The organism is Amycolatopsis sp. NPDC004747 (genome assembly GCF_053601335.1).
The window spans coordinates 1-112,819 of record NZ_JBSGBQ010000014.1; the positions used below are offsets into that span (position 1 = coordinate 1).

Here is a 112,819-nt window from a genome sequence, read left to right on the forward strand (position 1 = left end):
CTACGCAACCAAGAAAGCACACCATCACACCACGACATACACCGAACTGGCACGCATAAAGCTCCTCGACCCCGCCCACTAACTTAGCGGTATTGGCCGGACGGGCAGGCTCTGGGATGACCACACCTGCCGCTGCCACCTCGCCTTCTGGAGGTGGGCCGCTGGGTGGTCATCCCGTCGCCTGATTGAGGCCTATCACTTTGAGCCGGGCCCGCAAGCTTGCGCCGAAACCCCACGCTGCACTGTGCGTTGCGGGCCCGGCTCAAAGTGATTTGACGGCCTCAGGCGACGGGATGACCACCCAGCTCCGTGATTTGGGGCAATCACCCGGCCACCAACCGAGTTACGCATTACCTCACCGCAGCAAACCCACCAACACCGGCAAGGCCGCCACCAAGGCCTCCCGCGAACACCCGGCGTACCCGATTGCCACCCCATGAGCCGAAGGCGAACCGGCAAAGTGCCGCGCCAGCCCGTCCAACCGGATCCCCCGCCGCTCGGCCGCGGCGATCACCGACGCCTCCACCTCAGCCGACGAAAACGGCACCACAAGATGCGCCCCCGCGTCGTCCCCCCGCACCGGCACCCCGGCCGCCGACAACGCCCCCGCCAGAAGAGTCCGCCGCTCGGCCATCTCGCGACGGAGTTTCCGCAGGTGACGGCCCAGATCCCCGTTTCGCGCGAATTCGTACAACACCCGCTGCCCCGCCGGCGAAGGCCGTGTCCCAGTCAGATCCCGGTACGCCAGCACCGCCGACGTGATCGCCTCCGGCGCCACCATCCAGCCCGCGCCCAAGGTCGGCGTCAGGATCTTCGACGTGGTCCCCAGGTGCGCCACCACGTCCGGCGCCAGCGAAGCCAGCATCGGCAGCGGCGCCACGTCGAACCGCAGCTCGCCGTCGTAGTCGTCCTCGATGACCAGCATGCCCGCCGAACGCGCCCGCTCCACCAGCGAGACCCGGCGGGCCGCGCTCAGCCTGCTGCCCATCGGGTACTGGTGGGCCGGCGAGCAGTACACCGCCCGCGCGCCCGCCGGAATCGCGGACGGCCGCAGCCCTTCGTCGTCCACCGGCACCCCCACCACCCGCATGCCCGCGCGGAGGAACGCCTGCACCGCACGCTGGTAGCCCGGCTCTTCGACGGCGACGACATCTCCCCGCTCCAGCACCGCCGCGGCCAGCTCCACCACCGCCGCCGTCGTCCCGCCGGTCGCCAGCACCGAACCGGCCGCGAGACCCCGGTGGCGCAGCAGGTGCTCCGACACCGCCGCGCGGTACTCCGGCAGCCCCGCCCGGTGGGCGCGCACCAGCGGCTCGGGGTCGGCCGCCGCCCGCCAGGCGCGCCGCCAGGCCGCACGGTCCAGCCCGGCCGCCCACGGCGTTCCCGGGCTGAGGTCCAGCAGCGACGGCGCAGCGGCCTCGGGTGCCGGCGAGGCGGGCGCGGGAACCGCCGAAGCCGAGGAGGACGGCGGAGTCGTCACGTACGTGCCGGAGCCGTGCCGGCCGGCGATCCAGCCCTCGGCGTGCAGCTGCTCGTACGCCGCCGACGTCACCGTGCGGCTGACGCCGAGGCGTCCGGCCAGCGCCCTCGTCGAAGGCAGCCGGTCGCCGCCGCGCAGGTGGCCGCTCGCCGCGGCTTCGCGCAGGGCGTCCGCCAGCTGGACGGCCAGCGGCGTCACCGCCGAACGGTCGAGGCTGACCGGGAGCGCGGTGTCGGACACGGGACCTCCCCGACGAGGGTGGACTTCCCAAGTGTACGAGAAGTGGCCGTTTTCCCAGGCCACTGATCCGGGAGACGCTGGTCGCATGTTGTCGACCACGCCCCGCACCACGCTCGGCCGCAAGAAGCACCGCGCCGTGACCGACCGCTCCGCGCTGCACGCCGTCCTCGACGAAGGGCTCGTCTGCCACCTCGGGATCGTCCGCGACGGCGTGCCGCTGGTCCTCCCCACCGGCTACGGCCGCGACGGCGACACGCTCTACCTGCACGGTTCGACCGGCGCCGCCAGCCTCCGCACCGCCGCGCACGGCCTCGACGTCTGCGTGACGGTGACGCTCCTCGACGGCATCGTCTACTCGCGCTCGGTCAACAACCACTCGATGAACTACCGCAGCGCCGTCATCCTCGGCCAGGCGAAGCCGGTCCTCGACGCCGAGGCGAAGATGCACGGCCTGAAGGTGCTCACCGACCACCTCGCGCCGGGCTCGTGGGAGCACGCGCGCGAGGTCAACGCCAAGGAGTTCGCCGCGGTGTCCGTGCTCGCGCTGGACCTCGCCGAGGCGTCGGTGAAGATGCGCGCCGAAGGCCCGGACGACGAACCCGAGGACGTCGAAGCGGACACCTCCTGGGCGGGCGTCCTGCCGGTCCGGACCGTCTACGGCGAACCCGAGCCGTCGGAGGACCTCCCCGCGGGCTGGACCACCCCGGAGCACGTCACCGCGCGAGCGGCAACCGCACGCTGAAGGTCGTCCGACCCGGCACCGAAGCCACCGACACCGTGCCGCCGTGCGCCGTGACCAGGGACTGGACCACCGACAGCCCGAGCCCGGTGCCGCCGTGGCCGCGGGTGCGGGAGTCGTCGACGCGGAAGAACCGGTCGAAGATCCGCTCCTGGTCGCCCGCCGCGATCCCGGGCCCGGTGTCGGTCACCTGCACCACGGCGTCACCACCCGCAGCCGCCACCGAGACGTGCACCGACGTTCCCGGCGGGGTGTGCACGGCCGCGTTGGCCAGCAGGTTGTCCAGCACCTGCCGCAGCCGCACCGGGTCGGCGTCGACGAACGCCGTCGCGAGCGACGACGTCAGCGGGTGGTCGGGCCGTCCGGCGGCGAACGCGTCCGCCGCGTCCCCGGCCAGCTCGGCCAGGTCGACGCGCTCGGGCCGCAGCGGCGTCTCGGCGGCCCGCGCGTCGAGCCGGGCCAGCAGCAGGAGGTCGTCGACGAGCACGGTCATCCGCGCGGTCTCTTCGCGGATCTTCGCCAGGTGCGCCTCGCGCTCCGCCGGCTCGTTCGCCGCGGCGTAGCGGAAGAGGTCGGCGTACCCGCGGATCGACGTCAGCGGGGTCCGCAGCTCGTGGGAGGCGTCCGCGACGAACCGGCGCAGCCGCTCGTTGGCCTCGGTCTTCGCGGCCAGCGAGGTGTCGATGTGGGCCAGCATCACGTTGAACGCCGTCCGCAGCTCGTCGACCTCGGCGCCGCCGCCGGTGCCCGCCGCGCGCACCGGCAGGTCGGGGTTCGCGGTGAGGTCGTGCGAGGCGATGTCGTGCGCGGTGCCGGCCATGTCGGCCAGCGGGCGCAGGCCGCGGCGCAGCACCAGCCGTCCCACGATCACCAGCACGGCCAGCGCGAGCGCGAACGCGCCGACCTCGACCCAGATCAGCTGCTGGACGGTGCCCTCGAGGTCCCGCTGCGGCGCCGCCGACAGCAGCACCGAGTCGGTGTCCACCGGGCAGGCGCGCACCCGGTACGGGCCGTCGTCGCGCAGGTGGATGTTCCGGGTGACGTCGCCGGTCACCGCCTCGGCGGCGATCTTCGCCAGCTGCGTGGCATCGCCCGGCAGCCGGCCGCCGGGCTCGGGGACGGCGACCCCGCCCTGCACCTTGTACAGCGCCGAGTACCACGAGTACACCGACTGCGGCGAGCCGTGCGTTTCGCGCAGCAGCGGCAGCTGGGTGTTCTGGCTCTTGGACAGCTGCTCGTCGAGCCGCCGGTCGAGGTAGCCGTGCATGATCCCGACCGTCGTGACGCCGACGGCCGCGAACACCACCAGCGCGAGCGCGCCGAGGCCGAGGGTGATCCGGGTGCCCAGCCGGGTGCGCTGCCAGGCGCCGTACCACCGGGGGAAGAAGCCCTTCACCGGTGCGCCTGCCGCACGACGTACCCGACGCCGCGGACGGTGTGGATCAGCGGCTCGCCCTCGCCCGCGTCGACCTTGCGGCGCAGGTGCGAAATCACCAGTTCGACCACATTGGACCGGCCGCCGAAGTCGTACTCCCAGACGTGGTCGAGGATCTGCGCCTTGGTCAGCACCGCGGGCGAGCGGCGCATGAGGTAGCGCAGCAGCTCGTACTCGGTCGGCGTCAGCTCGGCCAGGACGTCGCCGCGGCGGACCTCGCGGGTGTCCTCGTCCAGGGTCAGGTCGCCGACGCGCAGCACGGCGCCGCGCGCCTCGGGCTGGTGCGCGAGGCCGGCGCTGCGCCGCAGCACCGCCCGCAGCCGCGCCATCAGCTCCTCGACCGAGAACGGTTTCACGAGGTAGTCGTCACCCCCGCGGGTGAGCCCGGCGATCCGGTCGGCCGTCGCGTCCTTGGCCGTGAGGAACACCACGGGCACCGCGTTGCCGCCCGCCCGCAGGCGGTCGAGCACGGTGAAGCCGTCGAAGTCGGGCAGCATCAGGTCGAGCACGACGATGTCCGGCCCGAACTCCGCGGCCCGGTTCAGCGCGGCCTGCCCGGTGCCGGCCGTGACCGCCTGCCAGCCCTCGTAGCGGGCGACGGTGGCGACGAGGTCGGCGATGTGCGGCTCGTCGTCGACGACGAGCAGGCGCACGGGGTCGGGGGTCTGCACCCCTGCATCTTCTCCCGGCGCGGCCCTGGTGGGCGACCGCGGGCGGCGGCCGACAGGAATCCGACAGCCGGCACCCAGACTCGCCACAGGACGGGCGGCGAGGCTGGCCTTCGTGAACCGAACCGAAGGGGGATCCGTGTGACCACCATGACGCAGACCGCCGAGGCCGCGCGCCCGGCGATCCGCCCCCGGATCGCCGCGAAATCCGGCCTTTTCCTCTTCATCGGCGCCAACGTGGCCGCCGTCACCGTCCTGTTCGTCCAGGCCGGGGTTTCGCAGAACGTGCTGATCACCATCGGCAGGCTGGCCGGCCTGTACGGCGCGCTGGCGATGGCGTTCCAGCTGCTGCTGGTGGCCCGGCTGCCCTGGCTGGACCGCCGGCTCGGGATGGACCGGCTGACCACGTGGCACCGGTGGACCGGCTTCACGATCCTCTGGACCCTGCTGGCGCACCTGGTGTTCATCACCATGGGCTACGCGGAGGTTTCGGACAAGGGTGTCGTCGACGAGCTGGTCGAGATGGCCAACACGCTCGAAGGGATCCTGCGGGCACTGGTCGCCTTCGCCGTGATCCTCATCGTCGGTGCCGCTTCGGCCAAGTTCGCGCGCAAGCGGCTCGCCTACGAGACGTGGCACTTCATCCACCTCTACACCTACGCCGCGGTCCTGCTGGCCTTCACGCACCAGATCGCGCTGGGCCAGTCGTTCGCCGGCTCGGAGCAGGCGAAGGCGTACTGGTGGACGCTCTGGCTCGGCGCCGGCGCGGCCGTGCTCGCCGGGCGCGTCGTGCTGCCGCTGTGGCGGAACCTGCGGCACCAGTTGCGCGTCACGGCCGTGGTTTCCGAGTCCCCGGACGTCGTTTCGGTGTACATGTCCGGCAAGCACCTGGACAAGCTGCCGGCCAAGGCGGGACAGTTCTTCCTGTGGCGGTTCCTGACCAAGGACCGTTGGTGGCAGGCCAATCCCTTCTCGCTTTCGGCCGCACCCGACGGCCGTTCCCTGCGGCTGACCGCGAAGGCGCTCGGCGATTCCAGCGCCGGGCTGCGCAACCTGCGCGTCGGGACGCGCGTGTTCGCCGAAGGACCGTACGGCGCCTTCACGACGATCCACCAGCGGCGGCCCAACGCGCTGCTCGTGGCGGGCGGGGTCGGGATCACGCCGATCCGCGCGCTGCTGGAGGACATCGAAGGCCACGTCGTCGTGCTGTACCGGGTGCGGTCCCAGACCGACGCGGTGCTGCTGCCGGAGCTCAACGAGCTGGCCAAGGCGCGCGGCGCCAGCGTGAGCGTCCTCACCGGACCGGACCAGGCGGTCGGGCCGCGCGGGGTGATGCTCGGGCCGGCGAACCTGCACATGATGGTGCCGGACGTGCACGAGCGGGACGTGTTCGTCTGCGGGCCGCCGGGGATGACCTCGGCCGTGCTGCGCAGCCTGCGCGAGCTGAAGGTGCCGAACGCCCAGGTCCACGCCGAACGTTTCAGCCTTGCGGCCTAGGGGATGCTGTGAAGAAGACCATTTTCGTCGTCGCGCTGTCGATCGCCGGGTTCATCTCGGTCTGGCGGTTCGAGCCGGGGCCGGTGCACAAGACGGCCACCGTCGCGCAGGCGCCGCCACCGGCCGTCACCGCACCGTCCACATCGGCCGCTCCCCCGGACACCCCGGCGGCGCCGGCCACTTCGTCCGGCGCGCCCGCTCCGTCCACTTCGGAGGCTCCGGCCACCCGGGACACCGCGAACGAGACGGTGACCACGCAGGGCAGCGCCGAGTCGAGCCGGTACGGCACCGTGCAGGTGCAGGTGACGTTCACCGGCTCGCGGCTGGCCGTCATCACCCTGCTGCAGGCCCCGGACGGCGGCCGCTCGCTCACCGCGCTCCCGAAGCTGCAGGAGGAGGCGATCAAGGCGCAGAGCGCCCAGATCGACACGGTGACCGGCGCCACCGAGACCAGCGAGTCGTACAAGACGTCACTCCAGGCCGCGATCGACGCTAGGGAGAAGCAGCGATGACGAACCGCGTCGAGCAGGTGATGGGCCTGCCGATCTCGCTCGACCTGCGGGACGAGGGCGACTTCGCCGAGGTCGTCGACGACGTCTTCGCGTGGTTCCGGGACGTCGACGCCCGCTTCAGCCCGTTCCGCGACGACAGCGAGGTGAGCCGGTACGACCGCGGCGAGCTGACGGCCGCCGAGCTGAGCGACGACCTCATCGAGGTGCTGGAGCTCTGCGCGTACTACGAGCAGCTCTCCGGCGGCGCGTTCCGCGCGCGGATGCCCGGCCGCGGCCTCGACCCGTGCGCGGTGGTGAAGGGCTGGGCGGTGCAGCGCGCGGCCGACATGCTGAAGGCCGAGGGCGCGACGACGTTCTGCCTCAACGCCGGCGGCGACGTCGTCACCGCCGGCGAGCCGGAGCCGGGCCGTCCGTGGCGGGTCGGGGTGCGCCACCCCGAGCAGCCCCTGGCGGTGTGCGCGGTCCTGGAGTCGCGCAACGGCGCGATCGCGACGTCGGCGGCCTACGAGCGCGGCTCCCACATCCTCGACGGCCGTTCGGGAACGCCGGCGACGGGCTTGATGAGCGTGACCGTGGTGGCCGGCGACCTGGTGACGGCGGACGCGCTGGCCACGGCGGCGTTCGCGATGGGCGCGGAGGGCATCACCTGGGCGGCCGACCGGCCGGACTGCGAGATCCTCATCGTCGACGACAGCCGCCGCGTGCACCGGACGGCGGGGCTGGCGCTGGCGTCGTAAATCGGTTCGCCCTCCCGGCCGCGGCTGCGCCAGACTCGGCGGCACCCGACCTCGAGGAGTGCCATGCCGTCGTCCGTGCTGAACGTGTCCGTCGACTGCGCCGACCCGTACCGGCTGTGCGAGTTCTGGAGCCAGGTGACGGGCAAGCCGATCCCGGACACCGACGCCCCGGGCGACGACGAGGTGGGCTTCGAGCTCAACGACGGCACGACGCTGCTGTTCCTGCGGGTCCCGGAGCCGAAGACGGTGAAGAACCGCCTCCACCTGTGCCTGCAGCCGGACATCCCGCGCGACGAGGAGGTCTCGCGGCTGCTCGGCCTCGGCGCGACGCTGGTGAACGACCTCCGCAAGCCGGACGGCACGGGCTGGGCGGTGCTGGCCGACCCGGAGGGCAACGAGTTCTGCGTGCTGAGGAGCGCGGCCGAGCGCGCGGCGACGTCGTGACCGGCTGAATAGGGTGGCGGCATGGTCCGTCCCCTGATCGCCGTCGCCACGCTGGGCGGCACCATCTCGATGGCCCCGGTCGACGGCGACGGCGGGGCGGTCCCGCGGTTCGGCGCGGCCGAGCTGCTCGGCGGGCTCGGCGACGTGCCGATGGACGTCCTGGCCGAGACGCTGGCCGGGATCGGCAGCGCGTCACTGGACTTCGCGACGCTGCTGCGCTGCCGCGAATGGGGCCTGCGCCAGGACGCCGACGGCTTCGTCGTCGTCCAGGGCACCGACACCCTGGAAGAAACGGCGTACTTCCTGGACCTGCACTGGCCGTCGGACGTGCCGGTGGTGATCACCGGGGCCATGCGCAACGCGGGCCTGTTCAGCCCGGACGGTCCGGCCAACCTGCGCAACGCCCTCACCGTCGCGGCCGATCCGCGCAGCCGCGGCCGCGGTGTGCTGGTCACGCTCAACGACGACGTCCACGCCGCGCGCTGGGTGCGGAAGGCGCATTCGAGCCACCTGGAAGCGTTCTCCTCGGCGCCGGCGGGACCACTGGGCATGGTCGTCGAGCACGCGGTGCACTGGTTCCACCCGTCACCGCCGCGGCTGCCCGCTCTCGAAGGCGACGACTTCGGCGGGCTGGTCCCCATCGTGGAAGCCGGCCTGGACGACTCGGGCGCGGTGCTTTCTTCCGTGGCCACACAGCCCGGAGTGCGCGGTGTCGTGGTCGCCGCTTCGGGTGTGGGGCACGTCTCGGCCGGCACCGCCGACGTGATCGCCGGTCTGGTGTCGTCGCTGCCGGTGGTCGTCGCTTCGCGGACCGGGGCGGGCCCCACGCTGCGCTCGACGTACGGCTTCCACGGCTCCGAGTCGAGCCTGATCGCGCTGGGCGCGACCATGGCGGGCTGGCTGGACGCCCGGAAGTCGCGGATCCTGCTGCACGCGCTGCTGGCCGCCGGCGCGGACCGGTCCCGGATCGAGCGGGAGTTCCGGGCTCGCGGCGACCTGGACTGAGCGGATCAGCCCGGGACCGGGCCGTCGACCGGGTCCAGGTGGTACGGGCGCATCGCGCGGCCGGCGTCGCGGTAGACGTGGACGGAGATCGCCGGGTCGGGCCCGTCGTTGCGGACCTCGTGCACGTACCCGGGCCCGAACACCCGGGACTGCCCGGCGGAGAGGGCGTGCAGCTCGGTGACCGCGCGGCCGTCCGGCGCGCGGCGCGCCACGGCTTCGGTGAGGTGGCCGCCGACCACGGTGAACGCGCCGCTGGCGAACGCGTGGTCGTGCAGGTCGGTGCGCTGGCCGGGCAGCCAGCTCATCAGCCACACCTCCTGCCGCTCGTCCTTCGACACCAGCGCCGCGAACCGCTCGTCGGGGTCGTAGCGCAGGAGGTGCTTCCAGCGGTCGCGGTCGGCGGCGACCTCGAGGGCGACGCGCACCGGGTGGCGCAGCGCGGGGTTTTCGGGACGCAGCAGGGTGTTGTCCGGAACGGCGAACATGACGGTCCTCACGGAGAAGAAAGGGTGTCGAGCTGGGCCGGGGCTGGGTTCACCGACAACAGCGACACGCGCGCACGGCGGAGCGGAGGCCCATGAGGCCCCTCGACTCGGACATGGCGTGCGCGAACATGCGACCAGAGTCGCAGCCGCGTCCCGCGCGGTCAAGACGTCCCACCTGACGGGAGATCAGGACCACTCGTGCTTCTGGGACCGCCCGAGCAGCTCGGCGCCGGCCCGGCGCGGGTCGACACCTTCGTGGCAGACGCGGTGCATGGCGTCGGTGATCGGCATGTCGACACCGACGCTCTGCGCGAGCGCCCGGATCGACGAGCACGACATGACGCCCTCGGCGACCTGCCCGCCGGCCGCCGCCTGCGCCTGTTCGAGGGTCTCCCCGCGGCCGAGGCGTTCACCGAAGGTGCGGTTGCGCGAAAGCGGCGAAGAGCAGGTCGCGACCAGGTCGCCGACGCCGGCGAGCCCGGCGAAGGTCAGCGGGTCGGCGCCCAGCTTCGCGCCGAGCCGGGCCATCTCGGCCAGGCCGCGGGTGATGAGCGTCGCCATCGTGTTGGTGCCGAGGCCGAGGCCGGCGGCCATCCCGGTGCTGAGCGCGATGACGTTCTTGCAGGCTCCGCCGAGCTCGCAGCCGACGACGTCGGTGTTGGTGTACGGGCGGAAGTAGGAGTTGGCGCACGCGCGCTGGACCGCGACGGCGCGTTCGTGGTCGGCGCAGGCGAGCACGGAGGCGGACGGCTGCCCGGCGGCGATCTCCTTGGCCAGGTTCGGCCCGGTGACGACGACGACCTCGTTGGGGTCGATTCCGACGATCTCGCCGATCACCTCGCTCATCCGCTTGAGCGTGCCGAGCTCGACGCCCTTGGCGAGGCTGACGAGGATCGCGTCTTCCGGCAGCAGCCCGCGCCACGCGGTCAGGTTCGCCCGCAGGCTCTGGCTGGGCACGGCCAGGACGACGGCTTCGGCGTTTTCGAGCGCCTTCGCCGGATCGCTCGTCGCGGTGATGTTCTCCGGCAGGTCCACACCGGGCAGGTAGGCGCTGTTGGTGTGCCGGTCCCGGATGTCCTCGGCGACCTGTTCCCGGCGCGCCCACATCGTGACGTCCCGCCCGGCGTCGCCGAGGACCTTGGCGAAGGCGGTACCCCAGGAGCCGGCGCCGAGCACGGTGACCCGCTGCACGTCGGCGCGCATCAGGCGGGGTCCCCGGGCTTGGCCGACGGCGGTTCCTCGTGCCGGATCTCGGCGAGGAGCCGGGTCACCTCGTCCATCATGACCTTGGTGACCTCGCGCAGCTTCGTGGCGCTGCGCGTGTTGCCGCCGCGGTAGGCGGACAGGTCGAGCGGGTCGCCGACGGAGTGGGTGATCGTCTTGCGCGGGAACGGCGTGAACTTCTTGGTGTAGCCGTTGAAGATCTGGCTGGTGCCCCACCGGGCGACCGGGATGACGGGGACGTCGTTCTGCAGCGCGAGCCGCGCGGCGCCGGTGAAGGACTCCTTCGGCCAGCCGTCGGGGTCCTTGGTGATGGTGCCTTCGGGGTAGATGACGACGATCTTGCCTTCTTCGAGGGCCTGGTGGGCCGCCTTCAGGCTGTCCCCGGCGGCGGCCGAGCCCCGCGAGACGGGGATCTGCCCGGACCCGGAGACGATCGGGCCGAGGATCGGCGCGCGCGTCAGGCTCTCTTTGAAGAGGAACCGCGGAACCCGCTTCTGCCGGTGCACGAACACGGCGTCGACGGCGGGGTCGAAGTGCGAGATGTGGTTCATGACGAGCAGGGCCGGCCCCTGCCGCGGGATCTTCTCGGCCCCGACGTAGACCCGCCGCCCGATGTGGGTGAGCGGGTAGAACAGTACGGCGGCGAGCCCCACCCAAAAGCCGCCCTTCTCACGCCGGGCCACGATCTCCTCCTCCACACGTCACGTCCGGGGGTGATCCTGCCGCGCCGGGCTCGGACCAGTCCAGGGAGGGTCGGTTCCACGGGTCGGCCCGCGGCGGCGGCGGGGGTCATGACCAGGCCGAGGCGCTCGGGTGGCCAGGCCGAGCCGCTCCGGCGCCTTGCCCGGCCAAGCCGGCCTCCACACACAGCCCGGCTTCCACACACAGCCCGCCCTCCCAAGGGGGCCACCATCCCCCCACAGGGCACCCCCGATTTCGACGCTATCGCCCCCACCCGACAAAACCCCCGCCCGAAGCCCCCACCACCCCGAACCTGTCCACAACCCGCGTCACCTGTGGACAACCCGCCCGCCGGCAACCGCCCTCCCCGGCTTTCGGGTAAAGATGGACACGTGGACGTGGACCTGGTCGTACCCCTGAAACACCCCCGCGACGGCAAGTCGCGGCTGCGGGGTGCCGTCGAACACGCCCACCACCCCGGCCTGGTGCTCGCCCTCGCCAAGGACACACTCACCGCCGTCGTGTCGAGTGCGCAGGTCAGGCGCGTCCTGCTCGTCGCCGCCGATCCGGGCGCCGTGGAAGAGCTCGGCGAGCTCGGCGTCGAGATCGTCGCCGAACCGGCCGAAAAGTCCCTCAACGCCGCCTTCCGCCACGGCGAAGCCCTGCTCAAAGCCGATGATCCCGGCGCCGTCGTCGGCGCCCTCCAAGCCGACCTCCCCGCCCTGCGCGCCGGCGATCTCACCGCCGCACTCGCCGAGGCGGCCGGCCGCCGGGCCTTCGTCGCCGATCGCCAGGGCACCGGCACCACCCTGCTGCTGGCCGCCGCCGGCGAGCCCCTCGATCCCCGCTTCGGGCCGGGCTCGGCGCGGCACCACGCCGCGTCCGGGGCCATCGCCCTCGCGCAAGCACTCCCCACCCTCCGCAGCGACGTCGACACCCCGGACGATCTCGCCCACGTCCACACCCTCGGTGTCGGAAAACACACCGCCGCCCACCTCCGCGCGCCCGCGCTGAGCTGTTCATCTGACCTTCACCGCGGCCTGCGCAATTCCGCGTCGGGTAGTGAAGAATGGGGGCCGTGAGCACAGACGACGGCGGCACGCCCGCACCGCGGAGGCGAAGGAACCCGGCCACCGGATCTCCGGAGGCGGCGAAGAAGACGACCACCGCCAAGAAGGCCCCGTCGAAGTCGACCGCGCGCGACACCGCCGCCCGTGCCACCGCCGGCAAGGCCAGAACCCGCAAGACCACGGCCGCGGCGGCCACCCCGCCGTCGACGCGGCGCCGCAGCTCCACGCAGGGCAACGCGCGCGCGGCCGAAGAGTTCCGGGCCGTTCCCTCGGCGCCGCCCGCGGTCACCACCGCGCCGACCGCCGTCGAGACGCTGCCCGACGACCGCTACTTCAACCGCGAGCTGTCGTGGCAGGACTTCAACGCGCGCGTGCTCGCGCTGGCCGAGGACGAGTCGCAGCCGCTGCTGGAGCGGGCGAAGTTCCTCGCCATCTTCGCGTCCAATCTGGACGAGTTCTACATGGTCCGCGTCGCCGGCCTCAAGCGCCGCGACGAGACCGGCCTGATGGTGCGCAGCGCGGACGGCCTCACCCCGCGTGAGCAGCTCGGCTACATCGCCAAGCGCAACCAGGACCTCGTCGAGCGGCAGACCGGCGCCTTCGAGAAGCACCTGCGCCCGCAGCTGGCCGAGCAGGACATCCACATCGTCGGCTGGGCCGACCTCGCCGGCGCCGACCAGCTCCGGCTGTCGAGCTACTTCTCCGAGCAGATCTTCCCGGTCCTGACGCCGCTGGCCGTCGACCCGGCGCACCCGTTCCCCTACATCTCGGGCCTTTCGCTCAACCTCGCGGTGACGGTCCGCGACCCGGAAGGCGGCACCGAGCGCTTCGCCAGGGTGAAGGTGCCGAGCAACGTGCCGCGCCTGATGCGCGTCGAGACCGAGCGCACCAGCCGCACGGCGACGTTCCTCCCGCTCGAAGAGCTCATCTCCGCCCACCTGGGTGAGCTGTTCACCGGCATGGACGTCACCGAGCACCACGTCTTCCGCGTCACCCGCAACGCCGACTTCGAGGTCGACGAGGACCGCGACGAAGACCTGCTGCAGGCGCTCGAACGCGAGCTGGCGCAGCGCCGGTTCGGCCCGCCGGTGCGCCTCGAGGTCGCGCAGGACATGAGCGAGCACATGCTCGAGCTGCTGCTGCGCGAGCTGGACGTCGACCCGGCGGACGTCGTCGAGGTGCCCGGGCTGCTTGACCTGACCTGCCTGCACCAGCTGTCCGCAGTGGACCGCAAGGAGCTGAAGGACCGGCCGTTCGTGCCGGCGACGCACCCGGCGTTCGGCGAGCGTGAGACGCCCAAGAGCGTCTTCGCGACGCTGCGTGAGGGCGACGTGCTGGTGCACCACCCGTACGACTCGTTCTCGACGAGCGTGCAGCGGTTCATCGAGCAGGCGGCGGCCGACTCGAAGGTCCTCGCGATCAAGCAGACGCTGTACCGGACGTCCGGTGACTCCCCGATCGTCGACGCGCTGATCGACGCCGCGGAGGCGGGCAAGCAGGTCGTCGCGCTGGTGGAGATCAAGGCCCGCTTCGACGAGCAGGCGAACATCACCTGGGCGCGGACGCTGGAGCGCGCTGGCGTGCACGTCGTGTACGGCCTGGTCGGGCTGAAGACGCACTGCAAGGTGTCGATGATCGTGCGCCAGGAGGGCTCGACGATCCGGCGCTACTGCCACATCGGCACCGGCAACTACAACCCGAAGACGGCGCGGCTCTACGAGGACATCGGCCTGTTCACCGCCGACCCGAGCATCGGCGCGGACGTCACGGACCTGTTCAACGTGCTGACCGGCTACTCGCGGCAGGACACCTACCGGACGATCCTGACCTCGCCGCACGGCATCCGGCGCGGCATCGTGCGCGCGATCGGCGAGGAGATCGAGCTCGCGCGGGCCGGGCAGCAAGCCGGTATCCGGATCAAGTGCAACTCGCTGGTCGACGAGCAGGTCATCGACGCGCTCTACCACGCGTCGCAGGCCGGCGTGCCGGTCGAGATCGTGGTGCGCGGGATCTGCACGCTCAAGCCCGGCGTCGAGGGGCTGTCGGAGAACATCCACGTCCGGTCGATCCTCGGCCGGTTCCTGGAGCACTCGCGGATCTTCAACTTCCGCGCCGGCGGCACGCACTGGATCGGCAGCGCGGACATGATGCACCGCAACCTGGACAGGCGGATCGAGGCGCTGGTGCGCGTCAAGGACCCGAAGCTGACCGCGCAGCTCGACAACATCTTCGATTCGGCCCTGGACCCGGAGACGCGCTGCTGGGTGCTGACCGCGAGCGGCGAGTGGTCGCCGTTCCCGGCCGACGGCTCGCGCGTGCGTGACCACCAGCTCGAGCTGGCGAAGCTGCACGGGGCCGCCGGATGACCCAGGAGGTACGGGCGGCCGGCGCGGTGCTGTGGCGCGTCGCCGGGGGCGCGACGGAAGTCGCGCTGGTGCACCGCCCGCGGTACGACGACTGGTCGTTGCCGAAGGGGAAGCTCGACGCGGGCGAGACGACCGCCGAGGCAGCGGTCCGCGAAGTGCGGGAGGAGACCGGGTTCACCGCGGTCCTGGGCCGTTACCTGGCCCGGACGGCGTACCCGGTGCCGTCGCGCAACGGCTCCGGCACGGTGCCGAAGACGGTCGACTACTTCGCGGCGGAAGCGGTGTCCGGCGAGTTCGCGGCGAACGACGAAGTCGACGAGCTGCGCTGGCTGGCCCCGACGGCGGCGGAAAAGCTGCTGACCCGCCCGGAGGACGTCCGGGTGCTGCGGGCGTTCTGCGAACTCCCGGTGGGCTTGACGACGCTGTTGCTGGTACGGCACGCAAAGGCGGGCAAGCGCGACGAGTGGTCGGGCGACGACGACCTCCGGCCGCTGTCGGAGGCGGGCCGCCGCCAGGCGGCGGCCCTGCGCCGGGTACTGCGCTTGTTCGGCCCGGACCGGGTGCTGTCGGCGCCACGGCTGCGCTGCGTGCAGACGGTCCACGGCGTGGCGGAGGACATCGAGGCCGAGGTCCGCCACGAGCCGCTGTTCTCCGAGGAGGGCTACTGGCCGGACCCGGTCCTGGGCTTGGCAAGGCTCTTGGCGGTGGCCGGAGACGGCGGGACATCGGTGGTGTCCAGCCAGGGCGGAGTGATCCCGGACCTGGTGAGCGCACTGGCGGACCGCGACGGAGTGGAACTTTCGGCCGCGCGGGGCGGAGTGGTCCCGAGCAAGAAGGGGTCGTTCTGGGTGTTGTCATTCCGCCCACCAACGGCCACGGAGGGCCCCCTCCTCCTGGCGGCGGACTACCACTCGAGCGCCCTCCCGGCCCCCTCCCCCAGCCACTCCTGAGCCGGCGTCCACAAGTCCCCTCAGCTGTGGACAACCCCCTGTGCGCAGGCAGTTTTGTCGGTGGGCGCCGATAGACTGGAACCGGGGACGCCCCCCTGGGAGGGCGGGGGAGTTTTCCAGCAAAGTCGGAGCGCCCTTTCAACTGCCTCACCGGCGCGAACGAAAGCTTCCTCACCGGCCTAAACGGCACGCGGGCACCCGGACCCGCACAACACCCAGACCTCCCCCCACCCCGATCCGAAGCCAGCACACGGCCGGTGGTGCCGGGTCAAGGCACGCTTTCCCGCCTTGACGCGGTACCACCGGCCGTAGTGACAATCAGACTTCGGGGTGGTGGGCACAGCGACCCGCCCTGGCACCGAATCACGGACCAAACAGGCCGGCCCACAACCCACATCCAGACAACAGCGCCACCTCCCGGTACCCAACCGAAGACCGCAGCGCTCCCCGCCTCACCGACGCGACCCGCGGCAAAGACCCAACCGTCAAGACTTCCCCAAACCGCCGCTGTCATCGCGAGACAGCGACGTGACAGTCGATCTTGGTGTACTTGTTCAGGGTCCCGCTGGGCTGCGCCGGGCTAGGGGTACGGCGCATCCCCGGGCGAGGGGGCTTCTGTCGGCACCGTGGCCAGCAGGGCCTGGACCTCGGCGGCTCGAGGGTCGCCGAGGCGCTGGCTGACCGTCAGCGCCTCGGCCCAGTGCCTGCCCGCCTCCTGCGTTCGGCCCGTGCGGTGCTTCAGCCTTCCCAGGGTGATCTGGACGTCGATCGTGCCGTAGTCGGCGTTCAGCTCCTTCAGCTCCGCGAGCGCTTCGAGGCCCGCCCGCTCCGCCTCGTCGTGCCTTCCCGCTCCCGCGAGGGCCTCGGCGACGTTCCCCAGCGCGAGCGCCGCGTGGTACCGGTCGCCGAGTTCGGCGAAGGCTTCGTGCGCTGCCTGGGCCGCTTCGGCCGCGTGGTCGTAGTCGCGGAGGCCGATGCGGCTGGCACTCACGTTGAGGAGCGCGTGCGGCACGAACGTGCGCTGGCCGTGGTCGCGCGCGAGGTGGACGGCTTGGAGCGCGTGGCGTTCGGCTTCGGCGTACTCGGCTCGGACGTAATAAGCACCGGCGAGGTTGGACAGGATCGCCACCGTCAGCGCGGTGCCGTCGCCTCGCTCGGACGCCGCGCGCGCTTCCTCCAGTGCCTCGAGCGCCTTGTCCGGCTGGAGGGTGCGTAGGTAGGCCGAGCCGAGGTTGTTGGCGCTGTACTGGAGACCGGTGCTGTCGCCGGCGTCGCGGGTGGCGGCGACGGCCGTGCGCGCGGTGGTGATCCAGTCGTCGCGGTCGTGCCGCTCGGCGAAGAACCCGCGCAGGAGCCACGCGAGCTTCCAGGCGTGCGCGGTCCAGCCGCGACCGGCGGCGATGCCGACGAGCGCGGTGAGGGCCTGGCGTTCGGTGTTGTACCAGGCGATCGTCTGCTCGTGCTGTGCGAACCGGACGGCGGGCAGCGGCGCCGGGTCGAGCGTGATGTCTTCGGTGAGCAGGTCGGGCCGGACCAGCTTGTTCGCTTCGGCGACGCTGGCGAGGTACCAGTCGACGAGCCGGCGCAGCGCCGCCGCGCGCTCGGCCTCCGTCGTTTCCGTTTCGACGAGCTCGCCCGCGTAGACGCGCAGCAGGTCGTGGAACTGGTAGCGGTCGGTGCCGGGCTGGTTGAGGAGGTGGGCCGCGGCGAGCTGGTCGGCGAGTTCACGCGCTTCGCGCAGATCGGAACCGGCGAGCGCGGCGGCCGAGGAGAGGCTGAAGCCGTGGCCGGGGTGCAGGCCGAGCAGCCGGAAGAAGCGGGCCGCGGCCGGCCGCAGTGCCTTGTACGACCAGGAGAACGCGGCACGCAGATCGGTGCCGGCGTCCTGCGGGTCGCGGAGGGTGTCGAGCCGCAGCCGCTGGTCGCGGAGCTCTTCGACGATTCCGGCGAGCGAGACGCCGGAAAACCGGGAAGCGCGTTCCCCGGCCAGCGCCAGTGCCAGCGGCAGGCGGCCGCAGAGCTGAACAAGCTCGGCGACGGCGTCGGGTTCGGCGGCGAGGCGCTGCGACCCGACACTGCCGGCAAGGAGCGCGGTCGCGTCGCGGTCGTCGAACGAGCGCAGGGCGATGCGGCGCGCGCCGTCGCGGGCGACGAGGCCGCGCAGCTGGTTGCGGCTGGTCACCACGACGAGGTTGCCGGGCCCCGGCAGGAGCGGGCGCACCTGGTCGGCGTCGCGGGCGTTGTCGAGGAGCATGAGGGTGCGGCTGCCCGCCAGCCTGCTGCGGAGCAGCGCCGAACGTTCCTCCACAGTGGAGGGCAGCGTCTCCGCCGGGACGCCGAGGGCGCGCAGGAAGCCGGCCAGCGCGGCGTCGGGGGTGACCGGGGTGTCCGCGGAGTGGCCGCGCAGGTCGAGGAACAACTGGCCGCCGGGGAAGCGGTCGCGGACGCGGTGCGACCAGTGCACGGCCAGCGACGTCTTCCCGACGCCGGCGGTGCCTTCGATGACGACGATGCCGGAGGCGCCCCCGGGCGGCAGCCGGTCGAGTTCGGCGAGCTCGGGGCCCCGGCCGGTGAACCCGGCGACGTCGAAGGGCAGCTGCCGCGGCACGGTGTGGACGGCCGGATCGGCATCGGCGGCGAGCAGTTCGGCGTGCAGGCGCCGCAGGTCTTCGCCCGGTTCGACGCCCAGTTCGTCGGCCAGCAACGCCCGCAGCCCGGCGTATCGAGCGAGCGCTTCGGCGCGGCGCCCGGACCGGGCGAGGGCGCGCACGAGCCGTTCCCACAACGACTCCCGCAGCGGGTGCTGCGCGACCAGGTCGGTGAGCTCGGCGACGAGCCGCGCGTCAGGGACGAGCCCGGCGTCGAGATCGATCCGCTGTTCCACGGCGAAGAGGTACCGCTCGGTCAACAGCGGCCCCCATTCGGCGGCCAGCGCGGGAGATCCGACGCCTTCGAGGGGCACCCCGCCCCACCCGTCGAGCGCGGCGGTGAGCAGCTCCCGGCGGCGAGCGGGTTCCGTCGCGGCGGCGGCCTGGTCGAGGGTCTGGAGGAAGCGCAGCGCGTCCACCCGGGACGGGTCGACGACCAGCCGGTAGCCGTCCGGTTCGGTGACGACGGTGTCTTCGCCGCAGAGCCGGCGCAGGCGCATCACGTAGGTTTGCAGGCTGCCCCGGATGTGCGCGGGCGGAGCATCGTCCCAGACACCGCGGGCGAGGGCATCGATCGAAACGAGACGACCGGCGGCGAGCGCGAGCGTGGCGAGCAGCGCGCGCTGGCGGGAACTGGTCAGCACGACCGGCGAACCGTCGACGAGCACCTGGAACGGGCCGAGCAGCCGGATATCGATGGTGGTCGCCCCCAGGTTCGCCTCGCGCACGCCCGGCCCCGCCGGACGCGGGCCCCGAGGAACGCAGCGTGGCATCACTCGGCCGGGCGCTCAAGCAACTTTGCGAAATTGGGCGGAACCGGTCCCGGGGACGCGGTTGCGCCGGGCGGGTGACGCGGGGTGTCCGTTCGGGACACCGGTGCTGGCAGTGGGTGACCTCCCGCCACGCGGTTCGCGGAACGTGGGCGGTCGGTTGGCGTACCGGGAGGGCCGGATCGCTTGCGCGGCCGGCCGGTACCCAGGCTGCCCAGGTGGACACGCGGTTCGCTCGCGCGCCGGCTCAATCCCGCGCACCGACCATCCGAGTACGCCAGCCGACCCTTCCGGCACGCGAGCCGACCATCCAGGCACGCGAGCCGATCCTCCGGCGCGCGGGACTGCTTCTGCAGCCCAGTCCGGACATGCGGCAGGGCCCCGCGCACTTGGCGCGGGGCCCTGCCGGGAAAGCTGCTCGTCGAACCAGGGGTCGCCCCCCGGGGGTCCCCCGAATTTCACGTTACCGCAGGGGTACGACAGTTTCGGGCGGGTCAGTCCTTCTTCGCCGCGGTCGAGGTCCGCCTCGCCGGGGCCTTGGCGGCAGTGGTCTTGGCTGCCGTGGTCTTCGCCGCAGTGGTCTTCGCCGCCGGAGTCTTGGCCGCGGTGGTCTTCGCCGCCGGGGTCCTGGCCGCCGTCGTCTTGCGAGCCGTGGTCGTCTTCGTGGCTGCCGGCTTCGCCGCCGTCGTTGCCTTCGCGGCGGTGGCCTTTGTGGCTGCCGGCTTCGCCGCCGTGGTCGCCTTCGCCGCCGCCGGCTTCGCTGCCGTCGTCCGCGGGGCCGCCTTTGCCCGGGTGGTCGCCGTCCTCGTGGCCGCCGGCTTCGTCGCCGTCGTTGTCCTCGTGGCCGCCGGCTTTGCCGCCGTCGTGCGGGTGCGCGTGGTCGTCGAACGCGTTGCCGCAGGTGCCGCCGCCGCGCGGGTGGTGGTTGCCGTCGTGCGCCTGGCCGGTGTGGCCTTCGGCAGCTTCTTCGCTCCGGAAATCACGTCCTTGAACGTGGTCCCCGCGCGGAAGGCGGGCACGTTGGTCTTCTTGACCCGCACCGCTTCGCCGGTGCGCGGGTTGCGGGCCGTCCGCGCGGCGCGGGCGCGCTTCTCGAACACCCCGAAGCCGGTGATGTTGACCTTCTCGCCCTTGTTGACCGTCCGGATGATGATGTCGACCAGACCGTCGACCGCCTCGGCAGCGGCCTTCTTGTCGCCCAGGCGCTCGGTCAGCGCCTCGATCAGCTGGGCCTTGTTGGCCATGTCCAGTCCTCCAGGAGGCTCCACGGCCGCGTCGGCCGACTAGCGACACGGTATTACCAACGCAGCACAAATTCCAACCGGCATGCGGAACTTTCCCTTGCCCCGGGACGGGTTCCGCCTCGCGCCGAGGCCCGGTGACCGGCTCGCGGAGGGCCGTTCGGCATGCGGAAGGAACAGCCGGAAACGGAGCGACATCCCCTGCGGCACAAGGGATGTCGCCCCGGGATCGGGCTAGCCGGCGGTCACCGGTGTCGTCGTCGGCTTCCAGGACGGGCGGGTCGCCTCGAACGCGTCGATCTCACCGGCATGGCGCAACGTCAGCGCGATGTCGTCGAGACCTTCCAGCAGCCGCCAGCGGACGTAGTCGTCGATCTGGAAGGGCGCAGTGAAGTCCTTGGCCCGCACGGTCTTGGCCTCGAGGTCGACCGTGACCTCGGTGCCGGGCTCGTTCTCCAGCAGCTTCCACAGCAGCTCGACGTCGTGCTGCTCGCACTGGGCGGCCACCAGGCCACCCTTGCCGGAGTTGCCGCGGAAGATGTCGGCGAACCGGGCGGAGATGACCACCTTGAAGCCGTAGTCCATCAGCGCCCAGACGGCGTGCTCGCGGGAGGAACCGGTTCCGAAGTCCGGCCCCGCGACCAGCACGCTTCCGTTCTTGAACGGCCCCTGGTTGAGGATGAAGTTCTCGTCGGCGCGCCAGGCGGCGAACAGGCCGTCCTCGAAGCCCATCCGGGTCACCCGCTTGAGGTAGACCGCCGGGATGATCTGGTCGGTGTCCACGTTGGACCGGCGCAGCGGGACGCCGACGCCGGTGTGCTGGGTGAACGGTTCCATGGCTCTAGCTCCTCAGGTCGGTCAGCGGGCGGCGGTCAGCAGGTCTTCCGGCGACGAAAGCGTGCCCCGGACGGCCGTGGCGGCGGCCACGAGCGGCGACACCAGGTGCGTCCGGCCCCCCTTGCCCTGCCGGCCCTCGAAGTTGCGGTTCGACGTCGACGCGCTGCGCTCGCCCGGCTTGAGCTGGTCCGGGTTCATGCCGAGGCACATCGAGCAGCCGGCCTGGCGCCACTCCGCACCCGCCTCGGTGAAGACCTGGTCGAGCCCCTCGGCTTCGGCGGCCTTGCGGACGCGCATCGAGCCGGGAACCACCAGCATGCGGACCGAGTCCGCCACTTTCCGACCACGCAGCACCTCGGCCGCGGCCCGCAGGTCCTCGATCCGGCCGTTGGTGCAGGAGCCGAGGAAGACGGTGTCGACGGCGATCTCCCGCAGCGGCGTGCCCGGCTTCAAATCCATGTAGGACAGGGCTTTTTCAGCGGCGATGCGGTCGTTCTCGTCCGGGATCGCCTCCGGGTCGGGCACCTCGGCGCCCAGCGGGAGGCCCTGGCCGGGGTTGGTGCCCCAGGTCACGAACGGCGTCAGCGCGCTCGCGTCGAGGTGCACCTCGGCGTCGAACTCGGCGCCGTCGTCGGTGCGCAGCTGCCGCCAGTTTTCGATCGCCGCGTCCCAGTCCGCGCCCTGCGGTGCGTGCGGGCGGCCCTTCAGGTAGGCGAACGTCGTCTCGTCCGGCGCGATCATCCCGGCGCGGGCGCCGGCCTCGATCGACATGTTGCAGACGGTCATCCGGGCCTCCATCGAGAGGGCCTCGATGGCCGAACCGCGGTACTCCAGGACGTAGCCCTGGCCACCGCCGGTGCCGATCTTGGCGATCACCGCGAGGATGATGTCCTTCGCCGTGACACCGGGGCGCAGCTCGCCGTCGACGGTGATCGCCATCGTCTTGAAAGGACGCAGCGGCAGCGTCTGGGTGGCCATGACGTGCTCGACCTCGGACGTGCCGATGCCGAAGGCGATGGCGCCGAACGCGCCGTGCGTCGAGGTGTGGCTGTCGCCGCAGACCACGGTCATGCCGGGCTGGGTCAGGCCGAGCTGCGGGCCGATGACGTGCACGATGCCCTGCTCGGCGTCACCCATCGGGTGCAGCCGGACACCGAACTCCTTGCAGTTGCGGCGAAGGGTGTCGACCTGGGTGCGCGAGACCGGATCGGCGATGGGGAGCTCGATGTCGACGGTCGGGACGTTGTGGTCCTCGGTCGCGATGGTCAGGTCGGGGCGGCGCAGCTGCCGCCCGGCCAGGCGGAGGCCGTCGAAGGCCTGCGGGCTGGTGACTTCGTGCAGCAGGTGGAGGTCGATGTAGAGCAGGTCCGGTTCGGCGCCTTCGCCTCGGCGCACGAGGTGGCTTTCCCACACCTTCTCCGCCAGCGTGCGGGCCTTGCCGGTCGGGCTGGTCATCTCCGGCTCCTTCCACGGTTCGTCGACGAACTCGGGCGCGCACCTGCGAGATCGGGGTGCGAGCCGCGAAGGAGGGCGCAGCTCGAGTTCAGGGTTTCCCAGATACTGGACTTCCCAAAGTGCGGGACGCTAGTATCGGGTCGTGGGACAGCATAGCGGTATCGGAGTACTGGACAAAGCAGTGGCCGTCCTGCAGGCGGTCGCGGACGACCCCTGCGGCCTCGCGGAACTGTGCACGCGGACGGGCCTGCCCCGGGCCACCGCGCACCGGCTCGCGGTCGGCCTCGAGGTGCACCGGCTGCTGCGCCGCGGTCCGGACGGGCGCTGGCGCCCCGGTACGGCACTGGCCGAACTGGCGGGCGGCTCGACGGACCCGCTCCTCGACGCGGCGGGCGTGGTCCTGCCGAAGCTGCGCGACGTCACGGGCGAGAGCGTCCAGCTGTACCGGCGCGACGGCGTCCAGCGCGTGTGCGTCGCGACGGCGGAGCCACCGAGCGGGCTGCGCGACACGGTCCCGGTGGGGTCACGGCTGCCGATGACGGCGGGCTCGGGCGCGAAGGTGCTCGCGGCCTGGGCGGACCCGCACACGCAGCGCACGATCCTGGCGGACGCGGTCTTCGGCGAGCGGACGCTCCTGGAGGTCCGGCGGCGCGGGTGGGCGCAGAGCGTGGCGGAGCGCGAGCCGGGAGTGGCGAGCATTTCGGCCCCGGTGCGCGATTCGGCGGGGACGGTCGTGGCGGCGGTCTCGGTGTCGGGACCGATCGAGCGGATCGGCCGGAAGCCGGGCGCCCGCTGGGCGGCGGACCTTCTTGCCGCGGCGGATGCTCTGCAGGAACGGCTCTGAGGTTTTCGCCGGAGGGGTTCTTGCCGCGCGGGATGGCTGGTGGGGACGGCGCTGAGGTCTCGCCCGAGTGGGTTCTCACCGCGGAGGAGGCCTGGCAGGAGCGGCCCTGAAGTCTCGCCCGAGTGGGTTCTCACCGCGGAGGAGGCCTGGCAGGAGCGGCCCTGAAGTCTCGCCCGAGTGGGTTCCCGCCACGGAGGAGGCCTGGCAGGAGCGGCCTTGAGGTCTCGCCCGAGTGAGTTCCCGCCACGGAGAATGCCCTGTGGGAACGGCCGTGAAGTTTGCCGGGGCACTGCCCGGGTCCGGTTTCCACAGATCGCCCCGGATGTGGACAAACGGGCCCGGCCAGCGACTTTCGCGGCGATCTTGTCGGCAGCGCCCGATACGCTGGACCCGGGGGGCGCCCCCGGGAGCCGCCGGCGCAGTGATTGCGTCCGCAAGACACACCTGACACCGTGACCCGATGCTGAATCAGGTGGCCGACGGTGTCTGGGTGCGTCAGAGCGAGTGGGTCTGGAGCAACACCACCGTCGTGGAAACGGACGACGGCCTCGTCCTCGTCGACCCCGGCATCCACGGCTTCGAACTCGAGCAGCTCGCCGACGACCTGGACCGGCTCGAGATCCCCGTCGTCGCCGGGTTCTCCACCCATCCGCACTGGGACCACCTGCTCTGGCACCCCCGCTTCGGCGACGTCCCCCGCTACGCCACCGCCGCCAACGCCCGCATCGCCGGCGAAGCCCGCGAACGTGCCCAGGCCATGGCGAAGGAAACCGCGCCGGACGTTCCGCTTGAACCGATCGCGCTGCTCACCCCGCTGCCCGGAGACCACGGTCCGATCCCCGGCGAAATCATCGAGCACGACGCCCACGCCGTGGGCCACGCCGCCCTGCTCCTCGCCGATCGGGGTGTCCTGGTCGCCGGTGACCTGCTCTCCGACGTCCTGGTCCCGCTCCTCGACCGCCGCCGTGACGAGCCACCCGGCTCCTACCGCAGCGTGCTCGATCGACTGGAGGCCCGGGACTTCGACGTCCTGATCCCCGGCCACGGCGCCGTGGCGCGGCACCGGGAGATCGCCGCCCGGTTCGCCGTCGACCGGGCCTACCTCGAAGCGCTCGAACGAGGCGAGGAACCCGACGACCGGCGCTGGGGGAAATAGCGCCGTTCGGGTGACCGTGGGCGAACTCGCGTATTCGGTGACGGCGGACACGTCTCCTCATAGTCGGCACCACAGAGGGGGATGACCACCATGCACACCGAACTGAATCGCCGGGCGATGGCGATGCTGCGGGCCGTCGGGGCCGGCCGGGCCGAACTCACCTGCAGCTGCGAACCCGACCTGCGGGTCGACGGCCTGCCGTGCTGCGACCAGGCCACCGCGCACCAGCTGGCGCGGGACGGCCTGATCCGGCCCGCGCGGGCCGTCGCCGTCGGGCAGTGGACGCGGGCCGAGCTCACCGCCGAGGGGCGGCAGGCGTTGGGCGGCGCCCTCGCCGCCGCGTGACGCAACCTTCCGGTCCGCTGGCGCGTGTACCCGGCAAACGCGAGGGGGAACGATGAAGATGGCCACCGCCCTGCTGGGCGCCTGCCTGCTGTTGACCGCCTGCGGGACCACACCGGCCGCGGCCCCGCCGCCCCGGATCCCGAGCCCGGTCCAGACCGTCACGTCCCAGCCGACGGCCGATCCGGCCGCCGTGCGCTGGATGGACGGGTTCTGCTCCGCCGTCCACGGCTACCGGGAGCGCACCAACCGCGAGGCCGGGCCCAGCCAGCCGTCACCCGGCTCGATCGCCGAGGCGCAGAAGGCGCTCAGCGCGGCGCTCGGCGGCATCGCGGCCCGCACCGGCGAAGCGGCCGACAAGCTCACCGCGCTGCCGCCGGCGCCGGTGCCGCTCGGTGACACCGTCCGCCAGGGCTTCGTCGCCAAGTTCGCGAAGGCCCGCGACCGCGCGACCGAGGCGAAGACGACGCTCGACCGCGCGAAGCGGGGCAACGAAGCGTCCCAGGTCCCGGCCGCCAAGGCCGTCGAACAGGCGCAGCTGGACGTCGACGGCACCTACGACCCGGTCGGCGCGGTGTCGGCATCGCCGGAGCTGATGCTCGCCGCCGCCACCGCGCCCGGCTGCAAGGCCTGAACCCTCACCTCCGCACGAGCGGGGCCTGCAGCGGCAGCGATCGCGACGAGCCGCCGACCGACACGGTGAACGCGCCACGCGCGGGCTGCCACGCGTGGCTCACCGTGTCCCAGACGGAGAACGCGCGCGCGTCCAGCCGGATCGTCACGCGCCGGGACTCCCCCGGCGCCAGCGAGACCCGCTCGAAGCCCTTGAGCTGGCGCGGCGGCTCGCCCGCCGCCGCCGGGAAGCCCAGGTACAGCTGGGCGACCTCGGCGCCCGCGCGGCGTCCGGTGTTCCGCACCGTAAACGTCGCCATGGCGCCGTCGCCGGCGGAGCGCACCGACAAGCCGGAATAGGCGAACGTCGTGTACGACAGGCCGTGGCCGAACGGGAACAGCGGGGCGCGGCCCTGCGCGTCGAACCACCGGTAGCCGACCTGCAGGCCCTCGGAGTACGTCGCGACGCCGCCGACGCCGGGGAACTGCGCCGGAGTGTTCGCCGGCGTGTCGGCCTCCGCGGCCGGGAAGGTGATCGGCAGCTTCGCCGACGGGTTGACGTCGCCGAAGAGCACACCCGCCACCGCCGCGCCGTCCTGTTGGCCGGGGTACCACGCCTGGAGGATCGCGGGAACGTGCGAAGCCCACGGCATGAGCACCGGGCCGCCGCTCTTCACCACGACGACCGTGTGCGGGTTGGCCTCGGCGACGGCGGCCACCAGGGCGTCCTGGTTGCCGTCCAGGGCCAGGCTCGGCCGGTCCTTGCCTTCGGCCTCGTTGTCCCCGACCATCACCACGCTGACCTCGGCGGTCCGGGCCAGCGCCGCCGCCCGCGCCACGTCGCTGCCGTCGTCGAGGGTCACCACCGCACCCGGGACGCGCTGCTGCAGGCCGGGCAGCGGGTCCACTGTGGACGTCGGGATGACGGCCGAGCTGCCCCCGCCGCCGGTCTTGGCCTTGGTGGCGAACGGCCCGATCAGCGCGATCGACTTCACCGAAGCGTCGAGCGGGAGCTGTGCGTGTTCGTCGCGCAGCAGCACCATGCCGCGTTCGGCGAACTCCTTCGCGGCGGCGTCGTGCTGCGCCGTCGGCAACGGCGAGGCGACCGGCGGGTGGTCGAACTGCCCGAAGGCGAACATCGTCCGGAACCGCGGCAGCAGCAGCTCGTCGACCCGCCGCTCGGTCACCTGCCCGGCCAGCACGGCCCGCTTCAGCTCGTCGCCGTACCAGGTGCCATCGATCATCTCCAGGTTCATGCCGGCGTTCGCCGAGCCGACGGTGCTGTGCGCGGCACCCCAGTCCGACTGGACGAACCCCTTGAACCCCCAGTCGTCGCGCAGCTTGCCCTGCAGCAGCTCCGGGTTCTCGCACATGAAGACGCCGTTGACCTTGGGGAAGGCGCACATCACCGAGCCCGCGCGGCCTTCGGTGACCGCCTGTTCGAAGTGCGGCAGGTAGATCTCGTTGAGCGTCCGCTCGTCGATGCGCTCGTCGACACCGTCGCGGTTCGTCTCCTGGTTGTTCGCCGCGTAGTGCTTGACCTCGGCGATCGTGCCGTTCTCCTGGATGCCGCGGATGTCGGCGGCGGCCAGCGCGCCGACGAGGAACGGGTCCTCCCCCATGCCTTCGAACGTCCGGCCGTTGCGCGGGACGCGGGCGATGTTGATGTCGGGCGCCTCGGAGACGTGGTGGGCGAGCGCGCGGGTTTCGCTGCCGATCAGCCGGCCGTAGCGGCGCGCGAGGCCGGTGTCGAACGTCGACGCCAGCGCCATGGTGGCCGGCAGCGCGGTGGCCGGTTTCTGCGGTTTGTCGTCGGCCGGGCCCATGCCCGCCGGGCCGTTGGCGATCCGGAAGCCCGGCACGCCCAGCCGCGGGATGGGCGGCACGAACCGCTGGTGCTCGGCGTCGGGCTGCAGGTGCAGCTGGGAGATCTTCTCGTCGAGGGTCATCGCCGCGACGAGCTCGGCGGCCCGGCGGTCGGGTGATTGGCGGGCGTCGCGCCAGGGTTGCGCCTGCGCGGCCGCCGGCGTCGTCAGCGACAACGCCAGGACCGCGGCGAGAACGAGCGGACCGGTGCGCATCGAGTCTCCCTCGCCGTCGAACGGGACCAACGGCGGCCAAGCTAACTCATACGTGACAAGGAAACATAGACTCGATTTCCGTTCACGTACTTGAACGGAAGATTGGACTCGACCATTTCCCCGGCTCAACCACGGCGGGGCGCACCACCGGACGGGGCCGAGCCCTGGTCAAGAAAGCCCTGATCGGCCTAACGGCGGCGACCACCGCGCCGGGGCGACCCTCCACAGAGGACGCCCGGCTCAGCGGGCCGCGGCCAGCCGCAGCGCCCGGTACACGAACTGCTGGTCGCCGAGGCGGTGGCGCAGGTCGCGCTCCAGCCCGGCGATCGGGTAGAGGTTCTGCGGCGCCCGCGAGTCCTTGTAGGCGACCGACGCGAACCGCCCCAGCACCGACTGGGTGACGTTCGCCAGCTCGGCGACCTGCTCGCGGCCGAGGTGCGGCGCGGCCTCGACCCGCACCACCCCCGACCACGGCGGCCCGCCGACCGACGGCAGCCGCAGGTACCACGAGTGCCGGACCCACGTGGTGCCCATCAGGAACACCGGCGTGCGCTGGTGCGCGCCGAGCCGCCCGACCAGCGCGTTGAGCTCGCCCGGCAGGTACGTCGTCTGGTGGCTCTTGATGAACCCGACGGTCCGGTCGAGGTGCGCGCGGCCGCGCAGCGGGCCGTCCACGACCAGCAGGTCTTCGCGCGCGTGGCCCGCCCGGCGCGCCTCGACCGCCGTCTGCTCCTCGACCAGCGCCAGCTGCTCCTGCAACGCCGAGGACAGCACCACCGGCAGCGGCTTGTCCTCCTTCGCCGCCGCCCGGTGCGCGGTGTAGATCCCGGCCGGGGTGGCGATGTCGTCCGCCTGCGGGGCGACCGTGAACAACCCGCGCCGGACGTCGGTGCCGACGACGTGCGCCTGTCCCTCGCAGCAGCACACGACCCCGGCCGCGTAGGACGCGCAGATCCCGATGGACGCCGAGTTCGTGCCGGCCGGGTCGTCGATCCAGACGCGCGCGTCGATCCGCCGGACGCCGTCGACGAACAGCACCGCCTCGGGCGGCGACACCGGCGACGGGTCGATCGGCGCCCACTCGGCCTCGGGGACCTCGACGTCGAGCTCGACCTCGGCCTGCGAGCGGCCGAGCTCCTCGGCCTCCATGGAGCTGCCGTAGCCCGGGTCCCAGGCGTCAATGCTGAAGTTCATCCCGGCCACCGGATTGAACTGGTGAACGCTCATGCGCCCTCCCTGGCGATGTGCGAGCCGGTGCCGTCCCGGGTGACCAGGAACCGCACCGGGACGCGCTCGGCGAGTGCCGGCACGTGCGTGATCACCCCGACCATCCGGGAGCCGGACGCGGCGAGGTTCTCCAAAGTGGACGCCACGACGTCGAGGGTGGCCTCGTCCAGCGTGCCGAAGCCCTCGTCGAGGAAGATCGACTCGAGCTTGGTCGCCCCCTCCGCCGCCATCGCCCCCAGCTGCGAAGACAGCGCGAGCGCCAAGGAGAGCGACGCTTGGAACGTCTCGCCGCCGGAGAGCGTCTTCACCGGGCGCCGGGCGTCGGCCTCGTTGTGGTCCACCACCAGGAAGTCGCCCTTGTCGTGGGTCAGCTCGAACTGCCCGCCGGACAGCTCCAGCAGCGACGCCGACGCCTCGGCGACCAGCGTGTCGAGCGCCCCGGCGATCAGCCAGCGCGGGAACTTGTCCGAGCGCAGCAGATCCGCGAGCAGCCGCGCGACCTGGGCGTCGGACTCCGCCGCCGCGATGTCCTCGTGCAGCCCCGCGACGCGCGCCACTCGCCGTTTCAGCTCCGTGTGGTCGCCTTCGGCGCGCGCCCGGGCGGCCGCGACGGCCACCGGGACGCGCTCGCGCACCGGGCCCTCCGGCACGGCCACGCCGAGCGCGGTGACGTCGTCGGCGACCGCGCGTTCGGCCGCCTGCAACGCTTCGGCCGTTTCCCCTTCGGCGGACGTCGCGACGGCCAAGCGCTCGCGGTGGTCCTTCGCCTGCCCGGCGGCCCAGTCCGTGAGCGCGGTCCAGGCGTCGAGGAGGCCTTCACCGTCGATCGGCGGGGCACCGAGGCCGACCAGCGGGTCGCGCGCGCGGGACAGCTTCTGCCGCTCGGCTTCCACCTGGGCACCGATGCCCGCCTGCGCTTCCGTGGCGCGCTTCGCGGCCACTCGCGCGGTCCGCAAGCCGGCGTCCGCCGTTTTCGCCGTCTGCTCGAGTTCCGCGACACGGGCGAGCTGCTCGGTGACGACCTCGGCGGACGGTGCGCCGTCGAGGGTCGCGGCCAGTTCCGCCCGCCGTTGCCGCGCGGCCGCCAGTCCGGTGCTCGCCGCCTGCTCGGCCAGGCCCGTGTCGACCGCCCGCGCGCGCCGCTGCTCGGCGTCCCGCTCGGCGGTCCGGAACTCCTCCGCCGCCACGAGGGCTTCCTTGCCGGCGGCTTCGGCGGCCGCTTCCGAAGCGGCCAGCGCGGTCTGCCGGTCTTCCAGCGCGGAAGCCGCCCACGTGGTGAGGCGCTGCCACCCCGCCGGGACGTCCTCGCCGTCGAGAGCCGGCGCGCCCAGCTCCACCAGGGGATCGCGGGCCGCTCGCAGGGCCTCGCCGGCCGCCGCGAACGACTTCGCCACGACTTCGGCCTCTTGCTGGGCCTTCGTGCGTTCGGCGCGCGCCGCGGCCAGTTCCGCGTCCGCGGTGCGCGCGGCTTCGGCGACGCGGGTCCGGCCGTCGATCGTCGCCGAGAGCCACTCACCCCGTTCGCGGACGGCGGCGACGAGATCCGTGTAGTCCTGCTCGGAGAAGGACGCCTCGACGGGCCGCAGCAGGGCTGCCGACTCCGGCGGGCCGTCGACCTCGGCGAGCACCGCGCGGAGCTCCTCCGCCTGCGCGGCCGCCGACGCGCGGGCGTCGGCGTCGCGGTCCACGGCGCGTTCCAGCTTGCGCACGCCCGATTCGGCCGACGCACGGCCGCGCTCGGCGTGTTCGAGGCGTTCGCGGGCCTCGGCGAGGTGGGCGTGGCCGCCGGCGTCCGGCAGGGCCGTGACTTCCTGCTCGCACACCGGGCACGGGTGCCCGACGGCGAGGCCGGCCCGCAGCACCAGCGCCTGGCCGGCCTGCTCGGCTTCGGCCAGCGCGGTCTTCGCCGCGGCGAGTTCGGTGTCGGCGGCGGCGAGGGCCGTGCGCGCCGCTGCCAGCTCGGCCCGGCGAGCGGCCTGCTCCGGCGCGGCCTTCCGTTGCGCCTCGCACAACGCATACAGCGTGCGGGCATCCGAGCGGGCCGCGGCGAGCGGCGCGACATCGGGCTGGGCGGCCAGCGCCGCCCGTGCCTCGGCGTCGGCGGCCTCCGCGGCCTGCAGACGCTCGTCGGCGGCCGCCATGCGCTTCGCCACCCGTGCCGATTCCGCCGACAGGTCGGCGAGATCCCCCGGTGGTCGCAGGCCGGTGAGCCGATCCCGGTCCTGCCGGGCGCGGGCGGCTTCGGCGGCGGTGTCCTCCGCCGCCCGCGCGGTCCGGTCCCGGTTCTCCCGGGCCGCGTCGAGGACGGACATCGCTTCGCTCGCTGCCGTGGCGGCAGCTTCCTTCGCCTGCTTCGCCGCTTCCGCCGCTTCACCGAGCCGTGGGAGGGCCTGCTCGAGGCCGGCGCGTTCGGTGTGCGCGGCGCGGATCCGTTCCAGTTCGCCACGCGCGGGCGCCGCGGCGAGGGCGGCCCGGGCGGTTTCGTCCGCCGTTTCGGCTGTCTCCAACGCGGTGCGGGCCTTCGCGACGGCATCGGCCGCCGCGCGACGCCGGGTTTCGAGGTCTTCGACACCGGCTGGGCGTTCTACAGCGTCGAGGATTTTCAGCTGCGCCGTAAGCGTGGCGACGCGTTGCCGGGCTTCTTCGTGCGCGCGGGTGGCGTCGTTCAACCCCGGCAGGGCCGCGTTCACCCGCGCGTCCAGCTCCGCCAGCGCGGTCATCCGCGCGGCCAGCTCGGCGACGGCTTCTTCGGTGGCGTCGGCGTAGCTGCCGAGCTGTTCGGTGAGGACGGCGGCGCGCTGCTTCTGCTGCTCCGCCGTCACGCCGGCCCGGCGGCCGATCCGCTCGTAGACCTCCAGGCCCAGCAGCTTGATGAGGATCTTCTGCCGGTCGGCGGCCTTCGCGTGCAGGAACTCGGCGAAGTCGCCCTGGGGCAGCGCCACGCAGGTGCAGAAGTGCTTGAACGTCAACCCGAGCAGGCGTTCGACCGCCGGGGTCACCTCGGAGTCCGCGGCGACCGGGTCCGCGTCGTCCTCCGGGCCGCCGAGCGCGGTCGGGTCGATCAGCCGTTCCAGGCGGACGTTCTTGACGCTGACCGTGGGTTTCTTGCCGCCGCTGCGCCGGACTTCCCGCACGACGTGGTAGCGCGCGCCGCCGGCGTCGAAGACCAGCCGCACGGTGGCGCGGTTGACCGTCGGGGCGAGCGCGGGCGCGACCAGGCCCTCGTGGTCCCAGCGGGCGACAGACCCGTACAGGGCGAAGGTGAGGGCGTCGATGACCGTGCTCTTGCCCGCGCCGGTCGGTCCGACGAGCGCGAAGTAATCGGTGTCTTCGAAGCCGATCTCGGTCTTCTCGCGGAAGGACGCGAAGCCGGTCATCTCCAGCAGCACTGGCCGCATGTCACACCCCGCTCGTCTCTTCGTCGTGCAGCCGCGCGAAAAGCGCCTGCACGCGCTTGTCTTCGATCGTGCGTTCGACGCAGTAGCTCGCGAACAGCTCTCCCGGTGAACGGTCCGCGACCGCGCGGTCGCCGTTCGACGCCGTCACCGGCGCGGCGAACTCCGGGTCGATGCGGATTTCCAGGGCGTTCGGCAGAGCTTCTTGAATCTCCTCGCGCAGCCCCGCCCTGGTCGCTTCGCGGATGTACACGCGGAGGTAGTCCTCGCCGAACTCCTCCGCCCGCGCGGTCAGCTCGGCCACCGCGCCGTGGACCGTCCGCAGCTTCCGGCCCGATTTCAGCGGGATGTCGGTGATCTTCGCCGGTGTCGTGGGAGTCACTTCCACCGACAGCACGACGCTGGTGTTGTCCTGCTCGCCGAAGTCGACCGCTAACGGCGAGCCGCTGTAGTGCACCGGGCACGCGGCGGGCAGCGACTGGCGCCGGTGCAGGTGGCCCAGCGCCACGTAGTGCGGATCGGCGCCGAACGCCGTGGCGGGCACGTGGTACTCGAAGATGGACTGCGCCGCGCGTTCCCCGCCGCCCATCGTCCCGCCGGTCACCGTCAGGTGCGCCATGACGAGGTTCACCGCGCCGGGCGTGAACCCGGACTTGAGGTGCTCCAGGATGTCCCGCACGCGCTGGTCGTACTGGCCGACGTTGTCCGCCGGGGGCCCGGCGAGCAGCTCGGCGGCGCGGACCGCGTAGCGCTGGGACAGGAAGGGCAGCACGGCGACGTTGACGCGCTCGCCCGTCGAACGCGCGTCGAACGAGAAGACGCCGCCGTCGTGGACCGGGCGCGGGTCGCCGGTGAGCTGGATGCCCGCGGCCTTCAGCAGTGGCCGGTACGCCTCGAACGTCGCGGCGTGGTCGTGGTTCCCGGCGATGGCGAGCACCTCGGCGCCGGTCTCGCGCAGCGCCATCAGCGCCCGCACCACGAGTTCCTGCGCGGCCGCCGACGGCGCCGACGTCTCGTAGAGGTCGCCCGCGACGAGGATCGCGTCGAACTGCTCCTCCCGCGCGATCCGGACGATCTCGCCGAGCACGGCCCGCTGCTCGTCGAGGCGGTTTCGCCCCTTGAGCGTCTTGCCGATGTGCCAGTCGGAGGTGTGCAGGAACTTCACACTTCGTCCTTCCGTTCGGGTGGTGGGCGGCGGCTCAGAACGGCGGCGGGTCGTCGCCGAAGGGGTCGCTGCCGCGCGAAGGGAGGCCCGCGAAGGGATCGGACTTCGACGCAGCCGGCCCCGCCGTGGTCGTGGGGATCGCCCCGGCCTCGGAAAGCCGCGTGGCCCAGGCGGGGAACGGGAAGCCGACGGCGATCGGCACCGGGATCTCCGGCTGGCTCACGAACATCGTGCCCGGCGTGGCGAGCGTGGCGCGGACCCGCTGGCTGGCCGGGAGGAAGCCGTACTCGGGCCGCGAGGCCTCGGCGGCGTCGAGGCGGCCGACGATGCGCACCGAGCTGTTGCTGACGATCCGGCGCTCGACCTCGCTGGCGGTCTGCTGCGCGCCGATCAGGATGACGCCGAGGGAGCGGCCGCGTTCGGCGATGTCCAGCAGCACCTCCTTGATCGGGCTGCTGCCTTCGCGCGGCGCGTACTTGTTCAGCTCGTCCAGCATGGTGAACAGCAGCCCGCCGGGGCCGGCCGCCTCCTTGCGCGCGGTCTCCGCCGCGAGCGTCACGCCGACGACGAACCGCTGCGCGCGCTCGACGAGGTTGTGGATGTCCACCACGGTCACCTGCTGGTTCTCCGTGGACAACCGGCGGGCGGGGTGGTCGGCGAGATCACCGCGGATGAGGCCGGAGAGGGCGCGCTGGCTCGAGCGCAGGCGGCGGATGAAGGCGTTGACCGTGCCCGCGCCGGTGACCGCACCCGCCCAGCTCGCGCGGGTTTCCTCGTCGGTGACGCGCTCGCAGACGACGTCGATGAGCTCGGCGTAGGTGCGGCACAGGACGCCGTCGACGTTCGCGGCGCCGTCCTTGCCCGCCGGCGTGCTGTCCAGCCGCAGGCGGTTCGCGACCTGGTGGATGACCATCGTGTACTGGTTGCGCTCGTCCTCGGCGTCGGCGAAGACGTACGGCAGCAGGTCCTGGCCGCAGAACTCCGCGATGGTCCACCAGAACGCGCCGACACCCGAGGTCCGGCCGGTCACGTAAGGCTTCCCCGTGGTGTCCGACGGGGTCGGCGGCGCGTAGAAGCCGACGGAGGCGAACGGCTCGGCGGGCAGGCCCAGCTTGAGGTACTCGTCGCGGAGCTTCTCGTCGAGGTGGACGTTCGGGGTGTCGAGGAACAGCAGGTCCTCGCCCTTGACCGAGAAAACGAGGGCCTTGGCGTTGTGGGCGTTCGGCAGGGCGCCGCCGCGGAAGATCGAGTGCAGCAGGAACAACGCGAACGACGTCTTCGTGGCCACGCCGGAGACGCCGCTGATGCTGACGTGCGCGCCGCGGGTGCCGTCGAGGAAGTCCATGTTGAGGTAGACGGGTTCGCCGTCCCGGCCCAGGCCGACCGCCACCTGGCGGGTCATGTTGTCGAAGTACAGCGCCTGCGCGCGATCCTCCCCCACGGCCCGCTCGACCCGGCTGCCCGGCTTGGGCGGCACGTAGCACTCGGGCTCGACGCGGGTGGTGGCGATCTCGGCGATCTCCTGCACCTGGGCGGGCAGGACCCCGTCGGAGATCAGGAAGACGTCGCTGCCGAAGCTCGCGCCTTCGTGCCGCGCGGTCACCTGCGTCACCACGCCGTAGGAGGTGACTTCGCCGAGCCCCGGCAGATCCCGCCGGGTCACGACGACGTCGTCGAGCTGCAGGTAGGCGTCCGGATCGATGGCCACGCAGAACTGCAGCGGCGTCGAGTCCTCGGTGCCCGCCACCCGTCCGACCACGGTGGTGCGCGTCTCCTGGTCCACGGTTCTCCCTGTCCGGCCGGGGTCTTCCTCCCGCGGCAGAGTAGCCCGCCGGTACGACAGTCCCGCGCCCAACACGGCGTTGCCGCGACGACGTCGGCGCAGGCCGAGACTGCGCCGAACGAGTGAGTTCACCCTTCGGGGAGGACCTTTCGCCCCCGGCGCGGGGACTCGCCGGGGGCGTACCGGTTGCGCCGCAACGCCGTGCCCGGGAGGTCGCGCCGGGCGGGTGCGGCGTTACGGGCTCCGCTTCCGCCTGACCCCACGGCGAAGCGCCGCCGGGAGGGCCTCCGGGGCGGGCCGCGAACCCCGGCCGTGGCGCGGGATCGGGCCCGGGTGGGCTCGGCCACACGCCGCGACACCCCGCTCGGGCGTGTCGCGGGAAAAGTTCTCCGGAAGGGCCTCGGGTCCTATATGGACGACCACTGTGGACGGCACCCGCACCGGGTTTTGCCTGCTCAGAGGCATGGTCGAAGTCCGGACGGCGCGCCGGGCGGCGTCCGGAGCAGGGCTCGGTGGCGGCGGAACCCGCCCCCGCACAAGGAAATATTTCGACCCCCGGTTGGATTTTGTGCGGTATTGGTAATACCGTGTGCAGTGTCGGCCGAGATGGGCCGTGACTAGTAGTTCCACTATGGAGGACTGGAATGACGAACAAGGCCCAGCTGATCGAGGCGCTGTCGGAGCGTCTGGGCGACAAGAAGGTGGCTTCGCAGGCCGTGGACGGTCTGGTGGACATCATCATCCGGACGGTCAACAAGGGCGAAAAGGTCAACATCACCGGCTTCGGGGTGTTCGAGAAGCGCGCTCGCGCCGCTCGCACCGCCCGCAACCCGCGCACCGGTGAGGCCGTCCGCGTCAAGAAGACCAACGTGCCCGCCTTCCGCGCCGGCACCACCTTCAAGGACGTCATCTCCGGCACCAAGAAGCTCCCGAAGGCGACCCCGGTCAAGCGCGCCACCGCCACGACGTCGACCCGCGCCACCGCCACCAAGACGGCGGCCGCGGCGGCTCCGGCCAAGGCCACCACCACCCGCACCACCCGCGCGGCGGCGGCCAAGCCGGCCACCACGCGCTCGACGACCACGCGGACCCGCGCCACCGCGGCGAAGCCGGCCGCCAAGGCCACCACCGCCACCAAGGCCGCCCCGAAGGCGGCCGCGGCGAAGACGACGGCGGCCAAGACCACCACGGCGAAGGCCACCACCACGCGGGCGAAGACCGCGGCCGCCAAGCCGGCCGCGACCAAGACCGCCGCCGCGAAGAAGCCGGCCGCCGCCAAGGCCCCGGCCAAGCGCACCTCCGCCGCCAAGAAGAAGTAACACCCCCGGCGACGATCGGAAGGGCCCCGCACCTGCCTGGTGCGGGGCCCTTCCGGCGTTTCGGGCAGGGGAAGGACGCGCCGCGGGCGGGGTGGCAGGGATCGCCTCCGGCTGGGCGGCAGGAAGCACCGCGCGCAGGAGCGGCAGGAATCGCTCAGGCAGGTGCAGGGACCGCCGCGAGCGGGGGCGACAGCAATCCCCCAGGCCGGGCGGCAGGGAACACCGCGCCCGTCAAGCTTCCCGGCGTCGCCCGCCACACCACCGGCGTTCCCGCCCCGGACCGGCGATCGGCTTGGCACGCAAACCGGCCTGAGATCCCACAGGGCCGGCCGGGCGCTCACCGCCGCCCCCGGAAGGCCGCCATCCGCCCCGATCCCCTCTGCGGCGGCTTGAACGCCGTCTGCCACGACCACGCCGCGCCGCCACCACACAGGACATCGGCTGCCGAACCACCCACCGCCCGATTCCCCGGGTGATTCCGCCCTCTCCCGGAACCGGTCCCGGTCACCCGCTCACCCGATCCCCCGCCGCCCGCCGAACAATTCACCGCCGCCACACGGTGGGGTGAACGCCCTTTCGGGCCCGGCGGTTGCCTTCGGGGCTTCGCGGGTAGCCGTCCAGGACGGAACGCAAACCGACGCGCGAGGAGTGGCGATGACGGAGAACGAAAACCGGCCCGAAGCGGACCTCGCCCACAGCCGGCAGCTCATCAAAGAGGCGAAAGAAGCCGCCGCGGAGGCGCACCTGGCCGATCCCGCCGAAGGGGCCGCCGACGAGGCGCTCGCCACGGATCCGCCCTACCACCACGGCGAGCAGGGCTCCACGCCCTCCGGAACCTAGATTCCCGGCGGCATTTCCGCCGGTATTGCCGCTTCCGCCGCCGTCGCCGGGCGAAAGCCACGACCGTCCGGAACGGCGGCGGCCGGTCCTATCAGGACCACCCCGGGCCGCCGCCGTTCCGGGTAACGGGCAGGAAATTGCCGAAGGTCTCCTCGGGTGGATACACTCCACCGAAGAACGCCGACCATTGTGCAACTTGTCACACGTCACGTTCCCCCGGACGCACATCCAGCTGAGGAGCATTCCCGTGGCCCAGAAAGTCCTCGTCGAGATCCTGGACGACATCGACGGCACCACCGCCGCCCAGACCGTTCAGTTCGGCCTCGACGGCGTCACCTACGAAATCGACCTTTCGGACGAGAACGCCTCCGCCCTGCGCGACGAACTGGCCCGCTACATCGCGGCCGGCCGGCGCATCGGCGGCCGCAAGGTCCGCGTCGCCACCGGGCAGTCGACCACGACCAGCACGACCGACCGCGAGCGCAACCAGCAGATCCGCGCCTGGGCCAACGCGAACGGCTACGAGGTCTCCGAGCGGGGCCGGCTGTCCTCCGAGGTGATCGCCGCCTACGAGCAGGCCCAGGTCGAAGAGGCCGAGGCGCCCGCCGCCCCGCCGCGCAAGCGGGCTCCGCGCAAGAAGGTCGCCGCCGCCAAGAAGTAACGCGGTGGCCGGGAGATCACTGGGGAGAGATCACCGCAGCGGCGGTGGCCGGGGCTGAACACCCCGCCACCGCCGTCGGCTTTTGCGGCACCGGACGTGGGAGGCGTCACACGGCCGCGTTGTCATGAATTGTCAGCGCCATTCCGCACGGCGTTTCGCAAAACCTCACCCGCGCAGCGCGGGCCCGATCCAGCGGCGGACCAGAGCCCGCAGCTCGTCATCGGTGAGCGGCCGCGCCGACGGGTACTGCAGGAACGACAGGAACAACCGCATCAGGACCTCGGCGAGGCCCTGGAGCTCCTCGTCGGTGGCGATCCCGGCGCCCGCCCAGTCCACCGGCAGGTTGCGGAGGATCCGCGCGCCGTACGAAAAGGCCAGCGGCGAGATGACGCCGTCGGTGAAGAAGTCCGCTTCGCCCGCCTGCAGGAGCAGGCCCATGTGGGGTTCCCCGGGCAGCGTCCGCACGGCGAACACCACCGATTCCACCGCGGCTTCGGCGGGCGTGCCGAACGCGGCCAGGTGCCGCTCCATCCGCCCGGCGAACTCCTCGACCCCGGCCAGCGCCACCGCGCGCAGGATGTCCTTCAGGCCCGGGAAGTAGCGGTAGACGGTCTGCCGGGTGACGCCCGCCTCGGCGGCGACGTCGGAGAGGCTCGTCTTGGCCAGGCCCGCCCGGTCGAGGCACGCCGTCGCCGCTTCGACGATGCGGCGGCGTGCCTCGTCTTCGGTGCCGGGCGGGTTGCCCTGCCATCCGTGGTGCCCCATACCGCCCATCTTCCCCGAGCGGACCGCTCAGCCCGGGACAGGGGCGCGGTCGCGCCGGTACAGCGCGGCCAGCAGCAGGCCGGCCCCGGCGAAACAGGCGAGCGCGTACGGCCCGCTGCCGACCGGGGTGCCCTCCGCGGTGACGCCGTCCTGCGCGGCCAGGTAAGCCGGAAGGGCGCCGAGCCAGAACACCGCCATCCCGCCCAGGTAAAGGGCGGGGTAGTAGCGCGTGAAAGCCGTCAGGGGCTCGCCCGGTTCCCCGGAACGCAGGTGCGCCACGACGATCCAGGTGCCCGCCAGCCACAGCAGGCCCAGTTCGACACCGAGGATCCAGGCCCGCGCGGTGATGTCGTCGCCGGCGAAGCCCGACGGGATCCCGGCGATCGCCATGGCCAGTGGGGTCAGGACGCCGGCCAGCAGGACGCGCGGGGTCAGCCGCCGCGGCGGGCCGGCCGTCAGCCGGACGACGAGGTAGGTCATGGCACCCATCGAAACGGAAGCGAACAGCAGCATGCTGTTCACCGGCACCGACGCCAGCGCCGGATGGTTGACGATCGTGTTGCCCGGGTTCCACGCCCACCACTTCAGCTGCGGGCCGAGGTGGTCGAAGACTTCGTAGAACACCTGGCAGACGAAGGCCACGGCCACCGAACCCCGCAGCGCACCGCGCCGGAAGAGCCCGAGCGAGCGCACGACCTCGTAGGCGAGCTGGCTGATCACGGGGTAGAACGCGACGATGTAGAGCGGCAGCCGGTCCCCCATGAACTGCACGGTGAAGAGGTTGTGGGCGAAGATGAAGCCGTACAGCCGGTCGAGCCCGAACCACTCCGGGAAGTACAGCGGCGGCTCGGTGACGAAGAGGTAGACCAGCGAAGCCCACCACAGCGCCAGGTTCACCGGATCGCCTTCGCGGCGGCGGCGGAGTGCGTGCACCAGCGCGAACACCGCGCCGCCGACGATCAGCACCTCCAGCAGCGGCATCGTCCAGTGGGCGAGCGCCCACGGCGCCCGGACCGAGACCACCGGCGCGACGTCGTGGCAGTCGAACCCGAGACCGCGGGTGACGGCTTCGGCGTCCGGCCCGCACGCCGTGCTCATCGCGCGGTCGCCGTCGCCGTCGAGTAGTCCGTGGCCGGCGGCTCCGCCTGGGGGTCGAACCCGAACGGGACCCGGTGGCGGCCCAGGGCGGCGCGGACGCGGTAGCGCACCAAGCCCGCGAGCACACGGGGGTTGCGCAGCATCTGCCCCAGCGACTCGTCCAGGTTGAACACCTTGGCGAAGTGCTCGTCGACCACCGGGTCCTCGCGCGCGGCGCCGACGACGAGGCTGAACGCCGGGGCCGACGCGGCCGCGACCAGGCGCCGCCGCCACTCCGGCAGCTGTTCGGTGCCCACCGCGCACGCGTAGCCCTGGTCGCGGGCCATGGCCAGGGTCCACGGCACGCGCAGCAATCCGCGCTGCGCGGCGAAGAAGCGCGCGGAGAACTTCGCGTCGAGCCGGTCCGCACGGGACAGGTGCTCGCGCAGCAGCAGGGCCGAAGCCGACGCGGAACTGATGCCCTGGGCGTAGAAGGGGTTGAACGCGCAGATCGAGTCGCCGACGAAGACGAGCCGCCGGGGCGGGGTGCGGAGGCGGTCGTAGCGGCGCCACTTGTTGCCGGTCGACCGGGTGAGGTGGACCGGCGAGGCGGGCGCGCACCGGTCCATGGCCTCGGCGAACAACGGCGTCCGCACGCGGCGCGCCGTCTCGACGAACGCGTCGGTGGTGCTGGGCATCTCCAGGCCCCACGACCCCATGCAGGCGATGACGCGGTTGCCCTCGATCGGGAAGAAGTTGACCAGGAACTCGTGCTCGGCGGGGTGCTCGCCCTTGTCCGGCGTCGGCATGATCACCAGGTGCCGCCACCACCAGGACGCGGGGCGTTCGGCAGGCAGGTCGTACCAGCGCGAGGTGTAGGTGACCTTGGCGTCCAGCGTCCGCACTTCCGGTTCGGGCCAGCCGGCCGCGGCCAGCCAGCCGGCGACCGGGGACCCGCGGCCCATGGCGTCGACGACGAAGTCGGCGTCGACGTGCTCCTCGCCGTCGAAGTCGACTCCGGTGATTTCCCCGTCCGCCGTGGTCAGGCCGCGCACGGAGACGCCTTCGCGGACCACGACGTTGGCCAGTTCCCGCACCTTGTCCCGCAGCACGCGCTCGATGAGGATCCGCGAGCCGTAGACCATCGTCATGGCGCTGCGCTTGCGCGCGGACCAGCCCGGTCCGTCGAGGTAGGCGGCGTCCATGGAGGGCATCAGCAGCAGCCCGCCCGCCGCGATGAGGTCGTCTTCGAACCCCGGGAACAGCGCGCCGATCGCGCGCCGTCCCGAGTTGAGCAGGAAGTGCGGGTGCTTGCTCTGCGGGACGCCGCGGCGGTGCTCGGCGCCGTCGGGCAGTTCGTCGCGTTCCAGCACCAGCACGCGGTCGAAGTGCGGGGCGAGCGCTCCGGCCGTGCACAGGCCGGCGGCGCTGCCACCGAGGACGACGGCGGTCTTGCCGAGCCGCATGCGGATCAACTCCCGTCAATCATACAAAGAGACACTGAATGTATGAATGACCGGTAGCGGGTGTCAAGCCCCCGGCTCGACCTCCACAGTGGACACTGCGGCGCGAGGCGGCCGGGGCTCGGCGACCGCGCGTAACGACCCCGGCGCCGATCACGACCCTTGATTGCCGGGGTGCTTCCGCCGGAGGCCCGGCACGCAGTTCGCCGTGGCTCCTCCCGGGGGCGGCGGGGGTGGAGGCACGACCATGCGAAGCCGCAACACCGCTGATTCGTTGCAAGTCCATGCCGTGGCCGGATCCTTCGTCGTGCTGTTCGGGATCGACCTGCCGAAGCGGTGCACGAAGAACCTCCTCGGGTTCGCCATCGAACGCACCGATCGCGCCAAGGACGAGCGCTACTGGCTGCGCGGCATGAAGGTGTTCGAGGAAACGTCTCGCGGGATCCCGCCGGGCACCTCGGTCAGCCTGCGCGAGCACCCGCTGCAGTCCTTCCAGTGGGCGACTACACCGTCGAGCCGGACCACGACTACACCTACCGCGTCGTCGCGCTCCACGGGAAACCCAAGAACCTGGTGGTACGCCGCGAGGTGACGGTGACCGTCCACACCGAACCCGTCGACACCGGCACCCACGCCGTCCACTTCAACCGCGGGGTCGCCGGCAGCCAGGCCTACGAACACCGGTTCGGGCGCCCGCCGCGCGACGGCGACCGCACCGATCCCGCCTACGACTGGCTGTCCCGCGGCCTCGAGGAGGCGCTGCTGGCCTTCATCGGTTCGGCCGGCGGGCCCGGGTACGCGCTGCGCGGCTCGGTCTATGAGTTCTCCTACCCGCCCGTCCTCGACGCCCTGAAGGCCGCCGCCGACCGCGGGGTGGACGTCAAGATCGTCTACGACCGCCGCGGCCGGGCCAGTACCGACCCCAAGCGCGCCCGGGTCTGGCAGCAGACGGAACCGGCCGTCGCCGCCTCCGGGCTGGAAGCCTGCATGATCCCCCGGGCGACCGACAACGCCATCTCGCACAACAAGTTCCTCGTCCTGCTGCACGACGGCGCACCGCAGGCCGTCTGGACCGGGTCGACCAACGTCACCTGGGGCGGCCTGTTCGGCCAGTCCAACGTCGGGCACCTCGTCCGCGACCCCGCGGTCGCCGCCCGGTACCTCGACTACTGGACCCGCCTGTCCGCCGACCCGGGCTACGCCGAAATCCGGCCCGCCAACACCAGCGCCACCCCCACGCCGGTCTCGCCGCCCGCCGGGATCTCCCCCGTGGTCAGCCCGAGGACCACCCTCGACCTGATCGACTGGTACGCCGGCGTCGCCGGGCGTGCCACGAAGTCGTTCTTCATGACCGCGGCGTTCGGCGTGCACGACAAGATCGCCGAGGCCATCGCCGCCGAGTCCGACGTGCTGCGCTACCTCGTCCTCGAAGAACCGCCGGACAGCGGTGACGTCGAGTTCACCCGCGACAACGACGTGAAGGTCGCCGTCGGGTCGCTGCTGAGCACCGACATCCTCGACCGCTGGACCAAGGAACAGCTGACCGGCCTGAACTTCCACGTCCGCTACACCCACACGAAGTTCATGCTCGTCGACCCGCTCGGCGACGACCCCCTGGTGATCACCGGTTCGGGCAACTTCAGCGACGCCTCGGTGCACGAGAACGACGAGAACATGCTGATCATCCGCGGCGACACCCGCGTCGCCGACTGCTACCTCGGCGAGTTCATGCGCCTCTTCACGCACTTCTACTTCCGCTACCTCCGCCAGAAGCTCCGCAACGACCCGCGAGACGTCGCCTACCTCGCCCCCGACGACAGCTGGGTCCCCCGCTACTACGACCGCACCACCCCCAGCTACCGGCAACGGCTGCTGTTCCGCTGACCGGAGGAGAGAACCCATGCCACTGGCCGACTACGGCGTCCTCATCGGCACGCTGATCTCGTTCACCCGCGAAGACCCGAACGACTTCGGGTCCTGGTACCACGGCAAGCTGACCGTCCAAGCGCCGCTGGGCCGGTACGAATGCGCGGTCGACGTGTCCACCCCCAGCGGCGTTCCGGTGCAGTACCGCGAAGTCCGCAACCTCGACACCGCGCTGTTCGCCACCGTCTCCGGCCTCGGGCTCGGCTGGCACCGCCTGAACCGCGACGCCACCTCCGGCGCGCTGGACTACCTGCGCTCGCCGCTGCTGCGCGGCCGGGGCTGCCTCACGCTGGTCGCCAGTCCGCTGGCCACCGCGGTCAACGCGATCCTGCGCTCCCCCCGGTTCGGCTGGGTGGAGAGCACCGCGGACAACGCGCTGAACCTGCTCGAACAACGCCTGTCCGGCTGCCGCCGGGTCTACGTGTTCGGTGCGCCCTACAGCCACGGCCTCGGCGTCCACGACATCCACTACAACCAGGGCGACCCGCCCGGTCGGTTCCAGCACCTCGACGGCACCTGGCAGGACGGCGCCACGATCATCGAATCGCCGAACGGCGAGCTCACCGCGTTCCTGACCAAGTTCAAGCCCCAGGTCCTCGAGACCGACGACAACGGCTTGCCGAGGTGACCGCCGCGCCCGCGGAAGCGCTTCCGCGGCGCGGGCACCAAAAAACCCGCCTGACTCGGTCAGACGGGCTTGGTTACTGCTGGTACCCCCGATGGGATTCGAACCCACGCTACCGGCGTGAGAGGCCGGCGTCCTAGGCCGCTAGACGACGGGGGCTTAGGATCTTCCCTGGTTTCCCAGAGGCTTTTCTGTTTTTCTTGCTGGAGAGAACCTACCAGAAGCGATTTCCCGCTTCGCAGGGGGGTCACTCTCCGCAGCTGGGGTACCAGGACTCGAACCTAGACTAACTGGACCAGAACCAGTCGTGCTGCCAATTACACCATACCCCAGTGAGGTACCGCTCCGGCTGGCCGGTTCAGCACCGCACGAGGAGAAATACTAGAGCACGCCGTTCCGGACCGTGAACGCGGGGGTGCCACTGCTGCGCTGGGCCGGGACGCCGATCGTCGCGTACTCCGAAACCAGCAGCTCAGGCAGCTCGGCGAGGCCCGCCACCGTGTGGACGCCGTCCGGGGCGCGCTCGCCGATGCGGTCGCGGTCGAGCCAGACCGCGCCCAGCCCCGCGTCGCGGGCGCCGATCGCGTCGGTGTCCAGCTTGTCCCCCACGTGGACCGCCTGGGCCGGCGCGCAGCCCAGGCCGAGGCACACCGTGTGGAACATCACCGGGTCGGGCTTGGCCACGCCGAGCTCGCCGGCGATGGCGACGTGGTCGAAAAACGGCGACAGCCCCAGGTCCGCGATCTTCTTCCGCTGGTGGACGCCCGAGGCGTTCGTCACCGCCGCCAGCATCAGGCCGGCCGCGCGCAGCCACTCCAGGCAGTCGAGGACGTCGTCGAACAGCTGCCAGGAGTGGTCGAGCAGTTCTCTTCGGCGACGCTCGAAGGAGCTCACCTGCTCGGCGTCGGCGCAGATGCCGATTTCGGCGAGGAAGCAGTCGGTGCGGCGCTGGTGCATCGTCGCGTAGTCCAGCTCGCCCGCCACGACGAGGGCGACGTGCTCTTCGGTGATGACGTCCCACAGCGGCCACAGGTCACCCCGGCCGGTGAGGATGTGGAGGCTCCGGCGGATCGCGGCCGTGCAGTCGATGAGGGTGTCGTCGATGTCCAGGCACACCAGCCGGAGCTCGGGCGGAGCCCAGGGCTCGGGCGCCGCCGCGGCGGGCGGGGCGGTTCGCGAAGGGGTCCGGGGTGCCAGGGCGAAATCCACCCAGTGAGGCTAGGGCAACCGCCGCGTTCGCGACGCTGCCAAAGAGGTGATTGCCGCTCCCCTGTTCCGGCGCACCGGCTCTACTCCCAGTTGGCGTACCGTCCCCAATCGGTTACCGGCCACGCGTGCCGCGGATGTCTTCTCCCCCGCTGCGGAAATCGATTCCTCAGCGAAACCCGTTGCCCTGCTTGGGAATCCGCTCTGTCCAAACGGGCATCTCCGCATCCCGCCGCCGGCGCCGCGCGAAGCCGGAACACCGTCACCTGACTGTCGCGTTTGGACGGTTTTCGGCAACCACCGCGCGCCGACGCGACCGTCGCCCGATCAGCGTATCTCCGGTCACACCCCTTGACGCCGGTGCCGGGCGGGTGCATCCTCAAGTTATTCAACAAGCGATGAATAAGGGAGATGGTCGAGATGACCGAGCGCACGACCTGCGTCGTCATCGGTGGCGGGCCGGCCGGGATGGTCACGGGGTTGCTGCTGGCCCGGGCCGGCGTCGAGGTGACGGTGCTGGAGAAGCACGCCGATTTCCTGCGGGACTTCCGCGGGGACACGGTCCACCCGTCGACGCTGACGCTGCTCGACGAACTGGGTCTCGGCGAGAAGTTCCACGCGCTGCCGCACAGCGAACTGCGCTCGGCCGGGTTCCCGCAGGAGAACGGCGACCTGATGAAGCTCGCCGACTTCGCCCGGCTGAAGGTGGCGCACCCGTATATCGCGATGGTCCCGCAGTGGGACTTCCTCGACCTGCTCGCCGAAAGCGCGCGCAAGGAGCCGACGTTCGTCCAGCGGATGGAGACCGAGTGCACCGGCTTGGTCCGCGAGCACGGCCGGGTCGCCGGCATCACCTACCGCACGAGCGCCGGTGAGACCGGCGAAATCCGCGCCGACCTGGTGATCGCCGCCGACGGCCGCTGGTCGTTGGCCCGCCGCGAGGCCGGCCTGGTGCCGCGGGAGTACGACTGCCCGTTCGACGTCTGGTGGTTCCGGCTCTCGCGCGGCGAAGCCGAGGAAGGCGGCATGCTGCTGCCGAAGATGCGCGACCGCCGGTTCGCGGTGCCGCTTCCCCGGCCGGACTTCTACCAGGTCGCCTACCTGGCGCCGAAGGGCGAGGACCTGCGCGCCAAGGGCATCGAGGCGTTCCGCGAGAACGTGACGCGGATCTGCCCCGAGTTCACCGACCGGGTGCACGAGCTGGCGACGATGGACGACGTCAAGTTCCTCGACGTGCGGCTCAACCTGCTGCGCCGGTGGCACGTCGACGGGCTGCTGTGCATCGGCGACGCGGCGCACGCGATGTCGCCGATCGGCGGCGTGGGCATCAACCTGGCGGTGCAGGACGCGGTCGCGGCGGCCACGCTGCTGGCCGAGCCGCTGCGCCGGGGCCGTCCGACGGAGGCCGAGCTGGCGAAGGTGCGCATCCGGCGGCTCGCGCCGACGCTGCTCGTGCAGGGGCTGCAGCGCCTGATGCACCGGACCGTGGTGCGCGGGGTGATGAACGGCAGGCGCAACGGCCCGCCGGAGCCGATGGTCAAGCTGTTCGCGCGGTTCCCGCGGCTTTCGTACTTCCCGGCCCGGCTCCTCGGCCTCGGGCTGCGACCGGAGCACGCTCCGGCGTTCGCCCGGCGGCCGATGGAGCCGGTGAGCCGGGGTTAGACGTCCTCGACCGGGTTGGTCAGGGTGCCGATGCCTTCGATGGTGATCGAGACGCTCTGGCCGCCCTCGATCGGGCCGACGCCCTCGGGGGTGCCGGTGAGGATGATGTCGCCGGGCAGGAGCGTCATGATGCCGGAGACGAACTCGACCAGCTCGGGGATCTTGTGGACGAGGTCGGAAGTACGGCCGTCCTGCTTGAGCTCGCCGTCGACCTCGGCCCGCAGCGACAGGTCGGAGGCGTCGATCGAGGTCTCGATCCACGGGCCGATCGGGCAGAAGGTGTCGAAGCCCTTGGCGCGGCCCCACTGGCCGTCGGCCTTCTGGAGGTCGCGGGCGCTGACGTCGTTGGCGATCGTGTAGCCGAGGATGGCGCTCGCGGCGCGGGCGGCCGGCACGTTCTTCACCGGCTGCCCGATGACGATGGCCAGCTCGCCCTCGAAGTCGACGCGGCCGATGCCCGACGGGCGTCGGATGGCCGCGTGGGGCCCGATAACCGTGGTCGACGGCTTGAGGAACAGCATCGGGTCGGCCGGCACCTCGTTGCCGAACTCGGCCGCGTGCTTGGCGTAGTTGCGGCCGACGGCGATCACCTTCGACGGCAGGATCGGCGCGAGCAGCCGGACGTCGGCCAGCGGCCACCGCTTGCCGGTGAAGTTCGGCTGGCCGAAGGGGTGTTCGGCGATTTCGAGGACCTGGGCGTCGTCGCCGTCGCCTTCGATCGAGGCGAACGCGACACCACCGGGATGAGCAATTCGGGCTAGGCGCACGCAGCCAGTCTACGTGCGCCCGGCCCGCGCCCTCAGGCCACGGTGGTGCTCTTGTGCACCAGCGCGTCGCACAGGGCCAGCCAGCTGGCCTCGACGATGTTGCCGTGCACGCCGACGGTGGTCCACTCGCGTTCGCCGTCGGTGCTCTCGACCAGCACGCGCGTCACCGCGTCGGTGCCGGGGTGGCCCTGGAGGATGCGCACCTTGTAGTCGGCCAGCTCCACACTGTCCAACCAGGACAGGTGCGGGGACAGCGCCTTCCGCAGGGCGGCGTCGAGGGCGTGCACCGGCCCGATGCCCTCGGCGGTGGCGATGACGCGCTCGCCGCCGACGTGCACCTTGACCGTCGCCTCGGCCACGACTTCGCCGTCCGCGCGGTGGTCGAGCACCACGCGGTAGGACTCGAGCTCGAACGGCGCTTCGACGGGGACGTCGGCTTCCTGCCGCAGCAGGAGTTCCAGGGAGGCGTCGGCGGCCTCGAAGGACCAGCCTTCGGCCTCGAGGCGCTTGACCTTCGCGATGGCGCTCGTCAGCGCTTCGGGCCGGCCGGCAAGGTCGACCCCGAGCTCACGTCCCTTGAGCTCGAGGCTGGCCCTGCCGGCCATCTCGGTGACCAGTACCCGCATGTCGTTGCCGACGGAAGACGGATCGATGTGGTTGTACAGCAACGGATCCACCTTGATCGCGCTCGCGTGCAGTCCCGCCTTGTGGGCGAAGGCCGACGCCCCTACGTAGGCCTGGTGGGTGTAGGGGGCGAGGTTGGCGATTTCGGCAAGGGCATGGGAGACCCGGGTGAGCTCGGCGGCGCCTCCGGTCGGGAGGACGTCGAGGCCGAGCTTGGTCACCAGGTTTCCCGTCACGGCGAAGAGGTCGGCGTTGCCGGCCCGCTCCCCGTAACCGTTGGCGGTGCACTGGACGTGCGTCACGCCGGCCTGCACCGCGGCGACGGAGTTCGCCACGGCGCAGGAAGTGTCGTCCTGACAGTGGATGCCGAGCCGGAACCCGGTCTTTTCCTTGATGTCCCGCACGGTCTCGGCGAGCCCGAGCGGAAGCTGCCCGCCGTTGGTGTCACAGAGCACGAGCACATCGGCCCCCGCGTGGGCGGCGGCGTCGAGGACCCGGAGCGAGGTCTCGGGGGAATGCGCGTAGCCGTCGAAGAAGTGTTCGGCGTCGAGGAAGACCCGGCGGCCCTCGCCGGTGAGGAACTCGACGGTGTCCTTGACCATGGCGCAGGCCTCGTCGACGTCGACGCGGAGGGCGCGTTCGATGTGCCTGAGGTCGGACTTGGCGACGAGCGTGACAACCGGCGCTTCGCTGTCGAGCAGGGCCCGCACCTGCGGATCGGCGTCGGCGGTGGTGCCGGCCTTCCGCGTCGCGCCGAACGCGACGAGAGCGGCGTGACGGAGCTTCAGCTCGCCTTTCGCGGCGCGGGCGAAGAATTCGGTGTCCTTGGGGAGCGCCCCGGGCCAGCCACCCTCGATGAACCCGACCCCGAGCTCGTCCAGCAGCCGCGCGACGGCGAGCTTGTCCTGGACGGAGTAGGAGATGCCCTCTCGCTGCGCACCGTCGCGCAGGGTGGTGTCGTAGAGGTGGAAGGCATCGCCGAGCGGGGTATCGGCGGGCTCCTTGCGGGTCACGGTCTTCTCCTAGCTTTACTGGCGTTCCTGGCGTTTCAAGGCAACAAAAAAACCTCCCGCATGGGTGCGAGAGGTTGCGCGCCGGGGGCTCTTGTGGAGCTATCGTCCGGCGCGCTCGTCGATAATGATCGCGAAGCTGGTCACGCTCGCATCATGCCACAGCGCCACCGGACTCGTCCAGAACCTGGGCCAAGCTCCCACAATCCGGGAACCCCGCTTTCTCCGGCCGACCAGGGACCGCACCGCTGAAAGCGGTCGAATCAGCCCGCCCCACCCCACAGAACAGGCCCCACCCATCCCTGGGGGCTGACCCCGGTCCAGTCTATCGGCCCCCACCGACGGAACCGGCCGAAAAGCCGCCCGGACGCGGACTTCTCCACACCCCGGCAGTGTTGTGGACAAGCCCGCGGCGGCCTTGCGGACGAGCCGGCCTGCGGGCCCGAAAAGGCCGCATCACCAGGGCACGGAGCTCCTCAAGCGGAAGCCGACCGGGCAGGCATGAAACCCAGCTTCCTCGAACCCCACCGACCGGCAAGCACAACCCCAAGACCGCAAAGCTCGCGCAAACCGCAAGCGCAGCCGATCGCCAGGCCCAGAACCCGCCCAGAACCCCAGGAGACGGACTCTCCTACCGAAACAACCGGCAGGCAACCCAAGACCCCAAGACCGCAAAGCCGAAACCGAGACCCCACCCAGCCAGAGCGCACGAAAAAGCCCCGCACCCGAACAGGCGCGGGGCTCCTCCGAAAAGATCACCCAGCCGTCCGCACATTCGACGAAACCAACGCGGCCAACCGGTCCCCGATCGCCTGAGTGGCCCCGGGCGAAGACTGGTCCCGCGTGGCCAGGTCGAACGCCACCGAGGCCTCGATCCGCCGCGCCGCTTCCTTCTGTCCCAGGTGATCCAGCAGCAGCGCCACCGAAAGCACCGCCGCCGTCGGGTCCGCCAGGCCCTGGCCCGCGATGTCCGGCGCCGAACCGTGGACCGGCTCGAACATGCTCGGGTTCCGGCGCGTGATGTCGAGGTTGCCGCTCGCCGCGAGGCCGATGCCGCCGGTCACCGCCGCCGCCAGGTCCGTGATGATGTCGCCGAACAGGTTGTCCGTCACGATCACGTCGAACCGGGACGGGTCGGTCACCAGGTGGATCGTCGCCGCGTCCACGTGGGAGTAGGCGACCGTCACCTCCGGGTGCTCCAGCGAAACCTCTTCTACGATCCGCGACCACAGCGAACCCGCGTACTCGAGCACGTTGGTCTTGTGCACCAGCGTCAGGTGCTTGCGCGGGCGGGCCTCGGCGCGGTTGAACGCGTCCGCGACCACGCGCCGGATGCCGAACGCCGTGTTGACGCTGACCTCCGTCGCGATCTCGTGCTCGGTGTCCTTGCGCAGCAGACCGCCGGTCCCCGCGTACGGGCCTTCGGTGCCTTCGCGCACGACGACCATGTCGACGTCGCCCGCGTCGGCCAGCGGTCCCCGGACACCCGGGTAGAGCCGCGCCGGGCGCAGGTTGACGTGGTGGTCCATCTCGAACCGCAGGCGCAGCAGCAGGCCGCGCTCGAGGATGCCGCTCGGCACCGTCGGGTCGCCGACCGCGCCCAGCAGGATCGCGTCGTGCTGGCGGAGCTCACCGAGGACCGACTCCGGGAGGAGCTCGCCGGTCGAGTGCCATCGCGCGGCGCCGAGGTCGTAGTTCGTGATCTCCGCCGTCGGTACTACCTCGCCGAGCACCTTCAGCGCCTCGGAGACCACCTCGGGCCCGATCCCGTCTCCTGGGATCACCGCGAGCCGCATCCACACACCTCCGTCGACCGGACCACCGGCCGCACCGATGGCCCACCGCAACAAAACGCCAGCAGCCGGAAGGTTACCGGCCGTAGACAAACCGCCGTAGCCGCACCACCCTTATGCCGCATCCTCCCACGGGGTGAGACACCCAATCGGGTGAACGGCAGTGGGGCGCCCCCGGCGGAAATCCCCCGGAGGCGCCCCTGGTCCTGCACAAATCGATCTTGCCGGGGACTAGCCGCGACCAGCCCCGATCGGCTGACGCTCGTTCCCCGGCCGGGCGCCCTGCGCGGTGTCCACCTTCACCACGTTCGCCCGGTTGCCCGCGGCGTTGTGGTGCTCGATGGCCAGCAGCCCGAGGGCGTTGTCCGCAGCGGCCGCGGCCGCGTTCCGGGTCACGACCAGCGCCGTGCCCGGCTTCGCGACGTAGCCCAGCGCGGCGTCGCCGCCGCCCTGCACCGCGTAGCCCGGCGCGAGCGCGTCGAACGAAAGCGGCGTGCCGACGTAGTCGATCAGGCCGTTCGTCGTGCCCGGCGCGACGTAGAACCCGCTGACGCCCACCGTGTAGGAGATCCGGTGGCTGTCCGCGTTCGCGTCGATGCCCAGCGCCGCCAGCGAAACCGGCAGCGTGATCACGTTCGTGTCGAACACGTTCGTGTCGACGTCGCCGAGCTGGCCGTTGACCGCCTGGACGTCGACGGTCGGGAAGCCCGGCTTCAGCGCGACCGTGTTGGCCAGGAGCACGTCGGTCGACGTCGCCTTGGTCACGTAGGTCTCGAAGTCCGGCTGCCCGTCCCCGGTCGTGTCGATGTCGACGAACGGCGAGGTGTTGCTGCCGATGTTCGCCCAGTCACCCCAGGTGGACAGGCCGAACGCGAGGATCGCGTTCTCCGGCTCGCCCTGCGCCTTCGCCAGCGGAGCGGTCGAGGCCGCGCCGATGTAGCGGAGGTCGCCGCCCTTGGCCGTCTTGTTCAGCGTGCAGTCGGTGACCACGTCCGCGTCGCACTCGGGCAGCTGCGGGGATTCCGCCTGCAGCTCGAGCACGCTGATCAGCGAGCGGTACCGCTGCGCGCCGGCACCCTGGTCGACGCCCTTGCCGGTCAGGTTCAGCACGGCCTGCGTGGCATCCGGCCCGAACTTCACCGACGGCGGCGTCGAAATCGTCGACACCGGCTTCGGCGCGGAGTAGACCGACACCCGCAGCGGCACCTTGGCCCCGCTCACCGGCGTGAACGCGACGCGCCCGGAGGCGTCCGCGACGAACTGGCGGGCCAGGCCGGCCTGGGTGGCCGCCATGGTCGGGTCCATCACCTTGCGCAGCGCCTTCGGGTCGGTGATCTTCAGCGTCACCTTCACCTTGGCCGTGCCGCGCGGGGTCAGCTTCACCGACTGCTTGTCCACTGTGTACTCGACGCCCGGCAGCGCGTTGACCGCCTGGTAGGCGACGGAGTACTCGGCCGGCGTGACGCCCTTGTTGACGAGCTTGATCGTCTTCGACAGCGTCACCGGCCCCGAGGCCTCGACCGTGCCGAAGCTGACGCTCACCGCGCCCGGGTCGTCGACGACGTAGGCGAGCACCTGGTTGTCCAGCGCGGCCTTCGCGTCGATCCGGCCGCTGCCGACGCGCTGCGGCGCGTAGGTGTGGCCCGCGCCGTCGGAGACGTCGTGGCCGGCGGTGTCGATGACCGACGCCTTGACCTCCTCGACCGACCAGTCGGGGTGCGACTGGCGGACCAGCGCGGTGATGCCCGCGGTGTGCGGCGCGGCCATCGACGTGCCGGAGAGCACGGTCCGGCCGTTGCCGCTGCCGCGGAACGCCGAGGTGATCGTGTCACCGGGGGCGGCGACGTCCGGCTTGACGGCCGGGCCGCGGGTGCCGCGCGAGGTGAACGAGCTCGGGGTGTCCACGATCGTCTTGTCGTAGGTCTGGATCGAAGCGCGGCCGGTCCCGAAGAGCCGGACCTGCAGCGTGCCCGCGGTCAGCGCGGCGCGCAGCGTCTTGGTGGCGGACCCGGTGAACTGGAACGCCGGGATCGCCGCGTTGCCCGCGATGCCCGCGCTGAAGTGCTCCAAAGTGGACGAGAGGAGCGCGCCCTTCGCCCCGGCGGTCTGCGCGTTGTTGGCACGGGCGGCCGAGCCGCAGGCGCGGGTCGAGTCGTTGTCGTCCCACTCCAGGAAGACGAACTTGCCGGCCGCCTTCGCCTTGTCCTCGGCGGAGTACGGCCCGCAGCCCGCCGCGTTCGCCGCCGACAGGGCGACGACCGGCGCGGTCAGGTCGAGGGTGTCGTAGCCGGTGTAGTTCTGGCTGTACTGGCCGGTCTTCTGGCCCGCGGCGGTCGCCGGGGCCTTGACCTCGGCGGCGTCGCGCAGGATGCCCGCGTCGCGCGTGCTGGCGACGGTGAGCGCCTCGGGGGTGTTGCCCGGGGAGCCGGCGATGTCGTTGATGTCGCCGCCGTTGCCCGCGGAGATCACCGGGAGGACGTTGTTCGCGGCGAGCTTGCGCACGAACAGCGAGTCCGGGTCGTCCGGGGCGCCGAAGTCGGAGCCGAGGGAGAGGTTGACGATGTCGAGGTGGTCGGTGAAGTCGCCGTCGCCGTCCGGGTCGAGCGCCCAGTCCAGGGCCTGCGAGGTGACGTTCGTCGAGCCGGTGCAGCCGAACACCTTGATCGCGTAGAGCAGCGACTTCGGCGCGGTGCCCGGGCCGATCTGCATCGCGTCGACCTTCTTGGCGTCCAGCTTCTTGTAGTCGCCCTTGAAGGTCTTGCCGTCCGCGGTGACGCCGAAGCCGCCGATGGTGCCGGCGACGTGCGTGCCGTGCTCACCGCAGGCGAGCGGGTTCGGGTCCGGCTTCGGGGTGGTCTTGCCAGCCGTGGCGGCGTCGTAGTCGTCGCCGACGAGGTCGGTGCCGCCGACGACCTTGGCGCTCGGGAAGAGCGGGGTCGGCTTGGTGGAGTCGACGCTCTTGTAGGCGGCCTGCGTGCCGGGGCCGCCGAAGTCGGCGTGGGTGTAGTCGATGCCGTCGTCGATGACGCCGACGCGGACGTTGTCCCCGAACTTCCCGGTCTGCTGCCAGGCGGCGAGGGTGTTGGTCAACTGCTCGGCGCTGGCGTTGGTGCGGGTCTTCGGCACGACCGTGCGCACCGCGACGACGTCGGCCCGCTTCGCGACGTCGCGCAGCTTCGCGGCGTCGGCGGTGACGACCACACCGGGAACGGCGTTGGCGGTCTGGGTGACGACCTGCGGCTTGGCGTCGGCCGCGCGCAGCTGGCCGAGCACCGAGTCCACCGCGGCGGCGGTGTCGGCCTTGGCGGCCTTGGCGGCCCGCTTGGCCTGCTCCTTGCCCTGCGGCTCGGCGGCGGTGAACGCGTCGACGGCCGGCTTCTTCGCCAGCTCGACGAACGCGGTGACCCGGCCCTGCGCGGCCCCCAGACGCGGCGACAGCTTCCCCTGCAGCTTCGCGTCGTCGATCTTGGCGGGTGCGACGCCGTCGGCGAGCGGCGCATCGGCTGCGCTCGCCGGCGGTGCCCCGAGCGCGGCCGCCAGAACGACGGCGAAGGCCGCCGTCGTGGCGCGCGCGGGGAGGCGGGATCTGCTCATGAGTCGGCCCCTTACTCGAGGTCTGGACCCGAACCTGCCTGCCGCTCCTGGCACCCCCGACGGTGAAGCGCGGCACAGCGCCGTGCCCTCGACGGCGCGTGGTTCGACCTCGCGCAGAGAACCTAATGCCCCAAAACACCTACTTACGTAGGCAAAGGACTCCGTTACGTGAATGTGATTGCGCACGAAGGCCCCCTGCCGGGTGACAGGGGGCCTTCGAAAGTGTTACGTCAGTTGAAGTCCACCGCACGGATCGTGTGCGCCCCGACCGAAGCCCCGATCGGCTCCAGCAGGTGCGCGTCGATGTGGCGGTCGACGCGCAGCAGCATCACCGCGTCCGAGCCGTCCGTCGTCTGGCTGATCTGCGCGGCCTCGATGTTGATGCCCGCCTCGCCCAGCAGCGTCCCGACCCGGCCCATCACGCCCGGGCGGTCCGGGTACTCGACGAGCAGCACGGTGCCCTCGGCCCGCAGGTCGAAGCCGCGGCCGTTGACCTCGACCAGCTTCTCGACCTCGTCCAGGCCGGTGACCGAACCGGACACGGTCAGCACCGAGCCGTCGGCGTGCACCGCGCGGACGGTGACCAGGCTGCGGAACTTGGGGCTCTCCGGCTCGGTCTCCAGCTCGACCTGCACGCCCAGCTTCTCCGCCAGCTGCGGGGCGTTGACGAAGGTGACCTGGTCCTCGACCACACCGGTGAACACCCCGCGCAGCGCCGCCAGCTGCAGCACGCCGGTGTCCTCGTTCGAGATCTCGCCCTTGACCTGCACGGTCACCGTCGTCGGCGACGTCGGGTTGAGCGCGGTCAGCAGCTGGCCGAGCTTCTGGACCAGCGAAAGGTACGGGCGGACGTGCTCGCCGACCGCGCCGCCGCCGGTGACGTTCACCGCGTCCGGCACGAAGTCGCCGCGCAGGGCCAGCAGCACCGACTTCGCGACGTCGGTGCCCGCGCGGTCCTGGGCCTCGGCCGTCGAAGCGCCCAGGTGCGGCGTCACGACGACGTTCTCCAGCTCGAACAGCGGGCTCGAGGTGGTCGGCTCCGACTCGAACACGTCGATGCCGGCGCCGCCGACGTGGCCCGAGCGCAGCGCGTCGGCCAGGTCCTGCTCGACGATCAGCCCGCCGCGCGCGGCGTTCACGATGATGACGCCCGGCTTGGTCTTCTTCAGCGCCTCGGCGTCGATGAGGCCCTTGGTCTCCGGCGTCTTCGGCAGGTGGATGGAGATGGCGTCGGCGCGGGTCAGCAGCTCGTCGAGGGTGACGAGCTCGATGCCCAGCTGCGCGGCGCGGGCGGCGGAGACGTAGGGGTCGTAGGCGATGAGCTTCGTGTCGAACGCGGCGAGGCGCTGGGCGAACAGCTGGCCGATCTTGCCGAGGCCGACCACACCGACGGTCTTGCCCTGCAGCTCGACGCCGGAGAACGAGCTGCGCTTCCACTCGCCGCCGCGGAGGCTCTGGTCGGCGGCCGGGACGCGGCGCGCGACCGACAGCAGCAGGGCGACGGCGTGCTCGGCGGCGGAGACGATGTTCGACGTCGGCGCGTTGACGACCAGGACACCGCGCTCGGTCGCGGCGGGCACCTCGACGTTGTCGAGGCCGACGCCGGCGCGGGCGACGACCTTGAGCTGCGTGGTGGCCGCGAAGACCTCGGCGTTCACCTGGGTGGCGGAGCGGACCAGGAGCGCGTCGGCGCTCTTCACCGCCTCGAGCAGCGCGGACCGGTCCGTGCCGTCGACGTGCCGGACCTCCACCTCGTCACCGAAGACACTCAGCACGGAGGGGGCGAGCTTCTCCGCGATGAGGACGACGGGCTTATTGGGCTTGCTCACGATGCGGCTCCCACTATCTGGTCATTTCCAGGACGCTCTGTGTCGACAAACGGTCAAAGCACGTCGTTGTGCCCCGGTCGAGCCGGAGTTTAACGCGCGGTGGCGCCCCTTGGCGTCCCCCGACGTTAACTCGCCCGTAATCCCTCGAAAACAAGAGCCAGCAGCCGTTGCATGCCCCCTTCGCCGGGCAGGTGGCCACCCGCCCAGGATGCCGCGTGCAGCAACAGAAGCAGCTCCTCCGCGGTGACGTCCGCGCGGAGTTCGCCGGCCCGCTTCGCACGTTCCACCAGCTGGGAACCGACCTCCCGCATTCCGTGGCACGACTCGTACAAACGGGATGATTCGTCGTTCAGCGCGTCGGCAGTCAGCTCGACCAGGCCGCGGAAGGTGCCGGTGGCGTCCCCGAGCCCGGCGAGCCACGAGTGCAGGGCGTTCAGCGGTTCGGGATGGGTGAGCAGTTCACAGGCCCGCTCGGCCTGGGCGTCGAACCGGGCGCGCAGCAGCGTCTCGAGCAGCGCCTCCCGCGTCGGGAAGTGCCGGTAGAGGGTGCCGATGCCGACCCCGGCGCGGCGCGCGATGTCTTCCAGGGACGCCTCCACGCCATGCTCGGCGAAGGCGCGTTGCGCCTCCTCGAGGAGGCGCTCGTAGTTGCGGCGGGCATCCGCGCGCATCGGTTTGACGTCGGTCATCGCACTCCCGACTTTACCGGGTAGCCAATCGGAGGCAGCCTCCGTATATTAAGCGGAGGCAGCCTCAGCTTACTGGAGGGAACTCGAGGATGACCCTGATCGAAGACACCCGCGCCCGGCTCGGCGCCGTCGGCGCCTGGTTGCCGAGCGCGCCCATGGCCCCGCCACCGGACGTCGAGCGCGCGGCGACGCGACGGCTCGCCGAGGCCGGCTACCGCTCGATCTGGAGCGGCGAAGGACCCGGCACCCGGGAAGTGTTCGCCCACTTCGGCGACCTCCTGGCCACCGTGCCGGACGTCGTGCTCGGCACCGGCATCGCGAACACCTGGCTGCGGCGCGCCACGACCGCGTACAAGGGCGGCGCGACGCTCGCCCAGGCCCACCCGGGCCGGTTCGTGCTCGGCGTCGGGATCGGGCACGCGTTCCAGGCCGATAAGCTCGGCGAGGACTACCGGCCGCTCGACCGGATGCGCGCCTATCTGTCCGAAATGGACGCCGCGGCCGCCGAAAACCCGGCGCCGGCGGCCTTCCCGCGGGTGCTGGCCGCCGTCGGGCCGAAGATGCTGGAACTCGCCCGCGACCACGCCGACGGCGCGCACCCGTTCGCCCAGCCGGTCTCGCACACACCCTACGCCCGGGAAATCCTCGGGCCGGACAAGCTGCTGATCCCGCAGCAGACCGTCCTGCTCGGGACCCGCGAAGACGCCCGCGAGAGCGTCCGGCGCCGGGTCGCGCAGTCGCTGGAATACTCCGTCACCGTCTACCTCGCGGGCTGGAAACGGCTCGGCTACACCGATGCCGACATCGCCGGGCCGAGCGATGAGTTCGTCGACGACCTCGTGCTCTGGGGCGACGCCCCGACCATCGCGAAACGCCTCGGCGAGGTGCTCGACGCGGGCGCGGACCACGTGCTGCTGACACCGTCGGCGTCCTCGTTCGAGTCCACTGTGGAAACCCTGCTCGAGCTGGCTCCGGAGGTGACCCGGTGAGCGTCGGGATCTGGCGGTTCTTCGACGGCGCCCCGATCGGCGAGCTCCGCGAAACGGCCGCCGAGGTGGAGGAACTCGGCTTCGACGCCATCTGGTTCGGCGAGTACGCCGGCCGGGAGGCGTTCGCCCAGGCGGCCTTGCTGCTCGCGGCGACGTCCCGGCTCACCGTCGCCACCGGGGTCGCGCGGTTCGACCAGCGCTCCCCGCTCGCCGCGGAAGGCGCCGTCCGGGCGCTGGGCGAGGCCTACCCGGGCCGGTTCGTCGCCGGGCTGGGCGGGCACCGCCCGGGCGCGCGGCCGCTGACCGCGTTGCGCGAGTACCTCGACGGCATGGACGCGGCCGAGCCGCCGGGCCTGCCCCAGCCGTCGCCACGGCCACGGCGGGTGCTCGCGGCGCTGGGCCCGAAACTGCTGGTCCTGGCGGCCGAACGCGCCGACGGCGCCCACCCGTACTTCGTCCCGCCGGAGCACACCGCGATGGCGCGCGAACGGCTGGGCCCGGGCAAGTACCTCGCCGTCGAGCAGGCGGTGGTGCTCGACCCGGCCCCCGAGGTGGCCCGGGAGCACGTCGGCCTCTACGTCCGGCAGGCCCGGCACCACCAGGAGAACCTGCGCCGGCTCGGCTTCACCGACGACGACCTGGCCGACGGCGGCAGCGATCGCCTGGTCGACGCCATCGTCGTCACCGGCGAGCAGGCCATCGCGGACCGGATCCGGGCCCACCTCGACGCCGGCGCCGACCACGTCTGCGTCCAGGTGCTGGCCCGCACGGAGAAGTCCTACCGCAGGCTGGCCGGCCTGCTGCCCTGACCGGGGTACGCTGGCGGGGCGCGGTGCGGGCCGCGTCCCGTCCGCGGAAAGGGCCGAGCCCACCCCCGTTTCACCGCACCACCAGCTCCGCACCTTCTTTCCTGCCCGGTGCCGGCGGACCACGGGCGACGAGGGAAGGAGGCACCATGGGCACGCTGCCCGCGAAACCCAGCCTGGACCAGCTGCGCAAGCGCGCGAAAGACCTCGCGCGCGCCGAGAACGTCAAACTCGCCGAAGCGCAGTTCCGGATCGCGCGGGAGCACGGCTTCCCGAGCTGGCCGAAACTCCAGGCGTACGTCCGGCGCGTCACCGAGCACGGGGAAACCCTGCAGCACCCGTACCACCAGGACGTCGGGTACTACGCCGAGCGCGCGCTCGGCCTGCTCGCCTCGGCCGAGGACGAGACGCCCGGCGCAAGGGAGCCGTTCGCCCGCTGGGGGCAGCCCCTCACCCGCGACGGCGCCCGCGCGGTCGTCGCCCGCGAGCACGGTTTCGTTTCCTGGAAGGCACTCCGCGACCACATCAAGTCCCTTGTGGACAGCGGGGAGCCGTTCGCCCGCGCGTACCGGGCGATCGAAGCCCGGGATCCCGCCGCGCTCGGGGACCTGCTCGACGAGTTCCCCGGCCTCGTCGCCGCCCGCGGCACCAACGGCAACGACCTGCTCGGCATGGCCGGCGCGACCCACGACGAGCGTCTCAGCCGGATCCTCCTCGACCGCGGCGCCGACCCGGCCCGCGGCAACGTCCACGGCTGGACACCCCTGCACCAAGCCGCCTACAGCAACCTGCCGCACCTGCTCGACCTCCTGCTGGAGCGCGGCGCCCCCGTCGACGTTCCGGCGCGCGGCGACGGCGGCACTCCCCTGGTCGTCGCGCTGTTCTGGGGCCACCGCGAAGCCGCCGAGAAACTGGCCGTGCACAGCCGAGCACCAGGCAACCTGCGCGTCGCGGCCGGACTCGGCGATCTCGATACCCTCGACGAGCTCCTGACGTCGGGCCGCGGCGGCGAACACCGCGGCTTCTACCGCCCCCACAGCGGTTTCCCGCGCTGGCAGCCGACGGACGACCCCGCGGAGGTCATCAACGAAGCCCTCTCCTGGGCGGCCCGCAACGACCGCAGCGAAGCCCTGCGCACCCTGGTCGCCCGGGGCGCCGGCGTGGACGCCGACGTCTACCGCGGCACGGCACTGGCCTGGGCGGCGGCGTCGGGCAAGCTCGACGCCGTCCGGACGCTGCTCGACCTCGGCGCCGACGTGAACCTCCGCGGCACGTTCGGCGGCCCGAACCACGGCGAAGGCGTCACGGCCCTGCACCTGGCCGCGCAGTCCGGGCACCTCGACGTCATCCGCGCCCTGGTCGAAAACGGCGCGGACCGCGACGCCCGCGACGCGATCTTCGGCGGCACCCCGGAGACGTGGGCGGAGGTGTGCGGGCAGCCGGCCGCGCGGGACCTGCTCCGGTAGACAACCGGAGTCTGTAGTCCGTATCTTCGAATACGGACTACAGACTCCGTTTTGCCCACTGGGAGGACCCATGAACTCACCCCGCGACGTCTTCGCGGCATTGTCCGACGGCATCAGCGAAGGCCGCTTCAGCGAGCTGTCGGCGCTCTACGCCGAAGACACCGTCGTCGAACACCCGCAAGCGGTCCCGCGCCCGACGCGGCTCGTCGGCCGCGACGCGGTGCACGAGCGGTTCACCGGCGTCCTCGCCGGGGCGCTGCGGCTCAAGCGCAGGAACGTCGTCGTCCACGAGACCACCGACCCCGAGGTGATTGTCGCGGAATACGACTACGACGCCGAGTCGCCCGAAACCGGCAAGACCGCGGCGACGGCCAACATCCAGGTGCTGCGCGTCCGCGACGGCCTGATCGTCCACTCCCGCGACTACCACGACTACCTGCGCCTCGCCGTCATCCGCGACGGCGTCGACCACCTGGTTGAGGCCTACGAGCAGGCGCCGCCGCGCGAGTTGTCGCCGATTCGACCACGGACTTCGAGCGACCCGGCGAGCCGCCGCGGGGTGCTCGAGCGGCTGGTCCACGGCGTGGCGGACAAGTGCGGCCCGGAGCTGGCGGACCTCTACGCCGAGCCGACGCACGTGACGCACCCGTTCCAGCCGGGCTCGGCGGTCGTACGGACCCGCGAGGAACTGCGGGCGCACTTCGGGCAGGCAGCGGCCCTCGGCGTCGACTTCGAGGTCGCCGACCTGGTCACCTACGAAGGCACCGACCCCGAGGTGCTGATCGCCGAGTTCGCCTACCAGGGCGAGTACGGCGGCCGTCCGGTGCGGATCGCCAACATCTTCGCCATGCGCATCCGGGACGGACTGGTCGTCGAATCCCGTGACTACGGCGACCACCTCGGCATCGCCGGTGACCTCGGCACGATTCCCGACCTCGCGGCGAAGCTTTAGGCCTCGGCGAGGTCCTCGGGCAGGTCGAACTCGCCGTCGCGGACGCCCTTCACAAAGGCGTCCCACTCCCCCGGCGTGAAGACGAGGATGACGCCGTCCGGCTTCGCCGACTGCCGCATCGCCGTGTAGGTGACGCCGTCGGTGTGCTCGATGAAGGCGTACTCGACGCAGTCGTCGAGGGTCACGCCCTCCGGCTCGGCCCGGATCCACTCGGCCTTCGTGAAGTCGAGGTGGTGCCGGATGTGCGCCTTGTCGTCGACCGGCTGCTCACTCATGTCTCCAGCGTAGCGACCCGGGCACCGAACGCACCGAAGGGGACGCCCGGCACCGGGCGTCCCCTTCGGCTGGTGAAGGTGTTGTCGAAAAAGCGTCAGGCGGTTTCGGTGATCGGCCGGTCCACCCACGACATCAGGTCGCGCAGCTTCTTGCCGGTCGCCTCGATCGGGTGCTGGTTGCCCTGCTCCTCGAGCTTGGTGAAGTTCGGCCGGCCGGCCTCGTCCTCGGCGACCCACTCGCGGGCGAACGTGCCGTCCTGGATCTCGCCGAGGATCTTCTTCATCTCCTCCTTGACCGCTGGCGAGATGACGCGCGGGCCGCGGGTCAGGTCGCCGTACTCGGCGGTGTCGGAGATCGAGTAGCGCTGGCGCGCGATGCCGCCCTCGTACATCAGGTCGACGATCAGCTTCAGCTCGTGCAGCACCTCGAAGTAGGCGATCTCCGGGGCGTAGCCGGCCTCGGTGAGCACCTCGAACCCGGTCTGCACCAGCGCGGACGCGCCACCGCAGAGCACGGCCTGCTCGCCGAAGAGGTCGGTCTCGGTCTCCTCGGTGAACGTCGTCTTGATGACACCGGCGCGGGCGCCACCGATGGCGGCCGCGTAGGACAGCGCGAGCGCCTGGGCGTTGCCGGAGGCGTCCTGCTCGACGGCGATGAGCGCCGGGACGCCCTTGCCGTCGACGAACTGGCGGCGGACCAGGTGGCCCGGGCCCTTCGGCGCGACCATGGCGACGTCGACGTTCGCCGGCGGCTTGATCAGGTCGTAGCGGATGTTGAAGCCGTGCCCGAAGAACAGGGCGTCGCCGTCCTTGAGGTTCGGCGCGATGTCCTGCTCGTAGATGAAGCGCTGCTTGGTGTCCGGCGCCAGGATCATGATCAGGTCGGCTTCGGCCGACGCCTCGGCCGGGGTGAGCACGCGCAGGCCCTGCTCCTCGGCCTTCGCCCGCGACTTGGACCCCTCGGGCAGGCCGATGCGGACGTCGACGCCGGAGTCGCGCAGGCTCAGCGAGTGGGCGTGGCCCTGGCTGCCGTAGCCGATGACAGCGACCTTGCGCCCCTGGATGATCGAGAGGTCGGCGTCGTCGTCGTAGAAGATTTCCACTGCCATGGGGGTACTGCTTCCTTTCCTGACTTACAAAGTTTTCAGCGGGGCGAGGTTGCGGTGATCGAGCGGGCGCCGCGACCCACCGCGACCATGCCGGACTGGACGAGCTCGCGGATGCCATACGGCTCCAGCATCCGCAGCAACGCACCGATCTTGTCCGACGTCCCGGTCGCCTCGACGGTGAGCGCCTCCGGGGACACGTCCACCACCTTCGCACGGAAGAGCTGGACGGTTTCGAGGACCTGGCTGCGCACGGTGTTGTCGGCGCGCACCTTCACCAGCAGCAGTTCGCGCTGCACGGCGGTCGACTGCTCCAGCTCGACGATCTTGATCACGTTGACCAGCTTGTTGAGCTGCTTCGTCACCTGTTCGAGCGGTAGCTCTTCCACGGCGACCACGATCGTCATGCGGGACACCTCGGGGTTTTCCGTGGGCCCGACGGCGAGGGACTCGATGTTGAACCCGCGGCGGGAGAACAGCCCCGACACGCGCGCGAGCACACCGGGCTTGTTCTCGACCAGGACACTCAGCGTGTGGACGCTCATCGTCAGCGCTCACCTTCCGCAGCGGCGTCGGCCTTCTCGACCGAAACCTCGTCGTCGTCGAACAGCGGCCGGATGCCCCGGACCGCCATGATCTCGTCGTTGCCGGTGCCGGCCGCGACCATCGGCCACACCTGGGCATCCTTCCCCACGACGAAGTCGATCACGACGGGGCGGTCGTTGATCTCCATCGCGCGGCGGATGGTGGCGTCGACGTCTTCCTTCGTCTCGCACCGCAGGCCGGCGCAGCCCAGCGCCTCGGCCAGCAGCACGAAGTCCGGGATGCGGTGCTTGTGCGTCCCGAGGTCGGTGTTGGAGTACCGCTCCGAGTAGAAGAGGTTCTGCCACTGCCGGACCATGCCCAGGTTGCCGTTGTTGATGACGGCGACCTTGATCGGCGCGCCCTCGATGGCGCAGGTGGCCAGCTCCTGGTTGGTCATCTGGAAGCAGCCGTCGCCGTCGATCGCCCAGACCGGCTTGTCCGGGACGCCGAACTGCGCGCCCATCGCCGCGGGCACCGCGTAGCCCATGGTGCCGAGGCCGCCGGAGTTGATCCAGGTGCGCGGGTTCTCGTACTTGACGAACTGCGCGGCCCACATCTGGTGCTGGCCGACACCCGCGGCGTACACGGCGTCCGGGCCGACGAGCTCGCCGATGCGCTCGATGACGTACTGCGGCGACAGCGAACCGTCGTCCGGCCACTCGTACCCGGCCGGGTAGGTCTTGCGCCAGTCGTCGGCCTGGGTCCACCAGTCCGCCAGGTCCGGCTTGCCGTTGTGGTCGAACTCCGTCTTCACGGCGGTGATCAGCTCGCCGATGATCTCCTTGCAGTCGCCCACGATCGGGACGTCGGCCTTGCGGTTCTTGGAGATCTCGGCCGGGTCGATGTCGGCGTGCACGATGGCGGCGTCCGGCGCGAACGACGACAGCTGCCCGGTGACGCGGTCGTCGAACCGGGCGCCGAGCGCGATCAGCAGGTCGGCGCGCTGCATCGCGGCGACGGCGGCGACCGAACCGTGCATGCCGGGCATGCCGAGGTGCTGCGGGTGCGAGTCGGGGAACGCGCCGCGCGCCATCAGCGTGGTGACGACCGGGATGTTCGTCAGCTCGGCGAGCTGCTTCAGCTGCTCGTGCGCCTCGGCCTTGATGACACCGCCGCCGACGTAGAGCACCGGGCGCCGCGACTTCGCGATCAGCTTCGCGGCTTCGCGGACCTGCTTGCCGTGCGGGCGCAGCGTGGGGCGGTAGCCCGGCAGCCGCAGCTCGGTCGGCCAGGAGAACGAGGTCATCTCCTGCAGCACGTCCTTTGGGATGTCCACCAGGACGGGGCCGGGTCGGCCCGTCGCGGCCAGGTGGAACGCCTCGGCGATGGTCCGCGGGATGTCCGCCGGGTCGGTGACGAGGAAGTTGTGCTTGGTGATCGGCATGGTGATGCCGCAGATGTCGGCTTCCTGGAACGCGTCGGTGCCGATCAGCGCCCGGGACTGCTGGCCGGTGATGGCCACGACCGGGACCGAGTCCATGTTCGCGTCGGCGAGCGGGGTGACCAGGTTGGTCGCGCCCGGGCCCGAGGTGGCCATGCAGACGCCGACCTTGCCGGTGGCCTGCGCGTAGCCGGTGGCCGCGTGCCCGGCGCCCTGTTCGTGGCGGACCAGGACGTGGCGGACCTTCGTCGAGTCGAGCAGCGGGTCGTAGGCGGGCAGGATGGTGCCGCCCGGGATCCCGAAGACCACCTCGGCGCCGACGGCCTCGAGCGAGCGCACGAGGGACTGCGCGCCGGTGACGCGCACCGGCGTTCCCGCCGGTGGGGCCGGCTTCGGACGTGCTCCGGGCGTTCCGGGCGTCGGCCCGGGCTTCGCGTCGCTGCGCGACGTCGCACTGGTCATCGGATCTGCCTCGTGGGTCTCGGTGTCACTCGTTCGGGTCGGTTTTGTGCGGTGGGGCGGGGAATTGCTTCCCTAGGGCAACAAAAAACCCTCGCCGACCGTAAGGTCGCACGAGGGTTCGCGCGTCGACGCAGCGGAAAGTCTTCCCTAAGCGTCGACGCGCTTGGGAAGTACGAGGCCGGTCAGCGGTGTCACGGCGATGACGCTAGACCGAACGCCGTGCGGGTGTCAACTCTGCGGGATGACGTGTCCGCATGGTGGACGTGGGTCACACCGGCGCGACCCGGGTCCGGGCCGGTCGGAGGCGCGGTGCACCATTTCCCCGTGGCCGAAGAACAGCAGGACGAAGGCCGGAAGGCCGTCTTCCGGATCCCCCGCACGTCCTTCATGGCGATCGCTCTCCTGACGATCTGCGTGACGCCGATCGCGCTCGGGGAGATCCCGTACCTGCAGTGGCTCTACGTCTTCCCGATCGCGCTGGCGGTGTTCGTGGTCCGCCACCGCACCGTCGCGACCCGCTCCGGGCTGGCCGTCCGCACGGTGTTCGGCCACCGCGATATCCCGTGGTCGGCGCTGAAGGGGCTCGCGATCACGAAGAAGGCGCGCGTGCAGGCGGTGCTGCAGGACGACACGAAGGTGCCGCTGCCGACCGTCCGGACCCGGCACCTGCCGGTGCTGTCGCTGGTGAGCGAAGGCCTGGTGGCGGACCCGAGCGGGCAGCTGGCCGCCGAGGACATCAAGCCCGGGGCGTCACCGAGCGAATAACCCCGCGGCCCGTCTCGGGAACCGGGCAGCGTAAATTGGTCCTACCAGTTTCGCCGGCCACCCTTTGACCTGGGAGTTCCCGTGCCGCCTCTCCGTTCCCGGACCACCACCCACGGCCGCAACGCGGCGGGCGCGCGCTCGCTCTGGCGCGCCACGGGCATGACCGACAGCGACTTCGGCAAGCCGATCGTCGCGATCGCCAACTCCTACACCCAGTTCGTGCCCGGCCACGTGCACCTGAAGGACCTCGGCGAGATCGTCGCGGAGGCGGTCAAGGAAGCGGGCGGCGTCGCGCGCGAGTTTCACACCATCGCCGTCGACGACGGCATCGCCATGGGCCACTCCGGCATGCTCTACTCGCTGCCCTCGCGCGAGATCATCGCCGACTCGGTGGAGTACATGGTCAACGCGCACCAGGCCGACGCGCTGGTGTGCATCTCCAACTGCGACAAGATCACCCCGGGCATGCTCAACGCGGCGATGCGCCTGAACATCCCGGTGGTGTTCGTCTCGGGCGGCCCGATGGAGGCCGGCAAGGCGGTCGTCGTCGGCGGTGTCGCGCAGGCCCCGACCGACCTGATCACCGCGATCGCGGCGTCGGCGAGCCCCGAGGTCGACGAGGACGGGCTGGCGGTCGTCGAGCGTTCGGCCTGCCCGACGTGCGGCTCGTGCTCCGGCATGTTCACCGCGAACTCGATGAACTGCCTCACCGAAGCCCTCGGTTTGTCGCTTCCCGGCAACGGCTCCACGCTGGCGACCCACGCGGCGCGCCGCGCGCTGTTCGAGGAAGCCGGCCGCACGGTCGTCGAGCTGTGCCGCCGCTGGTACGAAAACGACGACGACTCGGTGCTGCCGCGCTCGATCGCGTCGAAGGCGGCGTTCGAGAACGCGATGGCGCTGGACATGGCCATGGGTGGCTCGACGAACACGGTCCTGCACATCCTCGCGGCCGCCCAGGAGGGCGAGGTCGACTTCACGATCGCCGACATCGACGCGATCGGCCGCCGCGTGCCGTGCCTGTCGAAGGTGGCGCCGAACTCGGACTACCACATGGAGGACGTCCACCGCGCGGGCGGAATCCCGGCGATCCTCGGCGAGCTCCACCGCGGCGGCCTGCTGAACACCGACGTGTGGTCGGTCCACTCGCGGGATCTCGAGTCGTGGCTTTCCGCCTGGGACATCCGGGCTTCGTCGCCTTCTGAGGCCGCGGTCGAACTGTTCCACGCAGCGCCGGGCGGCGTCCGCACGACGCAGGCGTTCTCGACGTCGAACCGCTGGTCGTCCCTGGACACCGACGCGGCCGAGGGCTGCATCCGCGACGTCGAGCACGCGTACACGAAGGACGGCGGCCTGGCGATCCTCCGCGGCAACCTGGCGGAGAACGGCGCGGTGATCAAGTCCGCGGGCATCGACGAGGACCTGTGGCACTTCGAAGGCCCGGCGCGGGTCCTGGAGAGCCAGGAGGAAGCGGTGTCGGCGATCCTGAAGAAGGAGATCCGGCCGGGCGAGGTCCTGGTGATCCGTTACGAGGGCCCGGCGGGCGGCCCGGGCATGCAGGAGATGCTGCACCCGACGGCGTTCCTCAAGGGCTCGGGCCTGGGCAAGAAGTGCGCCCTGATCACCGACGGCCGCTTTTCGGGCGGCTCCTCGGGCATTTCGGTGGGCCACATCAGCCCCGAGGCGGCGGCGGGCGGCCTGATCGGCCTGGTGGAGAACGGCGACCGCATCCTCCTGGACGTCCACGAGAGGCGCCTGGAGCTGCTGGTCTCCCCGGAGGTGCTCGCCGAGCGCCGCGCGAAGATGGAGGCGTCGGAGAGGCCGTGGCAGCCGAAGGACCGCCAGCGCCCGGTGACGGCGGCTTTGCGCGCGTACGCCCGGATGGCAACCTCGGCGGACACGGGCGCGGTCCGCGACGTGAACAAGTAACCCAGCCTGAAGCCGAGAAGGCCGTCCCGGCACGCCCGGGGCGGCCTTTTCCGTGCCCAAAACCCCCGGCCCGCTTGGGGGACCCCCGGATTCAACGTTACCGGAGCCCACCGACAATTCCGTCCGCGCGAACCGCAGTTGTCCACAGACCCGGGCCCGCCTGCCCAGTTGTCCCCAGATCCGCGCCCGCTCACCGAGTTGTCCCCAGCCGGCCGCGGATGAGCCCAAACCCGCTACCGCGTCAAAACGATGACCACCACGGCCGCCGCCGCGGCCAGCAGCAGCGAAACCAGCCCCAGCGGCAACGGCCGCTTCCGCCAAGGCGTGTTCCGCTCCAGCGAAACCGGCCCGGCCCCGGTGAACAGCAGGCTCAACGCCGCCGCCCCCAGCAGCAGCTCGAACTCGAACCCCTGCCCGGAGCCCTCGAAGAACCCCCCGTGGAACTTCGCGTACACCGCATTCGCCGCCACCCCGAGCAGCCCGGCCGCGGCCAGCGGCGTGAACAGCCCGACGATCACCAGCACCCCGCCACCCACCTCGGTGATGCCCGTGATCCACGACAGCAGCGTCGTCTGCTTGTGGTAGCCGTACGTCTCCAGCACCCGCGCGAACCCGCCGATGCCCGGCCCGCCGAACAGGCCGAACAGGTGCTGCAGCCCGTGCGCGCCCATGGTCGCCCCGAGCGCCAGCCGCAGGATCAGCAGGCCGAGGCCCAGCCCGCCCTGGCGCGGGGTGTCGTCCGACCGATCGTCCTCGACGCCCGACAGGAGGCTGGTGGGCTGCTGCGAAAAGTCGTCTCCACTGCTCACCCGCGCAGGTTAGGGGAATCCCGCGGGCGTGGCGAGCTCAGTATTCGCCGTGGACCAGGTTGTCCGGCAGCTCGCCACCGGAGTACCGGGCGATCTCGGCCGCGGCGACGGCGTAAGAACGACCACGAACCCCGCGCACGGCCCCGCCGACGTGCGGTGTCAGCAGCAGCCCCGGCGCTGTCCACAGCGGGTGCCCGGCGGGTGGCGGCTCGGGATCGGTGACGTCGAGAGCGGCCCGCAGCCGTCCTGTGGTCAATTCGGCGACCAAGGCATCGGTGTCCACGACGGCGCCGCGCGCGACGTTGACCAGCACCGCTCCGTCGTGCATCCGGGCCAGGAACTCCGCGTCGACCATCCCCCGCGTCCGCGACGTCAGCGGCACCATCAGCACCACGACGTCGTGCAGCTCGAGGAGCCCGGGCAGCTCGCGCACGCCGTGCACGCCCTCGCGCGCGGTCATCCCGACCATCGTGCACCGCGCGTCGAACGGCTCCAGCCGGCGGCGCAGGTGCCGCCCGAGGTCGCCGGCGCCGATGACGAGCACGCGCTTGCCCTGCAGTGTGTCCGCCGTCTGCCGCTCCCACCGGCCTTCGCGCTGCGCCACGGCGAAGACGTCCAGCTTCCGGTACATCGACAGCAGGGCGGCGACGACCCACTCGGCCGTGCTCCCGCCGTGCGCGCCGCGGCAGGTGGAGAGCAGGACGCCGTCGGGCACCTTGCCGACCCAGTCCTCGGCGCCGGCGGACAGCAGCTGGATCAGCTTCAGGTTCGGCACCGTGCGCCACAGCTCCTCGCCCGGCGGGTGCTTGCCGGGGATGAGCACCTGGGCCTTCGCGGCCTCGGGCGGCACCGGCTCGCCCCACTGGTAGCGCACGGGCAGGACCCGGGGAACCTCGGCGAGCACGGTCATGCCCTCGTCGTCGGGCACCAGCACGGTCAGCGTCATGATCCCCAACGTAATCGAGGAGTACTCACCCATGGTTCACGCACCGGCCCCTAGGCTGGGGGATCATGCGCACCCGCTACCGCTCGACCCTGCTGGCGATCTTGGCCTGCGGCGTCCTGCTGCCCGCCGGGTGCGCGCGGTTCGACGACACCGCGGCGGGCCAGACGTTCAGCCCCGCGCCGGTGCCGAGCCCCGAATCGCCGCCCGAAGTCCAGGGCCCCGGCCAGGACTCCGGCGGCGACGGCAAGCAGGTGCGCCCCGGCCAGTCGGCGGCGCCGGTGCCGCCGCCGCAGGGCTGCAAGGACTTCGACCCGTCGGTGATCGCGACGTGCCTGGACACCGTCGCCGCGGTGGCCGGCCTGCCGGGTGACGGCGCCACGCCGAGCGCCCTCGCGGGCGAGCGCAAGAGCGGCCGCGTCCTGCTCGCGACGAGCGGCAAGGACACGACGGACTTCGCGAAGCTCGACGTCCAGGCAGCCGGCGACGGCGGCCTCACCGGGCTCGCGCTGTCGCCCTCGTACGTCGAGGACCAGCTGGTGTTCGCCTACATCACGACCGCGACCGACAACCGCGTGGTGCGCTTCGCGCAGGGCCAGGCGCCGAAGCCGGTGCTCACCGGCATCCCGAAGGGCGCGTCGGGCAACCGCGGCACGATCGGCACCGACAACCGGGGCGCGCTGCTCGTCGCGACCGGCGACGCGGGCGACCCGGGGGCCGCGGCCAACCCGAGCTCCCTCGCCGGGAAACTGCTGCGGATCGACACCTCCGGCAAGGCCGCGGCGGGCAACCCGAACGGCGCCCTCGTGGTGGCGGCCGGCCTGCACGCCCCGGGCGGGGTGTGCGCGTCGGCCGACGGCGGACGCGTCTGGGTCACCGACCACCTCGCCGACAAGGACGCCCTGTACCGGGTCCAGGCCGGCCAGCCGCTGACGACGCCGGCTTGGACGTGGCCGGACAAACCGGGCGTCGCGGGCTGCGCCGACTTCGTCGACGCGAACGGCTCCCTCTCGGTCGGCACTTCGCTGGCCGGCAACCTGCAGAACCTGCCGGTGAGCCCGGACGGCGCGATCAGCGGCAAGCCGACGGTCAGCCTCGACGGGAAAACCGGCAAGCCGCCGGTGACGTACGGACGGCTGGCCGGCATGAGCATGATCAACCCGCAGCTGGCGGTGGCGGGCACGGTCAACAAGGACGGCGGCAGCCCGGTGTCCAGCGACGACCGCGTCGTGCTGATCACCCCGGCCACGTCCGGCGGCGGCAACGGCAAGGACTGACCTGCGGGTTTACCGCGATCGCCGATTATCGACCACGGCGTGCACCGGGCCGTTCCGCCGGCGGTCTTTCGACCGATTTCGGCCACAACCGCGACGGACGACCCGCCGCGGCCTCACCTCGTCAGCTCAGCGGCTTCAGCTCCACCCGCCGCCCTTCCGCCGACGACGTCAGCCCGGCTTCCGCCACCTGCAGCCCCCGGGCGGCGGAGAAGAAGTCGTACCGGTGTTGCCGGCCGGCGACCACGTCCCGCACGAACTCCTCCCACTGCGCCTTGAAGCCGTTGTCGAACTCGGCGTTGTCCGGCACCTCCTGCCACTGGTCGCGGAACGGCTCGGTGGCGGGCAGGTCCGGGTTCCAGACCGGCTTCGGAGTCGCCGAGCGGTGCTGGACGCGGCAGCGCCGCAGCCCGGCGACCGCGCTGCCCTCGGTGCCGTCGACCTGGAACTCGACCAGCTCATCCCGGAAGACCCGCGTCGACCACGACGAGTTGATCTGTGCGATGACCCCCGACTCCAGTTCGAAGATGCCGTACGCGGCGTCGTCCGCCGTGGCCGCGTACGCCTCGCCCTGCTCGTCCCAGCGGCGCGGGATGTGCGTCACCGCCTTCGCCGTCACCGCCGAGACTCGCCCGAAGAGGTTCTCGAGCACGTAGTTCCAGTGGCAGAACATGTCGAGCACGATCCCGCCGCCGTCCTCGGCGCGGTAGTTCCAGCTCGGGCGCTGCGCCTCCTGCCAGTCGCCCTCGAACACCCAGTAGCCGAACTCGCCGCGCACCGACAGGATCCGCCCGAAGAACCCGCCGTCGACCAGGCGCCGCAGCTTCAGCAGGCCGGGCAGGAACAGCTTGTCGTGCACGACACCGTGGCAGATCCCGGCGTCGCGCGCGAGCCCGGCCAGCTCCAGCGCCGATGTCAGTTTTTCGGCAAGAGGCTTTTCGGCGTAGACGTGCTTGCCCGCGGCGATCGCCGCCCGCACCGACGGCTCGCGCGCCGACGTCAGCTGCGCGTCGAAGTAGACGTCGACGTCCTGCAGCGCGGAATCGGCGTCGGTCGTCCACGCCGTGAGGCCGTGCCGGTCGGCGAGGTCCTTGAGCTTCGCGGCGTTGCGCCCGGCGAGGATCGGCTCGAGCTGGACGCGGCTGCCGTCCGGCAGCGCGACGCCACCCTGTTCGCGGATCGCCAGGACCGACCGGAGCAGGTGCTGCCGGTAGCCCATCCGGCCGGTCACCCCGTTGAGCAGCACTCCGATGCTGGACTGGTTCATCACTGCAAGCCCTCCTGGTCGAGCGGGATGTCGTATTCGGCCCGGCGGCCGCACATGCCGTAGCCGTCCGGGTTCGACGGCGTCGCGACCCGCAGGCCGGACTCCTCGAGGTGGCTCCCGTCGCCGTCGGCGAGCGCCTTGAGGTGCGCCCCGGTCAGTTCGGCGGCCCGCAGCGCCCCGGCCCGCCAGCGCGGTACCCACTCTGCGACCATCGGCGCGACGAGCGCGACGGCCGCCCGGTGGAAAGCCCGCAGCGGTTCCGGATCGCCGTCCCGCAGCGCCTCGCGCAGCGGCAGATACCCACGAACGGCCAGGTCACGGCGTCGCCGAGCGGTGTGGTCGGTTTTCGGCAACGCCGCGGCCTCGGCGTAGGCGACCGGGTCGGCGAGCACGTCGGGCGGGAACGTGAAGACGGCGTCGCCCGCCTCCGGCAGCCCGCTGTTCTGCATCAGGACGGTGACGCGCAGGCCGTCGCCCTGCACCATCCGGTGCACGGTGCCGGGCGCGAACCACGCGATCACACCGGCCTCCAGAGACGTCTCCGCGTAGCCGCCGATGCTCAGCGTCTGGGCGGCACCCCGGCCGCCGGTGACGACGTAGGCCTCGGTGCAGGCGAGGTGGACGTGCGGGCTGCCGCCGCAGACGCCGTCCTCGGCCGCCCAGTCGTAGGCGCGCAGGTGCGAGACGCCGATGCCACCCGGTAGCGGAAAATCGGTCATGACCAGCCGTGCCCGTCGAGGTAGCCGGTCACCCGGTCGCGGTCCCAGGCCCCGTCGGCGACGACGACCCGGTAGCGGTAGGCGAAGCTTTCGCCCGGCGGCAGTTCGAACTCGTCGAAAAACGCCCACGAAAAGGCGACCATCGGCTGGTCCCCGGCTCGGACGAACCAGTGCGACTCGTGGATCGCCTTGTCGTTCTCCGGCGCGTGCGCGAAGACGAGCGTCGAATGCGCGTCGACGCCGTCGTGCTCGCCGACGAACGCGAGCCACGGCGCCTGCTCGCCCATCATCTCCTCGCCCTCGAGGTCGCCGGGCCCCAGCACCCGGCCACCGCCGAAGTCCCGCGGCCCCCGCCAGTGCAGGCCGGTGTACCCGGCCAGCTCACGACCGGCGGTGGTCGGGCTGCCGAACACGAGCGCGGCGTCACGGACGTTCGTCAGCTCGATCCCCCAGTCGAGCGCCCAGGACCCCTGATCCGGCTCGACCGAGTGGACGACGATGTCGCGCCGCTCCCGCGCCCACTCGTCCCCGCCGTTGGCGACCCAGGTGAGGTCCTCGGTGAAGCTCAGCCGATCGCGTTCGACGGTGAAGCCGGCGAATCCGTCGTGGCGCATGGAGCCGATGCGGTCGGGCAGCTCCTGGTACCAGTCGCCGGGGACGTAGGTGTGGCCGCCCCAGAAGTTCTGCCCGGACAGGTGGCTCGACGTCATCTGCAGACCCTTGTGCCACCGGTGGTCGGCAGGCCGGTAGCCGCTGACCACCCGGCCGGCGAGGGTCCGCAGCGGATGGGCGTAGGGCTTGCGCGACTCGAAGGCCACCGGATCGGGCTTGTACACATAGGACATCAGCTGGACGCCGCCCGCCTCGACGGAGACGTGCTCGCCGTGCCGGTGGGTCACCGTGATCGGCGCACTCATCCGCGGTCTCCTGCCTGATCGCCCGCCATCGAGCGGTAGAAGGGGTCGCCCGGCCCGATCTCCCCGCGGCGCACGCCGAGCCCGGTGGCGGCGGACTTGTAGAGCGCGGCGATGAACTCCAGCACCTGCCGCCCGTCGTCCCCGCTGCACGGCGGCCGCCGCCCGGCCCGGTAGGCGGCAAGGAGGGGCGCGAAGGCGGCGGCGTGCGAGCTGTCGACGTCGGCGGCCGGGGTGTGCCACCGCTCGACCGCCTCCTCGTCGACGTGCGGCGCCGGCGTGTAGCGCCAGTCTTTGACGCCGTACCCGTAGAGGTGGGTGAGCTCGGCGGTGGCGCGCTCGCAGTCGATCCGGATCCGGCTCACCTCGTCGGGCGAGAGGACGCTGTTGACGACGGTCGCCAGCGCCCCCGACTCGAACCGGACCAGCGCGGTGGAGACGTCTTCGGTCTCGACGTCGTGCACCAGCCGGGCGGTCATCGCGCACACCTCGGCCCAGTCGCCGAGCAGGTGGAGCAGCAGATCCATCTGGTGGATGCCGTGACCCATGGCCGGCCCGCCGCCCTCGGTCTCCCACCGCCCCCGCCACGGCACCGCGTAGTAGGCGTCGTCGCGGTACCAGGTGGTCTGGCAGTGCGCGACGAGCGGACGGCCCAGCTCCCCGCCCGCGAGCAGGTCCCGGAAGTGCGCGGCGGCCGAGCCGGACCGCTGCTGGTAGACGAAGGCCGCGTACGGCCCGCCGTCCCGCTCGGCGACAGTCATCTCGTCGTACTCGGCGAGCGACCGGCACGGCGGCTTCTCGCACCAGACCCAGGCGCCGCTCGCGAGCGCTTTCTTGGTCTGCTCGACGTGCAGGCTCGGCGGCGTGCAGATCGAGACGAGGTCCGGTTCCTGCTCGGCGAGCAGGCTGTCCAGGTCGTGGTAGGGCTTGGCGTGCGCGGTCCCGGCGCAGAACGCGGCGACCCGCGCTTCGTCGACATCGGCGGCGGCCACGATGTCGACGTCTTCGTGGTGGGCCTCGAAGGCGGTCCGGTGGCTTTCCGCGATGGCCCCGGTGCCGACGACGGCCACCCGTAAGCGCTTTCCCTGAGCCAACCCGGGTCTCCTTCCACGGCTCCGGCGCCCCAGCAGCGCCGATCCACGCCGCCCGCCCACCCCACGGGACGACGATCTCCGCGGCCGGGCTGCGCCTTCTCCGACCGTTCCAGAAAGCGCTTTCTCATGCAACGGGCGACCGCGATGTCAACGTTGTCAGCGACCGCGATCCACCGGTCGGACGACGCCCGCAACCGGTCGGAAATTCTCCAGCCCCAAGGCCCTTACCGAAATGGCCGGCACGGGCACTCGCGAAGATCAGCCGCTCTTGCTGCGAATCTTGCGCGGCTGCCTGCTCTCGGCCCGCATCGCCCGCATGTCCAGGAAAGCGGCCACACCGGACACCAGCGCCGCGAGCAACCCGAGGAACCGGCCCACACCGGGCCCGATGGCGACCCCGGCGGCCTGGAAGATCCCGCGCTGGTCGGCGTCGAACTCCCAGTCCAGGGTGAACCAGCCCAGCACCATCAGCAGCAGCGACGCCGCGGCGACCACCAGCCACAGCTGCGGGAGACCGCTGACACGCAGGGTCCTGATTCGCCCGAAAACGACCACGACCAGCCCTGCCAGCAGCAACGGCAACGGCGGGCACCAAGCGAAGAAGCTCGAGTGCCACGCATCGCGGACGACGTCACCATGGGGCAGCTGCGCCAGGATGTCCTCGATGTCCGGCCTAGTGGCGGTCAGCGTGGTCCACGGCAAGAACGTCGAGCCCAGCGCAAGCAGCCCGGCCGCCAGGCCGAGCCACTCGCGCCAGGTGACGCTTTTGACGAACCCCGGCAACGTCAGGAACCGACGCGCTCGATGATCAGCTCACGGACCCGCTTGGCGTCGGCCTGCCCCTTGGTCGCCTTCATGACCGCGCCGACGATGGCACCCGCCGCGGCGACCTTCCCGCCGCGGATCTTTTCCGCGACGTCCGGCTGCGCCGCCAGGGCCTCGTCGATCGCCGCGAGCAGCGCCGAGTCGTCCGAGACGACCTTCAGCCCGCGCTTCTCGACGACGTCCCGCGGCTCACCCTCGCCGGCGAGCACGCCCTGGACGACCTCCTTGGCGAGCTTGTTCGTCAGTTCACCGGACGAAACCAGCCCGATGACCTCGGCGACCTGCTTCGGCGTGATCGGCAGGTCGGTCAGCTCGACCTCGCGCGTGTTGGCCTCCTGAGCAAGGGTGTTGACCCACCAGCCGCGCGCCTCGTCCGGCGTGGCCCCGGCCTCGACGGTGGCCGCGACGAGGTCGACGGCACCGACGTTCAGCAGGTCACGCAAGGCTTCGTCGGAAAGCGACCATTCCTGCTGGATCCGCTTCCGCCGCTCCGAAGGCATCTCCGGCAGCGTCCCGCGCAGCTGTTCGACCCAGTCGCGCGACGGCGCGATCGGGACCAGGTCGGGCTCCGGGAAGTACCGGTAGTCCTCGGCGGTCTCCTTCGTCCGGCCCGGCGACGTGGTGCCGTCGGCCTCCTGGAAGTGCCGCGTCTCCTGCTTGATCGAGCCGCCCTCGGCGAGGATCGCCGCCTGCCGCGTCATCTCGTAGCGGACGGCGCGCTCGACACTGCGCAACGAGTTGACGTTCTTCGTCTCGGTGCGCGTCCCGAACTCGGTCGCGTCCTTCGCCATCAGCGAGACGTTCGCGTCGCACCGCAGCGATCCCTGGTCCATCCGGACGTCGGACACGTCGAGCGCGCGCAGCAGGTCCCGCAGCGCGCTCACGTACGCCCGCGCGACCTCGGGAGCCCGCTCGCCGGTGCCCTGGATCGGCTTGGTGACGATTTCGATCAGCGGCACGCCGGCCCGGTTGTAGTCGAGCAGCGAGTGCTCGGCCCCGTGGATCCGCCCGGTGGCGCCACCGACGTGCAGCGACTTGCCGGTGTCCTCCTCCATGTGCGCGCGCTCGATCTCCACGCGCACGACCTCACCGTCGTCGAGCGTGACGTCGAGGTAGCCGTTGAAGGCGATCGGCTCGTCGTACTGCGACGTCTGGAAGTTCTTCGGCATGTCCGGGTAGAAGTAGTTCTTCCGGGCGAACCGGCACCACTCGGCGATCTCGCAGTTCAGCGCCAAGCCGATCCGGATCGCGCCCTCGACGGCCTTGCCGTTGACGACCGGCAGCGCCCCGGGGAGGCCTAGGCAGGTCGGGCAGACCTTCGTGTTCGGCTCGCCGCCGAACTCGTTCGGGCAGCCGCAGAACATCTTCGTCTTCGTGTTCAGCTCGACGTGGACCTCGAGCCCGAGCACCGGGTCGAACCGCTCGACGACGTCGGCGTAGTCCATCAACTCGGCCACGGCAGTCACTTCGTTCCTCCCAGCTCCGGGACCTTGTGGATGAGCGCCCCGCCGGCGGCGGCGTCGCGGGCGGCCTCATAGGCGGCGCCGACCCGGTAGAGCCGGTCGTCGGCGAGCGCCGGGGCCATGATCTGCAGGCCGACCGGCAGGCCGTCCTCGTCGGAGAGCCCGCTCGGCACGCTCATCGCGGCGTTGCCGGCGAGGTTCGACGGGATCGTGCACAGGTCGGCGAGGTACATCGCCATCGGGTCGTCAACGCGCTCGCCGATCTTGAACGCCGTGGTCGGCGTCGTGGGCGAAACGAGGACATCGACCTTTTCGAAAGCAGCGTCGAAGTCACGCGTGATGAGCGTGCGCACCTTCTGCGCCGAGCCGTAGTAGGCGTCGTAGTAGCCGGACGACAACGCGTAGGTGCCCAGCATGATCCGCCGCTTGACCTCGGCGCCGAAGCCCTTCTCCCGCGTGAGCGACATGACCTCTTCGGCGCTGTGCGTGCCGTCGTCGGCGACGCGCAGGCCGTAGCGCATGGCGTCGAACCGCGCGAGGTTCGACGAGCACTCGCTCGGCGCGATCAGGTAGTACGCGGGCAGCGCGTAGACGAAATTCGGACAGGACACCTCGACGACGTCGGCACCGAGCGCCCGCAGCTGCTCGACCGCGGCCTGGAACGACCGCAGCACGCCCGGCTGGTAACCGTCGCCACCGAATTCCTTCACGACGCCGACCTTGACGCCCTTCAGGTCACCGTTCGCGCCCTCGCGCGCAGCGGCGACGACCGGCGGCACCGGCGCGTCGATGGACGTCGAGTCCCGCGGGTCGTACCCGGCGATGACCTCGTGCAGCAGGGCGGCGTCGAGCACCGTCCGCGCGCAGGGCCCGGCCTGGTCGAGCGACGACGAGAACGCGACCAGCCCGTACCGCGACACCCCGCCGTAGGTCGGCTTGACCCCGACGGTCCCGGTGACGGACCCGGGCTGCCGGATCGACCCACCGGTGTCGGTCCCGATGGCGATGGCGGCCTCGAACGCCGCGATCGACGCCGACGAGCCACCGCCCGACCCGCCCGGGATGCGGGCGTGGTCCCACGGGTTGTGCGTCGGGCCGTACGCCGAGTTCTCGGTCGACGACCCCATGGCGAACTCGTCCATGTTGGTCTTGCCGAGGATGACGACACCGGCCTCGCGCAACTTGCGCGTCACGGTCGCGTCGTACGGCGGCAGCCAGCCTTCGAGCGTTTTCGAACCACAGGTCGTCGGCACGCCCTCGGTGGTCAGGACGTCCTTGAGCGCGAGCGGCACGCCCGCCAGGGCCGACGCGGGCGCGTTGCCCTCGGCGATGCCCTCGTCGACCTTCTTGGCCGCGGCCAGCGCACCCTCGGTGTCGACGTGCAGGAACGCGTGGATGTGGTCGTCGACCTCGGCGATCCGGTCCAGGTGGGCCTGCGTGACCTCGACCGCGGACACCTCACGCGAGTGGATCTTCGCCGCCAGCTCGGCGGCGGTCAGCTTGATGAGCTCGCTCACTGCTCTTCCCCCAGAATCCGCGGCACCCGGAAACGGCCCTCTTCGGCGGCCGGCGCACCGGCCAGCGCCTGCTGCTGTGTGAGCCCGGGGACGACCACGTCCTGTCGGAAGACGTTCGTCAGCGGCACGGCGTGCGACGTGGGCGGCACGTCGGCGGCGGCGACCTCGCTCACCTTGGCCACCGAGTCCAGGATCTGGTCGAGCTGGCCGGCGAAGACGTCGAGCTCGTCGTCGGTCACGGCCAGCCTGGCCAGCTTCGCGAGGTGCGCGACCTCGTCTCGGGAAATGTTGGGCACGCGGGTGACTCCCGGGTTGTGCTGTGCGGGTTGTCTCGGAAGCTGCAAGTCTATGGTGACGGCGTCGGCGGACTCGACTGGGTTACGCCCGGCGCAGCCTGGCTGCCGTCCGGCGACGCTCACATCCCGCCCGGCGGACAGCAGGTCCCGCGGGCCGGGTGGGTCTGTCACAATCGGCGACCGGCATCGAGCGTCCCACGGCAAGGCTGGGACGCCAGAGGTGAGAGGGGCGCGTGGTGTCGTTCCTGATCCGGGTCCTCCTTCCGGACAGCCCGGGGACCCTCGGCGCGGTCGCCACGGCGCTCGGCACGGTAGGCGCCGACATCCTCAGCGTGGACGTCGTCGAGCGCGGCAGCGGCATCGCCGTCGACGACCTGGTGGTCGAGCTCCCGTCGGGCCGTCTTCCCGACGCGCTGATCACGGCAGCGGAGAGCGTCGAGGGCGTCGAAGTGGACGCGGTCCGGCCCTACGCGGGCGTTCTGGACACGCACCGCGAGCTCGAGCTCGTCGAAGAGATCGCCGCGCAGCCGAAGTCCGGCCTCGACATCCTTGCCGAGGGCGTTCCCCGCATCGTGCGCGCCGGCTGGGCGATGATCGTCGAACATTCGGAGACCGGTGCGGTCCGCCTGGCCTCGTCCAGCGCCGCCCCGGAAACCCCGATCACCGACCTGCCCTGGCTGCCGCTCGAACGCGCGACGGTCCTCGACAGCGAAGAGGCCTGGATCCCGGAGACGTGGAAGGAGCTCGGCACCGAGCTCGCCGCGACCCCGCTCGGCAAGCCGGGCAAGGCACTGCTCGTCGCCCGCCCCGGCGGCCCGAACTTCCGCGCAGCCGAGGTCGCCCGGCTCACCCACCTCGCCGGCATCGTCGCTGTCGTCCTCGACGGCTAGCGAGAAGCCCGACAGGTCGCCGAAGGGACGAGCCCGCGCGGGCTCGTCCCTTTCTCGACAAAGCCCAGGTCAGACGTCGATCTGATACGCGATCAGGGTGACGTGCGGGAACGGCCGCCAATCCCGCTCGGCCAGGCGCGTGAACCCGAGACGCTCGTAGAGCCGATGCGCGCTGGGCATCCGGTCGAGGCTGCTCAGCACCACTTTCCGGAGCCCCAGCGCGCGAGCGCGGTCGAACACGGCCTTGATCAAGGCCTCGCCGACACCGCGACCGCGTGCCGACGGCGCCACCGCCAGCATCCGGAACTCCAGCTCCCCTGGACGCGAGATCTCGGCGTACGAAGACCCCGGGTGCACGACGGTCACGGTGCCGACCACCGCACCCGTCCCATCCACCGCGACCAGGACCTCGGCTTCCGAGGCCCGCCGGGCGACGTCACGCAACGTCGCGTCGTAGCCGACGTCTTCGGCCAGATGACCATCAGCCTCGTACGCCTGCACCGTGACCTCGCCCGCCGCGGCGTACTCGGCGGCCCGAGGCGGCCGGATCTCGACGTCACCCATCAGTCTCCCCAGTTTCTTCCTCGGCGGGCTCCTCGCCGGCCGGCAGCGCCACCTCCCGCGCCGCGTCGGGGCCCTGCTCCAGCAGAACGCGGAAGCCGGCCTCGTCGAGCACCGGCACCTTGAGCTGAACCGCCTTGTCGTATTTCGAACCAGGCGAATCCCCGACGACGACGAAGGCGGTCTTCTTCGACACCGACCCGGCTGCCTTGCCACCGCGGGCCATGATGACCTCTTTTGCCTCGTCTCGGGAGAACCCGTCGAGCGAGCCCGTCACCACGATCGAAAGGCCCTCGAGGTTGCGCGGGATCGAGTCGTCCCGCTCCTCCTCCATCCGCACGCCGGCGCGTCGCCACTTTTCGACGATCTCCCGGTGCCAGCCGACCTCGAACCACTCCTGCGTTGCGCGGGCGATGGTCGGGCCGACGCCGTCAACGTCCGCGAGCTCCTCCTCGGTGGCCTGCTCGATGCGCTCGATCGAGCCGAACTCGCGCGCCAGCGCCTGCGCCGCGGTCGGCCCGACGTGCCGGATCGACAAAGCGACCAGCACCTTCCACAACGGCCGGTCCTTCGCCACCTCCAGATTGGCGAGCAGCTTCCGCGCGTTCGCGGACAATTCGCCGGCCTTGGTGCGGAATAGCTCAACCTCGGCGAGGCTGTCCTCGTCGAGGTCGAAGACGTCGCCCTCGTCGGCGATCACCCGCGCGTCGAGCAGCGCGGCCGCCGCCTCGTACCCGAGGACCTCGATGTCGAACGCGCCGCGCCCGGCGAGGCTGAACAGGCGTTCCCGCAGCTGCGCGGGGCAGAAACGGCTGTTCGGGCAGCGGATGTCCTTGTCGCCTTCCTTCTGGTAGGCGAGTTCCGTGCCGCAGGCAGGGCAGTGGGCGGGCATGACGAACTCTCGTTCGTCACCGGTCCGCGCGTCCACCACCGGTCCGAGCACCTCGGGAATGACGTCACCGGCCTTCCGGATGACGATCCGGTCCCCGATCAGCACCCCCTTGCGCTTGACCTCTTCCTGGTTGTGCAGGGTGGCCCGGGCGACGGTCGAACCCGCGACCTTGACCGGCTCGGTTACGGCGAACGGCGTCACCCGCCCGGTCCGGCCGACGTTGACCTGGATGTCCAGCAGCGTCGTGATGGCTTCCTCGGGCGGGTACTTGTAGGCGATCGCCCACCGCGGCGCGCGCGACGTCGTGCCGAGCCGTCGCTGCAACGCCACCCTGTCGACCTTGATGACCACGCCGTCGATCTCGTGCTCGGCGTCGTGCCGATGTTCACCCCAGTAGGTGATGTGCGCAGTGAGTTCGTCGGCCGACGTCAGGACCTTGCTGTGCGGAGACACCGGCAGGCCCCACGCCGCCAGCGCGTCGTATGCCTCCGACTGACGCTGGGGCTCGAAACCGTCGCGCTTGCCGAGCCCGTGGCAGATCAGCCGCAGCCGCCGCTCGCGCGTGATCTTCGGGTCCTTCTGCCGCAGCGAGCCGGCCGCGGTGTTGCGCGGGTTCGCGTACGGCGGTTTCCCCGCTTCGACCATCTTCGCGTTCAGCTCGAGGAAGTCCTCGACGCGGAAGTAAACCTCGCCGCGCACCTCGACCAGGGCGGGCACAGGGAACTGGTCGGTGCCGGTCAGCGTCTCCGGGACTTGGTCGAGCGTGCGGACGTTGAGCGTGACGTCTTCGCCGGTCCGGCCGTCGCCGCGGGTGAGCGCCCGGGTGAGGTGGCCGTTTTCGTACAAGAGGTTGATCGCCAGGCCGTCGATCTTCAGCTCGGCCAGGAACTCGGTCTGCCCGACCTCCTTTTCGACGCGCTCCACCCACGCCAGGAACTCGTCCTGGTCGAACACGTTGTCCAGGCTGAGCATGCGCTCGAGGTGGTCGTACGCGGTGAACTCGGTCGAGAACGTGCCCCCGACGCGTTGGCTCGGCGAATCGGGCGTGACCAGCCCGGGGTACTCGTCCTCGAGCTGCTGCAGTTCGCCTAGCAGCTCGTCGAACTGCCCGTCGGAGATGATCGGCGAGTCCAGGACGTAGTAGCGGAACTGGTGGTTGCGCAGTTCCTCGGCGAGGGCGCCGTGCCGCTCACGCACATCCGCCGGGACGTCGGTCACGTCCTCGGCGCTCTGGTCCTGGGGAAGGTCGGTGCTGCTCACGGGTGGTAACCCTAGCCGGAGGCACCGACATTTTCGTCCGGTCCGCCGCCCAGCCCGCGGACCAGTTCGCGGAACTCCAGAAGGGTGATGGCGCCGGCCGGCTCGGCCTCCGCGGTCTCGACGCGCCGTAACCGTTCGGCGGCGAGCCGTTCACCCAATGTGGCGTCGAGTGGCAGGAAGGTCATGGTCCGTCGGGTGGCGTCGTCGAGGTCGCCGAAGCGCGGGTGGAAGACCGCGACGTCGACGACGTGCTCGTCGTCGTCCACCTGAGCGACGACCCGGACGTCGGCCAGCGCGATCCGGTGCTCGCCGAGGTTGACCGTGACCTCGGTCGGATCGGGCACCGGCGGGACCGAGTCGTGGTATTCCCAGATCGCGTCGTCCGGCGGCGCGGCGGCCCGCCACGCGTCGGTGAACGGCCGCACCTCGGGATCTTCCTGACCGGTCACGACCAGCGCGTAGATCGCCTGGCGACCACGCTCCAGCGAGAAGTGCAGCCGCGGGTGCAGCGCTTCCACCAGCTGACAGAGCTCGTGCTCGACCCGGTGTGGCTCGCCCTCCCCCAAAGCTGCGCTGACCATCGGCAGCAGCTCGAACCAGCCGTGCCAGAACGCCTCCGCGGCGGCGGCCGGGTCATCCGGCACGGGCTGCTCGGGCCACGCGGTGCGCGGGTCGGGCGGATCGGCGGCGGCGGTCTTGCGGCGGAACAAACGCATGGTTTCGGGTGGTCCTCGTTCGGTCGGCTACCTCGGCAACGCTACTTGCCCGCCGAGGCGGACGTCGGCGAGTCGTGTAATTCCGTCACCAGCCTTCCGGCGGCTCCACGAAGGCTTTCCCGAGGTCCCGGGTGAGCGAGAGGGCCCGGCGCATCCATTCCGGCGTCGCGCCGGCGAGGCCGCAAGCGGGCGTCGGCACTGCCCGGTCGGCGAGGACGCTGCGGTTGAAACCGAGCCTGTCGGCCAGCCGGAACGCCGGCTCGCCGACGTCCTTCAGGCTCGGCGAGGCACCGGACACCGTTGTCGGCACCGCGCCCAGGAACAGCGTGGCCCCGCCGTCCCACACCTCGCCGATCTCGTCGAGGAACGCGGCGGAGGCACCGTCGAGCGCGGCGAGGTCGAAGGCCAAGGCGTCCGCGCCGGCCTCCCGCAGCAGGCCGAGGGGCGGTTTCGCGGCGCAGCAGTGCAGGATCACCGGGCGGTCGGTGATCCGCCGGGCGCCCTCGATCACGGTGGTGAGGAGCTGACGGGCCTCGGGCTCCGGCACCGCAGCGACGTTCCCGTAGCCGGACGGCGTCGACAGGCCCCCGGCCAGCACAGCGGGCAACGACGGTTCGTCGAACTGGACCACCACCGGCGCGCCGGTCCTGGCCCGCACCTCCGCGACGTGTTCGGCCAGGCCGTCCAACAGGGACGACGTGAAGTCCCGCAAGGCCCCGCGGTCGGTGAGCACTCGATGGCCTCGGGGCAGTTCGATTCCCGCGCCCAGTGTCCACGGTCCGGCCAGCTGGACCTTGAAGACCGGCGGGGTGATCCCGGCCTTTTCCCGGGCCTCCTGCACGGCGTCGAGATCCCAGCGGAGCAGGTCGACGGCACGTCGATGCTCATGCCCGGGCCGAGACGCAACGCGGTAGCCACTCGGCACGACGTCGACGGCCAGGTCGACGAGCAGCGCGGCAGTCCGGCCGAGCATGTCCGCGCCGACCCCACGGGCCGGCAGCTCGGGCAGGTGCGGGAAGTCGGGCAGCTCGCCGAACACGACCGCGGCCGCTTCGGCGGGGTCCTTGCCCGGCATCGAGCCGATCGCCGTCGCGGCGCCGCTGGGCCAGATTCGCTCACTCACGACCACCGATTCTGGTCGATCTCCGAGTGCGGGCACCGGCCGGGGCGCCGGGATGCGGACATTCACCGCATATCCCTTGACCGACACCATGGGCGTGTCCACGACGATAGGCTGACCGGCCATGACGAGTTCGCCACCGCAGCCGGGCTGGTACCCGGACGCGCGGGACCCCCGTCTGCACCGATGGTGGGACGGCCGGGCCTGGACCGCCGACACCCGGCCTGCTCAGCAGTTCCCGCCACCGAGCGATTCCGAACCGATCGAACTGGACATCGAACGCGCCCACGACCCGGCCCGGATCCAGGACCAGGTCAATCGCGCGACACGCGGCCGAGGCGCCGCCCGCGGCGGGGGCGGGACGCTGTTCACCGAGCCGGTCCTCGTGGTCAACCAGCGCGCCAAGCTGATCGAGATGGCCAACGAGTTCGGCGTCTTCGACCAGCACGGCAACCAGCTCGGCGGGGTCGTCGAGGTGGGTCAGAGCACGCTGAAGAAGGCGATCCGGCTACTGACCAACTACGACCAGTTCCTCACCCACAAGTTCGAGGTCCGCGACGCCAACCACAGCACCGTGCTCAAGGTGACGCGGCCGGCGAAGGTGTTCAAGTCCCGGTTCCTGGTCACCCGGGCCGACGAGACGCCGATCGGCGAGATCGTGCAGGAGAACGTCTTCGGCAAGATCCGGTTCGGTTTCGTCGTCGACGGCCGGTCGATCGGCGGGATCTTCGCCGAGAACTGGCGCGCCTGGAACTTCTCGATCCGCGATCACGCCGGCACCGAGGTCGCCCGGGTGACCAAGACCTGGGGCGGGTTCCTCAAAGCCGCCTTCACGACGGCGGACAACTACGTCGTGGAAATCCCCCACCCGCTGCCGGATCCGCTCGCCAGCATGGTGGTCGCCGCGGCCTTGACGATCGACACCGCCCTGAAGCAGGACACCGACTGAGCGAGTGACCGGAGTCTCATCTCCTCCCGGTGGACAGCGGGCCCGGCACGGCTCAGGGTGAAGAAAGGCCGGGACGCCGCAGTCTCGCCGGGACGGAGGTCACCGTGGAACCGTTGCCGGAAAGCAGCGACAGGAACTGGACCGAGCCCGGAATCTACGAAGTCTCGTCCGGCGTCTACCGCATCCCGTTGCCGCTGCCCAACGACGCTCTGCGCGCCGTCAACGTCTACGCGGTCACCGACGGCGAGAAGCTGGTCCTGGTCGACTCCGGCTGGGCGCTGACCGTCGCCCGGCAACAGCTCGCCGACGCGCTGGGCGGGATCGGCGCCGGGCTCGCCGACGTCAGCGAGTTCCTCGTCACCCACGTACACCGGGACCACTATTCGCAGGCGGTGGTCCTCCGCCGCGACTTCGGTTCGAAGATCGCCCTCGGCCAGGACGAAGAACCATCGCTCAAAGCGTCCGGCAATCCCGACCGCCTGCCGATGGAAGCCCAGGTCGACCTCTTGTTCCAGGCCGGGGCCCGCGAAGTCGTGGAAGCGCTCGCCCGGCAGTTCGGCACGAACCGGCGACACACGGAAGCCGACCTCTGGGAAGCACCCGACGAATGGCTGACCCCGGGCCCGCGGCCGATCCTGCCCGGGCGCGAATTCGACGTCGTCGCCACTCCGGGGCACACGTCCGGGCACGTCGTCTTCGTCGACGACACGGCCGGCCTGTTGTTCTCCGGTGATCACGTACTGCCGCACATCACGCCCTCCATCGGGTTCCAGCCGGTGCCGGCGGAATTGCCGCTCAACGACTTCATCGACTCGCTGCGCTTGGTGCGCGCCATGCCGGACCGCCGGATGCTCCCGGCCCACGGACCGGTGTCCGAGAGCGTGCACACCCGGGTCGACGAACTGCTGGAGCACCACCGTCAACGGCTCGAGACAGTGGCCTCGCAGATCGTGGCGGGCGCGACTTGCGCGTACGAAGCCGCACACCGGATCGGCTGGACCCGCCGCAACCGCAAACTGTCCGAAATGGACTCCTTCAACCAGATGCTCGCCGTCCTCGAAACCACGGCGCACCTCGACCTCCTGGTCTCCCAAGGAAAGCTGAGCGCCCAGATCGTCGACGGGGTTCGCCGTTACGCGGTGAACTGACGCACGCGCACTGCGGGTAGCCGCCTCGTCGCAGTTGGGTCCACCGACCACCTCCTGCATACTGGGTGAAATGGAGGTCATCCGACGCGCCCGGGCAACGGACATCGAGGCGCTCGTGCGCCTGTTCGGCGCATCGGGCGAGCCCCTGGCAGCCGCGCTCCGGGAACTCATGAACACCCCGTATGTCACGCTGGTCGTGGCCGAGGACGACAACGGCGTCGCCGGCACCGCGCAGCTGACCGTAATCCGAGGCCTTGCCTGGGACGGCGCGCCCCGCGGCTTGCTCGAGGGCATTCGCGCCGCTCGACGTGGCGTGACCAGCGCTCTCCTGACCTGGGGCATCGACGAAGCCCGCCGGCGCGGGTGCGCGCGCATCCACCTCGATTCGGGCCTCAACCGCGGCGACCTGCGGGACTTCTACGCACGATTCGGGTTCGAGTACAGCTACCAAGGCTTCACTCGCGTCCTGTGATACTGACGTCGTGGCCGACTACAGCATCCGCAAGGCACGGCGAGAAGACGTCGAGGCGATCGTGCACATGCTGGCGGACGACCAGCTGGGCGCCACCCGGGACGATCCCGCCGACCTCGAACCGTACCTGCGCGCCTTCGACGAGATCGACGCGGATCCGAACCAGCTTTTGGTGGTTGTCGCGTCGGACGACAAGCCGATCGGCACGTTGCAGCTGACGATCATTCCGGGTCTCGCCAGGCGCGGCGCGCTTCGGGCACAGATCGAGGCCGTGCGCATCCACGCCGACCATCGAGGCACCGGACTGGGTGCCGATCTCGTTCGCTGGGCGATCGACGAGTCGCGGCGGCGCGGGTGCGCCCTTGTGCAACTCACGTCGGACACCTCCCGGAGGGAAGCACACCGGTTCTACGAGCGACTCGGATTCGCCCCCAGTCACACGGGATTCAAGCTCAAGCTCTGACGCGCAACCCCCTACATGCAACCTTGAATATCTGTCCATTTTGGACACCGATCCTCGCGTGATCGCAGACGTCCACGTCGCGCAGGATCCCGAAACAATTGCGATTCGTCAAGAGGAAGGGCGCGAACGGTCCATTCGTGACGTTTTGATGACTTTCCCCGCAAGCCGTCGTACCGTCGAACTCATGACATCTTCACAACCCGTCCACAAGCTCGTCCCGACAACCGCCCAGAGCGCCGACGGAAAACTTCCGCTCGTGCTGCAATCGATCCGCGCCGACCCGAACACGTTGCAGCGCATGAAAGACGACCAGGTCATCGACCTGATCCGAGATACCGACGCGGAGATCTCGAAGCTGCAGGCACTGCAGCTGAGAGCGATCGCGGACCTGAGTGTGCGACGGAGACAGGCGCCCAGCGCGTCATCGGAAGTCGCGTTGGCCCTGTCCACAACGGAACACCGCGCCAGTGCCATCGTTTCCGCGGCCAACGCGCTGATTGCCCGCCTTCCTCGCATGCTGAACCTCATGGACGACGGCCGGCTCGACCTCTATCGCGCCATGAAGGTCACCGATGCGACGGCCTGGCTGTCGCGAGACCACGTCCGCGTCGTCGACGCGACGCTCGAGAATCGGGTCTCGGGACGGAACGCCACCCAGGTCCGCCGGGCCGCGGCCTACGCCGCCGCCCAGGCCGACCCCGAAGGCGCAGCGCTCCGCACCGAGCGAAAGCTCGTCGAACGGCGCTTCACCTTGCACCACCAGGACACCGGCGTGACCCATCTGTCGGTCAACAACGCACCGACCGAGAAGGCAACCGCCGCCTACGCCAGAGTGGACCAGGCCGCCCGGGCGTTGAAGACCGAGGACGAACCGCGCACGCTGGACCAGCTCCGCGCGGACGTAGCCATCGACCTGCTGCTCAGCGGCACCGGTGGCCCGCGCGAACGCACCGAGGTCTTCCTGCACATCGACCTGGCCACCTACGTCGGGCTCAATCAGGCGCCGGCAGCGTTGGCCGGGCGCGGGCCCATCGCGGCTGCGCTGGCTCGCCAGATCATCGGCGGTGCCGGTACGACGCTGCGCCGGGTCCTCACCGACCCGCGGAACGGTCGCGCGGTCGAACTGTCTCCGACGCGGTACTCGCTCGAGCGGGACGAGTTCATCCGCGTCCGTGACCAGGAGTGCCGCCAGCCCGGATGTACCCGCCCCGCACAGAGCTGCGGGACCAGTGCGACCCGGATGAAGGGCGAGGCCGAAGGCGTTGCGGACCAGGCGGTCACCTTCTGCTCGCGGCACAGCAAGCTGAGGGGGCAGCCTGGCTGGGACTACGAGGTGACGCCGGACGGCACCCTCAACGTCACGACACCGGCAGGGAGGGTCCACTCGACAACCCCACCCTCGGTGCACCCTGGCCGCCGACGAGCGAACCGGCTCCGGAACAAGCCCCGGAAGTGACCGCCGCTCAGCGGGTGGCGGCGATCTTCGCGCTGCCTAGGACGACGTCGCCGCCTTCTGCATCAGGGCGGTACAGAACGACGACCTGCCCCGGAGCAACGCCGCGCAACGGCTCTCGCAAGTGCACCGTCATGGTGTCGTTGTCCACGTCGGCAACCGCATCCACGATCCCTCCGTGGGCCCTGACCTGGACCACGCACTCGGTGGGTTCGGTCAACGGTCGGCCGCTGGGCCAGATCGCCCGGTCGGCCTCGATCACCTGGACACCGAGCCCGGCCACGGAGCCGACCTTGACGGAGCCTGACACCGGTTCGAGTGACAGGACGTACCGAGGGCGGCCGTCCGGCGCCGGAGCATCGATGCCCAGGCCCTTGCGCTGGCCAACGGTGAATCCGTGCACTCCGGTGTGCCGACCGAGGACCGCACCCGTTTCCGCGTCCACGAGCTCGCCGGGGCGCTGTCCCAGGCGGTTTTCCAGGAACTTCTTGGTGTCGCCGTCCGGGATGAAGCAGATGTCGTGGCTGTCCGGCTTGTTGGCGACGGAGAGACCTCGTCGCTCCGCCTCGGCCCGCACGTCGGTCTTCCAGGAGCCGCCGAGGGGGAACATCGCGTGGCTGAGCTGCTCCGGTGTCAGGGAGGCAAGCACGTAGGACTGGTCCTTGCCGCTGTCCGCGCTGCGACGCAACTCGGGCACGCCGTCCACCACGGAGAGGCGCGCATAGTGGCCTGTCGCGACCGCATCGAATCCGAGCGCCATCGCCTTCTCGAGGAGCGCCTCGAACTTGATCTTCTCGTTGCAGGTCACACACGGGTTCGGAGTGCGTCCGGCAGCGTATTCGCCGACGAAGGTCTCAACGACCTCTTCGGTGAAGCGCTCGGCGAAGTCCCAGATGTAGAACGGGATTCCGAGGATGTCGGCGGCCCGGCGGGCGTCGTGCGAGTCCTCGATCGTGCAGCACCCGCGCGAGCCGGTCCGCAGGGTCCCCGGTTTGGCCGACAGGGCCAGGTGCACACCGACGACCTCGTGCCCGGCGTCGACCGCGCGCGCCGCGGCGACTGCCGAGTCCACTCCTCCGCTCATCGCGGCCAAAACCCGCATTGCCTTACACCTCTTGCTTCTGGGTCTGCTTGCGCATTCCGGCGAGGCCGGCCTGCCGGGCACGCAGGACAACGCCACCGATCTCCGCGGCCACGGCTTCGACGTCCGCGGCGGTGGATGTGTGGCCAAGGGAGAAACGAAGGGAACCGCGAGCAGCTGCCGGGTCGGCCCCCATGGCGAGGAGCACGTGGCTCGGCTGGGCGACACCTGCCGTGCACGCGGACCCCGTCGAGCATTCGATGCCCTTGGCGTCGAGGAGCATCAACAGGCTGTCGCCGGCGCACCCGGGAAAGGTGAAGTGAGCATGGCTGGGCAGCCGCTCGCCATCTCCACCGTTGAGGACGGCATCGGGTACCTCGCGCTGGACAGCTTCCACGAGCCCGTCCCGAAGCTCCGCGACACGCTTCGCGTAGTCGGCTCGGGTCGCGACGCTGGTTCGAACTGCGGTGGAAAAACCCACGATCGCCGGGACGTCCAGGGTGCCGGAGCGGACGTTGCGCTCCTGGCCGCCGCCGTGCAGGAGGGGTGCACACGGTACGTCGCGCCCCAGCAGAAGCGCTCCCACGCCGAACGGGCCACCGAGCTTGTGCCCGGTCAGGGTGAGCGCAGCGGCTCCGCTGGCGGCGAAGTCGACCGGAGCGGCCCCGACGGCCTGAACCGCGTCGGTGTGGAACGGGATGTCGAACTCGGCGCACACCGCCGCCAGCTCGGCGATCGGGTTGATCGTGCCGACCTCGTTGTTCGCCCACATCACGGTGGCCAGCGCCACGGTCTCGGGGTCTGCGGTGATGGCGGCCCGCAGGACGTCGGGCGACACTCGGCCCTGGCCGTCCACCTCGAGCAACGTGACCTCGGCGCCGCCCTGAGTTTCAAGCCATTCGACGGTGTCCAGCACGGCGTGGTGCTCCGCGGCTCCGCACAGAATGCGACGACGCTGCTCCTGCTCGCCCCGGCGGGCCCAGTAGATGCCCTTGATCGCGAGGTTGTCGCTCTCGGTCCCCCCGCCGGTGAAGATCACCTCGGAGGGGCGGGCGCCCAGCGCCTCGGCGATGGTTTCGCGGGCTTCCTCGACCATCCGGCGGGCCCGGCGGCCCGAAGAGTGCAGCGCCGAGGCGTTGCCCACGGTGGACAGCGCCTCGGTCATCGCCGTTATGGCTTCGGGCAACATCGGTGTGGTCGCCGCGTGGTCGAGATAGGTCATCGCTGTTCCAGGGTAGTCCGCTCCAGCGCGTGACGAAGCCCACCCTGGCCCTCGAAGTGGGCTGTCACACCTTTGACGGCCACCGGCCGGTCAGCCGGACCCCCACCATCGCGAGCGCCACCAAGGCCACCGTGAGCAGGGCCATCGCCGGCGACGGGTCGAGAACCGAGCCGACCGCGCCGAGCAGGACCCCGCCCAGGCCGATCAGCAGCGCGGATCCGACCCAGTCCGCGAGCTGCATCGCCGAGGTGTTGAAGCCGCGCTCACCCTCGGGTGAGTAGCGGAGCAGGAGGACGGAGATGGCCGGCATCGCGATCCCCATCCCCGCGCCGCCGACCGCGCAGGCCACGAATGCGACCCAGCCGGGGAACCACGGCTGGGAAACCAGGCCGAAGCCGACCAGGCCGGCCGCGACCAGCCAGAACCCGGTGCGCAGCGATGCCTCCCTCGACCAGCCGAGGTAGCGGCCTTGCGCTGCCGACGCCGCGGACCAGCCCAGGGCCGTGATCGTCAGCGGCAGGCCGGCCAGAGCCGGGCTGTAACCGTGGACTGCGCTCATCGTCAGCGGGAGATATGCCTCCATCCCCGCGTACGCGCCGGCGATCAGGGCACGGGAAGCGACAACCGTCGGCAGGCCGGGGCGTGAGGTCAACGTCCCGGCCGGCAGCAGCGTCCGGAGGGCGTAGCCCAGCGCGATCAGCCCGACCACGCCGTAGCCGAGCGCGACGAGCGACTGGTGCTGAGCCGCCCACGTCAGCGCCGCCACACCGAGCGCGGCGATGATCGCCTGCGGCACGTTCGCGCGTCGGCCGCCGGTGGCGGGTTCGTGCGTGGGTAGGCGCCGGACGACAACGACCAGCATGAGCACGCCGACGGCCACGAACGGAACCAAGCCGAGGAAGACCCAGCGCCAGCTGACACTGACCGTCACGACCCCGGCCACCGAAGGGCCGATCACCGCAGGAAGGACCCAGGCGGCGGCGTTCGCGGCGTAGATCACCGGACGTTCGTGGTCCGTGAACGTCAGCGCGATCAAGAGCGAGACCGAGACGAGGAGCAGACCCGAACCGAAGCCCTGTAGAGCGCGGCCGAGGAGGAGCATCGGCATTCCGCTCGCCGTCCCCGCGACCACGAGACCAGCCGCGAACAACAACGGCCCGGCGAGCAGCGCCGGCGCCGGGCCGCGGCGGTCGCCGACCCGGCCTGAGAGCACCGTCGCGACCACGCTGGAAATCAGGAAGATCGTGAACGGCCACGAATAGAGCGACAACCCGTCGAGGTCGGCGACCAGGGTGGGCATCGCCGTCGCCACGCCCATGCTTTCGAACGCGACCAACGTGACCACGAGCAGCAGCGCGATCGTGGTCAGCCGGTGTTCCGCGGTCCAGAGCACACTTCGGCGACGGGGTGCCGAGTCGATCGTCGAGGCCATGATCAGCAGCCTGCAACCTCCAGCTCGGTGGAGGTCAAGGCGTTTTAGGCGGAGCGGCGCACCACCGGTTCCAGCGGCAGGTCGCGGGCGAGCGCGGCCGCTTCGCCGCGGGAACTCACGTCCAGCTTGTCGAGGATGTTCCGGACATGGAACTTCACCGTGTGCTCGCTGAGCTGCAGTTGTTCGGCGATCTGCCGGTTTCGCAGCCCCTGGGAGATACCGGACAGGACCTCCAGCTCGCGCGGGTTGAGCCGGTCGAGGGGGCGCAACTCCGGCGGCTCGGCCACGCCGAGCGGAAGGACCGCCGTGACCGTCGTCCCCCAATCCGGCACGGCGTCGACCTCCCAGTGGCCGCCGAGAGCTGTGAGGCGCTCGGTCAGTCCTCGGGGCGGGATCGCGTCGGCGACTTCGGGGCAGTCGTCGCGGACCGTGATCCGGAGGACCGATCCGTCCACGCGCCAGGACGCCCTCAAGCGCGTGGTCGCGGGACGGTCCAACGCCGCGAGTAACAGGCCGCGGGTCAGCGTCCGTGCCGTGTGGGCGATGTCCTGCGGCAGGGACGCGGTACCGACCGGGTCGGCGAGGTCGACATCGACCTCCGCGTGCCGGATCAGGTCGGCCAGCTGGGTTTTGAGGACAGCGAATGCCGCGTCGGTCGGTTCGGCGGACAGGACCTGGTCGCGGTCGACGACGCCTTTGAGCTCCAGCAGCGCGCCGGCGGCGAGGTCGACCGCGGTCCGGCGGGCAGCGGCGTCGGAGAGCCGGCCGGAGCGGAGGACCGACAGAAGGGTGACCAGGGTTGCCGCGTGCGTCTGGCCGAGGTCGGTGATCACCTGGGCGCGGGCGGAGGCCGCGGCGAGGCTGCCGGCCAGGACGTCCGGCCCCGGATCCGCCGCCCGCTGGCCCGCGTCCGTACTGACGATGTGCCACAGCCGAGCCGCCAGCTCCAGCTCCGCGGGCGGGGGTTCCGCGGCCTCCGGCACCACGGCGAGCACCGCGCCCTGGCCGACGGCCGGTGTCGAAGCCAGCAGGACCAGACGGCGCTCGACGCCCCCGAGCACGCCGTCGGTCACCAAGGCCTTGCCCGGCACGCTGCGGTCGGCCAGCCGCTGCAGTTCGACGCTCGTCACGGCCTGCGTGACCGCTTCGTCGCCGATGACCTTCAAGGGGCTGCGGGGACAGTCACCCGTCTGCATCGCGGCCGCGCGGTGCGGGATCAGCCTCCCCAGCTCGGCGGCGAACCGGCTGAGCAGCTGGGACCGCGGCGCCGACAGGAGCCGCTCGACGACGTCGAGCACGTGCCGCGGATCCGACCAGGAAGCGTCCATGGTCCCCAAGGTAGGCGCGTCCGCGGTCCGGCGACCTGCTCGTCCGGCTAGTGAACACTGCTCGTCCGGGCGGTTCGGCGGCTCCGCTTGGCGAGTTGACTTCCGGGGGAGGACATTCGAACCGAAGGTCACGAACCGAGGAGCGAGAAACACCATGCGAGCGATCACCTTCTCCGCATACGGCGGACCGGAAGTCCTGCAGCTGTCCGACGTCCCGGCACCGGAGCCCGGTCCGGGTCAGGTGCGGCTGGCCGTGCGGGCGGCCGGGGTCAACCCGATCGACTGGAAGATCCGCGCCGGCGCCATGCAGCAGAACTTCCAGGTCCCGTTCCCGCACATCCCCGGCCTGGAGGTCGCCGGGGTCGTCGACGCCGTCGGGGAGGGCGCGGACTTCGCCGTGGGCGACGAAGTGTTCGGTTGGTCGGAGACCGGTGCCTACGCCGAGTACGCGCTCGCGAAGGCGGTCGCGCCGAAGCCCGCGAGCCTTTCCTGGGCGGACGCCGCCGCATTGCCGGTCGCCGGCGAAACCGCGCTTCGCGTCCTCGGGCTGCTCGAGGTCCGTGAGGGCGAGACGCTGCTGCTCCACGGCGCCAGCGGCACGGTCGGGCGGTTCGCCGCTCAGGTCGCGGTGGCCCAGGGCGTGACCGTCGTCGGGACCGGAGGAAGCCGGAGCCTCGACGACCTCAAGTCGCTGGGTGTCGTTCCCGTGCTCTACGGCGAAGGCTGGGTGGAGCGGGTCCGCGAGGTCACGTCCGGGCCGGTGGACGCCGTCTTCGACGCCGCCGGGCACGGGGTGCTGCCGGGGTCGGTCGAGCTGCGGGGCACCAAGGACCGGATCGTCACCATCGCCGATGCCGCCGCCTTCGAGCTGGGGATCCCGTTCTCCAGCGGGGGCGAGCAAAGCCGCGAGGTCCTCACCGGGATCGCCGGCTGGGTGACCGATCGCGGACTCCGCATCGCGCAAGGCAAGAGCTATCCCCTGGCCGAGGCGGCCGCGGCGCAGGTCGAGAGCGAGGGCGGGCACCCTGGCGGAAAATTGACCATCGCCGTCGGCTGACCGACGGGACCCAATCCGGGCCTGTCGCCGGATCGCGGCGACAGGGCCCGGATCACTTCGCGGGAGGCGAAGCCAGTGGGGCCGCCTGGCGGCGCGGGGTCCGGCGCCGCTGCTGGGCCGGGATCTGCACCGTGCCGAGGGCGGAATGGACCGCGGACTCGGCGAGAGCGGCCAGTTCGCGACGGGTTTCCGCCCGGCCGGGGGCGATCTCGGGGCAGACGTGGATCTCGAGCACCAGACCGCGCAGAGCCGCCACCCGGCGCAGCGACGCGATCAGCGACTCCGGCCCGATGAACGCCGGACGGCTGGTCTCGCGGCCGTCGGCGAGGCGGTAGCGCAACGCGATCGGGCGCACCGGGACACCGCCGTCGATGGCTGCCTGGAACGTCGCCGTCGTGAAGCGGCCGGAGGCCAGCCCGCACCACGTCGTGCCCTCCGGGGTCACGCTCACCAGCGAGCCCGTCCTCAGCGCGTCGGCCAGCGACGCCATCGTGGCCGGCAACGTCGTCAGCCGCTCCCGGTCGAGGAAGATGCTGCCGCCGCGGCGGACCAGGCCGCCGAGCACCGGCCAGCTCGCGATCTCCTTCTTGGCCAGCGCGCGCATCGGCCGCAGCGCGTTGATCGCGACGATGTCCAGCCACGAGATGTGGTTGTTGACCACCAGCGCGCCGCGGCCCGCGGGTGCGGTCAGGAAGTCCGCGCCGCCCCGGATGTCCAACCGGACGCCGAACGCCCGCAGCACGCCGCGGAAGATCAGCCGGAGCAGGCGCTCGCGGCCCGGAGCGACCAGCAGCAAGGGCGCCGACGCCAGAGCCGCGAGGACCACCGAAATCGCCGCCGCGAAGCGCAGGACCCGTCGCGGGAGGCCGACCACCGGGTCGTCGGTGGTGAGGCAGCCGTCGCCGCACGGCGAGGCCGGCATCCAGGCGTGGCTCATCCCTGGACCCCGAGGAAGAACTTGAGGTACCGCTCGTCGACGTTGTGCAGGTCCAGCAGGACGAAAAAGTCCGCGACGCCGAAGTCGGCGTCGAGCGCGGGCGGCCCGCAGACCTTGGCGCCGAGCCGGACGTAACCCTTGATCAGCGGCGGCAGGGTGGGCCGCGCGGGGCGTTCGATGCCCGAGGCGTTCCACGGGATCAACGGCGTGACGCGCGTGACCTCGTCGGAGTAGTGCTTGGCGCGCAGGACGTCCCACACGCCGGCGGCGACGGAACCGTCGTCCACCAGCGGGACCGACGCGCAGCCGGCGAGGTAGCGGTGGCCGGAAAGCAGCATGTAGCGGGCGATCCCGGCCCAGACCAGGCTGACGACGGCGCCGCTGCGGTGGTCCGGGTGCACGCACGACCGGCCGGTTTCGACCAGCGACGGGCGCAGGTTCTCGAGCGCCGTCAGGTCGAATTCACTGTCGGCGTAAAGCTTCCCGGCCTGGGCGGCGCGCTCCGGCGGCAGCATGCGGTAGCAGCCGACGATCTCGCCCGTGTTGTCGTCGCGGACCACGAGGTGGTCGCAGAACTCGTCGAACTCGTCGACGTCGAGACCGGGCCGCGGGGAGTGGAGGCGCGCACCCATTTCCTCGGCGAAAACCCGGTGCCGCAGTTTCTGTGCCGCAACCACTTCGTCGTTCGCGTGCGCGATGAGAAGCGAGTACCGGGGAGCGTCGGCGGGGAGCTCGGCACCCGCCTGATCAGTGCTGACGAGGAGCTGTGACGTCGTCATGGTCAAGGTGTACCTGCGCGTTGGAAGCCGCGGAGAGTGCCATCCGATGACCGATTAGTGCACGTTCAGTGAATGGCGGGTTCTCAGGCTCTTCTCAGGTCCCGGAACGCGCGAAGGGCCTCCCGGGACGACCCGGGAGGCCCTTCGACGGGGCTGGAATCAGCCCTTGCGCTTCTCGACCGCCTCGGTCAGCTGCGGCGCGACGTTGAACAGGTCGCCGACGATGCCGAAGTCGGCGATCTCGAAGATCGGCGCCTCCGGGTCCTTGTTGACGGCGATGATCGTCTTCGACGTCTGCATGCCGGCGCGGTGCTGGATCGCGCCGGAAATGCCGAGCGCGATGTACAGCTGCGGCGACACGGTCTTGCCGGTCTGGCCCACCTGGAACTGCGCCGGGTAGTAGCCGGAGTCGACAGCCGCACGCGACGCGCCGACGGCCGCGCCGAGCGAGTCGGCCAGCTTCTCGACGACGTCGAACTTCTCGGCCGAGCCGACGCCGCGGCCACCGGAGACCACGATCGAGGCCTCGGTCAGCTCCGGCCGGTCACCGCCGGTCACCGGCTCGACGCCGGTGATGCGAGTCGCCTTGGCCGCGTCGACCGCAGGGAGCTCGACGGTCTCCTCGGCCGCCGCGCCCTCCGCGGGCTCGGCCTCGACCGCGCCCGGGCGGATCGAGACGACCGGCGCGCCCTTGGCGGACTTGGACTTGACCGAGAACGCGCCACCGAAGATGGACTGGTCGATGACACCGTCGCCGTTGACGCCCACGGCGTCGTAGATCAGGCCGGAGCCCAGGCGCACGGCCAGCCGGGCGGCGACCTCCTTGCCCTCACCGCTGGCGGTGACGAGCACGGCCGCCGGGGACGCCTGCTGCGCGAGCGCGGCGAGCACGTCCACCTTGGGCGTGACCAGGTAGTTCGCGGCGTCGTCGCCTTCCGCGACATACACCTTGGCGGCGCCGTGCGACGCCAGCGCGTCCTTCGCCTTCGCGGCGGTCCCGGTCGGGCCGACGACGACGGCCGACGGCTCACCGAGCGCGCGGGCGGCGGTCAGCAGCTCGAGCGTGACCTTCTTGACCTCACCGTCGACGTGGTCGACGAGGACGAGTACTTCAGCCATGTTCTTGTTCCTCCTCGAAGAGCCGTTGTCAGATGAGCTTCTGGCCGACCAGGTACTCGGCGACCTTGGTGCCGCCGTCACCCTCGTCCTCGGCCTTCTCGCCGGCGGTGCGCGGCGGCTTCGGCGCGGACTCGGTCACCTGGGACCACGCGTTGGCGAGACCGACCTCGCCCGCGTCGACGCCCAGGTCGGCGATGGTGAACGTCTCGACCGGCTTCTTCTTCGCGGCCATGATGCCCTTGAAGGACGGGTAGCGCGGCTCGTTGATCTTCTCGCCGACGCTCACGATCGCGGGCAGGCTCGCCTCGAGGTGGGTCAGGCCGTCCTCGGTCTCGCGGGTGGCTTTGATCGTCGAGCCGTCGACGGTCAGCTCGCGCACGTAGGTGACCTGCGGCAGGCCCAGCAGCTCGGCGAGGATCGCCGGGATGGCGCCGCCGCGGCCGTCGGAGGACTCGTTGCCGGCGATGACCAGGTCGAAGCCCTCGACCTTGCCGATCGCGGCGGCGAGGACCTTCGCGGTGGCGATCGCGTCGGAGCCGTGCAGCGCCTCGTCGGAGACGTGGATGGCCTTGTCGGCGCCCATGGACAGCGCCTTGCGGATGGCGTCGGTCGCGCGGTCCGGGCCCACCGAGATCACGGTGACCTCACCCTCGCCGGCTTCCTTGATCTTCAGCGCCTCTTCGACGGCCTTCTCGTTGATCTCGTCGAGCACGGCGTCGGCGGATTCGCGGTCAAGGGTGTGGTCGGACCCGTTGAGCTTCCGCTCCGAGTAGGTGTCCGGTACCTGCTTGACCAGGACGACGATGTTGGTCATGGGTCTGCTTCGACCTCCCGGTTCGTGGCCCGCGGTCGACCACGGGACAGTGCTCTACTGGCCGGTAGATTAGGGCCATTCGGCGCGCGGGACCCGTCGAGGTGACGCCATTCACCTGGATGCGCAATCTAGTGGGACCATCGTCCCAGTAGTCGACCGGTTACCCCACCCGAACTGCCGTTCGTCCGATCGGACCAACCACGGCCTACTGGCGGTGGGTGTCAGGCATTAACCTCCCCCACCATGCCCGCGCGCATCGCCGTCATCACCGACTCGAGCTCCTGCCTGCCCGACCTCGTCGCTTCTCGCTGGGCGATCGGCGTCGTCCAGATCCAGCTGAGCCTGGGCAGCCACTACGACGACGAAAACCGCTTCGACCGCGGCGAAGTGATCGACGCCATGAGAGCCGGGCAGGTGATCGCCACGGCGCCCCCGGACCCGGGGGCGTTCTTCTGGGCCTACCAGGAGGCGGCTACCTCCGGCGCGACCGCCATCGTCAGCATCCACATCTCCGGGCGCATGTCCGACACCGTCCGCGCGGCCCGGGAGGCCGCCCAGCAGGTCCGCATCCCGGTGCACGTCCTGGACAGCCGGACCACCGGGATGAGCCTCGGCTTCGCCGCCGTGTCCGCCGCGCGGGCGGCCGCGGCCGGCGCGGACGCCGTCCGGGTCATCGACGCCGCCGAACGCCGGTGCACGACGAGCACCGAGTTCATCTACGTCGACACCCTCGAGTACCTCCGCCGCGGCGGCCGGATCGGCGCCGCCCAAGCCATGCTCGGCAGCGCGTTCTCGATCAAACCCCTGCTTACGGTCAGGGACGGCGAGGTCGCGCCGCTCGCCCGCGTCCCCGGCACGCGGCGCGCCCTGGCCAAGATGGTCGATCTCGCGGTCAAGAAGTCCGGTGGCTTCCGCGCCGACATCGCCGTGACCCGGTTCGGCGCCAGCGACCACGAGCTGGAGATCGGCAGGCAGATCGAACGCCGGGTGCCGGCGATGGTCGAGAGCATGGTCGTCGAGGCGAGCACGGTCATCGGCGCGCACCTCGGCCCCGGCGCGCTCGGCATCACGGTGTCGCCGGTGGGCTGACCCGCCGCGCCGGCAGCAGCAGGACCACGAGCGGCAGCAGCACTCCGAGCCCGGTCGTCCCGAGGATGAGCACCTGGTCGATCCGCTCGAAGTGCCCGACGTGGCCGAGGTGGTAGGCGAAGTGCGGGATGCCGAAGAGCAGCGCGGAGACGGCCGCGAGCCGCGCCACGGCTGTGGTGCCGATCACGGCGGCCCCGATCAGCAGCGCCGCGAGCCCCAGGTTGAGGCCACCGAAGTCGCGCAGAAGGTGCTCGTTGAACGGCCCGTCCATCGAAACCCAGCCGACGCGGAAGCCGGGAAAGTCCTGGTAGAAGCCGGTCGGCGACACCAGTGGCCAGATTCCGACCACGGCCTCGGCCAGGCCGAAGAGAACGAGTAGTACGCGGGTGATGGTCCGTTGCATGACGGTGGAACGAGCCAGCCGGACCGGACGTGACACCCGCTATGGTCGCGAAGGTGACCACCCCAGCCACCCGGGCCGAGGCGCTGCACCTGACCGGCGAACGGACCGTCCCCGGCATCGCCGAGGAGAACTACTGGTTCCGCCGCCACGAAGCCGCGTACGCCGCCCTGCTCCCCCACTGCGCAGGCGCGACGGTGCTCGAAGCCGGCTGCGGTGAGGGCTACGGCGCGAGCCTCCTCGCGACCACCGCCCGCCGGGTACTCGCGCTGGACTACGACGTCCCGACCACCGAGCACGTCGCCCGCCGCTACCCCGAGGTCGCCGTCGCGCGGGCCAACCTGGCCTTCCTCCCGGTCCGGGACGGCGCCGTCGACGTCGTGGCCAATTTTCAGGTCATCGAGCACCTGTGGGACCAGGCCGGGTTCCTCGCCGAGTGCCGGCGGGTGTTGCCGGAAAACGGCAAACTGCTGGTCACGACGCCGAACCGGCTGACGTTCACCCCGGACAGCGACACGCCGCTGAATCCCTTCCACACTCGCGAGCTGGCGCCCTCCGAGCTGGCCGGGCTGCTCACCGACGCCGGCTTCGAGGTTGAGATCCTGCACGGGCTGCACCACGGCGAGGCCGTGCGGGCCCTCGACGAGCGGTACGGCGGCTCGATCATCGACGCCCAGCTCGACGTGGTCATGGGCAAGCTGCCAGGCCAGGCCGTCTGGCCCGAGACACTCCTCGCCGACGTCGCCGCGATCGAGGCCACCGGGTTCGACATCCACGGCGACGACCTCGACGCCAGCCTCGACCTGATCGCCGTGGCGGTGCGCCGATGAGCGAGGGCACCTTCTGCCTCGTCGTGCACAGCCACCTGCCCTGGTTGCCGCACCACGGGACCTGGCCGGTCGGCGAGGAGTGGCTCTACCAGGCGTGGGCGCACTCCTACCTGCCGATGGTCGAGCTTCTGGAGCGCTTCGCCGACGAAGGCCGCCGAGACGTGCTGACGCTGGGCGTGACGCCGGTGCTCGCCGCTCAGCTCGACGATCCGTACAGCATCCGCGCGTTCCACGACTGGCTCGGCCACTGGCAGCTGCGCGCCCAGCACGCGGCGACGCTGTGGCGCGGCGACCCCCTGCTGCGCGAGCTCGCCGCGGCCGAGCACCGGGCCGCCGTCCGCGCTGCCGAAGAGCTCGGGACGCGGTGGCGGCACGGGTTCTCCCCGGTCCTGCGGTCCCTGGTCGACAATTCGACGATCGAGCTCCTCGGCGGACCGCTCGCCCACCCGTTCCAGCCGCTGCTGGACCCGCAGGTGCGGGAGTTCGCGCTGAACGCCGGTCTCGCCGACACCGCCCTGCGGCTCGGGACCCGACCCGAAGGCATTTGGGCGCCCGAGTGCGGCTACGCGCCTGGTATGGAAAACGACTACGCGGCCGCCGGCGTGCGGCGGTTCATGGTCGACGGTCCGTCGCTGCGTGGCGAGACCTGGGCCGCGCGGCCGGTCGGCGGCTCCGACGTCCTCGCGTTCGGCCGCGACCTCGAGGTCACCTACCGCGTCTGGTCGCCGAAGGCCGGCTACCCCGGCCATGCCGCCTACCGCGACTTCCACACCTGGCAGCACGAGGTCGGACTCAAGGCGGCACGCGTCACCGGCAAGACGGTCGAGCCGCAGGACAAGGCGCCGTACGACCCGGCACTCGCCGCCGACGTGCTGGGGACGCACGTCAAGGATTTCGTCGACACCGTCGTGACGCGGCTGCGGTCGTTGAAGCGGCAACACGGTCGCGAGGCGCTCGTGGTCACCGCGTACGACACGGAGCTGTTCGGACATTGGTGGCACGAAGGACCGGCCTGGCTGGAGGGCGTGCTGCGCGCGCTGCCCGAGGCGGGCGTGCGGGTGACGACGTTGAAGGGCGCGATGGAAGCCGGCCACGTCGGCGCGCCCATCGACGTGCCCGCGTCCTCGTGGGGATCGGGCAAGGACTGGCGCGTCTGGGACGGCGAACAGGTCAAGGACATGGTCGCGGCCAACAGTGCGCTGCAGGAGCGGCTGCTCGACCTGGTCCGGGGGCTGGATCGGACGGCGCGTGACACCGTCGCCGACCAGGCCGTCGCCGAGGCGATGCTGGCGCTGGAGAGCGACTGGGCGTTCATGGTCACCAAGGACTCGGCGGCGGACTACGCCCGTCGGCGCGCGGCGGTCCACACCGAGCGCTTCGACGCACTGGCCGGGCTGCTGCGCCGCGGCGAACGCGCGCGGGCCGGGGAGCTCGCCGCGGCCTACCGCGCCGACGACGGACCGTTCGGGCACCTCGATGCCCGGGCGCTGAAGCACGACTGAAAGGGACCTTCATGGGGATCCACGAAATTCCGCTCAAGACCCTCGACGGGCGGGACAGCTCGTTGGGCGAGTTCGCCGGCAAGGCGCTGCTCGTGGTCAACGTCGCCTCGAAGTGCGGCCTGACCCCGCAGTACTCCGGTCTCGAGCGGCTGCAGGAACGCTTCGGCGAGCAGGGCTTCTCCGTCGTCGGGTTCCCGTGCAACCAGTTCGCCGGCCAGGAGCCCGGCAGCGCGGACGAGATCCAGACGTTCTGCTCGACGACCTACGGTGTCACGTTCCCGCTGTTCGAGAAGATCGACGTCAACGGCGAAGGGCGGCACCCGCTCTACGCCGAGCTGACCGGGACCGCGGACGCCGAAGGCGCGGCGGGCGACGTCCAGTGGAACTTCGAGAAGTTCCTCGTCAGCGCCGACGGCAAGGTCCTGGCGCGGTTCCGGCCGCGCACCGAGCCCGAGGACGAGGCGGTCGTCAAGGCCATCGAGGCCGCGCTGCCGGCGTGACAGCACGGCGGGGGACGCCGGTCCCCCGCCCGCCGCCGGATTTCACCGGATCGACGGAAAACAGCGACCGTTCGGGTATCACGCAAATGTACTCGAAAATGATTGTCGTGAGCCGTAAGGTCGAATTCCGGGTGACCAGTCTGCCGTTTTCCCTGGACCGCACCGAATAATTCTCCCGGCGCCATTCCGGCGCCGTCTCGGGCGAGAAGGGATCACCGATGAGCACAACCAAGCACCGGGCCGCACTGGCCGCGGTTCCCGTGGCACTCGGGCTGCTCCTGGCCGGCCCCGCGGTGGGCACGGCGTCGGCCGCGCCACGATCCGGCGCGGACGTCCAGGCTCGCCACTGCCTGCTGGTCTGCGGCGACTACTACCACCACCACCATCACCACGGGCACATCAACATCCTGGGCCTGCACCTCTGGCTGTACCTGTAGGTCCCAGCCGTGCCGGGGCAGGCGCCGCCCCGGCACCCTCACGCATTTCGCGACACACGGAATGGTACGGCCGAAATCAGGACGAGCCCATTTCGATCACCGCTCGCACGCACTTCGCGACCACCGCCGGGTCCACCTTGACCACCCGCCGGTCGTAGGTGAGCAGCCCGTTGACCTCGTTTTCGACATCCGTCGTCTGGGTGTAGACGGCGCCGGACAAGCCGCGCTCCGCCACCACTCGCTCGAGAGCGGCGCTCACCTCGGCATAACGCTCGGTGAGCCGCTCCCGCGTCGTCGTCATCTCGTACGCGTTCGGCGGACCCGGCCAGCAGTGGTCGTCCAGAACCAGACCGAGGCCACCGTACTCGCCGTCGACGATCGCGCGGCCGTCGCTGACCGACGGCGTACCCGGGCCGACGTACGTGTGGTCGTCGTAGACGTCGCCCGCGCCGCTGTCCGGCCGGGAGAAGCAGCAGTTGACGCCGCTGTTCGCGATCACCAGCCGTGTCGGGTCGAGGGCTTTGACCGATTCCGCGACACGCGCGGTGTCGAACTCGCCCCAGCCTTCGTTGAACGGGACCCAGCCGACGATCGACGGGACCGCCTGCAGCTGCTTCACCATTTCGGTCAGCTCCGCCTCGAACCGCTCACGCGCCCGCGGGACCGGGTCCGGCGCGATCCCGGGCGGGCCGTCGAACGACACGGTCAGCGACGGCATGTCCTGCCAGACGACCAGGCCCAGCGTGTCGGCCCAGAAGTACCAGCGGGCCGGCTCGACCTTGACGTGCTTCCGGACGAAGTTGAAGCCCAGCTCCTTCGTCTTCTCGAGGTCGAACCGGAGGGCTTCGTCGGTGGGCGCGGTCGAGATACCGTCCGGCCAATAGCCCTGGTCGAGCGGTCCGTGCAGAAAGGTGGGCCGGCCGTTGAGCGCGATCCGCGGACGCCCTTGCGCGTCCGGGAGCAGGCCGATCGTCCGCAGGCCGGCGTAGCTGCCGACCTCGTCGGAAACCGCACCACGCCCGTCGAGCAGCTGGACGCGCAGCGAATAGAGGTGCGGGTCGTCGGGTGTCCACAAGCGCGGCGAAGGGATGTCCACGCGCACCGCCGTCCCGGCCGCACCCGAGGCCCGCGCCACCTCGGCGCCGTTTGCCGAAATGACGACAACGGCCTCGCCGCCGCCATTGACCTGCGGGAACACCGTCACGCCGGTCAAGTCCGGGGTCAGGTCCAGCCGCTCGATCCGCGTCTCGGGGACCGGCTCCAGCCACACCGTTTGCCAGATTCCGGACGACGGCGTGTAGCAGATCCCACCGGGCGCGTTGCGCTGCTTGCCGACCGGGAAGGGCTCGATGTCGGTTCGATCCTCGGCGCGGACAGTCAGCTCCTGTGGCCCTGACGCGCGCAGGACGTCGGTGATGTCCGCGCTGAACGCTGTGTACCCGCCCTCGTGGGTCGCGACGAGCTGGTTGTTGACCCAGACCTTCGCCGTCTGGTCGACCGCGCCGAAGTGCAGGAGGACGCGGGACCCGCGCCAGTCGGAGGGGACGTCGAAGAGGCGCCGGTACCAGAGGACTTCGTCGCGTCGTCGAATTCCGGACAACGCCGATTCCGGCGGGAACGGGACCAGGATGCGTTCGGCGTAGCCGGACGGCCGTGGTTCGTCCGGTGACGACGGCCAGCCCGCGTACTCCCAGACGCCGTTGAGGTTGAGCCAGCGAGGCCGCGTCAGCTGCGGGCGCGGGTACTCGGGCAGGGCGTTGTCCGGAGCGACGTCGGCGCTCCACGGGGTCGGCAGGGACGGGTCGAGCCGGCGCCAGCCGGAGTCCTCGGGAGAAGTCATCCCGGTCGATGGTGGCAGAGATCCTCGCGACCACCAGTGATCGAGATCACATGTGAACACTTCGCCAGCACGGGCGCGTCGAGGCCTTCCGACTCGCGAGTAACCTCTGCGCATGCGAGTGCTGATGCTGTCCTGGGAGTACCCGCCCGTGGCCATCGGGGGCCTGGCCCGGCACGTCCACGCGCTCGCCACCCACCTCGCCCGCCAGGGCCACGAGGTCGTGGTGCTCTGCCGACACGCCGCGGGCACCGACGCCGGGACGCACCCGCGCACCGACCGGGTCGTCGAGGGCGTGCGGATCATCCGGGTCGCCGAGGACCCGATGCACGTGACCTTCGAACGGGACCTCGTCGCCTGGACGCTGGCCATGGGGCACGCCATGATCCGCGCCGCGCAGGACCTGCTGCGCACCTGGCAGCCCGACGTCGTCCACGCGCACGACTGGCTGGTCGCCCACCCGGCCATCGCGATCGCCGAGGCCGCGCGGGTGCCGCTGGTCGGCACGATCCACGCGACCGAGGCCGGGCGGCACTCCGGCTGGCTGTCGCACCCGCTGAACCAGCAGGTTCACTCGGTCGAATGGTGGCTCGCGAACCGTGCCGACGCACTGATCACCTGCTCGCAGGCGATGCGCCGCGAGGTCGCGCACCTCTTCGAGGTCGAGGCGGCCGACATCACGGTGATCCACAACGGCATCGAGGAGCGCGGCTGGCAGGTGCCCGCGGACGAGATCGCCCACGCCCGCGAGGTCTACAGCCCGGCCGGTGCGCCGCTCTTGCTCTATTTCGGACGACTCGAGTGGGAGAAGGGCGTGCAGGACCTCCTGGCCGCGCTCCCCCGCATCCGGCGCCGCCACCCGGGCACCCGAGTGGTCGTTGCCGGAAAAGGACGACACTTCGACGAACTGGTCGAACAGTCGCGCAAGCTGCGGGTGCGGCGCGCGGTCGACTTCGTCGGGCACCTCTCCGACCGCGACCTCCGCGCGGCGCTGGCCGCGGCCGACGCCGTGGTGCTGCCTAGCCGGTACGAGCCATTCGGCATCGTCGCCCTGGAGGCCGCGGCCGCGAAGGCGCCGCTGGTCGCGTCGACGGCCGGCGGGCTCGGCGAGGTCGTCGTGCACGGCGAGACCGGGCTGGCGTTCAGTCCCGGGGACGTCGGCGCGCTGGCCGCGGCGGTGACGACCGTGCTCTCCGACGCCGAAGCCGCGGCCGAGCGGGCGCGGGCCGCGCAGTCCCGGCTCGCCGCGGACTTCGACTGGGGCCGGATCGCCGAAGCGACGGCAGAGGTCTACCGGCGGGCGAAGCCGGGCGAACCGGTCGAGCTGCCCCGGCCCAAGATCGCGACCGGCAACGCCTTCGAGCCGGTCCCGGCCGAGATCCCGGAAGTCTAGGTAGCCGCGCCCTCAGAACCGGCAGGGCCGGAAGCAGTCCGGACGGGCCTGGACGGCCGTGGTCGTGATTCCGTCCACGGCGAACGCGAGCGAAAACACGACGAAGAAAATGGCGACGGCAGCTCTCAACCTGCTGGTCATGGGGACTCCTCGGGAACGGCGGCGCGATCGGCGCCTCGCAGCGAGCATCCGCGCCGCCTGCCGGGGAAACAATAAGCGGAACAGCAGGGGCCGATACGTATTCGCCTTCCGTGATCGGTTCGTCCGGTTCACCTCGTGCCGGTCAGCACCCGGACCCGGACGCGCTCCCGCAGCGGCCTGTGCGGGGCGACCGCCGCCCGGATGCGCTCGGTGAACGACGGCCGTTCGTCCAGCTCAGGCAGCTGATCCGGGCTCATGGCCGAAAAACGCCACCGGCCAGTTCGTCGACGCTCAGCGGCGCGGTGTACTCGACGGCTGCCGAACCCAGCGCGTACCCGGCGGCGGCGAGGGCCTTCGCATACCGCTCCTGGCTCGCTTCGTCCGTGCCGCAGGTCCGGTGCGGCGGGGTGCCGAGGTAAGCGGAGACGACCTCACGCAGCGCGGCCGACCACGCCGTGTCCTGCAGCCAGAGCGGCTCGCCGTTGGTCACCACGGCGACACCGCCGCCGGGACGCAGCAGCGGGCGGACCGCCACGAACAGGCGCTCGTGGTCCATCCAGTGCAACGCCTGCGCCACCGTCACCGCGGACCGAGGAGGGCCGTCAGCACGTCGACGTCGGAGTCCGCGCCGAGCAGCCAGCCGCTGGTAGTACTCGCTCACGTCGCCGCCGAACGCCGAGGTCGTCATGGTGCGAGGCTGCCCGCCACGACCGGCGAGCAGCCGCCGTTCCGCTCAAGGCGGACCCGAGCGTCACAGTCGGGTCTCGGTCGGCAACCCTCTGGCCTGCGCAAACGCCTTAAAGACACGAACCACACTCCGTGAGGTCACCATGAAGATCCTCTCCCTCACCGCGGCCGGCCTGCTCGCCCTCACCCCGGCAGCCGCCGCGCAGACCACCACACCCGCACCGTTGCCCACCTGGCTGAAACTGTCCGCCGCCAGCGGGCACGCCGGCGAACGGGTCTCTCTCACCGTCGCGTGCGAAAGCGAAGTGGGCCCGGTCACGACCAAGGCGCTGCGCATCACCGCGCCCTTGGACCGCAATGCCGAGGGACACCAGCCGTGGGCGTTTTTCGGCGAAAGCACCGTCGCCGCCGTCGCACCCGGCACGTATCCGGTGTCCGTCCGCTGCGGGGGAGAAACCTTGACCGCCCGGTTCACAGTCCTGGGGAAGCCCCGGCCCAGCCAGGTGAAGGTGCTCCCCCACGGCGCTCCCCGGACCGGGGACGGCTCGGCCGCCTAGAAGACCGGCAACAGCACGCCGTGCTCCGAATCCGGCCGCCGGCCGAAGATGCGGCGGTCGGCCTCGGCGATCGGCACGTCGTTGATGCTCGCTTCGCGGCGGCGCATCAGGCCTTCGTCGCTGAACTCCCAGAGCTCGTTGCCGTAGCTGCGGAACCACTGCCCCTCGGCGGTCCGGGACTCGTACTGGAACCGGACACCGATGCGGTTGCCGCGGAAGCCCCAGAGTTCCTTGCGCAGCGCGTAGTCGAGTTCGCGCTCCCACTTCGCGGTGAGGAACCTGACGATCTCCGCGCGCCCGACGACGTATTGGTCGCGATTGCGCCAGACCGAGTCCTCGGTGTACGCGAGCGAGACGCGCTCCGGGTCGCGGGTGTTCCACGCGTCTTCGGCGGCCTGGACCTTCTGGCGGGCGGTGTCCTCGTCGAACGGCGGGAACGGCGGGCGTGGGGTCATGACAGCTCCTTCCAAAGGCGGAGAACGTGCGTTCTCCACTGCTCCAGCTAGACTAGAGAACGATCATTCTCAGCGCCAGGGGCAGGTGACATGGATTCCACGGAGGCGACCGACCGCCTGCTGGAGGCCGCCGAGGACCTCTTCTACGCCCACGGCGTGCAAGCGGTCGGGATGGACGCCGTCCGCGAACGCTCCGGCGTCTCGCTCAAGCGGCTCTACCAGTGCTTTCCGGCGAAGAACGACCTGGTCGAGGCGTATTTGCTGCGCCGCGACGAACGCTGGCGCGGCTCGTTGCGCGATTTCGTCCACGCCCGCGGGGACGACCCCCTGGCCGTGTTCGCCTGGCTGAAGAACTGGTTCGCCGAGCCGGGCTTCCGCGGCTGCGCGTTCATCAACTCCTTCGGCGAGTTCGGGGAGCCCGCCCCGGGCATCGCCGCCGCGATCCGGAAGCACAAGGACGAGGTCCGCACCTACCTGCGTGGTCTGGTTTCCGACCAGAGCACCGCTGACCAGCTGTTCTCGCTCATGGAGGGGGCGACCGTGCTCGCCGCCATCACGGGCGACCCGCGCGAGGCGGACACGGCCGGCGAAGCAGCGAAGGTGCTGCTCAAAGCCCTCGTGTGAGGGACGACTCTGCGTAACGACCCGCGGCCGGGAGCCGACTACCGGCCACCAGCAGCGACTGCGCAGAGGAGCCGGTCCCATGAAGATCTTCGTCGCGGCAGCCTCGGATCCGGTGGTCCCTGATTGGCGCGTTTTCGGCCACGGGCTGGTCGCGGGGCTCGTCGCGGCGGTCGCCGTGACCGCCGTCCTCGCGTTGCTCGCGTTCAAGGAACGCGGCGCCGAACTGCCCGGCGGCGCCCAGTGGAAGTTCACCGACAGCTGGGCCAGCAACCTCACGGCGTTGACCGCTGCCTTCGCCGCGCTGCTGGCCGCCTTCTCCGGCAAGCTCGACACGGCGATCGCGCCGGGGGCGTCGACGGCCTTCGCGGTTGCGTCGGCGCTCTACGTCGCCATCGCCGCCTGCGCGCCGATCGCCTATACCGTCGGCCAGGTATCGAATCCAAGGGGCAAATCGGCCGGGCTCGAAGGCAGCCGAACCGGGCTCGTCGGCGCCGCGTTCCTCACGCTGTGGTCGGTTTTTTCGTCACTCGGCTCGGTCGTCTTCGTCCTGCGGTACGGCGGGATCGGCGCCATCCGGGACTACCAGGTGCTCGCCACGGTCCTCTTGGCGGTGATGGCGCTGCTGGTCGCGGCCTATGCCGTCCGGACCATCCACTGGCTGCTCACCGTGCGGGACACGACCACCGCGCTGCCCGGCATCACCGGGTTCACCTGCTGCGAACCGCCGTCGACCGTCATGACGCGGCGGGTCTTCCTGCTCTGAACGAAAAATGAACCGGTCCGGTGACGGGGAGCCGCCGTCACCGGACCGGTCCGGACCCACACCATCCCAACAGTGTGGAATCCGGCCTCCCCTCGTCAGGTAGGGGAGGCCGGGGCCCCTGCTACCGGGCGTCCGTGAGGTACCGCGCGTAGGCACCCGTGGTGAGGAAGCTCGGCAGCTTCTCACCCAGCGCGGTTTCGGTGAAGATCTCGTACGCGTCGTCGAGGCGGTTGCTCTCGCCCAGCTCGGCGCGCACCGAGGCGAGTTCGTCGTCCAGGAATTCGACCGCCAGCTCGCGGGTCAGCGCCGTGCCGTCCTCGAGCTTCGTGCCGTTGCGGATCCACTGCCAGACCTGGCAGCGCGCGATCTCCGCGGTGGCCGCGTCCTCCATCAGGTTGTGGATCGCCGCCGCGCCGGTGCCCCGCAGCCACGCGTCGACGTACCGCAGCGCGACGTTGATGTTCGCGCGCACGCCCGCTTCGGTGACCTCGCCGCCGGCGCTGGCCACGTCGAGCAGGTCCTCGGCGGTGACGTGGACGTCGTCGCGCAGCTTGCCGAGCTGGTTCGGCCAGCCGCCGAGCACGCCGTCGAAGACCTCGCGGCAGATCGGGACCAGGCCGGGGTGCGCGACCCAGGAGCCGTCGAAACCGTCGCCGGCCTCGCGTTCCTTGTCCGCACGGACCTTCTCGGCGGCGATTTCGTTGACCGAAGGGTCCTTGCTCGGGATGAACGCGGCCATGCCGCCGATGGCGTGCGCGCCACGCCGGTGGCAGGTGCGCACGAGCAGCTCGGTGTAGGCCCGCATGAACGGCACGGTCATCGTGACCTGCGCGCGGTCCGGCAGCACGAAGTCGGCGCCGTGCGCGGCGAAGTTCTTGATCAGGCTGAAGATGTAGTCCCAGCGGCCGGCGTTGAGACCCGCGGCGTGCTCGCGCAGCTCGTAGAGGATTTCGTCCATCTCGAACGCGGCGGTGATCGTCTCGATCAGGACGGTGGCGCGGATGGTGCCGCGCGGGATGCCCAGTTCACGCTGCGCCAGCAGGAAGACGTCGTTCCACAGGCGCGCTTCGAGGTGGTTCTCCAGCTTCGGCAGGTAGAAGTACGGGCCGACGCCGCGGGCGAGCAGCTGGCGCGCGTTGTGGAAGAAGTACAGCCCGAAGTCGACCAGGCTCGCCGACACGGGACGGCCGTCGATGCGGATGTGCTTCTCGACCAGGTGCCAGCCGCGGGGCCGCGCGACGATCGTCGCCGGGTCGTCGCCGATCGTGTAGCGCTTGCCGGCTTCCGTCGTGAAGTCGATGTTGCGGCGGATCGCGTCGAAGAGGTTGAGCTGGCCGTCGATGACGTTGTGCCACGTCGGCGACGTCGCGTCCTCGAAGTCCGCCAGCCAGACCTTGGCGCCGGAGTTCAGCGCGTTGACCGTCATCTTGCGGTCGGTCGGGCCGGTGATCTCGACGCGGCGGTCCTCCAGACCGGGCGCGGTCGGGGCGACGTGCCACGACTCGTCGTCGCGGATCCGGCGGGTCTCGGGCAGGAAGCCGAGCGGCTTCTCGCCGGACTGCAGTTCCTCGCGCCGCGTGCGGCGGGCGTCGAGCAGCTCGCGACGGCGGCCGGCGAACGTGTTGTCCAGCTTGGCCAGGAAGTCGAGTGCCGCCGGGGTCAGGATCTCCGCGAACCGGCCCTCGACCGGGCCGGTGACCTCGATGCGGTAGTTCAGCCGATCAACCATGGGGTGCCTCCGCGAGCTGTGGGCAGGGAAGGAAAGAAGGGGGAAGGTCGCGGCCCGGCGACGGTGGGGGTTGCCGTCGTCGGGCCGCGGCCGGGATCAGTGGAACTGGGCTTCTTCGGTGGAGCCCTTGAGCGCGGTGGTCGAGCTCTCCGGGTTCAGCGCCGTCGCGACGTTGTCGAAGTAGCCGGTGCCGACCTCGCGCTGGTGCTTGGTCGCGGTGTAGCCGCGGCTCTCCGAAGCGAACTCGCGCTCCTGCAGGTCGACGTAGGCGGTCATGCCCTCGCGGGCATAGCCGTGCGCCAGGTCGAACATCGAGTAGTTCAGCGCGTGGAAGCCGGCCAGCGTGATGAACTGGAACTTGTAGCCCATGTGGCCGAGCTCGCGCTGGAACTTCGCGATCGTGGCGTCGTCCAGGTGCTTCTTCCAGTTGAACGACGGCGAGCAGTTGTAGGCCAGCATCTGGTCCGGGAACTTCGCCTTGATCGCCTCGGCGTACTTGCGCGCCACCTCGAGGTCCGGCTCGGAGGTCTCCATCCAGAGCAGGTCGGCGTACTGGGCGTAGGCCAGGCCGCGCTCGATGCAGGGCTCGATGCCGTTGCGGACCTCGTAGAAGCCCTCGGCGGTGCGGCCGCCGGTGAGGAACTGCTGGTCGCGCTCGTCGACGTCGCTGGTCAGCAGCGTCGCGGCCTGCGCGTCGGTGCGGGCGACGACGAGGGTCGGCACGTTCAGCACGTCGGACGCCAGGCGGGCGGCGTTCAGCGTGCGCTCGTGCTGCTTGGTCGGGATCAGCACCTTGCCGCCGAGGTGACCACACTTCTTCTCCGACGCGAGCTGGTCCTCCCAGTGCACGCCCGCGGCGCCGGCCGCGATCATGCCCTTCATCAGCTCGAACGCGTTGAGCGGGCCGCCGAAGCCGGCTTCGGCGTCGGCAACGATCGGGGCGTACCAGTCGATGTCGGTGTTGCCCTCGGCCCAGCTGATCTGGTCGGCGCGGCCCAGCGCGTTGTTGATCCGGCGGACCACGGCCGGCACCGAGTTGGCCGGGTACAGGCTCTGGTCCGGGTAGGTCTGGCCGGACAGGTTGGCGTCGGCCGCGACCTGCCAGCCGGACAGGTAGATCGCCTGCAGGCCCGCGCGGACCTGCTGGACGGCCTGGTTGCCGGTGAGCGCGCCGAGCGCGTGGATGTAGTCCTCGGTGTGCAGCAGGTCCCACAGCTTCTCCGCGCCACGGCGGGCCAGCGTGTGCTCCTCGACGACGCTGCCGCGCAGCTTGACCACGTCTTCGGCCGAGTAGGAGCGCTGCACGCCCGCCCAGCGGGGGTCGTTCGCCCACTGCGCGGCCAGCTCCGCGGCCGCCTGCTTGGCCTGTTCCGTCATCGGTACTCCCGGTGTTGCGAAGTTTGCGATTG

At 71.2% G+C, this 112,819-nt stretch carries 102 protein-coding genes and 2 tRNA genes; 43 read left to right on the top strand and 61 right to left on the bottom strand.

What is annotated here, in order from left to right; translation table 11 throughout:
• Positions 1-355: 355 nt before the first annotated feature.
• Positions 356-1,720, bottom strand: coding sequence for a MocR-like pyridoxine biosynthesis transcription factor PdxR (pdxR, locus tag ACWEGE_RS23130; RefSeq protein ID WP_449662517.1), 1,365 nt, complete (start codon positions 1,718-1,720; stop codon positions 356-358).
• Positions 1,721-1,805: 85 nt separating this feature from the next.
• On the opposite strand from pdxR, the gene ACWEGE_RS23135 reads away from it, so the two are divergent.
• Positions 1,806-2,462 carry a pyridoxamine 5'-phosphate oxidase family protein gene (locus tag ACWEGE_RS23135; RefSeq protein ID WP_449662518.1) on the top strand — a complete coding sequence of 219 codons (657 nt, stop codon included), beginning with the start codon at positions 1,806-1,808 and terminating at the stop codon, positions 2,460-2,462.
• Here ACWEGE_RS23135 and ACWEGE_RS23140 read toward each other — a convergent pair.
• Entirely contained in the window at positions 2,434-3,855 is a 1,422-nt protein-coding gene (locus ACWEGE_RS23140) for a sensor histidine kinase (RefSeq protein WP_449662519.1), read from the bottom strand. The genes ACWEGE_RS23135 and ACWEGE_RS23140 overlap by 29 nt on opposite strands.
• Complete coding sequence (locus tag ACWEGE_RS23145; RefSeq protein WP_449662520.1) at positions 3,852-4,565, bottom strand: response regulator transcription factor; 714 nt, start codon at positions 4,563-4,565, stop codon at positions 3,852-3,854. Before ACWEGE_RS23145 ends, ACWEGE_RS23140 begins: the two co-directional genes overlap by 4 nt.
• Positions 4,566-4,712: 147 nt before the next feature.
• Between ACWEGE_RS23145 and ACWEGE_RS23150 the strand changes: the two genes are divergently transcribed.
• The 5 genes from ACWEGE_RS23150 to ACWEGE_RS23170 all read left to right on the top strand — a co-directional run bounded on the left by ACWEGE_RS23150 (position 4,713) and on the right by ACWEGE_RS23170 (position 8,757).
• A complete protein-coding gene (locus ACWEGE_RS23150) occupies positions 4,713-6,059 on the top strand; it encodes a ferredoxin reductase family protein (protein ID WP_449662716.1) in 1,347 nt (448 codons plus the stop codon).
• 8 nt (positions 6,060-6,067) lie between these two features.
• Entirely contained in the window at positions 6,068-6,571 is a 504-nt protein-coding gene (locus ACWEGE_RS23155; RefSeq protein ID WP_449662521.1) for an FMN-binding protein, read from the top strand.
• On the top strand, positions 6,568-7,308 hold the full coding sequence (locus tag ACWEGE_RS23160; RefSeq protein ID WP_449662522.1) for an FAD:protein FMN transferase: 741 nt from the start codon (positions 6,568-6,570) through the stop codon (positions 7,306-7,308). Before ACWEGE_RS23155 ends, ACWEGE_RS23160 begins: the two co-directional genes overlap by 4 nt.
• A gap of 63 nt (positions 7,309-7,371) precedes the next feature.
• Complete coding sequence (locus ACWEGE_RS23165) at positions 7,372-7,752, top strand: VOC family protein (protein WP_449662523.1); 381 nt, start codon at positions 7,372-7,374, stop codon at positions 7,750-7,752.
• Positions 7,753-7,773: 21 nt separating this feature from the next.
• On the top strand, positions 7,774-8,757 hold the full coding sequence (locus ACWEGE_RS23170) for an asparaginase (protein ID WP_449662524.1): 984 nt from the start codon (positions 7,774-7,776) through the stop codon (positions 8,755-8,757).
• 5 nt (positions 8,758-8,762) lie between these two features.
• On the opposite strand, the gene ACWEGE_RS23175 is transcribed toward ACWEGE_RS23170, so the two are convergent.
• The 3 genes from ACWEGE_RS23175 to ACWEGE_RS23185 all read right to left on the bottom strand — a co-directional run bounded on the left by ACWEGE_RS23175 (position 8,763) and on the right by ACWEGE_RS23185 (position 11,164).
• A complete protein-coding gene (locus ACWEGE_RS23175; RefSeq protein WP_449662717.1) occupies positions 8,763-9,242 on the bottom strand; it encodes a cysteine dioxygenase in 480 nt (159 codons plus the stop codon).
• A gap of 186 nt (positions 9,243-9,428) precedes the next feature.
• A complete protein-coding gene (locus tag ACWEGE_RS23180; protein ID WP_449662525.1) occupies positions 9,429-10,445 on the bottom strand; it encodes an NAD(P)H-dependent glycerol-3-phosphate dehydrogenase in 1,017 nt (338 codons plus the stop codon).
• Positions 10,445-11,164, bottom strand: a complete 720-nt coding sequence (locus ACWEGE_RS23185; protein WP_449662526.1) for a lysophospholipid acyltransferase family protein — start codon at positions 11,162-11,164, stop codon at positions 10,445-10,447. The genes ACWEGE_RS23180 and ACWEGE_RS23185 overlap by 1 nt, the downstream gene beginning before the upstream one ends.
• A 375-nt stretch (positions 11,165-11,539) precedes the next feature.
• Between ACWEGE_RS23185 and cofC the strand changes: the two genes are divergently transcribed.
• From cofC to ACWEGE_RS23200, 3 genes are read left to right on the top strand one after another with little or no spacing between them, the layout of a single operon-like run.
• A complete protein-coding gene (gene cofC, locus ACWEGE_RS23190) occupies positions 11,540-12,229 on the top strand; it encodes a 2-phospho-L-lactate guanylyltransferase (RefSeq protein WP_449662527.1) in 690 nt (229 codons plus the stop codon).
• Entirely contained in the window at positions 12,217-14,583 is a 2,367-nt protein-coding gene (locus ACWEGE_RS23195) for an RNA degradosome polyphosphate kinase (protein WP_449662528.1), read from the top strand. Before cofC ends, ACWEGE_RS23195 begins: the two co-directional genes overlap by 13 nt.
• On the top strand, positions 14,580-15,533 hold the full coding sequence (locus ACWEGE_RS23200) for an NUDIX hydrolase (RefSeq protein WP_449662529.1): 954 nt from the start codon (positions 14,580-14,582) through the stop codon (positions 15,531-15,533). Before ACWEGE_RS23195 ends, ACWEGE_RS23200 begins: the two co-directional genes overlap by 4 nt.
• A 580-nt stretch (positions 15,534-16,113) precedes the next feature.
• Here ACWEGE_RS23200 and ACWEGE_RS23205 read toward each other — a convergent pair.
• The 4 genes from ACWEGE_RS23205 to leuC all read right to left on the bottom strand — a co-directional run bounded on the left by ACWEGE_RS23205 (position 16,114) and on the right by leuC (position 22,484).
• Positions 16,114-18,909, bottom strand: a complete 2,796-nt coding sequence (locus ACWEGE_RS23205) for a BTAD domain-containing putative transcriptional regulator (RefSeq protein WP_449662530.1) — start codon at positions 18,907-18,909, stop codon at positions 16,114-16,116.
• A gap of 536 nt (positions 18,910-19,445) precedes the next feature.
• Positions 19,446-20,195 (bottom strand): HU family DNA-binding protein, encoded by a 750-nt coding sequence (locus tag ACWEGE_RS23210; protein WP_449662531.1) that lies wholly within the window; start codon positions 20,193-20,195, stop codon positions 19,446-19,448.
• Between the two features lie 231 nt (positions 20,196-20,426).
• Positions 20,427-21,029 (bottom strand): 3-isopropylmalate dehydratase small subunit, encoded by a 603-nt coding sequence (gene leuD, locus ACWEGE_RS23215; protein WP_449662532.1) that lies wholly within the window; start codon positions 21,027-21,029, stop codon positions 20,427-20,429.
• Positions 21,030-21,050: 21 nt separating this feature from the next.
• Positions 21,051-22,484: a 3-isopropylmalate dehydratase large subunit gene (gene leuC / locus ACWEGE_RS23220; RefSeq protein WP_449662533.1), complete on the bottom strand. Its 1,434-nt coding sequence runs from the start codon at positions 22,482-22,484 to the stop codon at positions 21,051-21,053.
• Between the two features lie 142 nt (positions 22,485-22,626).
• Between leuC and ACWEGE_RS23225 the strand changes: the two genes are divergently transcribed.
• The 4 genes from ACWEGE_RS23225 to ACWEGE_RS23240 all read left to right on the top strand — a co-directional run bounded on the left by ACWEGE_RS23225 (position 22,627) and on the right by ACWEGE_RS23240 (position 25,460).
• The gene (locus tag ACWEGE_RS23225) at positions 22,627-23,328 is read left to right on the top strand and encodes an IclR family transcriptional regulator (RefSeq protein ID WP_051183801.1); all 702 of its coding nucleotides are present in this window, start codon (positions 22,627-22,629) and stop codon (positions 23,326-23,328) included.
• A gap of 460 nt (positions 23,329-23,788) precedes the next feature.
• Entirely contained in the window at positions 23,789-24,484 is a 696-nt protein-coding gene (locus ACWEGE_RS23230; RefSeq protein ID WP_449662534.1) for an MBL fold metallo-hydrolase, read from the top strand.
• Between the two features lie 90 nt (positions 24,485-24,574).
• Positions 24,575-24,829 carry a hypothetical protein gene (locus tag ACWEGE_RS23235; RefSeq protein ID WP_449662535.1) on the top strand — a complete coding sequence of 85 codons (255 nt, stop codon included), beginning with the start codon at positions 24,575-24,577 and terminating at the stop codon, positions 24,827-24,829.
• A gap of 52 nt (positions 24,830-24,881) precedes the next feature.
• Complete coding sequence (locus tag ACWEGE_RS23240) at positions 24,882-25,460, top strand: hypothetical protein (RefSeq protein WP_449662536.1); 579 nt, start codon at positions 24,882-24,884, stop codon at positions 25,458-25,460.
• 4 nt (positions 25,461-25,464) lie between these two features.
• On the opposite strand, the gene ACWEGE_RS23245 is transcribed toward ACWEGE_RS23240, so the two are convergent.
• From ACWEGE_RS23245 to ACWEGE_RS23265, 5 genes are all read right to left on the bottom strand, one after another.
• Entirely contained in the window at positions 25,465-27,519 is a 2,055-nt protein-coding gene (locus ACWEGE_RS23245; protein ID WP_449662537.1) for a glycoside hydrolase family 3 C-terminal domain-containing protein, read from the bottom strand.
• Positions 27,520-27,759: 240 nt separating this feature from the next.
• Positions 27,760-28,746 carry a hypothetical protein gene (locus tag ACWEGE_RS23250; protein WP_449662538.1) on the bottom strand — a complete coding sequence of 329 codons (987 nt, stop codon included), beginning with the start codon at positions 28,744-28,746 and terminating at the stop codon, positions 27,760-27,762.
• Positions 28,743-32,144, bottom strand: coding sequence for an AAA family ATPase (locus ACWEGE_RS23255; protein ID WP_449662539.1), 3,402 nt, complete (start codon positions 32,142-32,144; stop codon positions 28,743-28,745). Before ACWEGE_RS23255 ends, ACWEGE_RS23250 begins: the two co-directional genes overlap by 4 nt.
• A gap of 1 nt (position 32,145) precedes the next feature.
• A complete protein-coding gene (locus ACWEGE_RS23260; protein WP_449662540.1) occupies positions 32,146-33,306 on the bottom strand; it encodes an exonuclease SbcCD subunit D in 1,161 nt (386 codons plus the stop codon).
• Positions 33,307-33,340: 34 nt separating this feature from the next.
• Entirely contained in the window at positions 33,341-35,089 is a 1,749-nt protein-coding gene (locus ACWEGE_RS23265; RefSeq protein WP_449662541.1) for an ATP-binding protein, read from the bottom strand.
• A 644-nt stretch (positions 35,090-35,733) separates the two neighbouring features.
• On the opposite strand from ACWEGE_RS23265, the gene ACWEGE_RS23270 reads away from it, so the two are divergent.
• The 3 genes from ACWEGE_RS23270 (at position 35,734) to ACWEGE_RS23280 (ending at position 37,909) form a co-directional block, all read left to right on the top strand.
• A complete protein-coding gene (locus tag ACWEGE_RS23270) occupies positions 35,734-36,408 on the top strand; it encodes an HU family DNA-binding protein (RefSeq protein ID WP_449662542.1) in 675 nt (224 codons plus the stop codon).
• Between the two features lie 654 nt (positions 36,409-37,062).
• Entirely contained in the window at positions 37,063-37,248 is a 186-nt protein-coding gene (locus ACWEGE_RS23275; protein WP_449662543.1) for a hypothetical protein, read from the top strand.
• A gap of 247 nt (positions 37,249-37,495) precedes the next feature.
• Positions 37,496-37,909 (top strand): histone-like nucleoid-structuring protein Lsr2, encoded by a 414-nt coding sequence (locus ACWEGE_RS23280; RefSeq protein WP_449662544.1) that lies wholly within the window; start codon positions 37,496-37,498, stop codon positions 37,907-37,909.
• Positions 37,910-38,074: 165 nt separating this feature from the next.
• On the opposite strand, the gene ACWEGE_RS23285 is transcribed toward ACWEGE_RS23280, so the two are convergent.
• The 3 genes from ACWEGE_RS23285 to ACWEGE_RS23295 are packed head-to-tail and all read right to left on the bottom strand — an operon-like array spanning position 38,075 to position 41,217.
• Positions 38,075-38,674, bottom strand: a complete 600-nt coding sequence (locus ACWEGE_RS23285; protein ID WP_449662545.1) for a TetR/AcrR family transcriptional regulator — start codon at positions 38,672-38,674, stop codon at positions 38,075-38,077.
• Positions 38,675-38,701: 27 nt separating this feature from the next.
• The gene (locus tag ACWEGE_RS23290) at positions 38,702-39,772 is read right to left on the bottom strand and encodes a hypothetical protein (protein WP_449662546.1); all 1,071 of its coding nucleotides are present in this window, start codon (positions 39,770-39,772) and stop codon (positions 38,702-38,704) included.
• Entirely contained in the window at positions 39,769-41,217 is a 1,449-nt protein-coding gene (locus tag ACWEGE_RS23295) for an FAD-dependent oxidoreductase (RefSeq protein WP_449662718.1), read from the bottom strand. The genes ACWEGE_RS23290 and ACWEGE_RS23295 overlap by 4 nt, the downstream gene beginning before the upstream one ends.
• Positions 41,218-41,461: 244 nt before the next feature.
• Here ACWEGE_RS23295 and ACWEGE_RS23300 point away from each other — a divergent pair, with 244 nt between their 5' ends.
• Genes ACWEGE_RS23300 through ACWEGE_RS23310 form a run of 3 tightly spaced genes read left to right on the top strand, consistent with a single transcriptional unit; the run spans position 41,462 to position 43,768 of the window.
• Entirely contained in the window at positions 41,462-41,806 is a 345-nt protein-coding gene (locus ACWEGE_RS23300; RefSeq protein WP_449662547.1) for a hypothetical protein, read from the top strand.
• Positions 41,710-43,098 carry a phospholipase D-like domain-containing protein gene (locus tag ACWEGE_RS23305; protein ID WP_449662548.1) on the top strand — a complete coding sequence of 463 codons (1,389 nt, stop codon included), beginning with the start codon at positions 41,710-41,712 and terminating at the stop codon, positions 43,096-43,098. Before ACWEGE_RS23300 ends, ACWEGE_RS23305 begins: the two co-directional genes overlap by 97 nt.
• Before the next feature lie 16 nt (positions 43,099-43,114).
• Entirely contained in the window at positions 43,115-43,768 is a 654-nt protein-coding gene (locus ACWEGE_RS23310) for a DUF2278 family protein (RefSeq protein WP_449662549.1), read from the top strand.
• A gap of 80 nt (positions 43,769-43,848) precedes the next feature.
• Here the strand turns inward: ACWEGE_RS23310 and ACWEGE_RS23315 are convergent.
• The 3 genes from ACWEGE_RS23315 to ACWEGE_RS23325 form a co-directional block, all read right to left on the bottom strand.
• Positions 43,849-43,924 (bottom strand) — tRNA-Glu (locus ACWEGE_RS23315).
• A gap of 101 nt (positions 43,925-44,025) precedes the next feature.
• Positions 44,026-44,097, bottom strand: a tRNA-Gln gene (locus tag ACWEGE_RS23320).
• A 49-nt stretch (positions 44,098-44,146) separates the two neighbouring features.
• Positions 44,147-44,881, bottom strand: a complete 735-nt coding sequence (locus ACWEGE_RS23325; RefSeq protein WP_449662719.1) for an HAD family hydrolase — start codon at positions 44,879-44,881, stop codon at positions 44,147-44,149.
• 501 nt (positions 44,882-45,382) lie between these two features.
• On the opposite strand from ACWEGE_RS23325, the gene ACWEGE_RS23330 reads away from it, so the two are divergent.
• Positions 45,383-46,633 (top strand): FAD-dependent oxidoreductase, encoded by a 1,251-nt coding sequence (locus ACWEGE_RS23330; protein ID WP_449662550.1) that lies wholly within the window; start codon positions 45,383-45,385, stop codon positions 46,631-46,633.
• On the opposite strand, the gene ACWEGE_RS23335 is transcribed toward ACWEGE_RS23330, so the two are convergent.
• From ACWEGE_RS23335 to ACWEGE_RS23360, 6 genes are all read right to left on the bottom strand, one after another.
• Positions 46,630-47,400 (bottom strand): fumarylacetoacetate hydrolase family protein, encoded by a 771-nt coding sequence (locus ACWEGE_RS23335; RefSeq protein ID WP_449662551.1) that lies wholly within the window; start codon positions 47,398-47,400, stop codon positions 46,630-46,632. The genes ACWEGE_RS23330 and ACWEGE_RS23335 overlap by 4 nt on opposite strands.
• Before the next feature lie 32 nt (positions 47,401-47,432).
• Positions 47,433-49,037: a citramalate synthase gene (gene cimA / locus ACWEGE_RS23340; protein ID WP_449662552.1), complete on the bottom strand. Its 1,605-nt coding sequence runs from the start codon at positions 49,035-49,037 to the stop codon at positions 47,433-47,435.
• Positions 49,038-49,789: 752 nt separating this feature from the next.
• Positions 49,790-50,830 (bottom strand): 3-isopropylmalate dehydrogenase, encoded by a 1,041-nt coding sequence (locus ACWEGE_RS23345; RefSeq protein ID WP_003080722.1) that lies wholly within the window; start codon positions 50,828-50,830, stop codon positions 49,790-49,792.
• Between the two features lie 228 nt (positions 50,831-51,058).
• Positions 51,059-54,421 carry a S8 family serine peptidase gene (locus ACWEGE_RS23350; protein WP_449662553.1) on the bottom strand — a complete coding sequence of 1,121 codons (3,363 nt, stop codon included), beginning with the start codon at positions 54,419-54,421 and terminating at the stop codon, positions 51,059-51,061.
• A 230-nt stretch (positions 54,422-54,651) separates the two neighbouring features.
• Entirely contained in the window at positions 54,652-56,250 is a 1,599-nt protein-coding gene (gene serA, locus ACWEGE_RS23355) for a phosphoglycerate dehydrogenase (RefSeq protein ID WP_449662554.1), read from the bottom strand.
• 125 nt (positions 56,251-56,375) lie between these two features.
• Positions 56,376-56,939, bottom strand: a complete 564-nt coding sequence (locus tag ACWEGE_RS23360; RefSeq protein WP_449662555.1) for a TetR/AcrR family transcriptional regulator — start codon at positions 56,937-56,939, stop codon at positions 56,376-56,378.
• Between the two features lie 89 nt (positions 56,940-57,028).
• On the opposite strand from ACWEGE_RS23360, the gene ACWEGE_RS23365 reads away from it, so the two are divergent.
• From ACWEGE_RS23365 to ACWEGE_RS23380, 4 genes are all read left to right on the top strand, one after another.
• Complete coding sequence (locus ACWEGE_RS23365; RefSeq protein WP_449662556.1) at positions 57,029-57,928, top strand: TIGR03620 family F420-dependent LLM class oxidoreductase; 900 nt, start codon at positions 57,029-57,031, stop codon at positions 57,926-57,928.
• Positions 57,925-58,737: a TIGR03620 family F420-dependent LLM class oxidoreductase gene (locus ACWEGE_RS23370; protein WP_449662557.1), complete on the top strand. Its 813-nt coding sequence runs from the start codon at positions 57,925-57,927 to the stop codon at positions 58,735-58,737. Before ACWEGE_RS23365 ends, ACWEGE_RS23370 begins: the two co-directional genes overlap by 4 nt.
• A 146-nt stretch (positions 58,738-58,883) precedes the next feature.
• Entirely contained in the window at positions 58,884-60,200 is a 1,317-nt protein-coding gene (locus tag ACWEGE_RS23375; RefSeq protein WP_449662558.1) for an ankyrin repeat domain-containing protein, read from the top strand.
• A gap of 70 nt (positions 60,201-60,270) precedes the next feature.
• The gene (locus tag ACWEGE_RS23380) at positions 60,271-61,152 is read left to right on the top strand and encodes a nuclear transport factor 2 family protein (RefSeq protein ID WP_449662559.1); all 882 of its coding nucleotides are present in this window, start codon (positions 60,271-60,273) and stop codon (positions 61,150-61,152) included.
• Here the strand turns inward: ACWEGE_RS23380 and ACWEGE_RS23385 are convergent.
• The 4 genes from ACWEGE_RS23385 to ACWEGE_RS23400 form a co-directional block, all read right to left on the bottom strand.
• Positions 61,149-61,427 (bottom strand): DUF397 domain-containing protein, encoded by a 279-nt coding sequence (locus tag ACWEGE_RS23385; RefSeq protein WP_257925890.1) that lies wholly within the window; start codon positions 61,425-61,427, stop codon positions 61,149-61,151. The genes ACWEGE_RS23380 and ACWEGE_RS23385 overlap by 4 nt on opposite strands.
• 95 nt (positions 61,428-61,522) lie before the next feature.
• On the bottom strand, positions 61,523-62,536 hold the full coding sequence (ilvC, locus tag ACWEGE_RS23390; RefSeq protein ID WP_191309919.1) for a ketol-acid reductoisomerase: 1,014 nt from the start codon (positions 62,534-62,536) through the stop codon (positions 61,523-61,525).
• A gap of 35 nt (positions 62,537-62,571) precedes the next feature.
• Positions 62,572-63,078 carry an acetolactate synthase small subunit gene (ilvN, locus tag ACWEGE_RS23395; protein ID WP_003080760.1) on the bottom strand — a complete coding sequence of 169 codons (507 nt, stop codon included), beginning with the start codon at positions 63,076-63,078 and terminating at the stop codon, positions 62,572-62,574.
• Between the two features lie 2 nt (positions 63,079-63,080).
• Positions 63,081-64,961, bottom strand: coding sequence for an acetolactate synthase large subunit (locus ACWEGE_RS23400; protein WP_449662560.1), 1,881 nt, complete (start codon positions 64,959-64,961; stop codon positions 63,081-63,083).
• A gap of 324 nt (positions 64,962-65,285) precedes the next feature.
• Here ACWEGE_RS23400 and ACWEGE_RS23405 point away from each other — a divergent pair, with 324 nt between their 5' ends.
• A complete protein-coding gene (locus ACWEGE_RS23405; RefSeq protein ID WP_449662561.1) occupies positions 65,286-65,726 on the top strand; it encodes a PH domain-containing protein in 441 nt (146 codons plus the stop codon).
• Positions 65,727-65,807: 81 nt separating this feature from the next.
• Complete coding sequence (gene ilvD, locus ACWEGE_RS23410; protein WP_449662562.1) at positions 65,808-67,652, top strand: dihydroxy-acid dehydratase; 1,845 nt, start codon at positions 65,808-65,810, stop codon at positions 67,650-67,652.
• A gap of 233 nt (positions 67,653-67,885) precedes the next feature.
• Here ilvD and ACWEGE_RS23415 read toward each other — a convergent pair whose 3' ends face one another.
• Both ACWEGE_RS23415 and ACWEGE_RS23420 read right to left on the bottom strand, forming a co-directional pair.
• The gene (locus tag ACWEGE_RS23415; protein ID WP_449662563.1) at positions 67,886-68,461 is read right to left on the bottom strand and encodes a DoxX family membrane protein; all 576 of its coding nucleotides are present in this window, start codon (positions 68,459-68,461) and stop codon (positions 67,886-67,888) included.
• Between the two features lie 37 nt (positions 68,462-68,498).
• Complete coding sequence (locus ACWEGE_RS23420) at positions 68,499-69,407, bottom strand: 2-hydroxyacid dehydrogenase (RefSeq protein ID WP_449662564.1); 909 nt, start codon at positions 69,405-69,407, stop codon at positions 68,499-68,501.
• Between the two features lie 65 nt (positions 69,408-69,472).
• Between ACWEGE_RS23420 and ACWEGE_RS23425 the strand changes: the two genes are divergently transcribed.
• Positions 69,473-70,681, top strand: coding sequence for a PQQ-dependent sugar dehydrogenase (locus ACWEGE_RS23425; protein WP_449662565.1), 1,209 nt, complete (start codon positions 69,473-69,475; stop codon positions 70,679-70,681).
• Positions 70,682-70,802: 121 nt separating this feature from the next.
• Here the strand turns inward: ACWEGE_RS23425 and ACWEGE_RS23430 are convergent, their stop codons facing one another.
• From ACWEGE_RS23430 to gatC, 8 genes are all read right to left on the bottom strand, one after another.
• Entirely contained in the window at positions 70,803-71,945 is a 1,143-nt protein-coding gene (locus tag ACWEGE_RS23430; protein ID WP_449662567.1) for a Gfo/Idh/MocA family protein, read from the bottom strand.
• Positions 71,945-72,664 carry a cupin gene (locus tag ACWEGE_RS23435; RefSeq protein ID WP_449662568.1) on the bottom strand — a complete coding sequence of 240 codons (720 nt, stop codon included), beginning with the start codon at positions 72,662-72,664 and terminating at the stop codon, positions 71,945-71,947. The genes ACWEGE_RS23430 and ACWEGE_RS23435 overlap by 1 nt, the downstream gene beginning before the upstream one ends.
• Positions 72,661-73,581, bottom strand: a complete 921-nt coding sequence (locus ACWEGE_RS23440) for a DUF6807 domain-containing protein (protein WP_449662569.1) — start codon at positions 73,579-73,581, stop codon at positions 72,661-72,663. The genes ACWEGE_RS23435 and ACWEGE_RS23440 overlap by 4 nt, the downstream gene beginning before the upstream one ends.
• Positions 73,578-74,672 (bottom strand): Gfo/Idh/MocA family protein, encoded by a 1,095-nt coding sequence (locus ACWEGE_RS23445; RefSeq protein WP_449662570.1) that lies wholly within the window; start codon positions 74,670-74,672, stop codon positions 73,578-73,580. Before ACWEGE_RS23445 ends, ACWEGE_RS23440 begins: the two co-directional genes overlap by 4 nt.
• 258 nt (positions 74,673-74,930) lie before the next feature.
• On the bottom strand, positions 74,931-75,461 hold the full coding sequence (locus tag ACWEGE_RS23450) for a hypothetical protein (RefSeq protein ID WP_449662720.1): 531 nt from the start codon (positions 75,459-75,461) through the stop codon (positions 74,931-74,933).
• Entirely contained in the window at positions 75,458-76,963 is a 1,506-nt protein-coding gene (gene gatB / locus ACWEGE_RS23455; protein WP_449662571.1) for an Asp-tRNA(Asn)/Glu-tRNA(Gln) amidotransferase subunit GatB, read from the bottom strand. The genes ACWEGE_RS23450 and gatB overlap by 4 nt, the downstream gene beginning before the upstream one ends.
• Entirely contained in the window at positions 76,960-78,477 is a 1,518-nt protein-coding gene (gene gatA, locus ACWEGE_RS23460; protein WP_449662572.1) for an Asp-tRNA(Asn)/Glu-tRNA(Gln) amidotransferase subunit GatA, read from the bottom strand. Before gatA ends, gatB begins: the two co-directional genes overlap by 4 nt.
• Positions 78,474-78,773, bottom strand: a complete 300-nt coding sequence (gatC, locus tag ACWEGE_RS23465) for an Asp-tRNA(Asn)/Glu-tRNA(Gln) amidotransferase subunit GatC (RefSeq protein ID WP_086842257.1) — start codon at positions 78,771-78,773, stop codon at positions 78,474-78,476. The genes gatA and gatC overlap by 4 nt, the downstream gene beginning before the upstream one ends.
• Positions 78,774-79,009: 236 nt before the next feature.
• Between gatC and ACWEGE_RS23470 the strand changes: the two genes are divergently transcribed.
• Positions 79,010-79,663 (top strand): amino acid-binding protein, encoded by a 654-nt coding sequence (locus ACWEGE_RS23470; protein WP_449662573.1) that lies wholly within the window; start codon positions 79,010-79,012, stop codon positions 79,661-79,663.
• A gap of 69 nt (positions 79,664-79,732) precedes the next feature.
• Here the strand turns inward: ACWEGE_RS23470 and ACWEGE_RS23475 are convergent, their stop codons facing one another.
• From ACWEGE_RS23475 to ACWEGE_RS23490, 4 genes are all read right to left on the bottom strand, one after another.
• Positions 79,733-80,227 carry a GNAT family N-acetyltransferase gene (locus ACWEGE_RS23475; RefSeq protein ID WP_449662574.1) on the bottom strand — a complete coding sequence of 165 codons (495 nt, stop codon included), beginning with the start codon at positions 80,225-80,227 and terminating at the stop codon, positions 79,733-79,735.
• Positions 80,220-82,376 (bottom strand): NAD-dependent DNA ligase LigA, encoded by a 2,157-nt coding sequence (gene ligA / locus ACWEGE_RS23480; protein WP_449662575.1) that lies wholly within the window; start codon positions 82,374-82,376, stop codon positions 80,220-80,222. The genes ACWEGE_RS23475 and ligA overlap by 8 nt, the downstream gene beginning before the upstream one ends.
• A gap of 11 nt (positions 82,377-82,387) precedes the next feature.
• Positions 82,388-83,092, bottom strand: coding sequence for a hypothetical protein (locus tag ACWEGE_RS23485; RefSeq protein WP_449662576.1), 705 nt, complete (start codon positions 83,090-83,092; stop codon positions 82,388-82,390).
• An 85-nt stretch (positions 83,093-83,177) separates the two neighbouring features.
• Positions 83,178-84,215 (bottom strand): methionine synthase, encoded by a 1,038-nt coding sequence (locus tag ACWEGE_RS23490; RefSeq protein ID WP_449662577.1) that lies wholly within the window; start codon positions 84,213-84,215, stop codon positions 83,178-83,180.
• A 121-nt stretch (positions 84,216-84,336) separates the two neighbouring features.
• On the opposite strand from ACWEGE_RS23490, the gene ACWEGE_RS23495 reads away from it, so the two are divergent.
• From ACWEGE_RS23495 to ACWEGE_RS23515, 5 genes are all read left to right on the top strand, one after another.
• Positions 84,337-85,161, top strand: coding sequence for a phospholipid scramblase-related protein (locus ACWEGE_RS23495; protein ID WP_449662578.1), 825 nt, complete (start codon positions 84,337-84,339; stop codon positions 85,159-85,161).
• Between the two features lie 104 nt (positions 85,162-85,265).
• The gene (locus ACWEGE_RS23500; RefSeq protein WP_449662579.1) at positions 85,266-86,309 is read left to right on the top strand and encodes an MBL fold metallo-hydrolase; all 1,044 of its coding nucleotides are present in this window, start codon (positions 85,266-85,268) and stop codon (positions 86,307-86,309) included.
• 70 nt (positions 86,310-86,379) lie between these two features.
• A complete protein-coding gene (locus ACWEGE_RS23505) occupies positions 86,380-86,781 on the top strand; it encodes a GNAT family N-acetyltransferase (RefSeq protein ID WP_449662580.1) in 402 nt (133 codons plus the stop codon).
• 10 nt (positions 86,782-86,791) lie between these two features.
• A complete protein-coding gene (locus ACWEGE_RS23510; RefSeq protein WP_449662581.1) occupies positions 86,792-87,244 on the top strand; it encodes an N-acetyltransferase family protein in 453 nt (150 codons plus the stop codon).
• 184 nt (positions 87,245-87,428) lie between these two features.
• Positions 87,429-88,700 (top strand): DUF222 domain-containing protein, encoded by a 1,272-nt coding sequence (locus ACWEGE_RS23515; protein WP_449662721.1) that lies wholly within the window; start codon positions 87,429-87,431, stop codon positions 88,698-88,700.
• Positions 88,701-88,707: 7 nt separating this feature from the next.
• Here the strand turns inward: ACWEGE_RS23515 and mnmA are convergent, their stop codons facing one another.
• The 4 genes from mnmA to ACWEGE_RS23535 form a co-directional block, all read right to left on the bottom strand.
• On the bottom strand, positions 88,708-89,799 hold the full coding sequence (mnmA, locus tag ACWEGE_RS23520) for a tRNA 2-thiouridine(34) synthase MnmA (RefSeq protein ID WP_449662582.1): 1,092 nt from the start codon (positions 89,797-89,799) through the stop codon (positions 88,708-88,710).
• A 4-nt stretch (positions 89,800-89,803) separates the two neighbouring features.
• The gene (locus ACWEGE_RS23525) at positions 89,804-91,000 is read right to left on the bottom strand and encodes a cysteine desulfurase family protein (RefSeq protein WP_449662583.1); all 1,197 of its coding nucleotides are present in this window, start codon (positions 90,998-91,000) and stop codon (positions 89,804-89,806) included.
• Positions 91,001-91,064: 64 nt separating this feature from the next.
• On the bottom strand, positions 91,065-92,432 hold the full coding sequence (locus ACWEGE_RS23530) for an MFS transporter (RefSeq protein WP_449662584.1): 1,368 nt from the start codon (positions 92,430-92,432) through the stop codon (positions 91,065-91,067).
• Between the two features lie 44 nt (positions 92,433-92,476).
• Positions 92,477-93,760, bottom strand: coding sequence for a helix-turn-helix transcriptional regulator (locus ACWEGE_RS23535; RefSeq protein WP_449662585.1), 1,284 nt, complete (start codon positions 93,758-93,760; stop codon positions 92,477-92,479).
• A gap of 154 nt (positions 93,761-93,914) precedes the next feature.
• On the opposite strand from ACWEGE_RS23535, the gene ACWEGE_RS23540 reads away from it, so the two are divergent.
• The gene (locus tag ACWEGE_RS23540) at positions 93,915-94,817 is read left to right on the top strand and encodes an NADP-dependent oxidoreductase (protein WP_449662586.1); all 903 of its coding nucleotides are present in this window, start codon (positions 93,915-93,917) and stop codon (positions 94,815-94,817) included.
• Between the two features lie 52 nt (positions 94,818-94,869).
• On the opposite strand, the gene ACWEGE_RS23545 is transcribed toward ACWEGE_RS23540, so the two are convergent.
• The 4 genes from ACWEGE_RS23545 to ACWEGE_RS23560 form a co-directional block, all read right to left on the bottom strand.
• Positions 94,870-95,754, bottom strand: coding sequence for a lysophospholipid acyltransferase family protein (locus tag ACWEGE_RS23545; protein ID WP_449662587.1), 885 nt, complete (start codon positions 95,752-95,754; stop codon positions 94,870-94,872).
• The gene (locus ACWEGE_RS23550) at positions 95,751-96,533 is read right to left on the bottom strand and encodes a GNAT family N-acetyltransferase (RefSeq protein WP_449662588.1); all 783 of its coding nucleotides are present in this window, start codon (positions 96,531-96,533) and stop codon (positions 95,751-95,753) included. Before ACWEGE_RS23550 ends, ACWEGE_RS23545 begins: the two co-directional genes overlap by 4 nt.
• Before the next feature lie 159 nt (positions 96,534-96,692).
• Positions 96,693-97,652 carry an electron transfer flavoprotein subunit alpha/FixB family protein gene (locus ACWEGE_RS23555; protein WP_449662589.1) on the bottom strand — a complete coding sequence of 320 codons (960 nt, stop codon included), beginning with the start codon at positions 97,650-97,652 and terminating at the stop codon, positions 96,693-96,695.
• 28 nt (positions 97,653-97,680) lie between these two features.
• Positions 97,681-98,466, bottom strand: a complete 786-nt coding sequence (locus ACWEGE_RS23560; RefSeq protein ID WP_449662590.1) for an electron transfer flavoprotein subunit beta/FixA family protein — start codon at positions 98,464-98,466, stop codon at positions 97,681-97,683.
• A gap of 243 nt (positions 98,467-98,709) precedes the next feature.
• On the opposite strand from ACWEGE_RS23560, the gene ACWEGE_RS23565 reads away from it, so the two are divergent.
• Complete coding sequence (locus ACWEGE_RS23565) at positions 98,710-99,555, top strand: DegV family protein (RefSeq protein WP_449662591.1); 846 nt, start codon at positions 98,710-98,712, stop codon at positions 99,553-99,555.
• Here the strand turns inward: ACWEGE_RS23565 and ACWEGE_RS23570 are convergent.
• A complete protein-coding gene (locus ACWEGE_RS23570; protein WP_449662592.1) occupies positions 99,533-99,958 on the bottom strand; it encodes a hypothetical protein in 426 nt (141 codons plus the stop codon). The two genes, ACWEGE_RS23565 and ACWEGE_RS23570, sit on opposite strands and share 23 nt — an antisense overlap.
• A 53-nt stretch (positions 99,959-100,011) precedes the next feature.
• Between ACWEGE_RS23570 and ACWEGE_RS23575 the strand changes: the two genes are divergently transcribed.
• The 4 genes from ACWEGE_RS23575 to ACWEGE_RS23590 all read left to right on the top strand — a co-directional run bounded on the left by ACWEGE_RS23575 (position 100,012) and on the right by ACWEGE_RS23590 (position 103,224).
• Positions 100,012-100,785 (top strand): class I SAM-dependent methyltransferase, encoded by a 774-nt coding sequence (locus ACWEGE_RS23575; protein WP_449662593.1) that lies wholly within the window; start codon positions 100,012-100,014, stop codon positions 100,783-100,785.
• The gene (locus ACWEGE_RS23580; RefSeq protein WP_449662594.1) at positions 100,782-102,287 is read left to right on the top strand and encodes a 1,4-alpha-glucan branching protein domain-containing protein; all 1,506 of its coding nucleotides are present in this window, start codon (positions 100,782-100,784) and stop codon (positions 102,285-102,287) included. The genes ACWEGE_RS23575 and ACWEGE_RS23580 overlap by 4 nt, the downstream gene beginning before the upstream one ends.
• 11 nt (positions 102,288-102,298) lie before the next feature.
• Positions 102,299-102,787 (top strand): glutathione peroxidase, encoded by a 489-nt coding sequence (locus ACWEGE_RS23585; RefSeq protein WP_449662595.1) that lies wholly within the window; start codon positions 102,299-102,301, stop codon positions 102,785-102,787.
• A gap of 218 nt (positions 102,788-103,005) precedes the next feature.
• Positions 103,006-103,224 carry a hypothetical protein gene (locus ACWEGE_RS23590; RefSeq protein ID WP_449662596.1) on the top strand — a complete coding sequence of 73 codons (219 nt, stop codon included), beginning with the start codon at positions 103,006-103,008 and terminating at the stop codon, positions 103,222-103,224.
• A gap of 76 nt (positions 103,225-103,300) precedes the next feature.
• Here the strand turns inward: ACWEGE_RS23590 and ACWEGE_RS23595 are convergent, their stop codons facing one another.
• Positions 103,301-105,064, bottom strand: coding sequence for a glycoside hydrolase family 2 protein (locus tag ACWEGE_RS23595; RefSeq protein ID WP_449662597.1), 1,764 nt, complete (start codon positions 105,062-105,064; stop codon positions 103,301-103,303).
• Between the two features lie 112 nt (positions 105,065-105,176).
• Here ACWEGE_RS23595 and ACWEGE_RS23600 point away from each other — a divergent pair, with 112 nt between their 5' ends.
• Positions 105,177-106,454: a glycosyltransferase family 4 protein gene (locus ACWEGE_RS23600; RefSeq protein ID WP_449662598.1), complete on the top strand. Its 1,278-nt coding sequence runs from the start codon at positions 105,177-105,179 to the stop codon at positions 106,452-106,454.
• Between the two features lie 12 nt (positions 106,455-106,466).
• Here ACWEGE_RS23600 and ACWEGE_RS23605 read toward each other — a convergent pair whose 3' ends face one another.
• The 3 genes from ACWEGE_RS23605 to ACWEGE_RS23615 all read right to left on the bottom strand — a co-directional run bounded on the left by ACWEGE_RS23605 (position 106,467) and on the right by ACWEGE_RS23615 (position 107,283).
• The gene (locus tag ACWEGE_RS23605; protein WP_449662599.1) at positions 106,467-106,595 is read right to left on the bottom strand and encodes a hypothetical protein; all 129 of its coding nucleotides are present in this window, start codon (positions 106,593-106,595) and stop codon (positions 106,467-106,469) included.
• Between the two features lie 128 nt (positions 106,596-106,723).
• Complete coding sequence (locus ACWEGE_RS23610; RefSeq protein WP_449662600.1) at positions 106,724-106,852, bottom strand: hypothetical protein; 129 nt, start codon at positions 106,850-106,852, stop codon at positions 106,724-106,726.
• A complete protein-coding gene (locus ACWEGE_RS23615; RefSeq protein WP_449662601.1) occupies positions 106,849-107,283 on the bottom strand; it encodes a hypothetical protein in 435 nt (144 codons plus the stop codon). Before ACWEGE_RS23615 ends, ACWEGE_RS23610 begins: the two co-directional genes overlap by 4 nt.
• Positions 107,284-107,425: 142 nt before the next feature.
• Between ACWEGE_RS23615 and ACWEGE_RS23620 the strand changes: the two genes are divergently transcribed.
• Positions 107,426-107,839 (top strand): hypothetical protein, encoded by a 414-nt coding sequence (locus ACWEGE_RS23620; RefSeq protein WP_449662602.1) that lies wholly within the window; start codon positions 107,426-107,428, stop codon positions 107,837-107,839.
• On the opposite strand, the gene ACWEGE_RS23625 is transcribed toward ACWEGE_RS23620, so the two are convergent.
• Positions 107,836-108,294, bottom strand: coding sequence for a DUF1348 family protein (locus tag ACWEGE_RS23625; protein WP_449662603.1), 459 nt, complete (start codon positions 108,292-108,294; stop codon positions 107,836-107,838). The genes ACWEGE_RS23620 and ACWEGE_RS23625 overlap by 4 nt on opposite strands.
• A 90-nt stretch (positions 108,295-108,384) precedes the next feature.
• Here ACWEGE_RS23625 and ACWEGE_RS23630 point away from each other — a divergent pair, with 90 nt between their 5' ends.
• Together ACWEGE_RS23630 and ACWEGE_RS23635 are read left to right on the top strand one after the other, a co-directional pair.
• Complete coding sequence (locus ACWEGE_RS23630; protein WP_449662604.1) at positions 108,385-108,918, top strand: TetR/AcrR family transcriptional regulator; 534 nt, start codon at positions 108,385-108,387, stop codon at positions 108,916-108,918.
• Between the two features lie 79 nt (positions 108,919-108,997).
• Positions 108,998-109,681, top strand: coding sequence for a hypothetical protein (locus ACWEGE_RS23635; RefSeq protein WP_449662605.1), 684 nt, complete (start codon positions 108,998-109,000; stop codon positions 109,679-109,681).
• Between the two features lie 121 nt (positions 109,682-109,802).
• Here the strand turns inward: ACWEGE_RS23635 and aceB are convergent, their stop codons facing one another.
• Entirely contained in the window at positions 109,803-111,410 is a 1,608-nt protein-coding gene (aceB, locus tag ACWEGE_RS23640; protein WP_449662606.1) for a malate synthase A, read from the bottom strand.
• A 96-nt stretch (positions 111,411-111,506) separates the two neighbouring features.
• On the bottom strand, positions 111,507-112,787 hold the full coding sequence (aceA, locus tag ACWEGE_RS23645) for an isocitrate lyase (protein WP_449662607.1): 1,281 nt from the start codon (positions 112,785-112,787) through the stop codon (positions 111,507-111,509).
• Positions 112,788-112,819 lie beyond the last annotated feature (32 nt).

Bases quoted from the DNA above. Each gene is read 5' to 3' on its own strand.
- ACWEGE_RS23200 (WP_449662529.1), top strand. From the start codon at position 14,580: ATGACCCAGGAGGTACGGGCGGCCGGCGCGGTGCTGTGGCGCGTCGCC.
- ACWEGE_RS23565 (WP_449662591.1), top strand. From the start codon at position 98,710: ATGCCCGCGCGCATCGCCGTCATCACCGACTCGAGCTCCTGCCTGCCC.
- ACWEGE_RS23290 (WP_449662546.1), bottom strand. From the start codon at position 39,772: ATGAGCACGGCGTGCGGGCCGGACGCCGAAGCCGTCACCCGCGGTCTC.
- ACWEGE_RS23625 (WP_449662603.1), bottom strand. From the start codon at position 108,294: ATGACCCCACGCCCGCCGTTCCCGCCGTTCGACGAGGACACCGCCCGC.
- ACWEGE_RS23475 (WP_449662574.1), bottom strand. From the start codon at position 80,227: ATGGGTGACGTCGAGATCCGGCCGCCTCGGGCCGCCGAGTACGCCGCG.
- ACWEGE_RS23365 (WP_449662556.1), top strand. From the start codon at position 57,029: ATGACCCTGATCGAAGACACCCGCGCCCGGCTCGGCGCCGTCGGCGCC.
- ACWEGE_RS23400 (WP_449662560.1), bottom strand. From the start codon at position 64,961: ATGACCAGTGCGACGTCGCGCAGCGACGCGAAGCCCGGGCCGACGCCC.
- ACWEGE_RS23175 (WP_449662717.1), bottom strand. From the start codon at position 9,242: ATGTTCGCCGTTCCGGACAACACCCTGCTGCGTCCCGAAAACCCCGCG.
- ACWEGE_RS23555 (WP_449662589.1), bottom strand. From the start codon at position 97,652: ATGGCTGAAGTACTCGTCCTCGTCGACCACGTCGACGGTGAGGTCAAG.
- ACWEGE_RS23635 (WP_449662605.1), top strand. From the start codon at position 108,998: ATGAAGATCTTCGTCGCGGCAGCCTCGGATCCGGTGGTCCCTGATTGG.
- ACWEGE_RS23615 (WP_449662601.1), bottom strand. From the start codon at position 107,283: ATGACGACCTCGGCGTTCGGCGGCGACGTGAGCGAGTACTACCAGCGG.
- ACWEGE_RS23230 (WP_449662534.1), top strand. From the start codon at position 23,789: ATGCTGAATCAGGTGGCCGACGGTGTCTGGGTGCGTCAGAGCGAGTGG.
- ACWEGE_RS23595 (WP_449662597.1), bottom strand. From the start codon at position 105,064: ATGACTTCTCCCGAGGACTCCGGCTGGCGCCGGCTCGACCCGTCCCTG.
- ACWEGE_RS23160 (WP_449662522.1), top strand. From the start codon at position 6,568: ATGACGAACCGCGTCGAGCAGGTGATGGGCCTGCCGATCTCGCTCGAC.
- ACWEGE_RS23535 (WP_449662585.1), bottom strand. From the start codon at position 93,760: ATGGACGCTTCCTGGTCGGATCCGCGGCACGTGCTCGACGTCGTCGAG.
- ACWEGE_RS23630 (WP_449662604.1), top strand. From the start codon at position 108,385: ATGGATTCCACGGAGGCGACCGACCGCCTGCTGGAGGCCGCCGAGGAC.
- ACWEGE_RS23295 (WP_449662718.1), bottom strand. From the start codon at position 41,217: ATGCGGCTCGGCAAGACCGCCGTCGTCCTCGGTGGCAGCGCCGCCGGC.
- ACWEGE_RS23545 (WP_449662587.1), bottom strand. From the start codon at position 95,754: ATGAGCCACGCCTGGATGCCGGCCTCGCCGTGCGGCGACGGCTGCCTC.
- ACWEGE_RS23210 (WP_449662531.1), bottom strand. From the start codon at position 20,195: ATGGCCAACAAGGCCCAGCTGATCGAGGCGCTGACCGAGCGCCTGGGC.
- ACWEGE_RS23605 (WP_449662599.1), bottom strand. From the start codon at position 106,595: ATGACCAGCAGGTTGAGAGCTGCCGTCGCCATTTTCTTCGTCGTGTTT.
- ACWEGE_RS23240 (WP_449662536.1), top strand. From the start codon at position 24,882: ATGAAGATGGCCACCGCCCTGCTGGGCGCCTGCCTGCTGTTGACCGCC.
- ACWEGE_RS23425 (WP_449662565.1), top strand. From the start codon at position 69,473: ATGCGCACCCGCTACCGCTCGACCCTGCTGGCGATCTTGGCCTGCGGC.
- ACWEGE_RS23165 (WP_449662523.1), top strand. From the start codon at position 7,372: ATGCCGTCGTCCGTGCTGAACGTGTCCGTCGACTGCGCCGACCCGTAC.
- ACWEGE_RS23375 (WP_449662558.1), top strand. From the start codon at position 58,884: ATGGGCACGCTGCCCGCGAAACCCAGCCTGGACCAGCTGCGCAAGCGC.
- ACWEGE_RS23195 (WP_449662528.1), top strand. From the start codon at position 12,217: ATGGGGGCCGTGAGCACAGACGACGGCGGCACGCCCGCACCGCGGAGG.
- ACWEGE_RS23505 (WP_449662580.1), top strand. From the start codon at position 86,380: ATGGAGGTCATCCGACGCGCCCGGGCAACGGACATCGAGGCGCTCGTG.
- ACWEGE_RS23515 (WP_449662721.1), top strand. From the start codon at position 87,429: ATGACATCTTCACAACCCGTCCACAAGCTCGTCCCGACAACCGCCCAG.
- ACWEGE_RS23530 (WP_449662584.1), bottom strand. From the start codon at position 92,432: ATGGCCTCGACGATCGACTCGGCACCCCGTCGCCGAAGTGTGCTCTGG.
- ACWEGE_RS23440 (WP_449662569.1), bottom strand. From the start codon at position 73,581: ATGAGTGCGCCGATCACGGTGACCCACCGGCACGGCGAGCACGTCTCC.
- ACWEGE_RS23560 (WP_449662590.1), bottom strand. From the start codon at position 98,466: ATGACCAACATCGTCGTCCTGGTCAAGCAGGTACCGGACACCTACTCG.
- ACWEGE_RS23135 (WP_449662518.1), top strand. From the start codon at position 1,806: ATGTTGTCGACCACGCCCCGCACCACGCTCGGCCGCAAGAAGCACCGC.
- ACWEGE_RS23300 (WP_449662547.1), top strand. From the start codon at position 41,462: ATGCGAAGCCGCAACACCGCTGATTCGTTGCAAGTCCATGCCGTGGCC.
- ACWEGE_RS23435 (WP_449662568.1), bottom strand. From the start codon at position 72,664: ATGACCGATTTTCCGCTACCGGGTGGCATCGGCGTCTCGCACCTGCGC.
- ACWEGE_RS23255 (WP_449662539.1), bottom strand. From the start codon at position 32,144: ATGCGGCCAGTGCTGCTGGAGATGACCGGCTTCGCGTCCTTCCGCGAG.
- ACWEGE_RS23270 (WP_449662542.1), top strand. From the start codon at position 35,734: ATGACGAACAAGGCCCAGCTGATCGAGGCGCTGTCGGAGCGTCTGGGC.
- ACWEGE_RS23420 (WP_449662564.1), bottom strand. From the start codon at position 69,407: ATGACGCTGACCGTGCTGGTGCCCGACGACGAGGGCATGACCGTGCTC.
- ACWEGE_RS23170 (WP_449662524.1), top strand. From the start codon at position 7,774: ATGGTCCGTCCCCTGATCGCCGTCGCCACGCTGGGCGGCACCATCTCG.
- ACWEGE_RS23550 (WP_449662588.1), bottom strand. From the start codon at position 96,533: ATGACGACGTCACAGCTCCTCGTCAGCACTGATCAGGCGGGTGCCGAG.
- ACWEGE_RS23345 (WP_003080722.1), bottom strand. From the start codon at position 50,830: ATGCGGCTCGCGGTGATCCCAGGAGACGGGATCGGGCCCGAGGTGGTC.
- ACWEGE_RS23310 (WP_449662549.1), top strand. From the start codon at position 43,115: ATGCCACTGGCCGACTACGGCGTCCTCATCGGCACGCTGATCTCGTTC.
- ilvC (WP_191309919.1), bottom strand. From the start codon at position 62,536: ATGGCAGTGGAAATCTTCTACGACGACGACGCCGACCTCTCGATCATC.
- aceB (WP_449662606.1), bottom strand. From the start codon at position 111,410: ATGGTTGATCGGCTGAACTACCGCATCGAGGTCACCGGCCCGGTCGAG.
- leuD (WP_449662532.1), bottom strand. From the start codon at position 21,029: ATGGAACCGTTCACCCAGCACACCGGCGTCGGCGTCCCGCTGCGCCGG.
- ACWEGE_RS23245 (WP_449662537.1), bottom strand. From the start codon at position 27,519: ATGCGCACCGGTCCGCTCGTTCTCGCCGCGGTCCTGGCGTTGTCGCTG.
- ACWEGE_RS23150 (WP_449662716.1), top strand. From the start codon at position 4,713: ATGACGCAGACCGCCGAGGCCGCGCGCCCGGCGATCCGCCCCCGGATC.
- ACWEGE_RS23590 (WP_449662596.1), top strand. From the start codon at position 103,006: ATGAGCACAACCAAGCACCGGGCCGCACTGGCCGCGGTTCCCGTGGCA.
- ACWEGE_RS23385 (WP_257925890.1), bottom strand. From the start codon at position 61,427: ATGAGTGAGCAGCCGGTCGACGACAAGGCGCACATCCGGCACCACCTC.
- ACWEGE_RS23495 (WP_449662578.1), top strand. From the start codon at position 84,337: ATGACGAGTTCGCCACCGCAGCCGGGCTGGTACCCGGACGCGCGGGAC.
- ACWEGE_RS23610 (WP_449662600.1), bottom strand. From the start codon at position 106,852: ATGAGCCCGGATCAGCTGCCTGAGCTGGACGAACGGCCGTCGTTCACC.
- aceA (WP_449662607.1), bottom strand. From the start codon at position 112,787: ATGACGGAACAGGCCAAGCAGGCGGCCGCGGAGCTGGCCGCGCAGTGG.
- ACWEGE_RS23570 (WP_449662592.1), bottom strand. From the start codon at position 99,958: ATGCAACGGACCATCACCCGCGTACTACTCGTTCTCTTCGGCCTGGCC.
- ACWEGE_RS23600 (WP_449662598.1), top strand. From the start codon at position 105,177: ATGCGAGTGCTGATGCTGTCCTGGGAGTACCCGCCCGTGGCCATCGGG.
- ilvN (WP_003080760.1), bottom strand. From the start codon at position 63,078: ATGAGCGTCCACACGCTGAGTGTCCTGGTCGAGAACAAGCCCGGTGTG.
- ACWEGE_RS23285 (WP_449662545.1), bottom strand. From the start codon at position 38,674: ATGGGGCACCACGGATGGCAGGGCAACCCGCCCGGCACCGAAGACGAG.
- ACWEGE_RS23235 (WP_449662535.1), top strand. From the start codon at position 24,575: ATGCACACCGAACTGAATCGCCGGGCGATGGCGATGCTGCGGGCCGTC.
- ACWEGE_RS23540 (WP_449662586.1), top strand. From the start codon at position 93,915: ATGCGAGCGATCACCTTCTCCGCATACGGCGGACCGGAAGTCCTGCAG.
- ACWEGE_RS23485 (WP_449662576.1), bottom strand. From the start codon at position 83,092: ATGCGTTTGTTCCGCCGCAAGACCGCCGCCGCCGATCCGCCCGACCCG.
- ACWEGE_RS23350 (WP_449662553.1), bottom strand. From the start codon at position 54,421: ATGAGCAGATCCCGCCTCCCCGCGCGCGCCACGACGGCGGCCTTCGCC.
- ACWEGE_RS23275 (WP_449662543.1), top strand. From the start codon at position 37,063: ATGACGGAGAACGAAAACCGGCCCGAAGCGGACCTCGCCCACAGCCGG.
- ACWEGE_RS23250 (WP_449662538.1), bottom strand. From the start codon at position 28,746: ATGAGCGTTCACCAGTTCAATCCGGTGGCCGGGATGAACTTCAGCATT.
- ACWEGE_RS23330 (WP_449662550.1), top strand. From the start codon at position 45,383: ATGGTCGAGATGACCGAGCGCACGACCTGCGTCGTCATCGGTGGCGGG.
- ACWEGE_RS23620 (WP_449662602.1), top strand. From the start codon at position 107,426: ATGAAGATCCTCTCCCTCACCGCGGCCGGCCTGCTCGCCCTCACCCCG.
- mnmA (WP_449662582.1), bottom strand. From the start codon at position 89,799: ATGCGGGTTTTGGCCGCGATGAGCGGAGGAGTGGACTCGGCAGTCGCC.
- leuC (WP_449662533.1), bottom strand. From the start codon at position 22,484: ATGACCAGCCCGACCGGCAAGGCCCGCACGCTGGCGGAGAAGGTGTGG.
- ACWEGE_RS23525 (WP_449662583.1), bottom strand. From the start codon at position 91,000: ATGACCTATCTCGACCACGCGGCGACCACACCGATGTTGCCCGAAGCC.
- ACWEGE_RS23580 (WP_449662594.1), top strand. From the start codon at position 100,782: ATGAGCGAGGGCACCTTCTGCCTCGTCGTGCACAGCCACCTGCCCTGG.
- ACWEGE_RS23585 (WP_449662595.1), top strand. From the start codon at position 102,299: ATGGGGATCCACGAAATTCCGCTCAAGACCCTCGACGGGCGGGACAGC.
- ACWEGE_RS23360 (WP_449662555.1), bottom strand. From the start codon at position 56,939: ATGACCGACGTCAAACCGATGCGCGCGGATGCCCGCCGCAACTACGAG.
- ACWEGE_RS23380 (WP_449662559.1), top strand. From the start codon at position 60,271: ATGAACTCACCCCGCGACGTCTTCGCGGCATTGTCCGACGGCATCAGC.
- ACWEGE_RS23180 (WP_449662525.1), bottom strand. From the start codon at position 10,445: ATGCGCGCCGACGTGCAGCGGGTCACCGTGCTCGGCGCCGGCTCCTGG.
- ACWEGE_RS23430 (WP_449662567.1), bottom strand. From the start codon at position 71,945: ATGAACCAGTCCAGCATCGGAGTGCTGCTCAACGGGGTGACCGGCCGG.